The sequence below is a fragment of the Lacinutrix venerupis genome (assembly GCF_003663945.1).
GTDB lineage: Bacteria > Bacteroidota > Bacteroidia > Flavobacteriales > Flavobacteriaceae > Lacinutrix > Lacinutrix venerupis.
This window is the reverse complement of record NZ_RCCH01000002.1, coordinates 308283-423625: the sequence shown is the minus strand read 5'-3', so window position 1 is coordinate 423625 and position 115343 is coordinate 308283. Positions and strand designations below refer to the sequence as shown.

Here is a 115343-nt window from a genome sequence, read left to right as displayed (position 1 = left end):
AAACATTTAAAAAATTCGCTTTAGCTAATATATTACTTGGTTTTAGTTTTGTAATTATATGGGCAATAGTAATTTGGATGCTTAGTAGAGAATTTAAGGCAGATACAACAGAGGTTCCAGCTTCTTGGTTTTCTGTGTTAAACTCATTATTTATAATATTATTCGCACCATTATTTTCTAAATTATGGGAAAGTAAACTTAATCCATCTGGTCCAATTAAGTTTGCTATTGGATTATTATTGGTAGGTTTAGGCTTCGGAATTTTAGCCTACGGAGCATCAGGAATACCAGAAGGAGCAAAAACAGCTTCTGTTAGTTTAATGTTTTTAGTAGGAGCTTATTTTTTACATACAATGGGAGAGCTTTGTGTTTCTCCAGTAGGATTATCTTACGTTAGTAAATTAGCTCCAGTAAAATTTGTAAGCTTAATGTTTGGTATTTGGTTTACAGCAAACTTCTTTGCTAACTTATTAGGAGGATTTACAGGAAGTTTTATTGATCCAATCTCAGAAGAATATGGCTTGTCCACTTTCTTTTTAATATTTACTGTAATTCCAATAGGAGCAGCTATAATAATGATGCTTCTAAACCCTATTCTTAAAAAGAAAATGCATGGCATTGAGTAATTTTAAATTTAAAAAATATTAAACTAAATTATAAATATGAATGTAGCTAAATTTAGATTCGAAGGATCTGAAATGAATCGAAAATTATTAATGGGACATCCGTCTGGGTTATTTGTCTTGTTTTTTACTGAAATGTGGGAACGTTTCTCTTACTATGGAATGCGTGCTATATTAGTACTATTTTTAACCTCTGCTATTATTGATGGCGGTTGGGGATGGAGTAGAGAAGATGCTTTAGGCTTGTATGGTACATATACAATGCTGGTATATTTCTCACCAATAATTGGTGGTTTTTTGGCCGATAAATTTTTAGGATACAGAAGAGCAGTGGCAATTGGAGCACTAATAATGACATTAGGTCACGCTGCTATGGCTTTCGATACTCCATGGAGTTTATATTTAGGTATCGCACTTTTAGTTGCAGGAAACGGATTGTTTAAACCAAATATTACCTCTATTATAAATGGCGTTTATGTTAACGCTCAAAATAAAAAGGATGGTGCATTTACCATTTTTTATATGGGAGTAAATGCAGGAGCATTTTTAGGTATTTTACTATGTGGATACATAGGAGAAACAGTTGGATGGCATTATGGATTTGGCTTGGCAGGAATATTTATGTTTATAGGAATGATTCAATTCTGGTTAGCACAAACAATTTTTGGAAAAATAGGATTGTCTCCGTCAGAAAGTATTGATTATGTTGATGCTATTTCAAATAACGAAGAAGAAATAAAGGCAGAAATTGTACCAGCAAAAGTGCAAAGAGATCGTTATATAGTTGTGGGAATTTTAGCATTTTTCACAATATTTTTCTGGGCAGCTTTTGAACAAGCAGGTGGTTCTATGACTATTTTTGCTTCAGATTATACAGACCGTGTTTTAGAAGGAAGCTCAGCAAATATTTTTAGAATTGCAAATACACTATTAACAGTAGTGCCTTTAATAATAATAACTTACGTTCTTTTTCAGTTATTTAAAATTACATTTAGTAAATACAAAGTATCTAATTTAGCTTTAGGCTTAAGTTTTGCAATTATTTGGGCTATTGTAATATGGATGTTAAAAAATCAATTTACTCAAGAATCTACCGAAATTCCTGCATCTTGGTTTGGAATATTAAATTCATTCTATATTATTGCCTTTGCACCTTTAGTATCTAAAATATGGGAAAGTAAATACAATCCTTCTGCTACAGTTAAGTTTGGAATGGGATTAATTTTACTTGGACTTGGTTTTGGAATTTTAGCTTATGGTTCTGCTTCAATTCCTCAAGGAGCGCAAACAGCATCTGTAAGTATTGTGTGGTTAATATTAGCTTACCTTTTACATACTTTAGGTGAATTATCTTTATCTCCAGTAGGCTTATCTTATGTTAGTAAATTAGTACCAGCAGCTAAAATTGGTTTAATGTTTGGTCTATGGTATATAGCCATTGGGTTAGGAAATAAAGCCGCAGGATCTATGGGTGGAATGATAGATAAAATTACAGCAGAGTACGATATGAGTACTTTCTTTTTAATTTTTACAATTGTTCCAATTGTGGCAGGATTAATTTTAATGGCGCTTACTCCAGTAGTAAAAAAATTAATGCATGGTGTTAAATAAGCACATTTTATTATAAAACTTTAACAAAACGCCTTTTATAAGGCGTTTTGTATTTTTGTAACTTTGGAACACTATTTGCGACTCTTTAAAAAAATCTGTAAAATGAAAAAATATATATTATTAGCTCTATTCGCTGTTTTAGCAACCGAAACAATTTCTGCACAAGAAATTAATTGGATAACACTAGAAGAAGCTGTGAAACTTCAAGAAAAGAATCCTAAAAAAATAATGATGGATATGTACACCTCTTGGTGTGGACCATGTAAAATGTTAGATCGTAATACCTTTAGCAATAAAGATGTTGCAAACTATGTTAACAAGCACTATTATGCAGTTAAATTTAATGCAGAAGGCAATGATGTTGTAAATTTTAAAGATAGAACATTTAAAAATCCTAATTACGATCCTGCAAAAGCTAAACGAAGAAACTCAGGACATGAGCTAGCAAGATATTTTAGTATACGTTCGTATCCTACTATTGTATTTCTAGATGAAAAAGCAGATTTTATTGCTCCTATTATTGGATATAAAAAACCACAACAATTAGAGCTTTACTTAAAAATGTTTAAAAAGAATGAGCATACAGGAATGGATACACAAGAGAAATTTAATGAGTATTTTAAGAACTTTAAGCCAGAATTTTCTCAAATATAATTCTTCAATTTAATATAAAAGCTCCCTTTTCGCCAGTATAGTGAAAAGGGATTTTTTGTTTTAAACATGTCGCTTTCCAACGTGCTATGTAAGATTTGTAATTGCTTCCGTCAGCAATAATTTGTTTCGGTTTTAAAGAATCTATAAGTCTATTTAAATTAATTTTTGGAGACTGTGTAATTAAAACATAATGAGGTTTAATTTTCTTTAAATTATATACACCAAGACTATCAATTATAAGTACAGTGTGGCTTTTTGTTTTAATAAATGAAGGTTTTTTATTAGCTGTAATCTCTTTAATGTTATTACCAATTTTATAATCAATTAAATTACTAAATTGAGATAAGCTATCTAAATCTGAAAACACATCTAATTTTTGCTTCTTTTTTAAGCCAATTACTGTGTACCTACTTTTATGAAATAGTGTTAACGTGTTTGTGTTGTGAGTATATTTATTATACAAATTCACACCTTGAAACAGAAGTATAGAAACTAATGTTAATTTTAGCCACTCGTGTTTTTTGTAAATTGTTAACTGTATAAACAAAACAATAAATATATAAGCTGTAATTACTTGCCATCCATTAAAAAATATATCTTTAAATAAAAAGGTTTCTTGAAGCGATAACCACTTCATTAACGAGTTCATGCTAGATATAATAAACCCAAAACCATCGGCTAAAAATTGAGGTAAAAAATCACATAAAGCAAGAATAATAATTAAAATTCCGATGGCTAGAATTGCTCCTAAAAAAGGAATTATTATAATATTGGCAACAAAAAATAAACCTGGAAACTGATGGAAATAATATAAGCTAATTGGCACAACACCAAACTGTGCAGCAATTCCAACAGTAAAATAGTCCCAAATTTTTTCTAAAAGAAAATTTTTAGGATTCCATAGTTTTTTTAATCTTGGTTGGATAGCTACAATTGCTATAACAGCTAAATAGCTTAATTGAAAACCAACATCAAATAAAAATAGAGGTTTAAAAAGTAGTAAAACAAATATAGATATAGCTAATGTGTTATAAATATTTGTTGGACGTTTTAAATGCATCCCAATAGCAATAATGCTAAACATTGTTACTGCGCGTGTTACAGATGCAGATAGACCTGCAATTATGGCAAAGCTCCACATAAAAATTACCAAAATAATAATAGTTATTGCTTTACCATATTTAAAACGGTTTAAAGGTTTTAAAGCAAAATTAAGAAGTAGTAAAATTAAAGCAACATGTAAACCAGAAACGGCAAGAATATGTACAGCTCCAGCATCTGTATAGCTGTCGTAAATATCTTTACTTAAATCTTGTCTTTGCCCTAAAATAAGAGCATTAATTATAGCTAAAACATCTGGCTTAAAATTGTACTTTTTTAACTTAATATTTATAGTTTCTCTAAATAAGTCTGCATACCCATAAATAGTATGTTTATTTGTGCTTATAGTTAATAGTCTTTTAGGATTTACATATAGTTGCTTAAAAACATATTGTTTAGATAGGTAACTTCTATAATTAAATTGAAAAGGATTAATTGTCGAGGTAATAGGTTGAAACTCTTCAGATGTTACATAAATTTCATCAACTTTAAGAGGTTTGTTTATACTGTCTTTTACTACGTTAAGTAGTGCTTTGCCAGATACCGAAGCATCTGCAATTTTTAAAATTTCAATAATGTATTTATCGTTAAAATTTCCAGATTTTAATGTCGATCTAATTCTAAAAGTAATTGGTTTTTTATTGTAGTCAATATTTGTATAATTATTTTCATCAAGTTTTTCATTGTGAAAATTTGTAACTAAAATTCCAATAAAAATCATGGTTACAAAGGTTACAAGGCCAAACCAAATGTTTTTTATTCTTTTATGCTTTGAAGAAAAGTAAATTAAGGTTAATATAAATAATAGAAAAATTGTTGCATACAACGAAACATGTTTTGGAATTTCAATAAAAAAAGCAATTAAAATTCCAAGAACTAAGCAAGTGGTTAGCTTTATTATGGTGAAGTTAAGGAGTCTCACTCCTTGAAGATAATAAATTATTTCTTACAAAACCCTTCTGGCTTGTACAAAAGCAAAATACCAGTACTTTTCTTTAATATTAGAAGTCATAACACCTTTACTGGTGGAAGCATGAATAAATTCTACATTATCGCCATTAGTAGCTGTAACTAAGCCTACATGATTTACTTTTCTGCTATTTTTTTTTGTAGCAAAAAATACTAAATCTCCTTCTCTAACTTTTTTTAAATCTATCCAATCTCCATAAGAAGATAATCCAGATGTAGTTCTAGGAATGCGAAGTTGTTCTTCTAAAAAAGCGGTGTAAATTAAACCAGAACAGTCCATTCCTTTTTTTGTAGTTCCTCCGTATTTATAGCGTGTACCTTTATATTTTTCGGCATTGTTAATAATAGATTCTGCTATTTCAGAAACAGCTACTTTAGGTTGGTTAACTTTTTTTGTGGTTTGTGTTTTTCTGGTAACTACACGCTTATTTTTGCTAGCTCCGCAACTAGATAATATAAAAATGGTAAGTAGAATTAGGGCAATTTTTCGCATTTTAAGAGGTCGCGTTTATTGATTTGTAAATTAATTTGGCAGTGTTTTTGCTCGCGCCTTTACCGCCTAAATCTCTTTCTAAATCGTAATAATCTAAAAAGAATTTGGTTCTTTCGTAGTCGTCAAGTATAATATTTAACTCTTTTTTTAAGCGTTTGGTATTAAACTCGTTTTGAATAAGTTCTGTAACTGCTTCTTTTTTTAAAATTAAATTTACTAAAGAAATATAGTCTAAATTTACTACGCGTTTACCAATTTGATAAGATAACCAGCTACCTTTATAGCAAACTACCTGAGGTACTTTAAACAATGCAGTTTCCAATGTTGCGGTTCCAGAGGTAACTAGGGCAGCTGTAGAGACGCTAAGTAAATCGTATGTTTTGTTGTTTAAAAAATGAACATTTGATTTTTTTATAAATTGCTGGTAAAATTCATAATCTTGACCTGGTGCACCAGCAATTACAAATTGATAACTTTTGTAATCGTCTACCAAACTAAGCATAATAGATAGTACTTTTTTAATCTCTTGTTTTCTACTTCCTGGTAATAAGGAAATTATAGGTTTTTCGCTCAAGCCATTTTCTATTCTAAATTTAGATTCATCAACTTGGTGTCTATTGCCAATAGCATCAATTAATGGATGACCAACAAAATGTACAGGAAAGTTATGTTTGTCTTCATAAAATTGTTTTTCAAAAGGAAGAATAACATACATTTCGTCTACATCTCTTTTTATACTTTTAATTCTACCTTCTTTCCATGCCCATATTTGCGGTGAGATATAGTAATGATTCTTATAACCTTTTTGTTTTGCCCATTTGGCAATTCGTAAATTAAATCCTGGGTAATCTATATAAATAATAACATCAGGATTAAAGGCTTCTATATCCTGTTTGCAAAAGGTAAGATTTTTTGTAATTGTTCTTAAATTCATTATTACTTCTGCAAAACCCATAAAGGCTAATTCACGATAGTGTTTTACTAAAGTGCCACCAACAGCTGCCATAAGGTCTCCTCCCCAAAATCTAAATTCGGCATTAACGTCTTCACGTTGTAATGCTTTCATGAGGTTTGAACCATGTAAATCGCCCGAGGCTTCTCCAGAAATAATATAAAATTTCATTTGTTAAAACTTATTCAGTATAAAAATTAAAGCTACTAAAACTATAGCAATAATTACACCTTTTGCGGTGTCTTCTTTTTTCTTATTTAAAAAATAATAAACAACAGGTAAATTTAATAATATACCAATACTAGCACGTTTACCTAAAACGCTTGTTGATAATATTTTGTTTGTAATATCTTGGGTAGATAAACCTAAATTTAGACCAATAATTAAGGTATAAATAGAAATACCTATAAAGGTTGTAATTAACCCAATAAGAAAACCAATAATTATAGCTTTTTTATTCATTTAAATTCCACGTGTTTAATTGTTGTAAAGCATGATGTGCTGTTAAATCAAACTGCACTGGTACAACAGAAATGTAACCTTTTTCTAAGGCCCATTCGTCTGTATCTTTGCCTTTATCGTAATTTACAAATGTTCCCGTTAACCAATAATAGTCTTTGCCTTGAGGAGTTTTTCTTTTGTCGAACTTTTCTTTCCAATTAGCTCTTGCTTGCCTACAAACTTTAATACCTTTTATTTTTTTTTGCTGTAAATTAGGAATATTAACATTAAGTACAATACCATCTGTTAAGCCTTCTTTTAAAACATTTTTTACAATAGTTTTAATAAATGGTTTTGAAGGTTCAAAATCGGCATTCCAACTATAATCTAAAAGAGAAAAACCAATAGCAGGAATACCTTCAATTCCAGCTTCTATTGCAGCGCTCATAGTTCCAGAATAAATAACATTTATAGAGGAGTTGCTACCATGATTAATACCAGAAACTACTAAGTCTGGACGCCTATCTAAAATTTCATTTACAGCAATTTTAACACAATCGGCTGGAGTTCCAGAGCAGCTATAAGCATGATAGTCTCCATTTTTAACATGAATTTTTTCAATATGTAATGTAGAATCTAAAGTTATGGCATGACCCATACCGCTTTGAGGGCTGTCGGGTGCAACAACAACAACATCTCCCAAAGTTTTCATAACATTTATTAAGGTGCGAATGCCAGGAGCTGTTATACCATCGTCGTTAGTAACTAAAATTAATGGCTTGTCTTTCATGTGTATTTTACTGGAATGAGGTAGCTTTATTAATAACAAGCTAAAATACATAATTTCTATAGTATTTTCCTAAATTTAATGCTTTAACAAAAAATTAGGCCAGTTACAGATAGTTGGCACGATTTTTTCTTTTATTTTAGTGAAAATTTTCCTTTAATTAAGAATGGAAAAAAATAGAAAGTATATGAAAAGGAAATATAATATATTAATGTTAGTACTTTTGTTAGCTTTTGGCTCTTGCAGTTTTACAGCAAAAGTAGATAACGATCCAAATAAAGATAAGCTCTTAATACAAATTATTACGTTGGCATTAGAGCAGTTACATTTTGAGCCTAAAGATTTTAATGATGAATTTTCGGAGGATGTTTACAATACTTATTTAAATCAAATAGATCCTCTTAAACGTTTCTTTTTAAAAAGTGATATAGAAGAGTTTGAAGCATATAAAACTCAAATTGATGACGAGTTAAGAGCTTACGATATTACTTTTTTTAATATAACAAACGAGCGTTTAATTCAGCGTATGGCCGAAGCTAAAGAATATTATAAAGAAGTTTTAGATAAGCCTTTCGATTTTAGTATTGACGAAGATTTTAATACAGATTACGAAAATCATGAATATGTTAAAAGTAAGAAAAAATTAAAAGAGCGTTGGAGACAATTATTAAAGTTTAGTACTATTTCTAATTACGATGAGCTAATTAGAACTCAAGAAAGAGATACGGTAGCTTCACTTGATGGAGAACCTAAAGTTAAAAAGTCTTTAAAAGAATTAGAGGTTGAAGCAAGACAAGAAACTAAGAAAAGTTTAGATGTTTATTATACAGATTATGTAGAGGATTTGGAAAGAAAAGATTGGTTTTCAATGTACATAAATGCAATTGTAGAAGAGTTCGATCCGCATACATCTTACTTTGCACCAACAGATAAAGATCGTTTCGATCAACAAATGTCTGGTAAACTTGAAGGTATTGGAGCAAGATTATCTAAAAGAATGGATTATACTAAAATAGTTGAAGTGATTTCTGGTGGTCCGGCTTGGAGAGGTCAAGAATTAGAGGTTGGAGATATTATTTTAAAAGTGCGTCAAGAAGATGAGAAAGCTGCAGTTAGTATTGTAGGAATGCGTATTGATGATGCAATAAAATTAATTAAAGGGCCTAAAGGAACAAAAGTATATTTAACACTTAAAAAAGTAGATGGATCTATTGAAGATATTTCAATAACAAGAGATATAGTAGAGTTAGAAGAAACTTATGCAAAATCATCTACAGTTTTAAAAGGTGATAAAAAGTTTGGACTTATTAATCTTCCAAAATTTTATATAGATTTTACAGATTATAATGAACGTAATGCAGCATCAGATATTAAAAAAGAAATAGAAAGATTAAAAGAAGAAGGAATAGAAGGTTTAGTTTTAGACCTTAGAAATAATGGAGGTGGATCTTTAAAAACTGTTGTAGATATTGCAGGTTTATTTATTAAAGATGGGCCAATTGTGCAAGTACGCTCAACAAACGAGCCTAAAGAAGTTTTAGAAGATACCGATAAATCTATTGTATGGGATGGACCATTAGTAATTATGGTTAACGAGTTATCGGCATCGGCATCAGAGATTTTAGCTGCAGCCATGCAGGATTATAAACGAGCTATTATAATTGGTAGTAAACAAACTTATGGAAAAGGAACTGTTCAAAATGTATTAGATTTAAATAGAATGGTACGCAATAGTTCTCATGGAGATTTAGGAGCTATTAAAATAACACGTCAAAAATTTTATAGAATTAATGGTGGATCTACGCAATTAGAAGGTGTAAAAAGTGATGTGGTAGTGCCAGACCGTTATAGTTTTATCGATATTGGAGAACGCGATCAAGAAAATCCATTAGCTTGGGATAAAATAGATGCTGTAAAATACGATTATTGGAATAGTTATTTCGATTATGATGCTACTGTAAGTAATAGTAAGAAACGTATGGAAAACAACCCACAATTAAAGCTAATCGAGGAAAATGCTAAGTGGCTAAAGTCTCAAATTGAGGAAAATGTATTTTCTTTAAATTATAAAAAGTATAAAGCAGAATTAAAGGCAGACGAAGAAAAGGCAAAAGAATATGATGCTATTTCTAAATATACAACAAATTTAACTTTCAACTCATTACCTTATGAAGTAAGGCTTTTTGAAAAGGATACTGTTTTAAAAGAAAAACGTGATAGATGGCACGAAAGTTTAAGTCATGATGTCTACGTAGAAGAAGCATTAAATGTGCTTAACGATTTAAAAATGACCTACGAGATTAAAAAAGTAGCAGCTATAAAAGAATAAAATTGAGTACTAAAACAAACTCACTAAGTAAATTAGCGCTCCAAAAATTCAAAAAGAATTTTTGGGGCGTTTTTAGTTTTTATTTTATAATATTTGTTGGCGTAATTTCTGTGTTTGCATATGTTTTTGCGCCAGATAATTCTAAACATGCCAACCAAATGCATGTCTCTATCCACTCTAAGGCACCTGGTTTTTCTATAAATATGCTAATGTTGCCATCTCAAATTAAAACTAAGCAAGGTTTTTTAGATAAGATTTTTTTCGGAAAAATTAATACCGTAACCGAAATCCCTATTTCGGAATATAATATAAATGGAAATCGAATAAATTACACAGAATATGCTTCTGATGGCTTAAAAGGTGTTGAAAAGAGTTATGTTAATAAAGATAAATCAATTGACACCGAAGCTTTAATAACTACAAAAACCTTTTATTTAGGAACCGATAAATATGGGCGAGATTTATTAAGTAGAATCTTGGTAGGAGCGCGTATTTCATTTTTTATAGGCTTTGTTGCTGTGTTTATTTCTTTGCTTATTGGAGTTTTTATGGGAAGTGTTGCTGGATATTTTGGTGGTAAAATAGATGCTGTTATAATGTGGTTTATAAATGTAACTTGGTCAATACCAACATTGTTATTGGTTATTGCAATTACATTAGCTTTAGGAAAAGGTTTTTGGCAAGTTTTTATCGCAGTTGGTTTAACTATGTGGGTAGAAGTGGCTAGAGTAGTACGAGGACAAATTATTAGTGCAAAACAAATGCAATACGTTACTGCTGCTCGTGCTTTAGGTTTTAATAATTTTAGAATAATAACTAAGCATATTCTACCAAATATAATGGCTCCGGTAATTGTAATTTGTGCTGCAAATTTTGCTGCGGCAATTTTAATAGAAAGTGGACTGAGTTTTTTAGGTATTGGAGCGCAACCGCCAATGGCAAGTTGGGGAGCGATGATAAAAGACCATTACAACTACATTATACTAGGTAAGCCTTATTTGGCTATTATTCCAGGCTTGTGCATTATGTTTTTAGTTATGGCTTTTATGCTAATAGGTAATGCACTTAGAGATGCTTTAGATGTTAAAAATTAATTTTTCTGTATAAAAGGATAATTAAATAATATTACTAAATATTTTATTAAAACGTTTAGGTAATTTGTCTTCTATAAAAATATATTTATTTGTAAAAGGATGAGTAAAACTTAAAGAATAAGCATGTAGATATAAGCCTTTTCCATTTAAAATTAAATTATCTATGGCGTAATTTTTGTCTCCTAAAATGGGATGACCTATGCTTAACATATGTTTTCTTAATTGGTGTTTTCTTCCTGTTTTAGGTTCTAATTTTACAAGATTTAAAATGCTAAAGCGTTTAGAGTCTACGCTTGCTTTTACTTCATAAAGTGATAGAGAAGGTTTGTTATCGATTAAGGATGCTATTTCACCATACTTCTGCATTTTGCCAATAGTAATAGCGTAGTATGTTTTTTTTATTTCTTTATTTTCAAAAAGTTTATTTAAAGCGCGAATGCTACTATTTGTTTTTCCTATTAATAATAAGCCTGTTGTTGGGTAATCTAGCCTGTGAACTGGTTGAGGTAAAGTACTGTCTTTTAAATTACTTGGTTTTAAATTTTGTTCTAAAGCATTTGTAACTGTTTTAAAACTATTACCACTTACTAGAATACCTGCAGGTTTGCGAATTATTGCTAAATAATCATCTTCGTATAAAACGTCTAATTTTAAAACAAGTTTGGTTTTATGTTTATTACTTTCTTTAATTGTTAAACAAATAGTTTCTCCGCCATGTATATAGGTTGCAGTAGATGCTAATAAATTGTTTACGGTAATATAATTTTTTTTTAAGGCTTTTTTTAATGCTGATTTTGTTTGAATAGAATCAAAAATATTTACACCGTATTCTTGTAGTCGAATTGGTTTTGTAAGCTTTGGAACTTTGTGTGTTTTAGTTTGATTCATTTGTAGCTTAACAAATATTTTGAACTAAGCCGAAAAAAATGAGTTAAAAAAAATGCTTCCAGATTTCTGGTTTTAAATGTTTAGCCATTTGATCTGGTCTATACTCACCATTTCTAATAACTGTTTCTCCATTCTTTTTAAACAAAGCATAAGCGCCACAAAGTGTAGGGTTTTTAAAAAATTTATTTCTAAAATAATTATCCTTATCTATGTAATAATATTCGCTTTTTCGTTTAGGTTTATTCTCTATAATTATTCCACTTTCAAATAAAGTAATCATTGTAATTTCTTCATTTTTAAGCTCATCTCTTATTGGGTTAGTAAAAAATTTACGCTCAGTAATTCTATCAACATCCCATTTGTTTTTTACTGAAGAGGAAGTGCAAAGATCATCTTTAAAATAATATTCTATAAGTATAGTAGTACTATCTTTAAAATTCTTGTTAGTGATTTTTTTTAGTTGTTTTATTGTTTCACTATAATTAAAAATACCTTTTAAGTATAAATCTTTTTTTAAAGTATAATATGTCTTACCATTTTTATCTATATGAGACCATGTGCTAAGGAGTAAATCGTTATTTCTCCATTTCTTTAAATATTCATTTTTATTTATAGTGTCTCCTTTTTCGTCTATATATAAACTTTCTTGACTTTGTGCTAAGCCAGTAAAAAATAATACAAGCGTAACTATAACAAAAGTTTTCATTTTTCTAATTTAGGCTAAGCATTTTCTGCCATTCCGGAATTTAGTTCGTCAATAAATTCAAGAACTTCTTCTTTTCCAATACTTTTAGAGCTAGAAGTAATAAAATGTTTAGGCATTTCTTCCCAGGTTTCTAGCATGATATGTCTGTAATCATCAACATGGTTGTCTATAGCGTTAGGTTTTAATTTATCTGCTTTAGTAAAAATAATACAAAAAGGAATACCTCTTTCTCCTAGATATTGCATAAACTCTAAGTCTATAGGTTGTGGTTTGTGTCTAATATCTACCAAAACAAACGCGCAGATAAGTTGCTCGCGTTGTTCAAAATATTTAGTAATAAATTTTTGAAATACTTTTTTCGTGCTTTTAGAAACTCGTGCATAACCGTAACCCGGTAAATCTACTAAATACCATTCTTTATTAATAATAAAATGGTTAATAAGTTGAGTTTTACCTGGTCTTCCAGAAGTTTTCGCAAGACTCTTTCTGCTGGTAAGCATGTTTATAAGTGAGGATTTTCCAACATTACTTCTACCAATAAAGGCATATTCTGGTAGCATGTCTTTTGGGCATTTTGTAACATCAGAATTACTTACTACAAACTCAGCAGATTTTATTTTCATCTCTATAACACGTTTCCGTTAAAACGGAAATTTCTTTTAATTAATTGTAAAACACAAAAGTAAGCACATAAGAATAAGTGACCAAGTGCAAAAGGTCTATTCTCTATGTTGTTCTCTTGTAGGTTTTTAAAAACCACGTTTTTTCAACCAGTCTTCAAGAATTTTATTAAACAGAATTGGGTGCTCCATCATAGCTGCATGGCCACATTTGTCAATCCAAAACAAATCAGAGTCTGGAAGTAATTCGTTAAACTCATTTGCAACTTCTGGAGGAGTTACTGCATCATTTTTTCCCCAAATGATACATGTAGGTGTATTCATTTTAGGTAAGTCTTTTGCCATGTTATGTCTAATAGCACTTTTGGCAATAGTTAATGTTTTTATAAGTTTAATTCGGTCGTTTACTGTTTCGTAAACTTCGTCTACAATTTCTTTAGTGGCAATCGCAGGATCATAAAAAACGTCTTGTGCCTTTTTCTTGATAACTTCATAATCACTTCGTTTTGGGTAGCTTCCTCCCATTGCACTTTCGTATAAACCAGAGCTTCCTGTGATAATTAATGCTTTTACCTTCTCGGCATTTAATTTTGTGTAATATAATCCAATATGGCCACCAAGAGAATTTCCTAATAAAATTACCTGATCAAAATTTTTAAATTCTATAAATTCGCCTAAATACTTAGAAAAAGCCTTTACATTGGTTTTTATAAGTGGCATTGTATATACAGGTAATTGTGGGATAATTACTTTGTAGCCTTCTTTGCTAAAGTGATTAATTACTGCATCAAAATTGCTTAAGCCACCCATAAGTCCATGTAGAACAATTATTGGTGTGCCTTCTCCAGCTTCAATATATTTAAATTTTCCTTCAGAAATAAGTGTGTGAGACATTGGTTTGTTTAAGTCAATCGATTAAAGCAAATATAGTTATTTCGTGTAAATAAAAGTAGTAATATTTAGATACTTGAAAAAACTATTGCTTTATACATATTAACATCTGTTCATTACTATTTTGTATTGTATTTAAGTGTTTGAATTACAAATATTTATGTTTTGTAGGTTCTTTTTAAATGCCTTTAAATATGCGATTTAAAGAAGTATTTATTAACAATGTGGTAAAATGTGGTAAAAAGTGGTAAAATTTTCAATATATTTGACTCTTATATATTGAAGCGATAAAAAATCACATTGAACTCATTAATAGGAACATACGAATGTAAAGCGGATGCCAAAGGAAGGCTAATGCTTCCTGCTGCGCTTAAAAAGCAGTTGGCTCCTGTGTTGCAAAATGGGTTTGTGATAAAACGAGCGGTTTTTCAACCTTGTCTGGAATTGTATCCAATGTCGGAATGGGAGGTTTTGATGCAGAAGGTGAATAAGCTAAATAGATTTAAGAAAAAGAACAACGATTTTATTCGTCGTTTTACTGCGGGAGTTAAAATGGTAGAGGTGGATGCAAGTGGTAGATTGTTAATTCCAAAAGATTTAACTGTATTTGCTGCTATTTCAAAAAATGTGGTAATGTCTTCAGCAGTAAATATTGTGGAGATTTGGGATAAAGATAAATATGAACAAGCCATTGATGATGCTACTGTAGATTTTGCAGATTTAGCAGAAGAGGTAATGGGACAAGACGATGAAATAGATGGAATATCATAATCCTGTATTGTTAAAAGAGACGGTTGATGGTTTAGCTATTAAACCGGACGGTGTTTATGTGGATGTTACTTTTGGTGGTGGTGGTCATAGTAGAGAGATTTTAAGTCGTTTGGGAGAAAAAGGAAAGTTGTTTGCTTTTGATCAAGATGCAGATGCTCTTGAAAATGCAATAGACGATTCGAGATTTACGCTTATCCACGAAAATTTTAGATACATCAAACGTTTTTTAAGATTTCATGGTGTAAAAGCGGTGGATGGTGTTTTGGCAGATTTTGGTGTGTCATCACATCAATTTGATGTTGCGGAACGTGGTTTTTCAACTCGATTTGAAGCTGAGTTGGATATGAGGATGAACCAAAAAAATCAATTATCTGCATTTCATGTTATAAACGAATATGATGAAGACCAGATAAAAAACGTGTTATTGCAATATGGAGAGTTGCGTGCGGCGCCAGCAATGGCGAGGTTGATTGTTGAATTTCGTAAGGATGAGGTGATAAAAACGGGTAATCAATTAAAAAAAGTGCTAAAAAAGTTTTTGTCTCCAAAGCATGAAAATAAAATTTTAGCGCAAATATATCAGGCAATTAGAATAGAGGTTAATCAAGAAATTGAAGCGTTAAAAGAGTTTTTAAAACAAACACCAGAAATTCTTAAGCCTGAAGGAAGGTTGAGTTTAATAAGTTATCATTCTTTAGAAGATAGATTGGTAAAACGTTTTATAAGAAATGGGTTGTTTGAAGGTGAGCCGGAAAGAGATGTTTTTGGAAATTTTGATGTGCCATTAAAAAAGGTTGGAAAATTAATAGTGCCTTCGGCAGAAGAAATTAAAATTAATAATAGAGCAAGAAGTGCAAAGCTTCGTATTGCTGAAAAAATATGAAAAAGAATATCTATAGCATATTAAGAGGAACGTTTTTAGTGAGCGATGATTCTTTTAAGAATTGGAGAATGATTCTCTTTATTTCTGTGTTGGCTATAGTAATGATTGCGAGTTCGCATAGTGCAGATAAAAAAGTGCATGAAATAGCAAGGTTGAGTAATGAGGCGAAAGAGTTGCGAAGTGCCTTTATAGATGGTAGAGGTCGATTGATGGAGTTAAAGAAAGAATCAGTCGTCTCGGCAAAAATGATAAAAAAAGGCTTGAAAACTTCCGAAGTTCCGCCTCAAAAATTAAAAGTAAAAAGCAAGAAGCAAGATTAGGTAATCGTGGCAGTAAACGAAACGAACATATTAAACCGATTGTATTTTGTAGCTGGATGTATGTTCATCTTCGGCCTTGCTGTGGTTGTAAAATTATTAACCATTCAGTATGTTAATGGAGATAAGTATCGAGAATTAGCAGAAAGCAGGGTTATTGAAGATAGGCCAATACCTGCTAATAGAGGTAACGTTTATTCTGTAAACGGTAATTTATTGGCTACCTCAATTCCTAAGTACGATATTAGAATAGATACAAAAACACCTAAAAAAAAGGTGTGGCAGGAGCAAATTGGTCCGTTATGCGATTCGTTGTCTAGTTATTCTGGAAAACCATCAAGTTACTATAGAGAAAATTTAAGAAAAGCAAAAGCAAAACAAAATAGGTATTATTTGTTAGCGCGCGATGTTGGGTATTCGGACTATTTAAGATTACGTGAATTTCCGTTATTAAATTTAGGAGCATATAAAGGAGGTTTAATTGTAGAGCAAACTACTAAGCGCGAACATCCTATGGGTGGTATAGCGCAAAGAACAATTGGTTACGAGCGCACAGATGAAAATGGAGATGTAACAAGACCTGGTTTAGATGGCGCTTTTGGAGAAAAATACCTAAAAGGTATTGATGGCCATCGATTAAAACAAAAAATTGGTAAAGGACAGTGGAAACCAATTAGGGATAATAATGAGGTTGAGCCTCAAGATGGTTACGATATTTATACCACTATAAATACAAATATTCAAGACATTGCGCACCATTCATTATTAGAGCAATTAGAAAAGTATGATGCAGATCATGGTTGTGTTGTTGTAATGGAGGTTAAAACTGGAGAAATTAGAGCTATTTCAAATTTAGGAAAATCTAAATCTGGTAAATATTACGAGAAAAGAAATTATGCAGTTTGGGAGTCTCATGAGCCAGGCTCTACTTTTAAGTTAATGGCGGTAATGGCGGCATTAGAGGATAAGGTAATAGATACATCAAGTATTGTAGATACAAAAAAAGGTTATAAAACTTTTTATGGAAGAGGTATTACAGATACGCGTGGTTATGGAAAAATTTCTGTTGGAGAGGCTTTTGAGAAATCTTCAAATATTGGTTTAGCTACTATTATAGATGATGGTTATGCTAAAAACCCAAATAAATTTATTAATAGATTAAAAAAATGGAGGCTTCATGAGAATTTAGATCTACCTATAATAGGAGAAGGAGATCCAGTAATTCCGGCGCCAGGAGATAAAATATGGAGTAGAAATGCTTTGCCGTCTATGGCTTACGGTTATAACATGCAGCTTACGCCTTTACAAACCTTAACGTTCTATAATGCGGTTGCTAATAATGGAGAGATGTTAAAACCTCGTTTTTTACGTCAAGTAAGAGAATTGGATAGAGAGATTGAAAGTTTTGAAAAAGAAGTGCGTGTTAAAAAAATTGCTTCAGATGAAACAATAAAAAAAGCACAAAAACTTTTAGAAAATGTTGTGGAGTTTGGAACAGGAAAAGGAATGTATTCAAAATACTTTTCTATGGCTGGTAAAACCGGAACTGCAAGAACAGATTATAGAAATTTTGAAGCTTGGAAAAAAGATAGAAAATATGTGTCGTCTTTTGCAGGTTATTTTCCTGTAGAAAATCCTAAGTATTCTTGCATTGTTGTAATTCATAAGCCAAGTATAAAAGTAGGTTTTTATGGAGCAGATGTTACTGGACCAGTGTTTAAACGTATTGCACAAAAGATTTTTACAGACACACCAATTATAGATGAGATAGAGTCTTTAGAAGTTAAAAATGTAGAGGTAGATAAAGAGTATCAAAATTTTTACAATACATCAAATACCTATTTAACAATAATGCCTAGTGTAGTTGGTTTGCCAATAATGGATGCGGTAGCATTATGCGAAAATTTAGGTTTAAAAGTAAAAATGAATGGTAATGGTGTTGTTAAAAGTCAATCTATTGTCAAAGGTCAAAAAGTAAAGAGAAATCAAACTATAGTTTTAGAATTATCATGAATTCATTAATCGACATATTATATAAAGTAACCATCAATACTGTTGTTGGTTCTACAAACGTGTTTATTAGAAATATTCATTTTAATTCACGTAGTGTAGCTGTTAACGATCTATTTGTAGCGATAAAAGGAAGTGTTGTAAATGGTCATGATTATATTGAAAGTGCCATACAACAAGGAGCAATAGCTATAGTTTGCGAGCAGTTACCTAAAAATTTAAAAGAAGGAATAAGTTATATAGTAGTAGAAAATTCTAGTAGTGCATTAGCAATAATGTCATCAAACTATTATGGTAATCCATCATCAAACCTAAAACTAGTTGGTGTTACAGGAACTAATGGGAAAACTACAATAGCAACATTGTTATTTCAGTTATTTAAAAATGCAGGTTATAAAGTAGGTTTGCTTTCTACTGTTGTTATAAAAGTAGATAATAAAGACTATAAAGCAACGCACACAACACCAGATTCTTTAACAATTAATCATTATTTAAAAGAAATGAATAATGAAGGTGTAGAGTTTTGTTTTATGGAAGTAAGTTCTCATGGTATTCACCAAAAACGAACGGAAGGTTTAGAGTTTGCAGGAGGAGTTTTTACTAATTTAACACACGATCATTTAGATTATCATGATACGTTTGCCGAATATAGAGATGTTAAAAAATCGTTTTTTGATAATCTTGGAAAACAGGCTTTTGCATTAACAAATGCAGACGATAAAAATGGAGCAATAATGCTTCAAAATACAAAAGCAAAGCAATATAAATACGGTTTAAGAAATTACGCAGATTATAAAGCGCAAATTTTAGAAAATTCCTTTAGCGGTATGTTGCTTAAAGTTAATGAAAGTGAGGTTTGGACCAAGCTAATAGGTGATTTTAATGCTTCTAATGTATTGGCAATTTATGCTACTGCAGAATTGCTAGGTCTTGAAAAAACAGAAATTTTAAGATTAATAAGTGCTTTAGAAAGTGTAAGTGGAAGATTTCAATATTTGATTTCTGAAGAAAAAATAACTGCTATTGTAGATTATGCACACACACCAGACGCTTTAAAGAATGTGTTAGAAACTATAAATAGTATTCGCACTAAAAACGAAGAGTTAATCACTGTTGTTGGTTGTGGAGGTGATAGAGATAAAACTAAACGTCCAAGAATGGGACATATAGCATCAGCTTTAAGTACAAAGGCCATTTTTACAAGTGATAACCCAAGAACAGAAGTTCCAGAAAGTATAATTGAGGATATTGAAAAAGGTGTAGAGCCTCAAAATTTTAAAAAAACCTTGTCAATTGTAGATAGAAAACAGGCTATTAAAACGGCATGTCAACTTGCAAATGCAGGAGATATTATTTTAATAGCAGGAAAAGGCCATGAAACATATCAAGAAATAAATGGAGTGCGAACAAATTTTGACGATTTTAAAATTGTAGAAGAATTATTAAAGCAATTACAGAAATAGTAAATAAATATTAATAGATAAAAAATGCTGTATTACTTATTCGAATATTTAGAAAAACAATTCCAGTTAACAGGAGCAAGTGTGTTTCAGTTTATAACTTTTCGTGCTGCTTTAGCTATTATTTTATCGTTGTTGTTTTCTACAATTTTCGGAAAGAAAATTATAAGATTATTGCAAAAAATGCAAGTAGGAGAATCGGTTAGAGATTTAGGTTTAGAAGGTCAAGTTGAAAAAGCAGGTACACCAACAATGGGTGGTTTAATTATTATTTTTTCAACATTAATACCAGTATTGTTATTTGCTAAGCTAGAAAATATTTATGTGATAATGTTAATTGTAACCACGGTTTGGATGGGATTAGTTGGTTTTACAGACGATTATATTAAAGTATTTAAAAAAGATAAAGCAGGATTGAGTGGTAAATTTAAAGTGCTTGGTCAAGTTGGATTAGGAATTTTTGTTGGGTCTATTATGTATTTTCATCCAGGAGTTACTATAAGAACAGAAAAAGTAAACCCAATTTACGAGACAGAAAAAATAACTCAAAACTCATCTAGCGAGTTTAATCCAGCAGAGCAATCTTTAAAAACTACAATTCCTTTTGTAAAGGACAATGAGTTTGATTATTCAAATTTAATCAATTGGTTAGGAGAAGATTATTCTAAATACGCATGGTTGGTATTTATCCCAATAGTAATTTTTATAGTTACTGCAGTTTCCAATGGTGCAAACTTAACCGATGGTATAGATGGTCTTGCGGCAGGAAGTTCCGCCATAATTGTATTTACATTAGCTGTATTTGCCTTTATTTCTGGAAACTTTGTTTTTGCAGATTACCTTAATGTTATGTTTATACCACAACTAGGAGAACTTGTGGTGTTTATTGCAGCTTTTGCCGGAGCATTAATAGGTTTTCTTTGGTATAATACATATCCAGCACAAGTGTTTATGGGTGATACCGGGAGTTTAACAATTGGTGGAATTATAGCAGTAATAGCTATTGCGGTTAGAAAAGAGTTATTAATCCCATTATTGTGCGGTATATTTTTCGCAGAGTCGCTTTCGGTAATATTACAAGTGAGCTGGTTTAAATACACGAGAAAAAAGTATGGAGAGGGACGTCGTATTTTTAAAATGTCGCCTTTACATCATCATTATCAAAAAGGAGGTTATCACGAAAGTAAAATAGTAACACGATTTTGGATTGTTGGAATTTTCTTAGCGATTTTAACAGTAGTAACATTAAAGTTAAGATAAAATTTTATCATTTCTATAAAGTTAAAGATGATAAATAAAGAGTAAAAAATGAAACGATTAGTAATATTAGGAGCTGGAGAAAGTGGTGTTGGAACTGCACTTTTGGCAAAGGCAAAAGGTTACAATGTATTTGTTTCAGACAAAGGAAAAATTAAAGAAAAATATAAAGAAGTTCTTATACATAATGAAATTGAATGGGAGGAAGAGCAGCATACAGAAGTTAAAATTCTTAATGCTAATCTAGTGATGAAGAGTCCTGGAATTCCTGATAAGGTTGCGTTAATTCAAAAACTTATTAGTAATAATATTCCAGTAATTTCTGAAATAGAATTTGCTTCAAAATATACAAATGCAACTATTGTTGGTATTACAGGAAGTAATGGTAAAACAACTACAGCTTCATTAACACATCATATTCTTAAACAAGAATTAAATGTTGGTTTGGCAGGTAATATAGGAGATAGTTTTGCAAAACAAATTTTAGAAGAAGATTATAAAAACTATGTTTTAGAAATAAGTAGTTTTCAGCTAGATGGTATTGTAGATTTTAAGCCCAATATTGCTGTGCTTACCAATATTACACCAGATCATTTAGATAGATATGATTACAAGTTTGAAAACTATATTAATTCTAAATTCAGAATTGCTTTAAACCAATCAAAGCAAGATTATTTAATTTATGATGCCGATGATGAGGTGATAACAAACTGGTTAAAACAAAACACTATTCAATCTACATTATTACCATTTTCGTTAAAAAAAACGTTTGAAAATGGAGCGTATTTAGATAAAGAAAATATAAAAATAACAATAGATAACATCGAGATAATTATGCCAACAAAAAACTTAGCTTTAGAAGGAAAGCACAATATAAAAAATGCAATGGCTGCTTCAACAGTATCGCACTTATTAAAAATTAGAAAGCAAACTATTCGTGAAAGTTTAGAGAACTTTCATGGTGTAGAGCACCGTTTAGAGCAGGTTCTAAAAATTAATAAAGTTCAATATATAAACGACTCTAAAGCAACGAATGTAAATGCAACATATTATGCATTAGAAAGTATGGATGCGCCAACAGTTTGGATTGTGGGTGGAGTAGATAAAGGTAATGATTATACAGAGTTGTTTCCATTTATAAACGAAAAAGTAAAAGCAATAATTTGTTTGGGCGTAGACAATGAGAAGCTTATGGAAAACTTTTCTAATATGGTAGATGTTATTGTAGAAACTCAGTTTATGAGTGAGGCTGTAAAAATTGCTTATAAAGTAGCAGAAGCAGGTGACAATGTATTGTTGTCTCCAGCGTGTGCAAGTTTCGATTTATTTGAAAACTACGAAGATAGAGGAAGACAGTTTAAAAATGCTGTAAGAAATTTATAAAAAGAAAGTATAAAAGAAGTGCAACAACTGTTTAAAAACATAAAAGGAGATCGATTAATATGGGCAATAGCTGCTTTGTTGGCAATTTTCTCATTTCTTCCTGTATACAGTGCGGCTAGTAATCTAGTAAATGTAGGAGGAGGAAATACCTTTACCTATTTTGTAAAGCACTTTATGCACTTGTTTTTAGGTTTTGCAATAATGTATGGTGTACATAAAATACCATATCGCTATTTCCGAGGTCTGTCTATGGTAATGATACCTGTTGTGTTAGTATTATTGGTTGTTACTATTTTACAAGGTACTACTATTGATGGAGCAAACGCAAGCCGTTGGATAAGAATTCCATTTGTAAATATGTCTTTTCAAACCTCTACATTGGCATCTGTAGTTTTAATGGTTTACGTGGCAAGATATATGTCTAAAATAAAAGATAAAACAGTGTCTTTTAAGGAAACTATATTGCCGCTTTGGTTGCCAGTTTTTTTAGTTTTAATAATGATTTTACCATCAAATTTTTCAACTACAGCGTTAATATTTTTAATGGTAATTGTATTGGTGTTTTTGGGTGGTTATCCTATTAGGTATTTAGCTGTAATTATTGGTTCAGGAATATTAGCATTGGTTATGTTTATTTTGGTGGCAAAAGCATTTCCAGACGCAATGCCAAACCGTATTGATACCTGGATGAGTAGAATAGAAAGTTTTTCAGATGATGGAGATACAGAAGGAGATTACCAAATTGAAAAAGCAAAAATTGCAATAGCTTCTGGAGAATTAACAGGTGTTGGTCCGGGAAAAAGTACACAGAAAAATTTTTTACCACAATCATCGTCAGATTTTATTTTTGCAATTATTATTGAAGAATATGGATTAATTGGCGGATTGTTTTTAATGGTTTTATATATGTGGCTATTATTTAGAATAGTAATAGTTGCGCAAAAATCTGACACTATTTTTGGAAAATTAATAGTGCTTGGTGTTGGTATTCCAATTGTGTTTCAAGCGCTAATAAATATGGCAGTTGCTGTAGAGTTGTTTCCTGTAACAGGTCAAACACTACCATTAATTAGTAGTGGTGGAACTTCAATATGGATGACGTGTTTAGCAATAGGCATAATTTTAAGTGTTAGTTCTAAAAGAGAAGAAATAAAAGAAAAAGAAAGTGATGAGGATTTAGAACAAAATCCATTAGAAATTCTTTCAGAAACTATTTAAGTAAATATTGAAAAATCAACGAATATAATTCTTGAGATATAATTAAGTGAGTAATAAAAAGAAAACATATAAAATAATACTAAGTGGCGGTGGAACAGGAGGCCATATTTATCCTGCTATAGCTATTGCTAACGAATTAAAATTGCGTTTTCCAGATGCCAAATTTCTTTTTGTAGGAGCAAAAGATCGTATGGAAATGGAAAAAGTACCACAAGCAGGTTATAAAATTAAAGGCTTATGGATTACTGGAATAGAAAGAAAATTAACACTTAAAAACTTAACATTTCCATTTAAATTAATCAATAGTTTATGGAGTGCAAGGCAAATTGTAAACAAATTTAAACCAGATGTAGCCATTGGTACAGGAGGTTTTGCAAGCGGACCGTTATTGCAAATAGCAGCTTTAAAGGGAATACCAAGTTTAATACAAGAACAAAACTCTTATCCAGGAATTACAAATAAACTATTATCAAAAAAAGTACAAAAAATATGTGTGGCCTATAATGGCTTGGATCGTTTTTTTCCAAAGAATAAAATATTAAAAACAGGAAATCCGGTACGTCAAGATTTGTTAGATATTGAATCTAAAAGAAGTGAAGCAATAAAATATTTTGGTTTAGTAGAAGGGAAAAAAACACTCTTAGTTTTAGGTGGGAGTTTAGGAGCGAAAGCTATTAACGAACTCTTAAAACGAGAATTAGATTTTTTGCAAACACAGCAAGTTCAAATTATTTGGCAAACAGGAAAATTGTATTATAACGATTATAAAATTAATGGAGATATAAAGCATGTACAAGTGCATCAATTTATAAATAATATGGATTTTGCTTATGCCGCTGCCGATATTATTATATCACGTGCAGGAGCAGGTTCTGTATCAGAGCTTTGTATTGTTGGAAAACCTGTAATTTTTGTGCCATCACCTTATGTAGCCGAAGATCATCAAACTAAAAATGCAAAAGCTATTGTAGATGAAAACGCTGCTTTAATGATTGCTCAAGAAGATTTAGAAGTCGATTTTAAAAATAAATTCTCTCAGTTAATAGCTTCAGACGAAAGGCAGAAACAATTAGGTGTAAATATTAAAAAACTAGCATTAGTAAATGCAACAAAAGATATAGCAGATGAAGTTGAAAAACTTCTGAATAAATAATTATGAATTTAAACAACATACATAACATCTATTTTATAGGTATTGGAGGAATTGGAATGAGTGCCATAGCACGCTATTTCCATGCGGCTAATATGTATGTCGCTGGTTACGACAAAACCAAAACAGAAATAACAAATTCACTTGAGGATTTAGGGATAAATATTCATTTTAACGATAATGTTAAAAACATAGAAACTCCTTTTTTAGATACCCAAAATACTTTAGTGGTTTACACACCTGCAATTCCAAAAGATAGTAAAGAATTAAACTATTTTAAAACCAATGGCTTTAATCTTTTAAAACGTTCTGAGATTTTAGGTTTAATTACTAAAAACACGTTTTGTTTAGCAGTAGCTGGTACACACGGTAAAACAACTACTACAAGTATTTTAGGTCATTTATTAATGGAGTGTAATGTTCCGTTAACTGCTTTTTTAGGTGGTATTAGCGAAAATTACAATTCCAATTTAATATTAAATGGAAGTGAGGTAAGTGTTGTTGAAGCTGATGAATTTGATCGTTCATTTTTAACACTATCTCCAGATTTAGCATGTATTACATCAATGGATGCAGATCATTTAGATATTTACGGAGATGCTTCAGAGTTAACAAAAACTTTCGAAGATTTTTCAAAAAAACTAAAACCAAACGGGAAACTATTTGTAAAAAATGGTTTGCCAATTAAAGGAATAACTTACGGTATTGAAGATGATTCAGATTATACTGTTCAAAATATAAAAATAGAAAATGGTGCTTATGTATTTGATGTTAAAACACCAAATACAGTACTAAAACAAGTTCAATTTAACCTACCTGGTAGACATAATTTGTCGAATGCATTAATAGCCTTAGCGATGGCTGTAGAATACGGTGTCCCTTCACCACAGCTCGTTAAGGCATTAGCATCTTACAAAGGTGTTAAGCGTAGGTTTACATACCAGATTAAGAGCGATGATCTTGTTTTTATAGATGATTATGCTCATCATCCAGAAGAGATTAATGCAGTGCATCAGGCAGTTAGAGAGATGTATCCAAAAGATAAGGTGTTAGCAGTTTTTCAGCCTCATTTGTTTTCAAGAACTAAAGATTTTGGAGCAGAATTTGCAAATAGTCTTTCAAAATTTGATGAAGTACTGTTGTTAGATATTTATCCAGCAAGAGAATTGCCTATAGAAGGTGTGACCTCTAATTGGCTTTTAAACCAAATAGAAAACGATAATAAAGAATTAATAAAGAAAACAGAAATAATAAAAAAAATAAAAGCTAGTAAGGCAAAAATAATTCTTACAATAGGAGCAGGCGATATTGGAGCAGAAGTATTAAAAATTAAAGAAGCATTAGTCCATGAAAATTAATTGGAACTACATAAAAGCTGTTGTGCTATTTGGCGTAGTTGTGTTCTTATTTGCATTTTCTTCAGCAAAAAATGGTAATAGAAAGGTGGAGAAAACAACCATAGAATTTGTAGAAGAACAGAAGCCATTTATCACGCATGCAACTGTTAGTAAATTGTTAATACAAAATCAACAACCACTTACGAGTGTGCCTAAAGAAACTTTAGATTTGAATGTATTAGAATCTGCCCTGAATGCTAATGCAATGATTGAAAAAGCCGACATTTTCTTAGATGTAAACGGTGATTTTTCGGTTAAAATAAAACAAAAAAAACCTATAGCAAGAGTATTAAATTCAAACTCTTATTACATAGATAGTAAAGGTGGTTATATGCCCTTATCATCTAATTTTACAGCGCGAGTGCCAATTGTAACTGGCGAAGTATCAAAAAAAAAGTTAGGCAATGTTTTTGCAATTGCTAATAAAATAGAACAAGACGAGTTTTTAAAAAAGAATGTAGTCGAGATAATTCAAAATAAAAATAACTCTATAGATTTAAAGTTAAGACAATGTAGTTTTATAGTACAGATTGGAAAACTTGAACATTTAGATAAAAAAATAAATAACCTTAAAGCTTTCTTTAAAAAAGCACTTAAGGATAAAAGTTTAGAGAAGTACAGTAAAGTGAATTTGCAGTTTGAAAATCAAGTTGTTTGCACTAAAGTATAAATTATGGAACAGAATTTAGCAGTTGGGTTAGACCTTGGGACCACAAAAATTGTGGCAATGATTGGTCGTAAAAATGAGTATGGTAAAGTTGAAATTTTAGGTATTGGTAAATCTAAAAGTTTAGGTATCCATCGAGGTGTTGTAAATAATATTACGCAGACTATACAATCCATTCAATTGGCAGTACAAGAAGCCGAAGCAGCAGCAGCGTCAAAAATTGAAGGTGTAACTGTTGGTATTGCAGGACAACACATTAGAAGTTTACAGCATAGCGATTATATCACCAGAGCAGATTCAGAAACAGTTATAGACGATAATGATATTGAGCGTTTAATTAATCAGGTACACAAGTTAGTAATGTTACCTGGAGAAGAAATTATACATGTATTACCACAAGAGTATAAAGTAGACGGTCAAGCCGAAATAAAAGAACCAATAGGTATGTATGGCGGCAGATTAGAGGCTAATTTTCACGTTGTAGTTGGGCAAGTATCTTCAATTAGAAATATTGGGCGTTGTGTAAAAAGTGCAGGCTTAGATTTAGAAGGTATTACTTTAGAGCCGTTAGCATCTGCAAATGCTGTTTTAAGCCAAGAAGAAAAAGAAGCAGGAGTTGCTTTAATAGATATAGGAGGAGGAACAACAGATCTAGCTATTTTTAGAGATGGTATAATTCGTCATACAGCAGTAATTCCTTTTGGAGGAAATGTAATTACAGAAGACATAAAAGAAGGATGTTCTATTATTGAAAAGCAAGCCGAATTATTAAAAATAAAATTCGGATCAGCTTGGCCTGGAGAAAATAAAGATAATGAAATTGTATCTATTCCTGGTTTACGAGGCAGAGATCCAAAAGAAATTACACTTAAAAATTTATCTAAAATTATTCATGCAAGAGTAGTCGAAATTATAGAACAAGTGTATGTAGAAATTAAAAATTACGGTCACGAAGAACAAAAGAAAAAACTAATTGCAGGTATAGTATTAACAGGAGGTGGAGCACAATTAAAACACTTAAAACAATTAGTAGAATATATTACAGGAATGGATACCAGAGTAGGTTATCCAAACGAGCACTTAGCAGGAGATAGCGACGAAGCTATAACAAGTCCTCTTTTTGCAACAGCCGTAGGTTTGGTTATGGATGGCTTAAAACGACAAGATCGTGTAAAAGCCGAAGCTAAAGTAGAGGAAACAATTGAAGAGACTAATATTTTAGTTGAAGAAGAAGAAGAGCAACCAATACCAGAACCGGTTAAAAAACCAAAACGCTCTTTTTTAGATAGTTTAACAGAACGCGTAAGAGATTTTTTAGACAACGCAGAATAAAGTATAAACGTTTTAATAAACGTTTCAAATAATAATAAAGAAAACAAGAGAAGCAAATTACTTCTCGACAAAACAGAATTTTATGAGCAACAATGAATTCGAAAGTATCGCCTTTGATTTACCTAAAAATCAATCTAACGTCATCAAGGTTATTGGTGTTGGTGGAGGTGGTAGCAACGCTATTAACCACATGTTTCAACAAGGTATAAAAGGAGTAGATTTTGTAATCTGTAATACAGATGCACAAGCACTTCAAAATAGTGGAGTACCAAACAAAATCCAGTTAGGTGTTAACTTAACCGAAGGATTAGGAGCAGGTGCAAACCCAGATGTAGGTATGCAATCTGCCGTAGAAAGTTTTTCAGATATTCAACAAATGCTTGGAACAAATACTAAAATGGTATTTATTACAGCAGGAATGGGAGGAGGAACTGGTACAGGAGCAGCACCTATTATCGCTAAAATGGCCAAGGAAATGGATATATTAACAGTGGGAATTGTTACTATGCCTTTTCAGTTTGAAGGAAAAATGCGAAATGAACAAGCGCAAATAGGAATAGAAAAACTACGTAGCGAAGTAGATTCTTTAATTGTTATTAATAATAATAAATTAAGAGAAGTTTATGGAAACCTTGGGTTTAAAGCTGGATTCTCTAAAGCAGACGAAGTTTTAGCTACAGCCTCTCGCGGTATTGCTGAGGTTATAACACATCACTATACTCAAAACATCGATTTACGTGATGCTAAAACTGTATTAAGTAATAGTGGTACAGCTATTATGGGTTCATCAACCTCTTCAGGACAAAATAGAGCTCACGAAGCCATTACTAAAGCCTTAGATTCACCATTATTAAACGATAATAAAATTACAGGAGCTAAAAACGTATTGTTGCTAATCGTTTCTGGTTCTCAAGAAATAACAATCGATGAGATTGGTGAAATTAACGACCATATTCAAACAGAAGCTGGACACGGTGCCAATATTATAATGGGTGTTGGTGAAGATGAATCTTTAGAAGAATCTATTGCTGTAACTATTATAGCAACAGGATTTAATATAGAACAACAAGACGAAATCTCTAATACAGAAACTAAAAAAGTTATCCACGCATTAGAAGAAGATCAAAGTATAGAAAAAGATTTAACGCCTAACGAAGCTTCTCCGGCAATTATTAGACCAGATATTGTTTTAGAAAAACCAGAACCTCCTAAAATTGTAAAGCATACTTTAGATATAGATGAGGATACAGAAGATACTTTAAGTAAACTAGAAATGGACTTGGTAAACAAGCAAAATACTGTGTCTTTAGAAGAGTTAGGCTTAATATCAACAACAGAAGTAATTAAAAATATAGATGTTGTTTACGATGAGGTTGTAGCTACATTTAATACAGAAGAAGAGTTTGTAATAAATTCAACTCAAGAAAATGTAGAGAATGAAAATACACCAAAAACAAACGATGAAGATAAACAACAAATAACCTTAAGTTTCGATTTACCAATAAAAGAAGAAAGTATAGAGGTTGATTTTGAACCTGAAGCAAAAAAAGAAGAAAATATAGTTTTCGATTTAAATGATATTGAAGTAAACGATCACGTAGAATTTATACCAGTAACCGAAGTTTCCGAAACTAAAGAAATACGTTATGCTTTAGACGATTATGAAGAAGCAGATTCTTCTATAAATACAAAACAAAAAGAAGTTAAAACTGGAAAAATCGAAGAACAGGAAGAGGTTCTTTTCGAAAAGAAAATAATTGCTCAAGAAGAAGTTGTTGAGGTAGAAGAAGAGGATTTAGATCCAATGAATAGTTCTATTTCAGATATCTTAAGAGATAGAGCAGATGATAGACGAAAAAAAATGAAGTCTTTCAACCATAAATTCAATACTTCAAAAATTGATGATATTGAAAAAATTCCAGCATATAAGCGTCAAGGTTTAAATTTAGATGACACACAACATTCATCATCCGAAAACAATGTGTCTAAAACAACTTTAAGCATAGACGATAATGATGATATTCAACTAAGAAATAACAATTCTTTTTTACACGATAACGTAGATTAGTAAAATGCTATTTTATTAAAAGAGAAAATTTTTTATAAAATTTGTTAATCCATTTTAACCCAAAATGTCCCTCAACATTTTGGGTTTTTTGTTTATAAATACAAGCTTTTAAAGCTTAAAGGCGTTAAGTTTAGCTTAATAGTTTTTGTTATCTTCGTAACCTAAAAAATATCAAAAATGAGCTTATCAAAAAATATAATGACAGCTTTAAAAGAAGCGATGAAAAGTAAAGATCAAACAGCTTTAACGGCATTACGTGCTGTAAAGTCTGCAATTTTATTAGCACAAACAGAAAGTGGAGCAAAAGAAGAATTGACAGAAGAGCAGGAAATGAAAATTCTTCAAAAACAAGTAAAGCAACGCAAAGATAGTGCTGCAATTTTTTTAAAGCAAGGTAGAGAAGATTTAGCAGAACCAGAATTAGCCGAAGCAAAAGTTATAGAGCAATTTTTACCAGAAGCAATGAGTGAGGAAGAAATAGGAGCTTTAGTAGAAGATGCTATAGTAAAAACAGGAGCTCAAGGCATGAAAGATATGGGTAAAGTAATGGGTATAGTAAACCAAGCAGTTGCTGGAAGAGCAGATGGTAAAACTATTTCTAATATAGTTAAAGCTAAACTAGCTTAAATAAATTACGGGCTGCGTAGTTCAACTGGATAGAATATCAGATTTCGGCTCTGAGGGTTGGAGGTTCGAATCCTCTCGCGGTCACGAATAAGCCAAAAACTCAAACGTTAAACCAAGCTTGCTTGTGTTTATAAGTTTGAGTTTTTGGTTTTCAAGGCGGAACGCATTGAGGAAAGCTAATCCTAAAAAAAAAGAAGTATAATAAAATTTAAAAAAAAGACTTGCTTGTGTTTATAAGTTTGAGTTTTTGGTTTTCAAGGCGGAACATATTGAGAAAACTAATCTTTTTTATAAAAACAATAATTTAATTTATGGGTGACAGTAAAATGCAACAACTTATAGATACTTTACAAAACCCAGAAACACCTATAATGTTTAGAGTTGTTGTAAGTATAATTCTTGTTGGTATTATATCACTCGCCATATTTGTAGTTTTTAGAGGTATTTTTAATTTTTTTGAAATGGCATTTGTAGAATATTTTAAAAAGCAACAATTTTTTACAAACCCGTACATAAGAACAAAAACTTTAAAAGAAGAGTATAAGTCTATTTTAAAAAATGAATTCGATTTCTATAACAGCTTAAAACCTTTAAAACAAAAGCATTTCGAGCACCGTATACAATATTTTATTAAACATTGGAAATTTATAGGTAAGGATATTGAAATTACTAATACTATGAGAGTTAAAGTTGCAGCAACCGCAACCAAACTTACACTTGGCTTTAGAGATTATAAAATTAAGTCAGTAGATAAAGTTGTAATTTATCCTAAAAAATACTTTTCAAATATTAATAAGCAAGACCATAAAGGAGAATTTAATATGTCTTATAAGGCTTTAGTTTTTTCATGGGAAGATTTTGAAAAAGGATATGCAATTTCAAACGATAATTTAAATTTAGGCGTTCATGAGTGTATACACGCTATGCATATTACGTTTTTAAAATCTAGAAGAAAAAGCACAAGCGCAGCAATTTTTTTAGATTCTTTTTATGAACTAACAGAATTTATAGAAACAAATGCATTAATTAAAAAAAAGCTTATTTCTTCAGGATATTTTAGAGACTATGCTTTTGAAAATCAGTTTGAATTTGTTTCGGTATTAGTAGAGAACTTTATTGAAACACCTTTGGAGTTTAGAGCTCAATTTCCAAACATATATAGTAAAGTAAAAGAAATGTTGAATTTTAATTTTGCGGGCTATTAAAGCTTAAAATTGCTAGAATTAAAAAAGGCTTTAAATTTTAATTTAAAGCCTTTTTTGTTATTTATGAATTAGCTAATTGCTTTAACTTTTTAATTGTAGCAGTTTGGTCCTCGCTTTTAAAAACATGACTGCCAGCAACAAAAACATCTGCGCCAGCTTCTACAAGTTTTTCTATATTTTTATCTGTTACGCCACCATCAATTTCTATACGTGTGTCTAAACCTTGCTCATCAATCATTTTGCGTAGTTTTTTTATACGTTGGTATGTAACGTCTTCAAATTTTTGACCACCAAAACCAGGATTAATAGACATTAATAATACCATATAACATTCTGGTAAAATATCTTCTAAAACAGAAACTGGTGTGGTTATATTTAAAACGACACCTGCTTTACAACCAGCATCTTTAATTTGTCTTAAAGTTCTATGTAAATGTACTGTAGACTCATGATGAACAGTAATTATATCTGCACCAACTTTTGCAAACTCTTCGATATAACGCTCTGGTTTTTCAATCATTAAATGTACATCTAATGGTTTTTTTGCATGTTTTTTTATGGCTTGAATTACTGGCATACCATAAGAAATATTTGGTACAAAGTGACCATCCATTACATCAATATGAAACCAATCGGCATCACTATTATTAACCATTTCTGTATCACGTTGTAGATTGCCAAAATCGGCAGCTAGCATTGAAGGTGCTATTAATTTTTTAGCCATTATTTGTAGTAGTTTTGTGTTGTTTGCGCAAAGCTAAGAATATTTATTAGTCGATAGTTAATAGATCTTCTATAATTTTTGAAAATAGATTACTATTTTCAAAATTACTTTGATTCAATTCCATTACATATTTTTGCAATCCATAAAGCGCATCAAAATCTTCAATTACAGCATAACCAGTATCAAAAGCTTTAAAGCTTAATTGAGAAATAGTTCGATTTAATAGTTCGACAATATTTGTGTGTCTTGTGTCTAGCTTTATTTTCTTATAAACTTCATCTATAATTTTAGAATCACCTTCTATTATTTGAAAGAATGTATTTTCTTTCTTTACCAATACACCAAAAATGTTGTTTTTATTATTGTTAATTTGAGTTTCATTAAATAAAGCTTCAAAAGCTAGCATGCTTAGATTTGATTTAGCTTTACTTTTATAGCATATGGTTTTTAGCATACTGTAAATATAATAAATTCAATAAGTTGACTGCTAAATAATATATTAAAAACGACCTTAATAAAATGAGTGAACCCAGAGTAATCAGCTCTGGGTTCTTTCATCAATCAAAAAACGAACAGTTATGAATAACTGTTTGTTATTGTAACTTAGTGTTTATCCTAAGTAAGTTTTTAATATTTTACTTCTAGACGTATGTTTTAATCTACGTATAGCTTTTTCTTTAATTTGTCTAACACGCTCACGAGTTAAATCGAAAGTTTCACCAATTTCTTCAAGAGTCATTGGGTGTTGGTTTCCTAAACCAAAATATAGTCTAATAACATCTGCTTCACGAGGTGTTAAAGTTTCTAAAGCACGCTCAATTTCTGTACGTAAAGATTCGTGCAATAAACTACGGTCTGGATTTGGAGACTCACCAGAGTTTAATACATCGTATAAGTTAGAATCTTCACCTTCAACTAGAGGCGCATCCATACTTACGTGACGTCCAGAATTCTTCATAGATTCTTTAACGTCGTTAATAGTCATATCTAATTCTTTTGCAATTTCTTCGGCACTTGGCGGACGCTCGTGTGCTTGCTCTAAAAAGGCAAAAGTTTTATTTATTTTGTTAATAGAACCAATCTTGTTTAATGGTAAACGTACAATACGAGACTGCTCTGCTAAAGCTTGTAAAATAGATTGTCTAATCCACCATACAGCGTAAGAAATAAATTTAAAACCACGCGTTTCGTCAAAACGTTGCGCAGCTTTAATTAAACCTAAATTACCTTCGTTAATTAAATCTGGTAACGTTAAACCTTGGTTTTGGTATTGCTTAGCTACCGATACTACGAAACGTAAATTAGCTTTTGTTAACTTTTCAAGAGCGACTTGATCGCCTGCTTTAATACGTTGTGCTAATTCTACTTCTTCGTCTGCGGTAATTAAGTCAACTTTTCCAATTTCTTGTAGGTATTTGTCTAATGATGCGGTCTCACGATTGGTTACCTGCTTGGTAATTTTAAGTTGTCTCATGTAAATAAGTTGTGATTAATTCCTAGTAAAATAGGAGTGAATAATTTTGCTATCAATGGTTATACGTACTAAAGACACATTTTGTTACAAAAAAGTTTATTTTTTTTTTAAAGTTGTTACTTTTTTTATTCAGAAGGTTTAAAAAGACTAGGTTTTTCGACTATATAATTTATAAATATAAAGCCTGTTTAATAATACGAACAGGCTTTATAGAGTTTATGGTGTTTTATATGTTTTAAATATTAGTTCTAATATGTCCATCTCCAAATACGTAATATTTATTAGTTACTAATTGTTTAAGACCTAACGGTCCACGATGGTGTAATTTGTCTGTACTAATAGCTAATTCTGCTCCAACACCCATTTGTCCGCCATCTGTAAACCTAGTAGAGGCATTATGGTAAACAGCAGCGCTATCGACTTGTTGCATAAATTTCTCTGCTTGTATTTTGTTTTCGGTTATAATAGAAGCAGAATGCCCGCCAGAGAATGTATTTATCATATCTATGGCATTATCTTCATTATCAACTTCTGCTATTAAAAGTTTCATGGCTAAAAACTCTTCGTACCAGATAGATTGAGATAGTATTTTATTTTCATTTGGAAGTAGTTTGCTTATTTTTTCATCTACAACCAAATCAACATCTAGTTTATTTAAAATAGTTTTAAGTTCCTTAACTTTCTTTTCATATTCAGGAATATTTTTATCTATTAATACTTTGTCTAAAGCATTACAACCAGAAATTTTATCGGTTTTAGCATTAATAATTACTTTTACAGATTTTAACCAATCGGCATTTTTAGATACATATAAGAAGTTGTTGCCACGACCACTTATTAATACCGCGCACGTAGCGTGATCCTTAACAAATTTAATTAAACGTTCTCCGCCTCTAGGTACAATTAGGTCTATTTTTTCTGGCGGATTTTTTAAAAACTCTTGAGTTTCTTCGCGTTTTAAATGCAATAGTTTAATCCAATCTTTAGATAAATTATTTTCTTCTAATGCTTGATGCCAGCATTTTTCAAGAATAAGATTGCTGTTTATGGCCTCTTTACCACCTTTTAATAAAATTTTACTGTTTGCTTTAAAAGCTAAAACGGCGGCTTCTATTGTTACATCTGGTCTCGATTCGTAAATAATCATTATGGTGCCAAATGGTGCACTTTTATTTTCAATTTTTAAACCACTATTTAATGTGGTGCTTGATATAATTTGATTAACAGGATCTTCTTGGTTTTTTACTTCTTCAATAGCGTTTATCATGCCGTTAATTTTAGCATTGTCTACTATAAGTCTATCGTATAAAGCTCTGTCGTCTTTAGTAAATGCCTCTAAATCTTCTTTATTAGCGGCTATTATATTAGCGCGCTGTTTATCAATAATTTTCATCATTGATTGTAGTACTTTATTTTTTATTTCTGTATTTAATAATTTCATAATGTCTTTTTAGTGAATAAATTTTGTTCCAACTTCTTTATTGTCTACAATGTCTACAATAACATTTTCACGTTTGCCATTAGCGATATAAGTTGGAATGTTTTTTCTTGCTGTGCCTTTGGCAATTTTTAATTTTGAAGCCATGCCGCCTCGACCTTCACCTTCTTTTTTAACAGAGGCTTGTACATATTGTTCTACGTTTTGGTCTACGGTAACTTCGGTTAATTTTTTAGAATTCTCGTCGTCTGGATGTCCGGTATATAATCCATCTGTATCAGATAGTATGATTAAACGGTCAGCATCTAATAACTCTGCAACTAAACTTGCTAACTCATCATTATCTGAAAACATAGACATTGTTAATGAAACCGCATCATCTTCATTAGCGATAGGTACTACGCCTTCAGATAATAATCCTTCGTAACAATTAATCATATTTTCGCGATGTTTTCCTGCATCAAAATCTCTTTTTGTTGCTAAAACTTGTGCGCATCGCATACCATAATCATGAAAAAGACTATAATAATGGCGCATCATTCTTGGTTGTCCTACAGAAGAATACACTTGTCTTCTTATGGAGGAATCATCTATATTAGTTTCTCCTAAAATTTCTTTACCTGCAATTGCAGAACCAGATGATACTAAGATAGTTTCTATATTACGTTCGTATAAAACGGAAATTTGCCTTACTAATTCTCTTAAAATTGGGCCTAAAATTCTGTTGTCTTTATTGGTTAATACATTTGTACCAACTTTTATTACTACTCTTTTTGTTTCCATTTTTATTTTTTTCCTAATTCAATTGCTCTATCAAATGCTGCATAAGCTGCATCTTGAATAAGTTGTTTTACGTTGTTATCTTCCATGGAATCTATAGCGGCTTGTGTTGTGCCTCCTTTAGAAGCCACTTTATCTATCCAAGATTTTGGAGAAATATCATTTTGGTTAAAAAGTTCTATTGCACCTTCAAAAGTACTACTCACTAAAACTTTAGAATCGTAATCTGAAAAGCCCATTTTTTGAGCAGCCTCTAACATAGATTGCATAAAATAAAAAACGTAAGCAGGACCACTTCCAGAGATTCCTGTAGAAGCATCAATAAACGTTTCGGTATTTACATGTATTGATGTTCCTGTGGTGTCTAATAATGTTCTTACCATTATTAATTCTACTTTAGAAACTTCTTTAGATTCTGTATAAGATGTTACACCTTTTCCAACTTGTGCTGGTAAATTAGGCATAGATCTTACTACTTTTTTTACTTTTAGTTTTTCTTGAATGGTTTCTATGGTAACTCCTGCCATTAAAGACACAAAAATTTGATCACCATTAAGCATAGATTTCATGTTATTAAATAGACCATCACTATGGTATGGTTTTACTGCTATAAATACTATGTCTGCTTTTGGTAAGCAGTCTTCCAAATTATCGTAAACGAGAAATCTTGAATCTTTACGTAATGTTTCAATTTTTTTAGGATCAGTATCATAAATTTTTAATCTATGCTTATTTAGTATCGCACTATCTGCCATACCTTCTGCATAGGTTAATCCCATGTTTCCTGCTCCAATTACTAATACTTTCATGTTTTGTTATATTATTTCAACCTATTAACCACAAGGACTATACGGAAGTGCCATAATATAATATTGATTTTAAAAATTATAGAATTCTGAATATATGCAGGAGAAGTATTGTGATACTGAAAACTATATGGTTGTTTGCTTACGAAAATGAAAAAAAGAAAAATTTTGAATGGATGCGAAACTGACAGGCTGTCGGTGACATATTGCGTTTTCTTCAATAAAAAAACTTCAAAGTTCTTAAACGTATAATAAATGCGTTAAAGGAATTTGAAGTTTAAAATATAAAAAGACTATATTATTTTACTGCGTTTAATTCACGAGTTAACCAACCACTTTTACTAGCAGTTGCAATTGCGTAAGGTGTAATCCAGAATAGCGCAAATGTATACAATATACTATATGAATATGCCCAAATACCTTTAGTAGTTTTATATCTACTTGTGAAAAATAAAACAGAAAACGTAGAAATAATTAAAATACTAATTGATGTAGAGCCTATAAATAATAATGGATGCAAGGCAACAAAAAATAACATGGCTATTATTAATGGATAGCTCATTAGTATTTTTAAAAACTGACTAATAAATAAAATTCTTATTCCAGATTTATTTGTTGTTCTAAAATTTGTGAAAATAAATTTTCCCATTTCTAGACTCTCTCTTACATTGCTTCTTCCCCAACGTATGAACATTTTATATAATCCAACGTATTGTTCTGGGACATTAGTGTAAGCAATAGCGTCTTTTTGAAAAAGTACGTGCTTGCCTTGTTTTAAAATCATGTTGGTTAATGCTCTATCCTCACCAATATCTGATGGAGTACCCATAAATGTTTGGTTAATCCATTCTGGTAAGCATTTGTGCACTGCAGTGCTCTTGTATGCTGCCAAAGCTCCTGGTGTACATAGTACAGAATTTAAATTACTTTCTGCAGAACGCACAAACTCAAAACTTAATACAAAACTTACATCCAACATTTTAGGAAGAATTTCTTTTTTGTTATTTAAAACTCTAATATTTCCGGCAACGGCACCACAATGTTCGTTAGTTGTAAATGGACTTACTAAATTTCTAAGCGTGTCTTCTGTTACAATAGAGTCGCTATCTACTGTAATGTAAATATCACCAGTTGCTAAGTTAAAGCCTCTAAATAATGCTTGACGTTTACCTTGATTTTCTGGTTGTTGATAAATTTCTAAACGGTCTCCTAATTTTTCTTTAGCGTCTTGCATCCATTTCCATGTGTCGTCTTTACTACCATCATCTATAGATATAAGTTGGATTTTATGTTTTGGATAATTACTTTTCGAAATACTCATTAATGTATCCCAAACTTGTTTTCCTTCGTTATAGGCAGGAACAATAACGGTACATGTTGGTAATTCTTGATCTGAAGCAGAAGCAACAGGCTTGTATTTATAATAATTATAGGCTTTAAAAATAAAGAATAGAACTTTAAAAGCGAATAGGAAAACTGCTATAGCTATAAATGTAATACCTAAAGATGAACTCATTTGATAGGCATTGAATTTTTCAAAATCTTCATGAAAAACGGAGAAGAAATAAACGCCTAACATTAAGAGTGAAAATGTGCTAAGTAGCACTATTTTATTTAGTGAACTTGATGTTTTAGACTCACTAATAAGAAATAGGTTAAAATTTCCTGTGTGTGTGTTTATTTTACTTTTTGTAGATGATAAGAAGTCTTTTAGAGTAGCTTTTTTTGAAATCATAAATCGTTATATATGGTAATGGTTTAAAGTAGATTTACGATGACTTTTAAAATTTAGATTGTTTTTAATTTTTATTTAACATTGTATGGTCATTTTTATAAAAAAAGAACCCTAAATGAAATTTTCATTTAGGGTTTTATATTTAAGAATTAAAGTTAGAAATTAATTTTCCTTCTTGTCTTCTCTAGGTTTTCTATTATCACGACCGCGATTATCTTTACCTTTGTTATCACGTCCACCAGAACGTTTATCATCTCTTGGTGGTCTTGCAACATAACCTTCAGGTTTTGGTAAAATAGCTTTTCTAGATACTTTTTCTTTACGAGTTCTTGAATCTATTCCAAAATATTTTACATCAAAAACGTCTCCCATGTTTACAACATCAGACACATTTTCTGTGCGTTCCCATGCTAATTCACTTACGTGTAATAATACTTCGTTTCCTGGTGCATCCATATACTCAACAACAGCACCAAAATCTAACATTTTGATAACTTTTACTGTGTACACTTTACCAACTTCAGGCTTAAATAAAATAGCATCTATTTTTGCCATAACAGCATCGATACCTTTTTTACCTACACCCATAATTTCTACAATACCTTCTTCGGTTACTGGATCTTCATTAATAACAATAGTAGTCTCAGTTTCCTTTTGCATTTCTTGTATCACTTTTCCTCCTGGTCCAATTAAAGCTCCAATAAATTCGTTAGGAACTCTTCTTGTTACCATATTTGGTGCATGATCTTTAACATCTGCATTTGGATTAGAAATAGTGTCTGTTAATTTTTCTAAGATATGTAAACGTCCAGCACGAGCTTGTTTTAGTGCGTTTACTAAAATCTCATATGATAATCCTTTTACTTTGATATCCATTTGGCAAGCAGTAATACCATCTGCAGTACCAGTTACTTTAAAGTCCATATCTCCTAAATGATCTTCATCACCTAAAATATCAGATAAAACAGCGTATTTTCCAGAATCTGCGTCAGATATTAATCCCATAGCAATACCAGAAACTGGTTTTTTCATTTGTACACCAGCATCCATAAGTGCCATTGTTCCAGCACAAACTGTAGCCATAGAAGAAGAACCGTTAGATTCTAATACTTCTGAAACCACACGTACTGTATAAGGACATTCATCTGGTACCATACCTTTTAAAGCACGTTGTGCTAAGTTACCATGGCCTACCTCTCTACGAGATGTACCGCGTATTGGTCTAGCTTCACCAGTTGAAAATGGCGGGAAATTATAGTGTAAATAGAAACGCTCTTCTCCTTCTTGAGATGGCATGTCTATTTGGTTAGCATCTCTAGATGTTCCTAAAGTTACAGTGGCTAGTGCTTGTGTTTCTCCACGTGTAAAGATTGAAGATCCATGTGTAGATGGTAAGTAATCTACTTCACACCAAATTGGTCTAATTTCATCTGTTTTACGACCATCTAAACGTAAACCTTCGTTTAATGTTAAATCTCTAATTGCAGCTTTTTCAGCTTTGTAGTAATATTTTGAAATTAAATCTCCAAAATCTTCTTGCTCTTCTTCAGAAAAGGTAGCAATAATTTCTTCTTTTATTTCAGAGAAAGCATTACTTCTTTCATGTTTAGCAGATCCAGCTTTTGCTATTGCATAAACTTTATCATAAGCCATGTCATGAATTTTCTTAGCTAAATCTTCGTCTGCTCTTTCTGGCTCGTATTCACGAGTTTCTTTCTTTCCAAAAGCTTCGGCCAATCTAACTTGCGCAGCACATTGTATTTTAATGGCTTCATGAGCAAACTTAATTGCTTCAGCCATTTCTTCTTCAGAAATTTCATCCATTTCACCTTCTACCATCATTACTGAGTCGGCAGAAGCACCAATCATCATATCTATATCAGATTCTTCTAATTGTGCCAATGTTGGATTGATTATAAATTCTCCATTAATACGTCCAACTCTAGCTTCAGAGATTGGGCATTCAAATGGGAAATCTGATAATTGTATAGCAGCAGAAGCAGCTAAACCAGCCATAGCATCTGGCATAACATCGTCATCATGAGACATTAATTGAATCATTATCTGAGTTTCAGAATGATAATCTTTAGGGAATAACGGACGTAAAACACGGTCTACTAAACGCATAGTTAATACTTCGCCATCACTTGGTCTTGCTTCTCTTTTAAAGAAACCACCAGGATAACGACCTGCTGCAGCAAACTTTTCTCTGTAATCTACTGTAAGTGGTAAAAAGTCCACTGGACTTTGTTTGTAATTGGAAACAACTGTACATAATAACATACATTTTCCTGATTGCACAACAACGCTACCATGCGCTTGTTTTGCTAATTTTCCGGTTTCGATAGAAATTTCTCTTCCATCACCTAGGTCTATGACCTCTCTAAAAACTTTTGGAATCATAAATAAGTTTTAATTCTAATCTTGAAGATTTAGTTTCTCTATCAAGATTTTGTTAAACATTGGTAGTTGTGTTGTGTAGTAGTAGTTATTGTTATTACCAATGAAAAACTATAAATAGCTTCTTCAATTTTGGTGTTTAAACTCTTCCAAAAACGAGTTGATTTTTTATGAAAAAACCACGCTGTTAGGCGTGGTCTTTGTGTTGAGATTATTTTCTTAATCCTAATTCTTTTACTATTGCACGATATCTTAAAATATCTTTTTTAGTTAAGTAATCTAGTAAAGCACGACGCTTTCCTACTAACATAACTAATGAACGCTCTGTATTATAATCTTTACGATTATTTTTTAAGTGTTGCGTTAAATGCTCAATTCTTTTTGTAAATAATGCAATTTGTCCTTCTGCAGAACCTGTGTCTTTTGCATTTTTACCGTGTTTTTTAAAGAGTTCCTCTTTATTTTCTTTTGTTAAATACATTCTAATATTATTGTAAATGATTGTTATGTACACGAAAGCTTGTCTTTCGAGCGGCAAATATAGTTATTTTTTATTTCCTACTATATAATTATAATCAATATTTTAAAAACTATAGTTTTATTCTAAAAATTATATTATTGATAACAAACTTTATTAATGGATAATATCTTTGTAATATTCTAATGATTTTACATCAAAATTTTATTTATTGATATTTTTTTATGCATTTTACCGTAAAATTTCGTTTTTATTTTTTTGTTAGGTATTACTCTTTTATTTTTAGGTCGTTATATTTCAATGTTTTATGAGTGTTAAAATTGCCGAATTAGAAGCAGAACTTTTTCAAACGATTTTTAATCAAGCTAATGAAGGGATTTCTATTGTTAGCTTAGAAGGTGAGTGGATAAAAGTAAATAAAAGTGTTTTAGATACTTTAGGATATACCGAAAATGAGCTTTATGCAATGACCTTTAAAGATATTACTCATAAAGATGATTTAGAATTAGATTTAAATAAAATGACGTCTTTATTATCTGGAGAGATTTCTAACTATTCAATGAAAAAGAGATATTTTCATAAAAAAGGTCATGTTATTTGGGCTAGACTTAGTGTATCGTTAGTAAGAAATGATTTAGGTAGACCATTGTATTTTATTTCTCAAATAAGTGATATATCTAATGTTATAAAAAACGAGCTTAAAATTAAAAGCATGTTAGGTATTGTAAAAGCTCAAAACGAACGACTGTCTGATTTTACAGAGATTGTTACGCATAACCTTAAAACGCATGTGTCTAACTTATCTACACTTGTAGGATTTATTGAACAGGATATTCCAGAAGTTAAACCTAAGGAAGAATTTATAATGTTAAAAGATTCTGTTTTAAATTTAAATGATACAGTAAAGCATTTAACAGAAATCTCTAAAATTACTGTAATAAAAGAAAATAATTTAGATACACTTAGTTTGTGTAATTATGTAGATAAAGCAATTTATAATATAAGCGCATTAGCTAAAAATTTCAATTGCAAATTCGTTAACAATATAAATTCTAATTGTAAAGTTAAAGCTATCCCTGCTTATTTAGATAGTATTATACTTAATTTTTTAACAAATGCTATAAAGTATAGGTCTAAAGAAAGACAATTGGTGGTAACTTTACAAAACGAAATACAAGGTGAGTATAATGTTTTACAAATAGAAGACAATGGTTTAGGGATAGATTTAAATAAATTTGGTGATAGCTTATTTAAGCTATACAAAACGTTTCATTACAATGATGATGCTACAGGTGTTGGTTTATTTATTACAAAAAACCATGTAGAGTCTATGGGAGGTAAAATTGAAGTAGAAAGCGAAGTTAATAAAGGTACAGTATTTAGAATATATTTTAAAAAAGGTTAGTTTTTTGAAGCTATATATTTATTAAAAAAAAGACCTTTAATATATGTTATTAAAGGTCTTTTTTTTTATAGAAAATTGTGTTAATTTCTCAATGGTTGATTCATTATTAAATCTATATACAAATTAACCTTATTCTTTAGGTCTTTACGTAGTGTAATAAAATCTAAGAAACCATGTTCTAATAAAAATTCTGAAGTTTGGAAACCTTCAGGTAATTCTTTACCGGTAGTATCTCTTACAATTCGAGGTCCTGCAAAACCAATTAGTGCTCCTGGTTCTGCGATGTTAATATCTCCTAACATAGCAAAAGAAGCAGTAGTTCCTCCTGTTGTTGGATCTGTGCATAAAGAAATATACGGTAATCCTGCGTCTGCTAATTGAGCTAATTTAGAAGATGTTTTTGCTAACTGCATTAAAGACAATGCCGCTTCCATCATTCTTGCTCCTCCAGATTTAGAAATAATCATAAAGGGTAATTTCTTTTTTAAAGCATAGTCTGCAGCACGAGCAATTTTTTCTCCTACAACAGAGCCCATAGAACCACCAATAAATTTAAAATCCATAGCGGCAACTACTAAATCTTTTCCTTTAGATTTTCCTACGGCGCAACGTACTGCATCTGTTAATTTAGTTTTTTCTTGAGCAGCTTTTAAGCGTTCTGGATATTTTTTAGTGTCTTCAAACTTTAAAGGATCTTTTGATGATAAGTTTTTGTCTAATTCTTTAAACTTATTATCATCAAATAATATTTCGAAGTATTCTTTACTTCCAATTCTTACGTGATAACCATCTTCTGGACTCACATAAAAGTTTTTTGCTAATTCTTCAGAATCTACTACTTTTCCAGTTGGAGATTTGTACCATAAACCTTTTGGAGTATCTTTTTTCTCCTGAGTTGAGGTGGTGATTCCTTTTTCTTTTCTTTTAAACCAAGACATATTGCTTTGTTTTTTAAGTTTAATATTCTAGCTTAAACTAGAATAGTTGCTATTAGTTAGTTTCTATTTATGGAATAAAATAGGAAGACAAAATTACTGTTTTTATTATTATAACTCAAAATTTGAAGAGCCTATATCCTAATTCTTGTTTTTTTTAACTAAAAAATCCCATTTTAACACAGTTAAAATGGGATTGATAGAAGTATTTTTTTTATTATAATGTATTTACATTATTTAAATCTTTAAAAGCTTTTTTCAATCTTTCTACAAAAGTAATTTCTCCTTCTCTTAACCATTTTCTTGGGTCATAATGTTTTTTGTTTGGAGATTCTGGGCCGTCTGGAGAGCCAATTTGAGATTTTAAATATTCTGTTTTTTCTCCCATATAATCACGAACACCACTCATGAATGCGTATTGCATGTCTGTGTCTATATTCATTTTAATTACACCATAACCAATAGCTTCTTGAATTTCTGCTTCTGTAGAACCAGATCCACCATGGAATACAAAATCGATATGATTGTGTTCTACTCCATATTTTTTAGAGATATATTCTTGAGAATTCTTTAAAATTTTTGGAGTTAATTTTACATTTCCTGGCTTATAAACACCATGAACGTTACCAAAAGCTGCTGCAATTGTAAATTGATCACTTACTTTACTTAACTCTTCGTATGCGTATGCAACTTCTTCTGGTTGCGTGTATAATTTAGACTCATCTACATCGCTATTATCTACACCATCTTCTTCTCCTCCTGTAATACCTAATTCTATTTCTAAAGTCATACCCATTTTACTCATGCGCTCAAGGTATGTTTTACATATTTCTATGTTTTCTTCAAGAGGTTCTTCGCTTAAATCGATCATATGTGAGCTATAAAGTGATTTCCCTGTTTCTTTATAATGTTGCTCACTAGCATCTAATAAACCATCAATCCACGGTAATAGTTTTTTTGCACAATGGTCTGTATGTAAAATTACAGGAACACCGTAGGCTTCTGCCATTAAATGTACGTGTTTTGCACCGGCAATTGAACCAGCGATTGCTGCTTTTTGGTCTTCGTTGCTTAAGCCTTTTCCAGCATTAAATTGTGCACCTCCATTAGAAAATTGAATAATAACAGGAGCGTTTAAAGCTGCCGCAGTCTCTAATACACCGTTTATAGAATTAGATCCAATTACGTTTACAGCTGGTAAAGCAAAGCCTTTTTCTTTTGCTAATTTGAATATTGCTTGAACTTCTTTTCCAGTAGCTACTCCTGGTTTAATATTATGTGACATTTCTCTAATGTTTTTAGTTAAAAATTGAATATCAAAAGTAAACAATTTTTAATAATTTGTAATGTAAATATTGAATAAAACCGCGAAAACGATGTAGTGTATTTTTAATGTTTAGCTATTAAAATGGATAGTTTATACCAATATTATATGCAGCATTTCTAAAGTTATAATCGTTAAACCAACGGTTACTATTTCCGTAAGAAGGATCGTAAGTTTTAAAGCCTATATCTCCTCTTAAAACAAAGAAGTTAAAATCGTATCTTAAACCAAAACCAGAGCCTATTGCTATATCTTTAATAGAATCTAACGAGCTAAAAGTTGCTGCATCCTCTTCGACATCATCTAAAACGTTCCAAATATTTCCTGCATCAATAAATATAGCTCCATTTAAAGCTCCAAATATATTAAATCTGTTTTCGGCACTTAAAGCAATTTTCATGTTGGCTTCATTAAATTCGTTTAGAGATTGTGTGCTTCCAGGTCCTAAATTATATGCAGACCACGCACGATTATCGTTTGCTCCACCGCTAAAGAAACTTTTTGAAAAAGGAATGTTTGTAGAATTACCGTAAGGTATAGCAATACCAAAAAAGGTACGTATTGCCACAACATTTTTATTGCCTAAATCCCAATATTTAACATAGTCTAATTCTGTTTTTACATATTGTGAAAAAGCAACATTAAATATTTCGTATTTGTCGTTATTGTTTTTTTGTAACCCTAAAATATTCGAGGTTGCAGCAAAAACATTTCCTGCTAATTCTAATTTTAATCTAAAAATAGAGAAATCGTTATCGAATAAATTATCTCTTCTGTCTTTAGTGTAATTAAACGTTGTGGCTAAAATAAGGTTGTCCTCGGTTAGTCTTTCTTTTCTTTCGTTAATAGAGTTTACAGTTTGAAAATCTTCTGCACTAACACCACTAGTTCCATTAATAACATCTGCAATAAATTGATTGGCTTGTTCTGGGCGCGTTAATTGTTGTCCATTTTCTATATAACCAGAATTTATTGCAATACCATTTAAGGTGTTAAATGAGTTTTCATAAACATAAAAATAATTACCGGTGTTTAAGTTTTTTACATACTGAATATTAAAAAGATCAAGACTATTAGATACTTTTTCGTTAGGAAACCATCTGTAATTAAATACTCCTGTTACGGTTTGCTTATCTAAACCTACATTAGTTTGGCTGGTGGTTGCTAAACTAATTTTTGTACTAGGAAACATAGAGCTTGGGATTATTTTTTCTGTATTAAAAGGAGAAAATAATCTAGGAATAGTTAAATTTAAATTTGCTCCAATTTCGTTAATATCGAAAAATGGATCATCTGGATCTCTTCCATCTTTAGAGGCACCAATAGAAGCTATTCCAGAAAGTTCGAGTGTTTCGGCACCTTTAAAAACATTACGCATTAATACGCTTGGGTTTAAAGAGAAACCTATGGCTTGTATGTTACTTTGTGAGGCTTCTGCTCTAAAGTCTAAACCAAATTTCTTTAATGGTGTTAAGTATAAATTAGCTGTTAATGTTGTGTCTATATCATTAACTATATAGTCTATTTTAGGATACTTAAAAGTTTTTAAATTACTAATTCTTCTAGATGTTAACGGTTTGTTTTTATCGCGAAAAAGAGTATTTGGTTTTATAAATACAGCATCTGTTAGCATTTTAGTGTTGTAGCGTAGTTTTTCTTTACTGTAGATATTAAAGCCTTTATAAGTTGTAGAGTCTGTAATGGCCTTGTCTTTGTTTTCGAAAGAGCTGCTAGTATATATATTTACATCTTTTACTTTATAAATTTTAAAAGGCTCGTAAAAAACAGAATCTTGTATTCTAGTTTGTTTGTTACTTATTTGTAAATCTATATTTACTTTTTTAGTTTTTCCAATAGTATCAATTTCAAAATAGATATTATCTTGTGAGAAATGGTATACTCCAGAGTTTCTTAGCATTTCGGTAATACGATCTCGCTCGTCTAAAACGTTATTTGTTTTGTATTGAGTGTTTGTTTTTAGTAAAGATTGATTTACTACATTTTGATAAAGAGAATCTATTATTGGCGTATTAATTTTAGTAGAAAGGGAGTCTATTTTATATGGTTCACCAGTAGTTACTATGTAATCTACTGTACCTCTTTGGTTATCCTTTCTAGTAGTTTTAAAATCTGCTTTAACATCAAACCAACCATTGTTCCAATAATAACTTTCTAATCTTTTAATAGATTTTTTAGAAAGCGTATCGTCTATTATAACAGGAGCTTCACCTGTTTTTTTTAGCCAATTGTTAAATGCTAATTTGTTTTTTCGTCGTTGTTCAAATTGTTTTTTTGATAAAAAGTTTATTTGTCGTTGTGTACGTTTTGGATTGTTAGCAATTTTTGCTTCTAAAATAGAGTCTAAATTTGGTCTTGCTAAATTGTAAATGTAAAGCCTTGTTTTTATATTAGTATAAGGAATACTTGCATTAGGTTTTTGATATATAAGATTGTTTATAACATCTCTATCTTCGTTTACATTATTTACTTTTATTGTGGTTTTTGTTAATAAATGTTCGTTTTTAGGCACACGCCTAACAGAACTACATGCGGTTAGAAACCCAAAAATTAAAATAATAAGTAGTATTTTTGAATCTTGTATTTTCAACTAAATAGTCTTTAAAAGGATTTATTTTAACTTTAAATTTTTAATTCGAATCACTTAAGATTCAAAAATACATTTTTTAAATGCTATCAAAAAGCCAAATAAAGTTAATAACGCGTCTTAAGCAGAAAAAATATAGAATTGCAGATGGTTTTTTTGTAGCTGAAGGTATAAAAGTAATTAATGAGCTTTTAAACTCCTCTTTACAATTACATTATTTGTTTACTACAGAGTCTTTTGTAGATAATAATGAACAGGAAATTTTAATTACAGAAAACGAATTAAAGAAAATTAGTTTTCTAACCACTCCAAATAAAGCTCTTGCAGTTTTTAAAATTCCAGAACAAAAAAACATAGAGACTAAAGGCTTAATTGTTGCTTTAGATAGTGTTCGCGATCCCGGAAATTTGGGTACTATTATACGATTATGCGATTGGTTTGGAGTGAAAGAATTAATTTGTAGTAAAGAAACTGTAGATTGCTATAATCCAAAAGTTGTACAAGCAACTATGGGTTCTATTACTAGAGTGAATATTAGTTATTTAGATTTAAATATGTTTTTAGCAGAAACTAAAATACCAATTTTTGGTGCTTTTATGGATGGAGAAAATGTATATAAAAAACAATTACCTAAAGAAGGTATTATTGTTTTAGGAAATGAAGCTAATGGTATATCTAAAAATATTGAAAAGCAAGTTACAGAGCGTATTGCAATTCCAAGATTTGGCGATTTGCAAGAGACTGAAAGTTTAAACGTAGCAACTGCAGGATCTATTTTACTAAGTGAGTTTAGAAGAAGCTAAATAATAAACAAATTATTACCTAAAAGTTAGGTTAATAAATACGCCACGTGTTTTCATAGAATTAATATTGCCAGTCCAAGGACTGTTTGGGTCGAAATCTCTTACTAATTCATCATTTAGCGCAAAAACACCTCGTATTGAAGGTGTGAATTTAAACCAGTATAAGTAAAAATCTATACCAAAACCAAGATCTAAAAACTGTGTGCTTTTTGTTGTTCTAAACTCTCCACCACTATTGTCTTCAGGATTTTTTTCGTTACTAGATAAATTTAAAGATGTAGCAATACCAACTGTTATAAACGGTTTAAAGTTATTAAGACGTTTTGTAGAAAGTCTCATTAATAATGGTACATAAATGTATGTGGATTTTACTTCTCTTAAAAAATCTGAACTATTTAAATCCTCTTCAGGAATGCCGTCAAAATAATTTTCAGGATAATTTAAATTTCTTGCCGAAATAACTAAACCTGGTTCCAATCTAAAATTAATGTAATCGTTAACTCTAACGTCTCCAACTAAACCAACATTAAAACCAAAGGTTTTTACGGTTTGTATATCTCCAATATTGTCGTTATAATCAAATTTATAATCTAGGTTATTTGTTCCAAAATAGTATCCCCAACTTAAGATTTGTTTATCCATGTTTTGGTTATTTTGTACTTTTTCTCTAGTAAATAACTGCGCAGAACACATTGTACTTGCTGTTATGCATATAAATAGGGCAATTAATTTCCTCATGTTACTGTTTTGATGCTGTATAAATTGTAGCCACTCCAAACGTTTGTGGTAAATGGTTCACATTTATAAACCCAATATTACGTAAAATATTGTTTAATGCTTCACCATAAGGAAAAACCGAAGCACTATCGCTTAAATATTTGTAGGCTGTTTTGTCTTTAGAAAACAACTTTCCTACTGTTGGTAATATAATTTTAGAATGAAAATTGTAGCCTTGTTTAAAAGGGAACTTAGTAGGAACAGAAGTTTCAAGTATAACAAAAGTACCACCTGGTTTTAATACACGTAAAATATCTTTTAATCCTTTTTCTAATGTTTCAAAATTACGAACACCAAAAGCTACAGTAATAGCATCGAAACTATTATCTTCAAAAGGCATATTTTCGCTATCTCCAATAATCATTTCAATTTTATGCCCAAGATTTTTAGTAGCAATTTTATTTTTGCCAACTTCAAGCATACCACTACTAATATCTAATCCTACAATTTTAGTAGCACTAGTTTCGGCAAGATTAATTGCTAAATCACCTGTGCCTGTAGCAATATCTAAAACAGTATCTGGATTGGTAGCTTTTACAATTTCGACTACTTTTTTTCTCCATTTAATATCAATTCCAAAGGAAATAACACGGTTTAAGCCATCGTATTCTCCAGAAATAGTATCGAACATTTTTGTAACCTGTTCTTTTTTACCTAGGTCGCTGTCTTTATAAGGATTTACTTTTGTCAAAATCAATTTTTTTACAAAGATAATACAATGTTTTTCCTTTAAGAAACATGAAAACAATTAATTAATTACCTTTGTCGTCCCTTTGATATAAAATTATAATGAAAATAATTATTGCAGGAGCTGGTGAAGTAGGATTTCATTTAGCAAAATTATTATCCTACGAATCCCAAGAAATCACATTAATAGATAGTGATAGAGCGAGTTTGTCGTATGCAGATACCCATTTAGATATAAAAGTTTTAAAAGGTGATGCAACTTCTATTAGTATATTAAAAGAAGCAAGAGTTGAAAATAGTGATCTTGTAATTGCGGTAACGGCTTCCGAGACTACAAATATTACAGTATGTGTATTGGCTAAGCAATTAGGTTCTAAACGTACTATTGCACGTATTTCTAATACCGAATTTATTAAGCATAAAGACGAAGTTGGATTTACGCGTTTAGGTATAGATGAGCTTATTTCTCCAGAATCGCTTGCGGCCTCAGAAATTCAGTTACTATTAAGTCAATCTGCTTTTAATGAAAGCTATGAGTTTGAAGAAGGAGCTCTTAGAATGGTAAGTTTAAGCTTAGATAAAACAGCTTCTTTTGTAGGTAAATCTGTTAAAGAAGCAGCTCAATATTTTCCGGAAATTCACTTTGTGCCTATTGCAATTCAACGTTTTGGGACACAGTATACAACAATTCCAAGAGGAGATACACAATTTAAAGAAGAAGATACAGCTGTTTTTATTACTTGTGCTGGAGGAGGAGAGGAGTTGTGTAAAATGACTGGAAAAAGTAACAGTACAATTAAAGATGTTATGATTCTGGGAGGTAGTAAAATTGGATATAAAACTGCCAGAGATTTATGTGGAAAAAGTTTTAATGTTAAACTTATAGAAAAAGATAAAGACCGTGCTTTTGATCTTGCAGACGAACTTGAAAAAGTCTTAGTTATTAATGGTGATGGAAGAAACGTTGAGCTTTTAGAAGAAGAAAACATAGGCGATATGGATGCTTTTATTTCTGTAACAGGAAATTCTGAAACCAATATTATGTCTTGTCTTGTTGCAAAATCTAAAGGTGTAGAAAAAACTATTGCTTTAGTTGAAAATATGGACTATTTTGAGTTGTCTCAATCTATAGGTATTGATACTTTGGTAAATAAAAAATTATTGGCGGCTAATAATATTTTTAGATACATAAGAAAAGGAGAAGTTGTTGCAATGACTAAGCTTAACAACATGAATGCCGAGCTGTTAGAATTTAGAGTGAAACGAGAATCTAAAATTTGTAATCAACAAATTAAAGATGTAGAGTTTCCTCGTTCTGCTATTATTGGAGGTGTTATTAGAGATGGAAAAGGATTAATAGCTTTGGGAGATTTTAAAATTAAAGAAGGAGATTATATTGTAGTATGCTGTTTACCAAAATCTATAAAAGAGGTTGAAAAATTATTTTTATAATCTATATGCCTAAAAGTCTAAAACTCAATTATAAAATTATATTCCATTTTTTTGGATTGCTATTCCTTTTCAATGGAGGCTTTATGCTTATCTCTTCACTGGTAAGTTTTATTTATAAGGATGGAGTTACTTTGGAGCTCTTTTTATCTGGATTAATAACGGTTCTTATTGGTGTTTTTGCTATGGTTTATACTAGAAACCATAAAAAGGAAATGAATAAGAGAGAAGGTTATATTGTTGTAGCCTTTGGTTGGATAGTAATGGCATTGTCTGGAGCTATTCCTTATTTTTTTACCGACGCTATTCCTAGTTTTACCGATGCTTTTTTCGAAACAATGTCTGGCTTTACTACTACTGGAGCATCTATTTTAAATGATATAGAAGTGGTGCCAGAAGGTATTTTATTCTGGCGTAGTTTAACGCATTGGATTGGTGGAATGGGAATTATTGTTCTTGCAGTAGCAATTTTACCTTTGTTGGGTATTGGTGGTATGCAGCTATTTGCTGCCGAAGCACCTGGCCCTAGTGCCGATAAATTACATCCAAGAATTACAGATACAGCAAAACGTTTATGGTTAATATATTTTGGATATACTGCAGCCGAAACTATTTTGTTAAAAGTAGCGGGTATGTCTTTTTTTGATGCTATAAATCATTCTATGAGTACGCTTTCTACTGGAGGATTTTCTACAAAAAATGCTAGTGTTGCTTATTGGAACGATAATCCATTAATACAGTATATTATTATTGTATTTATGTTTTTAGCAGGAACAAATTTTGTATTAAGTTACTTTATTTTTAAAGGTAAAGTATCTAAAGTAGTGCAAGACGAAGAGTTTAAACTTTACTTTAAGTTTATTACGATATTTACAATTGTTGCTGCTGTTTTAATTTATTTTAATGCAGATTTGAGTCTTTCTTCAATAGAGCATCCGCAAACATTAGGAGCAGGAGAGAGTGCATTTAGGCATAGTTTGTTTCAAGTTTTAGCTATTGTAACAACAACAGGTTTTGTAACAGCAGATTATACATTATGGACTCCTTTTTTAACAGTGTTCTTTTTTGGTATGATGTTTTTAGGAGGTTCTGCAGGTAGTACATCTGGAGGTATAAAAGTGGTAAGGCATTTAATAACAATTAAAAATGGGTTTTTAGAATTTAAACGAGCTTTACATCCTAACGCAATATTACCTGTTCGTTATAATAAGCGTTCTGTTTCTGGTGATATTGTATTTAATATTCTTGGCTTTTTTATTCTTTATCTTTTAGCTTTTATTGTTGGAACTTTAGGTTTTGCAATGATGAAAATTGATTTTGAATCTGCAATAGGTTTAGCGGCTTCAAGTTTAGGGAATGTAGGACCGGCTTTAGGCGATTTTGGACCTGTAAATAATTATGCAGCATTACCTCCAATAGGAAAGTGGTGGTCTTCATTTTTAATGCTTATTGGGCGTTTAGAGCTATTTACAGTACTTATTTTATTAACGCCGTTTTTCTGGAGAAATAGATAGTGTTTTTAAAAATATATTATAAAAAAAGCCTCTAAAGTAATTTAGAGGCTTTTTCATTTTAATATAATTCGATGCTTACTAAGCTAAAGCAGCTTTAATTCTTTTTATAGCTTCTTTAATTTGCTCTTGAGATGCAGCATAGCTTATTCTAATACAGTCTGGATTTCCAAATGCTTCACCAGTTACAGTAGCAACAAGAGCTTCTTCTAATAAATATAACGAGAAGTCTGTAGCGTTATTTATAGTTTTTCCGCGTAAAGTTTTTCCGAAGAAATAAGAAATATTTGGAAACACATAAAATGCACCTTCTGGTGTATTGGTATTAAAACCTTCTATATCTGCTAGTAAATTTAAAACCATATCACGACGCGTTTTAAACTCGTCAATCATATATTTTACAACACTTGGTTCTGCGTTTAAAGCTGTAATAACTGCGCGTTGAGCAATACAATTTGTTCCACTAGTTACTTGACCTTGCATTTTGTTACATGCACGAGCAATCCAATCTGGAGCGCCAATAAAACCAACTCTCCAACCAGTCATAGCAAATGCTTTAGAAACACCGTTTACAGTAATGGTATTATTAAACATACCGTCTATTCCAGCCATACTTGCGTGCGGTTTTCTTGTATAGTTTATGTGTTCGTAGATTTCATCCGAAACAACGTAAATATTAGGGTGTTTTTTTAAAACAACAGCTAAAGATTCTAGTTCTTCTTTACTATATAAAGATCCACTTGGGTTACAAGGAGAGCTAAACCATAGCATTTTTGTTTTTGGTGTAATGGCAGCTTCTAATTGAGAGGCGGTCATTTTAAAATCTGTATCTATAGATGTTTTTACTTCAACAGGAACTCCTCCTGCAACTTTAACAATATCGCTATAGCTTACCCAATATGGACAAGGTAAAATAACCTCGTCTCCATCGTTAATCGTTACTTGTGCAATGTTGTATAAAGATTGTTTTGCACCAGTAGAAACTACTATTTGCGGTAGCGTATATGTTAAATTATTATCACGCTTAAATTTTGTAATTACAGCTTCTTTTAAGTCTACATAACCATCTACAGGTGAGTAAGAGTTGTAATTATCGTTTATAGCTTGTATTGCAGCATCTTTAATAAAATCTGGAGTATTAAAGTCTGGTTCGCCTAAACTTAATCCTATAATATCTTTGCCTTCTGCTCTAAGTTCTCTTGCTTTTGCTGCCATAGCTAAAGTGGCAGATGTAGACATATTATTTATTCTGTCTGAAAGTTGGTTCATTTATAAAGATGTTATGTTGTACAAATAATTATTATTAAGCTAAACTAGGTTTTTGGCCTAATACTTTTAATTGGTGGTAATGCTCTGCAATGGCTTTCCAAATAGTATTATACTCATTATAAGGTAAGCTAAACTCTTGAGCTGTTTCTTTAACAATTTTTGCTATATTTTTGTAGTGAACATGGCTAATATGAGCAAATAAGTGATGCTCTACTTGTCTATTTAAACCACCTGTGTAAAATTCTACTAACCAACTTTTTGGTGAAAAATTAGAGGTTGTAAATAATTGATGTATTGCCCATGTATTTTTCATATTTCCAGACTCGTCTGGAATAGGCATATCTGTATTAGGCATTACATGTGCTAATTGAAAAATAACACTTAAAATAATTCCTGCAGTATAATGCATAATTAAAAAGCCAATTAAAACTTGCCACCAAGTATACCCTAGAGATAAAGGTAAAACAACCCAAATAGAATAGTATAAAATTTTACCAATTATAAGTTTAGTCCATTGTGTAGCTGGTTTAGGAAATTTACCATAAGATAATTTTCTTTTTAAATACACATAAGTTTGTTTAAAATCTGTAGTAATTGCCCAATTTACAGTTAAGAATCCATATAAGAAAAAGGCATAGTATTTTTGGTACTTATGAATTTTTAACCAAGGAGAATGTTTAGAAAAACGAATAATTCTACCGGCATCTATATCTTCATCATGGCCTTCAATATTTGTATAAGTATGATGCAAAACATTGTGTTGAACCTTCCAATTATAATCGTTACCAGCTAAAATATGTATACTGCTACCCATTAATCTATTAACCCATTTTTTACTAGAAAACGAACCATGATTAGCATCATGCATAACATTCATTCCAACTCCAGCAATACCTATACCAATCACTATCATTGATATTATTTGTAACCACACAGGTAAATTTACAGTTAATAAAAGAACTAAAGGTCCTAATAATAGAGTAAACATTATAATGGCTTTAGTATATAATTTCCAATTTCCAGTTTTTTTAATATCATTCTCTTTAAAGTAATTATTAACACGTTTGTTTAGTGTTTTAAAAAACTTAGCAGAATCTTTTCTTGAAAAAGTTATTGTTTGCTTTGTCATAATTATATTTTTGAATAGAACATGTACATTAAATGTGCCATTCGTATTTAATGCGCAAAGATAATTAATAATTGCTTGCCAAGTAATAGTGAATTTCATAAAAATGTGCCAAGATTAATTTCTATTTTTGCATAATATTTAAAACTTATGGAGCTTATATTAAAATACTTCCCAAATTTAACCGTAGATCAAATTGATAAATTCACTAAGCTTGAGGCTTTGTATCAAGATTGGAATCTTAAAATTAATGTTGTTTCTAGAAAAGACATAGACGAGTTGTATTTACGTCATGTGTTACATTCTTTAGCAATAGCAAAGGTTATAGAATTTAAAGATGGTACAAAAATAATGGATGTTGGTACAGGAGGTGGATTTCCAGGAATACCATTGGCAATATTGTATCCGGAATGTTCATTTCATTTAGTAGATAGTATCGCTAAAAAATTAAAAGTAGTTAATGAGGTTGTAGAAGGCTTAGGTCTTGAAAATGTTAAAACAACACATACCAGAGTAGAAGAGATTAATGATACTTACGATTTTATTATAAGTAGAGCAGTAGCTGCTATGCCAACTTTTGTTCATTGGGTAAAAGGTAAAATTGCAAAACAGCAAAATCACGAATTAAAAAATGGTATTTTATATCTAAAAGGTGGAGATTTATCTGAAGAGTTAAAAGATTATAAAACAACTACAATTTATAACATCTCAGACTTTTACTCTGAAGAGTTTTATGAAACAAAAAAAGTAGTACACTTGCCAATTAAGTATAAAGTTAATTAAACTTAAAGTTATCATTTAAAGCTAAAATGTTATCAAAATACTTTTTACTTGTAATAAGCTAAATAATCTTGTACTTTTGCAGCCCTAAAAAACACATGTTTTAAAATAAAAAAATTAATAATTCCTTTTTTCTAATAACGAATTTAGGAGATAAAATATAATATTTATGAGTGCAAAAGGAAATTTAACTTTCGATGCTTTAATTGAAATACCTAAAGGAAGTAGAAACAAATACGAATATGATTTCGAATTAAAGAAAATTCGTTTCGATCGTATGTTGTTTTCATCTATGATGTATCCTGGAGACTACGGTTTTTTTCCAGAAACTTTAGCATTAGATGGAGATCCTTTAGATGTTTTAGTTTTAGGTCATGAGCCAACAATTCCATTATGTGTTGTTGAGGTTAAACCTATTGGAGTATTTCATATGGCAGATGAAAAAGGACCGGATGAAAAAATTGTTTGTGTTCCTATTTCAGATCCAATTTGGAATTCAAAAAAAGATTTGGAAGACATAAACCAACACCGTATTCATGAAATCACTCACTTTTTTGAAGTTTATAAAGATTTAGAAAAAAAGAAAGTTAATGTAGGTCGTTGGGGAGATGCAAAAGAAGCTTACGAAATAATAAACGATTGTATCGACCGTTACGAAAACAGTGATCATAAAAAAACAAATGATTTTGCAATTTAATGATTGTAGATAATTTTATAAAAAAAGCCTTTCAAAATATAAATTTGAAAGGCTTTTTTAACTTTGAAAATGTTTTAAACAAAAAACAACTTACTATATTTGTAGCGTGATACAATTAGCAACATTTTTATTCATTGGAGGTCAAGAGGCTATATTAATTATACTAGCAGTAGTTATGATTTTTGGTGCTAAAAACATCCCAGAAATTGCTCGCGGCCTTGGTAAAGGCATGCGTATGCTTAAAGACGCAAGTAACGATATTAAAAGTGAAATAACGAAAACTGCAGAGCAGCAAGGAATAGATACAAGCATCACTAAAGATGTAGAAGATGAATTAAAAAAGGTAAAAGATGACTTCGAAGATTTTACCGGCTCTATTAGTAGAAAAATGTAATTCGCTTTTTTGATATTGTTTTTTTTGAAATTTCATATTTTAAAAGTTAAAAAAATGTGAAATATTTAATATATTTAAAATCTAACCCATTAAAAATATATTAAATGAAATTTAATTATCTCAAACTATTTTTAGCAGCATCCATTATCATGACATCCTGTACAAAGGATGCTATAAGTGATTTTGAAGAAGAAAAACAACAAGTTGTAGATCAATCTAAGCCACTAACTATTCAGCAAATTAACGCTGAAATTGAATCTCAAATCAATAGTGGAGAAGAATTTAATTGGAATAATGAATCTGACCATTTTTTATGGAGTGCAATAGTTCATGGAAATAATATTTTAACTATAGGTTATGGAAATGAAAATGAAAGTTATAGTGAAAACCGATCTCAAGAACTTTTAAAAACAAAAGATAATATTTTAAGGCTCGTAGAAACTCAAGAAAACTATAAGCGAAATAGAGAAAATGTAGTTGAGCATGAAATTATTAATGTAGTAGATGTTAAAGTAGAAAATATTGAAACCGTAAAAGCACTTAGAAAGAGTGAAGGTATTCGTTACTTAGAACCTAATGGCTATAACCACTATGGTACAGAAAACACTATGCGCTCTAGTTCTGGGTGTAGTAAAAATGGAGAATCTATAAGTAGTTCGCATTATACAACTGTAAACCCAAATAATGCACAAGTATCTTGGCATTTTAGTGAGCATAACATACCACAGGCCTGGAATTATAGTACTGGTAGTGGTATAACTATTGGTTTAATAGATACAGGAGTATCTCAATCTCAATCTCTTTTAAACGGTAATGGATTTAAAGATGGTTATTCTACAAATTCTAGGTTTGTTCAAAAATATGGAACTTTTATAGACTCTAATTGGTGGTGGTCTAATAATTATGATGGTCCTCACGACAAATGTGGTCATGGCACAGCAATGGCTTCTACAATGGCGGCACCACGTAACGATAATGGTATGCCAGTTGGTGTGGCTTATAATGCTAATTTAGTTGCTTATAGAGCTACAGAAGATGTTTTACTTAATGATTATCATGAACGTAAAGGTGTGTCTCAAGCATTAACAGAACTTGCAAACCGAAGCGATGTAAAAATTATTTCAATGTCTATTGGTTACGTTTGGTCTATTGGTAATATAAAAGATGCTGTAAAATATGCATATAGTAAAGGTAAATTAATATTTGCAGCAGGAGGAACTTCTACAAGTTTTACTAATGGTTATGGTGTTATTTTTCCGGCAAGTATGAGTGAAACTGTTGCTGTTACAGGAGTAGACGATGGACCAAATTACGAAAGGTGTGAAGTATGCCATAGCGGAAGTAAAATAGACTTTACAATAATAATGGAAGGTAATAATAATACAAGTAAAGCACCACCAGTTTTAGGTTTTTATAATAACCAAAGACGTTATACAGGAGGCTCATCTGTAGCAACTGCAACTACGGCAGGAATTGCAGCTTTAGTGTGGGCAAGACACCCAAGTTGGAGCAGAACGCAAGTATTAAATAAACTTAAGCAATCTGCAGAATTTTATCCTAATAAAAACTCAAGTTTTGGTTATGGAAATATAGATGCTTTACAAGCGGTACAGTAAAAATTTATTTTTATTAATTAAAATTAAAAGCCTCTTTAAAACGAAGAGGCTTTTTTAAATATTAACTATCACTATCTTCACATAGTACATATTTCTTAAATATATCTTCAAGCTCTTTTTCAGGATTTTCGGTTAATCCAGAATGTGTTTTAGAACTCTGTATAACAGTACTTCTTGTAGCTGCAAGCCATCTAAATCTATCTGATAATTCAAATTGTCCAATAATACCAGCAGATTCGTTTCCGTCGCTAATTAATTTCCATGAATGTAAATAGCTATTTAGCGCTTCTAAATCTAAATTGCAGGAGTAAGCATTTAATTTAGCTTCATTAATTTTAAATTTTGCATCTAAAAATTTTTTGCGCTTAGAAAATAAAATAACACCAATATTAAAAAACTCCTCACGTTCAACCTTAGGAACTAGCCTAATAATTGCATATTCAAAAGTAACTTTATCTTGCATCTTTTGCTTCTTTAACTAATGAATCAATCTTTGAGAGTCTGGTGTTTAAATATTTTATATAGGCAGCTCTAATTTGATCTGGCGTAAAGGTATCAGACTCATTTATTAACCAGTTTTCTGGAATGGTATCAATAATGTTTTTAATGGTGTCTTGGTCTAAGGCATTAATAATGTCTTTAGCAGCAAGGTCTAAATCTGTAGCACGATTTAATAGTACGTGGTCTTTTATAAGAGGAAACGTTTTATTTAAATGATTTTCCCAAGTTTCCCAATTATGATGAAAATAGAAACTTGCTCCATTATCGATAACCCATAATTCTTTATTCCAATTTAATACATTTGGATTTTTGGCAGTTCTATCAATATTACTAATTATACTATCTAAAAGCACTAATTTAGAAGCTGTTTTAGCATCTGCTACAGATGCTAAAGGATCGAATGTTATGGAGCCACTTAAATAGTGTAATCCTAAATTTAAACCTACGCTAAATTTAAGTAAATCTTGAATTTCTTCATCAGGTTCTGTTTTGCTAAATGAATCGTCTAAATTCATAAATACTAACTCCGGAACTTTTAATCCTATGGCTCTTGCTAACTCACCTCCAATAAATTCTGCAATCAAAGCTTTTTTTCCTTGACCAGCACCTCTAAATTTTAAGACGTATAAAAAATCATCACTAGCTTTAACAATTGCAGGTAAAGATCCACCTTCTCTTAAAGGTGTTACGTATTGTACAACATCAACAGTTCTAATATTTAATTTGCTCATAGTTATTATAGCTTTCTGCTTATTGTTAAGCCGTCTCGAATAGGTAAAACAACAGTTTCAATTCTGGAATCTTCTTTTAAAAGTGTATTAAAGTCTAGTACTGCTTTTGTTGAAATATCTTTTGGGTTTAATTTTTCAACTACTTTACCATGCCATAAAACATTGTCTGAAAGTATAATACCTCCAGAATTTAACTTATCTATTATTAAGTTAAAATAGTTGACGTAATTAGGTTTGTCTGCATCAATAAATACTAAGTCAAAAGTTTTATCCAGTGTTGGTATAATATCTACAGCATTTCCTAAGTGTTGATGAATTTGAGAGCCATAACCAGATTTATTAAAATACTTGCGTTGAAAATCTTCAAGTTCTTCTTTAATATCTATTGTATGTATCTCTCCTTCTTTTTGAAGGCCTTCTGCTAAACAAATTGTAGCGTATCCAGTAAAAGTGCCAAGTTCTAAAATAGTTTTAGGTCTAACTAATTTAGAAATCATACTTAAAACGCGGCCTTGATATGGGCCAGACAACATTATAGGTTGAAGTATTTTAAGGTAGGTTTCTCGCGTAAGTTGTTGTAATAGTTCTGGTTCTTCTTGACTATGAGAAACAATGTATTCGTCTAATTTTTCTGGTAAGAAATACATAAATAATTAATGTATTATAATATTATAAAGCGTTTTTATTAAAATTGCAATGAGTAACACTACTATAATTATTAATGGGAAAATGTTTTTAAATTTAATGTATGTCGCAACAGTGTCACAAAAAGACTTTTTTTTTCATTATCCCAATATTCGTTTTACAAGTTTGTCTTTAGCAGCTTGGTCGTCTCCACAAAGCCATTGTATTACATTGTCTTCCCATATAGCATCTCGTTGTGGCTCTGTAATAATTTTACGTTCCATTGCTAAATCTAAAATTTTGCCAGGATAAGAGCTTTGCTTTTCACTTTCCATTTCTCCTAAAGGATACGGGTCGTCTAATCCCATAATAACTTGATTAGATGTTTGGTTTCTAATTAATAATTCTAAACCACCAGTATCATGAACCAAAGTATCAAAAAATATATTTTTATGTGCTACGGCTTTTCTTGGATGACTTTTTCCTTCAAATAAATCTGGTCTGCCATCAAAACCTTGAATACGCCTGCCTAAATTTATTTGTGCTAATTGTCCTCCATGTGCAAAACATGTTCGCATGTTAGGATATTTGTCTTGGTAGCCATTTAAAGTTAAAAAATGGTAAGCATCGGCACATTGTGCCAGCATCCAAATTAAATGAAAACGCCAAGACGTATTTTCTAGTTTTATAAACTTTTCACCATCATACGGATGGATTTCTACTGCAAGATTATATTTATTGGCTAGCTCGAAAATAGGCTCGTTTTCTTCATCAAAAATACAACGCCAAGTTCCAATAGTATCCATATAATGTGTTGGTAGGCACAATAACTGTAAACCTAACTCTTCTACACAACGTTCGATTTCCCAACAAGCTCCTCTTACAAATCCAGGATGTACAACAAATCCACAAGTGAATTTACTTGGGTTTTGGTGTTGTACTTTGGCATTAAAGTCGTTTTGGAAACGTAAAGCTTGTTTCATTTCTTCAACACGCAAACCATTTCCATATAATTGAGATAAGTTTAAAACAACAGCATGGTCTATTTTAAAACGTTCCATCCATGCTAGTTTTTCATTTAAGAAAAAACTTGAATCTGTAATTGGTCGATTCCAGTCTTTTTGTAGCATAAATTTTCGATCTTTATCTACCCAAAAAATACCTTTATCTTGCATAAATTGAGGAATTTCCTCTGGATAAGGCAATAAATGCGAATGACCGTTTATTCTTAATTTGCGTTTACTCATTAATTTTTACTTTTTTTGGTGGTTGCATTATTTCTCCACAATTTGGACATGTACGTTTCTCTTGATCGCCATAATATTTATCGAAAATTTTAGGCATATCGGTTTCTATATTTTTAATAGTAAAATCTTCTTCGTATAATTTTGTTGTACAGTTTTCGCAAAACCAAAGTAATGCATCCTGCACTCCTTTTTCTCTTGGATATTCAATTACTAAGCCTACAGTATTCGCACCACGTTGAGGTGAGTGTGGTACTTTAGGTGGTAATAAAAACATTTCACCTTCTTTAATATGAATATCTCTTGGCGTGCCTTCGTCTATTACTTTTAAAACAATATCACCTTCTACTTGATAGAAAAATTCTGGTGTTTCGTTATAATGATAATCTTTTCTGCTATTAGGACCACCAACAACCATTACAATAAAATCGCCATCTTTCCATACTACTTTGTTGCCAACAGGTGGTTTTAAAAGATGCCTATTTTCTTCAATCCAATCTTTAAAATTTATAGGTGGAAATAATTTACTCATAATTATTATATTTTATGGTTATGTAATTTTATAAAGTTACAAAGATTTTGTTCTTCCGCCATCAACAGGAAGATTAATTCCGTTAATATAAGCAGCACGTTCGCTAGCTAAAAAAGTTATAGCATTTGCTAATTCTTCTGGTTTTGCAAAACGTTTTGCTGGCACGGCACTCTTCATTGCATTGGCAGATTCTTCTTCGCTTTTTCCAGATTTAGCAGATTTATTTTTAATAATTTCAGTTAACCGTTCTGTGCCTGTTGCACCTGGTAATACATTGTTTACAGTAATACCAAATTGTCCAAGCTCATTTGCTAGTGTTTTACTCCAATTTGCAACTGCTCCACGAATAGTATTACTAACTCCAAGTCCATCTAAAGGTTGTTTTACAGAGGTTGAAATTACATTTATTATTCTTCCATATGCTTCATCTTTCATAAACGGAACTACCGCTTGCGCTAACACGTGATTGCATTTTAAATGTTGTGTAAAAGCGGTTTCAAACTCCTCTATTTCTGCTGAAAAAACTGGTCCGCCTGCCGGACCACCAGTATTGTTTACTAATACATGAAAACCATGATTGTTTTTAATGTAGCTTTCTACCTTTTCTTTTAATTCCATCGGATTAGAAAAATCAGCAACAATATAATCGTGATTTCTATGTTGAGGTAGTTGTGTTAAAGTGGCCTTTAACTTGTCTTCGTTTCTTGCAATTAGCGTTATTATAGCACCTTCTTCGGCTAAAGCCAAAGCAGTAGCTTTTCCTATTCCTGCTGTGCTTCCACAAACTAATGCGTATTTGTTGTTTAGTTGTAAATCCATAATAATTTCCTGCGTAGGCAGGAATCTTTTTTAATGTTAAACGGAAGCTATATTTAATTAACTTCCAACTGTAATAATAAATATTTTTTATATCCAAAGGTTGTTCTATATAGAGTTGACCTTTTTCCTTTTGTTAACTTTACGTCGATATCTTCTACTAATTCTACTTCCAAAATATTTGATGTGCACCAATCAATTTTTGCTTGAATATAATGTTTACCATATGGTAACTCTAATTTTTGTTTTTCACTGTTATTTATTTTTGCGAATAATTTACCATTAACTTCTAACCGAATTTTTCTAAATCTATTTTCGTGTTCACTAATTCTATTAATTGTAACAATTGGCATTAAAATAGAGTTTCAAGTTGAAATTTAATTAAACTAATATTTTATACACACATTCTTAGCCTCAGTAAAAAATCGAAGAGCTTCAAAACCACCTTCTCGTCCAACACCTGAAGCTTTTACGCCGCCAAATGGTGTTCTTAAATCACGCATCATCCAGGTATTAACCCATACAATTCCTGCTTGTAATTGGTTGCTCATTCGCATAGTGCGTTTTAAGTTGTTTGTCCAAAGTGTAGCAGATAAACCGTACTTTACTTTGTTTGCCATTGATAATACTTCATCTTCGGTTTTAAAAGGCATTATTGTAACGACTGGTCCAAAAATTTCTTCTTGGTTTACACGGCATTCATCACTTGGCACTTCTATAATTGTAGGTTCTAAATAGTATCCGTTTTCAAAACCTTCTACAGTAACTTTATTGCCTCCATAAAGAATGGTTCCGTTTTCAGTTTTAGCTATATCTATATATTCCTTTACTTTTTCTAAATGTGCTTTAGATACTAATGCGCCAATATTTGTGTTGGCTTCTGCTGGATGACCAACTTTTAAAGCTTTTACCTTTGTAACAAAGTCTTTTTTAAATTTCTCATAAATAGAAGATTCAACAAAAATCCTACTTCCGCATAAACAAATTTGTCCTTGATTAGCAAACGAAGAACGAACAGTTGTGTTTAGCATATCCTCATAATCGCAATCTGCAAATATGATGTTTGGATTTTTTCCGCCTAATTCTAAGGATAATTTTTTAAACATTGGAGCTGCTATTTTTGCAATATGAGCTCCAGTTGCAGTTCCTCCTGTAAAACTTATGGCTTTAATATCTTTATGTTCTATAATTGCTTGTCCTGTAGTGCTTCCTAAACCGTGAACTATATTTAAAACACCTTTTGGTAGTCCAGCTTCACTACAAATTTCACCCAATAAATAAGCGGTCATTGGTGTGACTTCGCTAGGCTTAGCAACAACACAATTTCCTGCAGCAATGGCTGGAGCTATTTTCCAAGTAAATAAATACAAAGGAAGATTCCATGGCGAAATACAACCTACAACACCAATAGGTTGACGTAAAGTATAATTAATTGCTTGGCCAATGCTTTCATGACTTTCGCTAGCAAATTGAGTAATAGCATTGCCAAAAAACCTAAAATTACTTGCAGATCTTGGGATGTCTACTGCCTTAGCTAAGCTTATTGGTTTTCCATTATCTTTACTTTCTGCTTGGGAGAAAGCATCTAGATTCTCTTCTATTAATTCTGAAATTTTTATGAGTATTTTACTTCGTTCCTCTATGCTAGTTTGTGACCATTTAGGAAATGCAGATTTTGCTGCCTTATAAGCATTTTCTACATCTTCTTTTGTTGAGTTTGGAATTTGCCCATAAACCTCTCCTTTACTTGGGTTATAGTTATCTATCCATTTGTTTTGAATAGGGTTTTGGAAAGATCCATTTATGTAGTTTTGAATATTTTGCATTTTACTTACTGAAGTTAATCTCACGTTATTTGTAAAATTATAGGAATAGATTATAGTAAACAAACCTTTTGCTAAGTTTTAAATGAAATGAAAAATTAGAAGATAAGACTGGCTTTAAAGTAAATGTGTTTTGCCTAAGTGATTATTATAACTTGAAGAGAAATCTGTTTTCTATTAATAGCTTCCTTTTGTATTTTTGCTTTATGAGAAAAGCACTTACAAAGCAAGAGTTACATAATCTTGCTATGAATCACGTTGGTAAAGACCTCGAAAAACGAGGTTTTGAGTTTATTGCAGTAAATAGTAAACTAAAAAGACACCCTCAATTTGTGTGTATAGATGCTAATAAACAATATTTTTTTGTTATAGTAAAAGCGGTCTTATTACCAGATAACGCCAATAATTACGATGTTATTTGGATGGAATCTTTTAAAAAACATGCACGCGAAAAAAATGCAAAAGTATTGTATGCGGGAGTTGGTTTAGGAAATCCTGAAGGAGAAGATTTGCCGGTTTATTTAAACGAAGAGTATTTAATTGAATATAATGGTATCCAGGTTATTGAAACTAATTTAAACTAAGATTATGAAATTGTTATTTGCTTTAAAGAAGTTTTTGTTTGTGTTATGTCTTGTTACTTTTTTTGTTTCTTGTAAACAGGAACTTAAAAACAGCAAAATAAGTGGTTCTGTTTTCGGTACGTTTTACGAAATCACTTATGCTTCAAATACTAACGAAAATTATAAAAAACAGTTTGATAGTATATTTTATATTATCAATAAATCAATGTCAAATTATCAGCCAGATTCCAATATATCAAAATTAAATAAAAACGAAAATATTAGTGTAGATGCTCATTTTGTTAAAGTATTTAAAGCTTCTAAAAAACTATATAGAGAAACAGAAGGCGCTCTAGATCCTACTATTGGTAACCTTGTAAATGCTTGGGATTTTGGTTCTGAAAAACCAAAAATTAAAATAGACAGTATTAAAATTGATAGTTTATTAAATTATGTTGGTTTTAATAGAGTTGGCTTGGTAGATAATTATATTAAAAAAGAAGATGGTGTATTTATAGATTTTAATGCTATTGCAAAAGGTTATGCTGTAGATGTCATAGGAGAATTTTTGGAGGCAAAGTCTGTAAAAAACTATATGGTAAATATTGGTGGCGAGCTAAGGTCTAAAGGTGTAAATGTTGATAAAAAAAAGAATTGGACTGTAGGTGTAGAAAACCCAAATTTTGATGGTTCCCAAAGCACAAATACTGTTATTGAGTTTAAAGATAAAGCAATGGCTACTTCAGGAACATATAGGAAGTTTAAATTAGATGAAAATGGAAATCGTTATGCTCATATAATTAATACAAAAACAGGTTATCCATCTAAAACAAACATTTTAAGTGTTTCTGTAATTGCAGAAACCTGTATGATGGCAGATGGTTATGCTACTGCTTTACAAGCAATGGGAGTTAAAAAAGCCGATTATTTTTTAGCAAAACACCCAGAACTAAAAGCTTATATTATTTTTGAAAACGATAAACAAGAGCTTGAGGTTTTAGATGTTAACGGGTTTAAGGAATAATTAATCAATTTTAATAAAGAGTAATTTTGAATAATAAAACCAAGTATTCTGTACTTACGGCTATAGTAATAATAGCAACACTATTAATAAACGAGTATCTAAATAATAAGCAGAAGACAGAAGTATTTAATGAAGGAGCCGTTTTAAAGACTGAGACTAACGAATACTTCTTACCTACAAGTACTACAGGAGAAATAGTGCATCACGAAGGTTATAGTTTAAGTTATAGCGAAGAGCATGAACAGGCAGAATGGGTGGCATACGAATTAAAAGAAGAGCATTTATCTAACGCAAATTTTAAAAGACCTTATTTTGAAATAGATGAAGCTGTAAAAACTAAGGCTGCACACTGGCGTAATTATAAAAACTCTGGTTACGATCGAGGTCATTTGTGTCCGGCAGGAGATAGAAAGTACAGTAAAGCAGCGCACGACGAAACTTTTTTAACAAGTAACATATCACCGCAAAAGCATGACTTTAATGCTGGAATTTGGAATAGGTTAGAGCAAAAAACACGTTATTGGGCAAGTAAATACGATGGTGTTTTTGTGGTTTCAGGTGGTATTTTAAAAGGAAAAATGAAAACTATTGGTAGTGAAAAAGTTGCAGTGCCAAATCAATTTTATAAAGTAATAATCGATAATAATTCTGGAGCAACAAAAATGCTTGCATTTTTAATAGACCATAAAGAGTCTAAAGAACCACTTTATAAATTTGTGGTATCTGTAGATGAAATTGAAAAATTAACTGGAATAGATTTTTTCTCAAGTTTAGAAGACACTAAAGAGAATAGGTTAGAGGCTTCGAGTAGTTATAAAAATTGGAGTTTTAACTAGTTTTTTCGTTTTTAAGTAAAAGGAAAATCTGATTTAAAACATCTCAAACCAAAAAAACCTCACATTCAAAAGAATGCAAGGTTTGTGTGTTTTATATAAAAAAAACGATTTACTATACGTTTTCTGCGTCTCTTAATCCTTGGATATAAGATGCTTTTTGAATTTGACGACGACGTGTTACAGAAGGCTTAGTAAAGAATTGGTTCTCTCTTAAGTTTTGCATTACTTTAATGTTACGGTGCTTTCTTTTGTAACGTTTTAAAGCTCTTTCTATATTTTCTCCGTCTTTAATTTCTATTCTTAACATATCGTTATATTATGTGTATTCTTAAAATTCAGGTTGCAAATATACATTTAAACTTTTAATTTAAACAATAGAGTTGCATAATTTTTAAAATTTTATTTAAATTTATTTAATGGTGTCGTTTTTCTTCTTGTTTTTTCCAAAAAGTCCACCTAAAACATTTTTAACTACATTTCCTGTTTGATTCGTAGAATCTGTTGTCGTGGTTGTGTTTGTGCCAGATGTGTTTCCGTTAGAAAAGATATCTTTTATTACATTTTTAACAGGAGAACTTTGTGTGGTAGTAGTGTCTGTAGTGCTTCCGCTATTACTATTAACACCCAATAAATCCTTAATTTTATCTTTTCCGTTATTAATTAATTTTTGTTTTTCTATTTCTATTAGTTGTGTTGTTAAATTTTTTACACCTGTTGTTAAATCGGTTTGAACCTTTGGGCTAGTAAACGAGCCTGTTAAATTAGCTGTAACAGGAATAGAAATTTTGTTAACTTCATTATCGTTTATTTTTCCAATAAGTCTATTTACTTCGCTACCTAAATATTTTGCAGGTACGTTAAAAACTATATTATAATCCATAGTGTTTTCAAAACTATGGCTACCTCCAACGGTAATGCCAATATCTTTATAGTTTAAATTAAAAGGAGAAATGTTTACAAGGCCATTTTCGAATTTTAGTGCTGTTTTTAAGTCTTTTAAATCTAACTTATCGAAATCTATAAAATTCATTTTGTTAGATAAGGCATTAAGTAAAGGTGCGTTTTCAGTTTCAACTTTAGTAGTTAGCAATTCAGCTAATGCTCCACCAGAAATAGAGTTCATTATTGGAGTAAAGTCGTCTCCTAAAGTACCGCTTACATTAATGGCGCTGTTTAATTTTCCTTGTAATGCTTTAGCAATTGGTGCTAAATTTTGAAGCATGTCTAAATCTCTAAATGATTGAGAGATATCAAAATTAGTCATGCCTAAATCCATATTAAATGTAGGTGTTTTGCTTTTAGTATTAATTAATCCAGACATGTTTAGGTTTCCTCCTAATAAATTTGATGTTACATTTTGTAAGCTAGCAGTTTCATCTTTAATTAAAAGTTTACCTTTTACGTTGGTTAATGTTAAGTTGTCGTAAACTACTTTTTTAGCATCAGCATTTACAGTGCAATCTAAAAAGGCTGGTATTTTAAGAGCGTCATCGGGTTCTGTACTTTGGTTTACAGGCCTGTCGCTTCCTCCTTCTACCATAAAATCACTTATTAAAAAGTTGTTAGACGCTACATTAAAATCTCCTTTTAACTTTTGGTCGCTTAATAAAAATCCTAATAAATTATTTATTGTTCCAGTAGCATTTAAATCTGATTTTCCAGTAGAAGCTTTAAAATTTTCTAGAGCAATAGTTCCAGGTTTAAAACTTACATTGGCTTGAGAAATATTTAACGGATTTACAATATCTGCAGATGAGAACACAAAATCGTTAACACTAACGTTTCCATTATTTTTAATTCTGCTATATGCATTAGTTTCAATAGCATTCATATCGAAACTTGTGTTTAATTTTGCTTTTATAATACCACTAAGTTTGTTTTCTAATTCTATAGGGTAAGCTTCGGTGATATTTGCTAAGTTTAAAACACCATCAATATTTGCGTTTACAAGCATGTTGGTTGTTAGGTTTTTAATAACAGCAGAAGACTTAAATTCATCTTCATCAATTTTAAAATTTAGTGTTTTTAAATCTAAAAAAGTATCGTCTATATTTCCTGTTGTATTTTTTACCGCAGCATTTATAGAAATATTTTTCACACTTTTTGGCAAATCTGGATATTTAAACGATGCATTATTAGAGGCTATGTTAATATCTAAAGTAGGTATAGTTTCTTCTGTAACTTTTCCTTTAATTTTTCCGTTAATTTTAAAACTCCCGCTAGTTTCAACATTACTAATGTTTTTAGAGTATGTTTTAGGAATTACTGCTAAAAAATCTTTGAAGTCTGAACCTGGGTTTTCAAAAGAAATATCAATATCCTGTCCTTCTTCAATAAGTTGTACGTAACCTGAAAACTCTAAAGGTAAATCGTTAATTAAACCTTTGTTTTCTTTAAAAGTGTATTTGCTGTTTTGTAAATCAAGATCTATTAAAGCATCTAGTTTTATACGATTATTACTTAAATATTCTGTACTATCAATACTTAATGTAACATTAGCTTCACTTTTTGTGTTTAATTCAGAAATGTTTTCAGAAAATGTTCCGCTACCAGAGTGGTCAAGTTCTGTTACATCTAGTTTTGTATTAGAACCTTCATCCAAATAAATTAAAGCACTTTTAGATATTGCGTAATCTTGAATGTCTATTGTAAAGCCTTCGCCATTTTTAGTTGTAGATGTTGAAGTTTCACTCTCTTTTGCAATAACATAATTAGCATCACCAAACTTATTTACTTTTAAGTTTACGAGTGCTTCGTTTACATAAATTGAATTTATAACTATTGGACCTTCATCTTCTTTCTTAAATAATTCTTTAATAGACATATCAAAAGATAGAGACTTTACACTGGCTAGAGTTTCGTCTTTAAAAGGTTCAAAATTGGTGATTCTTAAATCGTCTACGCTAACATTTGCTTGAGGAAAACTACTAAGAAAGCTTAAGCTAACATCTGCAAATTCTACATTAGCATTAACGCTATTATTAATAAAATTACGAACCATATTTTTAATTTGATTCTGAAAAATAAATGGTGCAACTAATAGAAGTATTACTATAGTTAATAGAGAAATACTAGTGATTTTTAATATTTTTTTCATCTTTAATTTCCGCCAATGCGTCACTATTTTAGTTTTTGTTAAGTATAGTATTTACGTACAATCTAAGCAAATAGTTGTAGAATAAAATTTTTTAATAAAAGTTTAGCATTTAGGGTGGTAGTATATTTTTTTTATTCATGTTTTTAAGTAGTTAAAAGGCTTATTTGTACAGGTAATAAATTTCGTTAATAAGTTCTTTAAGTAAATATAAAAGAAACCATTTACTTTTAGTTATTTTGCTTTCTCTTTAAAATGGAATCACAAAAAATTTATATATCTATAGGAAGTAATAAAGGCGACAAATTTAAAAATTTGCAATCTGCCGTAGATGCTATATATGTAAAGGTTGGTGCTGTAAAAATAATTTCTAAAGTATTTAAAACACCAGCTTTAGGATTTGAAGGAGATGATTTTTTTAATGCATGTTTATTGGTAGAGAGTTATTTAAAGCCAAATAAAATTTTAAAAGAATTATTAGCAATTGAAACTAATTTAGGTAGAATTAGAAGCAAAAAAGAAGGCTACCAATCTAGAATAATAGATTTAGATATATTATTTATTGAAAATGAAATTTTAGAGACTAAATCTTTAAAAGTTCCACATCCAGAGTTGCATAAACGTAGATTTGTTTTAGAGCCATTACACCATATAGCTTCAAAATTTAAACATCCAATTTTAGATGATGAAATTTCTGTTTTATTAGAAAAATGTGAAGATAAAAGTGTTTTAGAGCCTGTAAATATTTGGTTAAAAAATCCTAGTAAACAACATCAATTCTCTAAATACAATTATATAGCTTTAGAAGGTAATATAGGAGCAGGAAAAACAAGTTTAGCTACTAAAATAGCACAAGACTATAATGCAAAATTAATTTTAGAACGTTTTGCAGATAATCCATTTTTACCTAAGTTTTATAAAGATGCGCAACGTTACGCTTTTACTTTAGAGATGTCTTTTTTAGCAGACCGCTACCAACAAATTAGCGACGATTTATCTCAGCTCGATTTGTTTAAAGATTTTATAGTTAGTGATTACGATATTTTTAAATCGCTAATATTTTCTAAAATAACACTGCATCAAGACGAGTTTAAACTATACCGAAAGCTATTCTATTTAATGTACAAGGATATAGCTAAGCCAGAGTTGTACGTTTATCTTTATCAAAATACCGAGCGCCTTCAAGAAAATATTAAAAAGCGAGGTAGAAAATATGAGCAGAATATAGATAGTAGTTATCTTGAAAAAATAAATTCTGGTTATTTAAATTTTCTTAAAAATCAAACAGAACTTAATGTAAAAATAATAGATATTTCAGATCGCGATTTTGTAAAAAATCGTGAAGATTATTTATATGTTTTAGATGCTATATGTAGCAATTAATTACCGTTATATAGCATCTATTTTAATATGATAACTTCGAGAAAACATCCCAAACAACAACACCACAACTTACAGAAATATTGAGCGAGTGTTTTGTGCCATATTGTGGTATTTCAATAACAACATCACTTTTGGAAACTACATCTTGTGCAACGCCTTTAACTTCATTGCCAAAAACAAGAGCGTAAGTAGTGTTTTTTTCTACTTTAAAGTCATTTAGCATAATTGCGTTTTCAGCTTGTTCTATTGCGCAAATTTTTACACCTTCAGCTTTTAATTTTTCAATTAATTCTATAGTGTTTTCTACGTACTCCCATGCCACAGTTTCTGTACTGCCTAATGCAGTTTTATGTATGTCTTTGTGTGGTGGTTTTGCAGTAATTCCACACAAATAAATTTTTTCAATTAAAAAAGCGTCACTTGTTCTAAAAACAGAGCCAATATTATTTAAACTTCTAATATTATCTAAAACTATAATAATAGGTGTTTTGTTTGCTTGTTTAAACTCGTCTACATTTAATCTATCAAGTTCACTATTCTTTAATTTTCTCATGTTTTCTTTTGTTGCTAGAAGTATGCGGTAAGGCAATCTCTTCAATCAAAATTGTGAATAATAATAAATAACTAAAACGAAATTGATTTTAAATAAAATCATTATTTAGTTACATTGCAAACTTATATCCAATAACGGTTAAAACAAAATTCTTTGGCAGCAAAAACAAAAAAAGTGACGCCTTTAATGAAGCAGTATAACGCTATAAAGGCAAAATATCCAGACGCTTTATTATTATTTCGTGTAGGCGATTTTTACGAAACTTTTGGAAGTGATGCTGTTAAATCAGCCGGAATTTTAGGCATTACTTTAACTAAAAGAGGAGCAGGAAGCTCAAGTGAAACAGAGCTAGCAGGTTTTCCGCATCATTCTTTAAATACTTATTTGCCAAAACTAGTTAAAGCAGGTGAGCGAGTTGCTATTTGCGACCAGTTAGAAGACCCTAAGCAGACTAAAAATATTGTAAAACGTGGTGTTACAGAATTAGTTACGCCTGGAGTTGCGCTTAACGACGAGGTGCTTCAATCTAAAACAAATAATTTTTTGTGTTCTGTTTACTTCGGAAAAACAACAATTGGAATTTCATTTTTAGATATTTCTACAGGAGAATTTTTAACTAGCCAAGGTAATCAAGAATATATAGACAAATTACTTCAAAATTTTAATCCAAGCGAAGTACTTGTCTCCAAACAAAAACGATTAAATTTTAATGAGAGTTTTGGTAGCGATTTCCATACTTTTAATTTAGAAGATTGGGTTTACCAAACAGACTATGCAAACGAAACATTATTAAAACACTTTAATACAAAATCTTTAAAAGGTTTTGGTATAGAAGATTTAAATGAAGGTATAATAGCCTCAGGTTCAATACTTCATTATTTAGCCGAAACACAACACAATAAATTACAGCATATTACTTCGGTTTCCAGAATAGCAGAAGATGAGTATGTCTGGATGGACCGGTTTACTATTAGAAACTTAGAGCTTTATAATTCAACAAATAACAACGCAGTAACATTATTAAACGTTATAGATAAAACAAGTTCTGCTATGGGAGGACGCTTGTTAAAACGTTGGTTAGCATTGCCTTTAAAAAATGTCGAAAAAATAAAGCAGCGTCATGAAGTGGTGTCTTACCTTAAAAATAATAAAGCAATTCATCAGAAAATTCAAAATCATATAAAAAGCATTGGTGATATAGAACGGTTAATCTCTAAAGTTGCTACAGGAAAAGTAAGTCCTAGAGAAGTTGTTCAGCTTAAAAATTCCTTAGAAGCTATTACACCTATAAAAGAATTATCATCAAATAGTGATAACGAATCCCTAAAAATAATAGCAGATACATTACAAAGTTGTACCGTACTAATAGATAAAATAAAACAAACAATTAACGAAGAAGCTCCTGTAAATGTTTTAAAAGGAAATACTATAGCTAAAGGTTTTTCTAACGAATTAGATGAACTTCGTGGACTTTCAACTTCTGGAAAGAATTATTTAGACGAAATGTTAAAGAGAGAAAGTGACCGCACAGGTATAACATCTCTTAAAATTGCATCAAATAATGTTTTTGGTTATTACATAGAAGTAAGAAACACTCATAAAGATAAAGTTCCAGAAGAGTGGATTAGAAAACAAACATTAGTAAGTGCAGAACGTTATATAACAGAAGAATTAAAAGAATACGAAGCAAAAATACTTGGAGCCGAAGAACGCATTTTAATTATAGAACAACAATTATTTGCAGATTTAGTAGTGTGGATGCATCAATATATAAAACCTATACAGCAAAATGCCTATTTAATAGGAAAATTAGATTGCTTATGTGGTTTTGCACAGTTAGCAAAAGAAAATAAATATGTATATCCAACAATAGACGATTCCTATGACTTAGAAATAAAAGAAGGACGTCATCCTGTAATAGAAAAACAATTACCAATTGGAGAAGTATATATTGCTAACAATGTTTTCTTAGACCGAGAAACACAACAAATAATAATGATAACCGGACCAAATATGTCTGGTAAATCTGCAATATTACGTCAAACAGCTCTTATTGTGTTATTGGCACAAATAGGAAGTTTTGTACCTGCAAAAAGCGCAAGAATAGGATTAGTAGATAAAATTTTTACAAGAGTAGGAGCGAGTGATAATATTTCTATGGGAGAATCTACCTTTATGGTAGAAATGAATGAAACGGCCTCTATTCTTAATAATATTTCAGAGAGAAGTTTGGTTTTGTTAGATGAGATAGGTCGAGGAACCAGTACATATGATGGTATTTCAATAGCATGGGCAATAAGCGAATATCTTCATGAACATCCAGCAAAAGCAAAAACACTATTTGCAACACATTATCATGAGTTAAATGAAATGACCGAAACTTTTAAGCGTATAAAAAACTTTAATGTTTCCGTAAAAGAATTAGAAGATAATGTTCTTTTTTTAAGAAAACTTATAGAAGGAGGTAGTGAACACAGTTTTGGTATCCATGTTGCAAAATTAGCAGGTATGCCACAGCAAGTATTACATCGAGCAAACAAAATTTTAAAAAAATTAGAGCAGTCACATTCAAGTGAAGAATTAACAGATAAAGTAAAATCAATAAAAAATGAGATGCAATTAAGTTTTTTTAATTTAGATGATCCTTTGCTTGTTCAAATAAAAGATGAAATATTATTAACTGATATTGATACACTTACGCCTGTTGAGGCGCTTATGAAATTAAATGAAATTAAACGAATGTTGGTAAATCCTGAAAAGGATTAAAAATTTTTTTAATAATTTTTACAAAAACGCTTTGTTGTTTGCAAAAAAGACTTAAATTTGCAACCGCAATAGCAATATTGTATGTTCATATAAAGACTGCGAAAGTAGCTCAGGGGTAGAGCATCACCTTGCCAAGGTGAGGGTCGCGGGTTCAAATCCCGTCTTTCGCTCTGAGATATTTTTATTTAAAATAAATTCCAATGCTGAAGTGGTGGAATTGGTAGACACGTTGGACTTAAAATCCAATGTCCATTAGGACGTACGGGTTCAAGTCCCGTCTTCAGTACTTAAGCCTTTGCAGGATCTCTTGCAAAGGCTTTTTTTATATATGTGCAACATTAGGTGAAACAATTTACTTTTAAAATTTGAAATACTCATTCTGCTTAATATTTCTGTTTTTATTTCAAAACTCCTACTCAAACAGTAGATTGGATTCTCTTATAGTAGTGCTTGAGTCAAAAATGGCTAAAAGAGTTTTTTTTGATAAGCAAAAGGAAGAAAATATTAGATTGTTAAACGAAAAAGCATCAAAAACTCTTGATCTTGAAGAGCAATATTTTATTCTTAATAAAATTATTCAAGAATACGAATTTTACAGTTTTGATAAAGCTTTAGAGTACATAGAAAAAAATATAGAGATTGCAGAAAAGCTTAATAATAATCTATTTATAAATAAAACAAAGCTATCTCTAAGTCTTTTGCTTATTGATTCTGGTAGATATAAAGAATCTATTGATGCTCTCAATGAGATAAAGAGAGATTCTTTACCAAATTCCTTAATAAATGAATATTATATAGCCTATAAGGAAGGCTATTCTGGACTTTCTTATTACACTAGTGTAGTGCGAAGCAAAGCATTATACTCTAAATTATATACAGCATATCAAGATTCTTTATATTTAAGATTAGATCCAAATTCAGAAGAGTCTTTACGCCTAAAAGAAAAGCAGTATCGAGATAAAAGACAATTAGATAAGGCTTTAAAAATTAATTCAAAACGTTTAGAAGATGTAAATATTGGGTCAAGAGAATTTTCTTTAATCACCTTTGAAAGATCTCTATTATATGAATTAAAAAAGAATATTGAAAAGCAAAAGGAATATTTAATTCTTTCTGCAATTTCAGATATTGAAGCATCGGTAAAGGATAATGCTTCAATAGGTGCTTTGGCAAGAATTATGTTTCTAGAAGATGATATTGATCGTGCTCATCGATATATTAATTTTTCTTTTGAAGATGCAGAATTTTACAATTCAAAATTACGCTTTATAAATATAGCTAATAGTTTGCCTATGATTACAAAGGCCTATGGAGAAAGAAGCGATAAGCAAAAAGTAAAACTTAAAAACTCATTAATATTTATTAGTTTTTTAGCAGGTTTTTTATTGATTTCTATTTATTTAGTTTATAAGCAAGTTAAAAAGCTTTCAGTTGCTCGAAATAAATTAAAAAAAGTTAATGAAAAGTTGAAGGATTTTAATTCAAAACTAAATATTTCCAATGAAGAATTAAAAAGATTATATTTAGAGCTTTCAGAATCTGATAAAATAAAAGAACATTATATAGGTACATTTTTAAATTTATATTCTGAGTATATAGATAAATTAGATGTATATCGAAAACTAGTAAGAAAATATATTGTTACCAATAAAACTAATGACCTTTTAGAACTTACTAAATCAAAGCAAGTTGTTGGAGATGAAATAAAACTATTTTATAAAAATTTTGACGAATCTTTTCTTCATATTTATCCAAACTTTATAAAAGATGTTAACGAATTACTTGAGTCAGAAGGTCAATTGATAGTAAAAAAAGGAGAGGTTTTAAATACTGAACTGCGTATCTTAGCATTAATAAGGCTTGGTATAACAAGTAGCTCAAAAATTTCAAAAATTTTAAGATATTCCGTTAATACAATTTATAACTACAGAGTTAAGGTTCGGAATACAGCAATTGGAGATCGAAACTCCTTTGAGGAGATGATAAAAAATATAGGATAAAATTATAAAAAGAACAAATTAAGCTTCTTTTTTTATTAATTTCTCATAAAAAAAAATCTATTTACTCATTATTTATCTACCATTTTTGTATTTATTAAATTATGTATATACTTGTTGTTTAGTGGTTTACGTGTTTTTTTATTCTTTTAAAATCTACTTTTTTGCTACTTCTCATTGTTTTGTGTTATAAATAACGATTAATTTGTCATTAATGTAAATACAACGTTATATCTCTGTTAAATTACATTAAAACTAGCTAAGACTAATAGTGATAATATTTAAACAATGAGTAGTACTAAAAGATTGCAAAAAATTATGGTAATAATAACCATGTTTGTTATATCAATATCTTTTGCACAACAAAAAACAATTAAAGGAAAGGTTACAGATCAAAGTGGTATGCCAATTCCAGGAACATCAGTTTTTATTAAAGGTACCACACTTGGAACAACTTCAGATTTTGATGGTTTTTATGAACTAAACGGAACTTATGATAATGCATCAACTATTGTTTTTTCATATGTAGGTATGGAAACTGTAGAAAAGAAAATTGATGGATTAAGTGAAATAAATGTTATACTTCAAGAAGATTTAGAAACTTTAAGCGAAGTTGTTTTAATTGGTTATGGTTCTCAAGAAAAAAAGGATATAACTGGTTCTGTTTCTGTAGTAGATTCTAAAGATTTTGAGTCTAGAGCAAATACACAAGTAGGTTCTTTGTTGCAAGGTCAATCAGCAGGAGTGCAAGTTACTTCTAATTCTGGAAAACCTTCAGCGGGATTTAGTATTAGAATTAGAGGAACAAATTCTATTAACGCTGGTAGTGAACCTTTGTATGTAGTAGATGGTGTGCCTACAACAGACACTAGATCAATAAACCCATCGGATATCGATAGTGTTTCAATATTAAAAGATGCTTCATCAACAGCTATATATGGGGCACAAGGAGCTAATGGTGTGGTAATTATAACAACAAAAAGAGGTACAACGGAAAAATCAAAAATAACTATAGATACTTACACCGGTTTTGCTGATGTATGGAAAACAATTCCAGTTTTAAATGGAGAACAATATAGAGATCTTATGGCGGAAATGGGTCTGTCTACAGATTGGGATAGTTACATAGAAAGAACAGATTGGCAAGATGAAATTTTTCAAAGTGGATTTTCACAAAATTATCAATTGTCACTATCAGGTAAAAGTAATTCCACAAACTACTATGTTTCTGCTGGATATGTAAGTCAAGAAGGAGCTATTAAAAGTGCAGAGCTACAAAGAAGAAATTTTAAAATTAATTTAGATCAAGAAGTGTCAAATTGGCTTACAATTGGAGCCAGAATAGCCTATACAGCTTATAGGGATGTGGATATTAACGATAATAACAATGTTAATGCTGGAGGCGTGTTATTAGGGGCTCTAACAACGCCATCAATTATTGGAGTTTACAATGATGATGGAAGCTTTACAAGTAATCCTTTTCAAAACTGGGAAAATCCATTAGCGAGTACTGATGGACTTGAACGAGAATTTAACAGTCAGCGTTTGCTTGGTAATATATATGTTGAAGCTAAAATTTCAAAAGATTTATCTTATAAACTAAATTATGGTATAGATCGTAATAATGGTATTTATGATTCATTTCTTGATCCGTTTAGGACTAGTTATGGTAATGCTATAAGTGGGCAATCAATTAACAATACTAATAGTAGTAAATATTATATAGTAGAGAATACTTTAAATTATAAAAAAAACATCAATAAACATAATGTCGAGGTTTTACTAGGATCGGTGAACCAGAAATTTTTATGGGAAAACAGTTCTATTGAAACCAGAAATTTTGCAAGCGAATCAGTAACAACGCCAAATGGAGGATCTGAAATTTTTGGAGCATCAGCTACAAAATCAGAAAAAGCAAATTCATCTTTTATAAACCGTATTAATTATGCTTTTGATAATAAATACTTGCTTACAGCAAATTTTAGAGCAGATGGTTCTAGTACTTTTGGACCTAATGAAAGATGGGGGTATTTTCCTTCTTTTTCATTAGGATGGAGAGTTTTAAACGAAAATTTCTTTAAAAAAATAGACATTGTAAACGATTTTAAAATTAGAGCAGGATGGGGAATTGTTGGTAATGATCAAATAGGTAATTATGCTTATTTAGGAGAAGTTGGTAGTGGAGGAAATTATCCAATAGGAGGTGTGGCGCAACCAGGAACATTTCCAGCAACAATAGAGAATCTTTCATTAAAATGGGAAGAGTCTGAACAAACAAATATTGGTGTAGATGTTCAATTGCTAAATAATAGAATAAACTTTACAGCAGATGCTTATGTAAAAAATACTTCCGATTTACTTTTAAACGCTCCTTTACCAACTACTTCTGGGTTTAGGTCTGCAATACAAAATATTGGTGAACTACAAAATAAAGGATTAGAGTTTGCCTTAAGCTCTAAAAATATACAGGCAGAAAACTTTCAATGGGATACTGGATTTAATATTTCATTTAACAAAAATGAAGTTAAAAATTTGGTTGGACAAGAATTATTACAAGGAGGTATAGCTGGAAGAGGAGAGGCTAGTATTGTAAAAGAAGGTTTGCCTTTAGGGACATTATATGGCTATATATATGGAGGTGTTGATCCAGCAACTGGTAATGCGTATTATATTAATCAAAATGGAGAATCAACATTTACACCAACTGCAGATGATCGTGTAATTATAGGTGATGCTAATCCAGATTTTTTCTATTCAGTTACTAATTCATTTTCATACAAAGGATTTAACTTATTTGTTTTCTTACAAGGTTCTCAAGGTAATGATATTCTTAACGCTACTAGAATTGAATTAGAAGGCATGTCGGACCCTAAAAATCAATCTGTAGAAGTCTTAAACAGATGGAGACAGCCAGGAGATATTACAAATATACCAAGATCTAGTTTTGGAAATACAGATAATTCAAGAATATCAACTCGATTTATAGAAGATGGTTCTTATTTAAGATTTAAAGCTATAACACTTAGCTATAACTTACCAGAAACACTTCTGGAAAAAATAAATGTTAATGCCTTAAAATTATATGTTACAGGTGAAAATATGTTTACTATCACAAACTACTCGGGTTATGATCCTGAAGTTAATGCTTTTGGTTCAAGTAATATCATTAGAGGTATCGATTTTGGTACATATCCACAAACTAGAAACCTCATTTTTGGAATGAGCGTAACATTTTAAAATATAATATTAATGATTATGAAGTACAATAAAATTTTAATTGCAATATTACTTACAATCTCAATAATCTCATGCGAAGATTATTTAGATTTAAGTCCTATTTCAGCAGAAACAAGTGGTAATGCCTATGAATCTGCAAGCCAGATAGAAGCAGCATTAGTTGGAGCTTATGAATCATTTCAGTCTTCAGAATATTATGTTTGGGATAATGTTTTATTTCAAGATGTAAGGTCAGATAATTGTTATGCCGGTGGGGATAATCCAGAAATATTTCAAATAGATTATTTAGAAGTTACTCCAACAAATTCTAGGTTGTTTACTCATTGGTCAAATATTTATAACGCTATTTCAAAAGCAAATCTTATAATTGAAAAAATAGATCAAATTTCAGATCCTTTATTAACTCCAGAACGAAGACAGCAAATTAAAGGAGAAGCACTTTTTTTAAGAGCCTATCACTATTTTACATTAGTAAAATTATGGGGAGGTGTACCTTTAATAACTAATACCATAACGTCAGTAGATGCAGAAAGTGTTAACGTGGCTAGGTCTAGTGCTCAAGATGTTTACATTCAAATTACAACAGATCTTGACAACGCAGCAATCTTGCTTCCAGATACTTATGGGAATGATACTAGTGTAAATAAAGCTCGAGCTACAGCAGGAGCAGCTCATGCACTTGCAGCCAAAGCTTATGCTCAAAAACAAAACCCTGATTATAATGTAGTTTTAAATCATATAAATGCTGTAGAAACTAGTACGGCTAATTACACACTTATTCCTTTTAGTGATCTATTCGATGGAAACCATTATAACAATGCAGAATCTATTATTGAAGTACAGTATTTAGGAGGTGTAGAAGGTAATTATGGGCCACAATTATTGCTACCACCTTCAGTTTCTGGTGATGCATGGAGAAAATTTGCAACACCTTCTGTAGATTTAGTGAATGCTTTTGATTTACTGGGAGATACAGTTAGAAAAAATGCATCAATTCTTTTTGAAGAGGTCCAATGGGTAGATGAATTTTGGGGAAATGCTCCAGGAAGCTCTATACCTTTTAGTTATAAGTGGAAAAATGCTAATGGTTTTGCTAGTTCAGATCATCCTTATTTAATAAGATATGGAGATATTGTTCTCTTAAAAGCTGAAGCTTTAAATGAATTAGGTCAGTTAGAGCTTGCAGCAACAGAAGTGAATCGAATTAGAACTAGAGCATTATTACCAGATTTAACATCAGAAGAAAAAAGTTCTCAAAGCGTTTTAAGGAATACAATTCTAAAAGAACGCCGCTTAGAGTTGTTTCAAGAAGGACATCGTTTTGATGATTTGGTAAGATATAATGTTGCCATATCTACTATGAATAACTTAGTTGAAATAGATTTAAGAAATAATAGTCCTGTGAATTATAATATGACTGAAGCAAAAATATTATTACCAATTCCGCAGCAAGAGCTAGATAGAAATCCTGCTTTGATTCAAAACCCTTTATAAAAACAGTTATGAAAAAGATATATAAATACCTTTTGTTATTTATTTTCATATCTATTGCAGTAACAGCATGTGATACTGAAGAGAATATGCAACCCGAAGGGCAGTGGGGCTTAATAGCACCAGTTGCTACATTGCCAGAAAGCAATCAAACTATAATATTAGATCAGGAAACACCAAACGAAACTATAACTTTTAGTTGGGACCCAGCAATATCAACAGCAGGTTATGCTATTACATATTCTGTTGTATTAGATACTTTAGGTTCTACAAATTTTGAAACACCAATATATCAAATAGCTTCAAGTAATTCAGGCACTGATACGTCAGCTATTGTTTCTTTTGCAGATATTGATGAAGCATTATCAATTGCTGGATATCCTGTAAGTGAAGTCGCTCAAGTTACTTGGGCTGTTAAAGCTATAAGTTTAAGTAAAACCGCTTATGATAGTCAATCGTTAGCAATAACACGTTTTGAAGATGAAATTATTCCAACAAGATTATACATTTCTGGTACGGCTACCGAAAATGAAAATAACTTAGCAGAGGCCATTCAATTAAAACGGCTAAATAATTCAGAAGGATTAGCATCAAATGTTCATGAGGTTTATACAAGTTTAACAGCTGGTAATACGTACAAATTTTATAGCGAAACATCTTTGCCAGCCCATCAATATGGTGGAGCAGATGGTGTTTTAGTAAAATCAGGCGAACCTATTGTCGCACAAGAAGATGGGGTTTATAGAATTATGGTAAACTTAGACGATAATACTTACAGTTTATTGAAAATTGATTATTGGAGTATGGTAGGTCAACCAATAAATGGAGGTTGGGGAGCCGATGAACCGTTATCTTATCAAGGAGGAGGTATTTGGAGTTCTACGATTGAATTAGTCGATACAGGTAGTTTTGTTTTTAGAGCCAATGGAAACTGGTCTTACCTTTTAAAAAGTGTTGTTGGGTCTCCAAGTACCTTAATTATGGAATCTCAAGCAGCGAATCAAGGTTTTACTTTCGAAGATATTCAATCCTCACAATTGGGCTTTTTTGTTGTAACACTGCAGTTAACCTCTAGTGGTTACACATTTTCAATAGAACAAGATACTAGTACACCAATCGTAACACCAGATCAATTATTTTTATTTGTTAATGGAACAATGGTAGAAGAGTTAAATAGAAATGGAGATATATTTACAAATAGTACACACAGAGCTTTACAAGTTGATGATATGATAACGCTTAATTCTGCAGCAGATGGTTCGGGTGAATCTTATGCAATTAGTACAAATATTGGAGCTACAGCATCTCCTGATGCGGTTTCGGTAAGTGAGGATTCAATTTTAAACATCGGATCTGGAGGTATTATTGTAGAGAGAAACCAAGCTTATACAATTACTATTAACTTTGCAAGCGCTAATTTTCATTGGCAATTCTATAATTTATTTTTATTCCATTGGGACGAAATTAATCAAGGATGGGACAATAGAAATGAATTTTTAATGACTTATGTCCACCCAAATACATTCAAAATTACAACACCACTTTCTGCAAATTATGATATGAAATTTATTTCTCCTTGGGATAATGATTTTGGTTCTGAATCTCCAAATGAATTGTCAGGAACAATAATTAATGGAGGTGGTTCTAATATTAGAAATATTAGTACTAATGGTGCTTTCGAGGTTACAGCAACTTTAAGCGACGATTATACTACAGGAACTTACGAATTTGTTGCTCAATAAAAATTGATATGAAAACTATGAATATTAGCATAAAAAAAATTAACATGAAGATTCTTATAATTCTTTTTACATTTTTCGGGATTACTCAAGCATGTGATGATACAGACGATACATACTATACTCCACCTGAACAAACAAGTGTAGGTGTTAGTTATTATTTAACATCTCCAGATAAAACGAACCTATTAACACCTCAGTCTAACGGTATATTTCCGTTAGCCGATAATAATAATTTTACTATTAGTGTTTCAGATGCTACAATATACCAAGAGATGGATGGTTTTGGCTATTCATTAACGGGAGGAAGTGCAGCTTTAATCAATGGAATGTCTTCATCGTCAAGATCAGATTTATTACAAGAACTTTTTGGTGCTGGTGATAATAGCATTGGAGTAAGTTATTTAAGAATAAGTATTGGATCCTCAGATTTAGACGCAACAACATTTAGTTATAACGATATGCCAAATGGACAAACCGATGAAAATCTTAATAATTTTTCATTGAACCCAGATATGGCTAATCTCATTCCAGTTTTAAATGAAATATTAGCAATAAATCCTAATATTAAAATTTTGGGGACACCATGGTCAGCACCAACTTGGATGAAAACTAACGGATCTACTATTGGGGGTGAACTTATGCCACAATACTATAATACATATGCTAACTATTTTGTAAAATATATACAAGGTATGGCAGCTCAAGGAATTACAATTGATGCGATTAGCATTCAAAATGAACCAGAAAACCCACACAATAATCCAAGTATGGTAATGAGTGCAGAGCAGCAAAAAACTTTTATTAGAGATCATTTAGGGCCAATTTTTCAAGCAGAAAATATTACAACCAAAATTATTCTTTTCGATCATAATTTAGATCATCCAGAGTATCCAATTTCAATTTTAAATGATGCTAGTGCAAAAAGTTATATAGATGGTTCTGCATTTCATTTATATGCTGGTCAAATAAGTAATATGACCTTAGTACATAATGCGCACCCAGAAAAAAACGTGTATTTTACAGAACAGTGGATTCAAGCACCTGGAGATTTTTATTCAGACCTAAGATGGCATATTAGAGAACTTATAGTTGGTGCGCCAAGAAACTGGAGTAAAAATGTTTTAGAGTGGAATTTAGCTGCAGATTCAAATAACAATCCACACACGGATGGTGGTTGTACAGAATGCTTAGGTGCAATTACCATTGATGGCAATAACGTAGAAAGAAATCCAGGCTATTATATTATTGCACATGCTTCAAAATTTGTGCCTGTAGGTTCGGTTAGAATAGACTCTAACTATTCTGTAGAGTTTCCTAATGTGGCTTATAAAACACCGGAGGATGATATAGTAGTAATTGTTTTAAATAATTCAGATACTCAAAAAACTTTAAATATAAATGTATCAAGTGAACCAGTAACAACAGTAATTCCAGCAGGATCTGTTGCTACTTATGTATGGTAAAAAAATAAACAAATGACAATAAAAAATTTTATAGTTGCTTTTACAGGATTAGTTGTTGCTTCATGTGCAGATGGTGTAAGTGAAGCAAATAAGGATAAAAAAACGGAATCAAAAATAGAAAAAGTACTCGCTTTTAAACCAACAAAAGCAACGTTATTTACAACTGCTGAAAACACAAATTTACGATTATCACATCAAGGAGAATTTTCTTTTACAGATGCAAAACAACCTTTAGAAACAGAGGTTGCTGTATTTATAAATCCAAACAAAAGTTTTCAAACATTTTTAGGTATTGGAGGAGCTATAACAGATGCTTCCGCTGAAGTTTTTGCAAAATTAAGTTCAGATAAGCAAGAGGAATTTCTTAAAGCATATTATAGCGAAGAAGGAGTAAATTATAATATTATTAGAACTAGTATTCATAGTAGTGACTTTGGTTCAGGAAGTCATACCTATATTGAGGAAGGTGATGCAGATTTAAAAACATTTACTATAGAACACGATAAAGAATTTAGAATCCCTTTAATAAAAAGAGCAACACAACTTATTGGCAACGATTTAGTGTTTTACGCTAGTCCTTGGAGTCCGCCTGCATTTATGAAAACAAATAAAAATATGCTTCAAGGCGGAAAGTTGTTGCCAAAATACTATCAAAATTGGGCAAATTATTATATCAAATTTATTGAAGCTTATGAAGCTGAAGGTATCCCGGTATGGGGAGTTACTATTCAAAATGAACCAATGGCAACACAACGTTGGGAATCTTGTATTTATACAGCTGAAGAGGAACGCGATTTCCTAAAAAACTATTTAGGACCAACATTTGAAAAAGCTGGTTTAGGTGATAAAAATATTGTGGTTTGGGATCACAATAGAGATTTAATTTCTCAACGTGCTAATGTTATATTTGAAGATCCTGAAGCAGCTAAATATGCTTGGGGAATTGGATTTCATTGGTATGAAACCTGGACAGGAGGAGACCCTAAATATGATAACTTAGGAAGTATTAACGAATCGTTCCCGGATAAAAATCTATTATTTACAGAAGGCTGCCAAGAAAAATTTGAAGAAGCTGAATATCAAAGATGGTCTAACGCTGAACGTTACGGTAACTCTATGATTAACGATTTCAATCATGGCACTGTTGGTTGGACTGATTGGAATGTATTACTAGATCATACCGGTGGACCAAATCATGTGCAAAATTTCTGTTTTTCACCAATTCATGCAGATACAAGAACTAATACTCTAATTTATACACCTTCGTATTACTATATTGGTCACTTTTCAAAATTTATTAAACCTAATGCAAAACGTATTAGTACAACAACAAGTAGAAGTACTATTGAAAGTACTTCTTTTCAAAATCCAAATGGTCAAATTGTAACGGTTGTAATGAATAAAACAAACGATTCAATTGATTATAAGCTTATAGTTGGTGATTATGAAGTAGTATATACAATTCCACCTCATGCAATACAATCAATAATCTATTAATTTAAAACTTCATTATTATGAAAAAAAAATACTTTAAAAAAACAATATTTCTCACCTTAGCTTTGTTGATTAGTTGTGTATCGTTTTCACAAATAATAGCAGACGGAAGTTATAAGATTTTTAATTCAGTAAATACAGAAGTTATGACCACTGAAACTGGTGATGATTATGAAGCTTTTATGGCTTCACCTAATGATACTGATAATTATCAATTATGGACATTTACACATCAAGGAAACGATATTTATAAAATAGTTAATAATGGTTCTGGTAATACTTTAGGGATTAATGATAGTTGGTGTGGTAATTTTGGAGATGTAAAAGCTAATTTTAATAGTTCAGATTTAAATGTTGAATTCAAAATTTCTCAATCTGCAGTTGCAAATAATTATACAATAGAGATAGCTTTTACAACTTGTAATTTTGGCTCAGTTAATAATCCTATCAAAGCGTTTGATATTCAAGATGGTTCTTCTGGAGGACAAATTCAGACTTATGAAGTTAATCCTAGTAATCCTAATCAGCAATTTCAAATTTTAGAGCCTAGCGCATTAAGTATAAATGATTTTAATCATCAAACAGGAGTTACTTCATCATATAATAAAAACAATAGAATGCTTACTTTAAATGTGGCTAATAATAATATTTCAAATATTACTGTTTTTAATTTAAATGGAAAACTTGTAAATACATATAATTTTATTAATAAAAATAAAGCAAGTTTAGATTTTAAATTAAGTGCTAATAGTTTATATTTTATAAAGATTAATCTAAATGATAAACAAATTGTAAAAAAAGTTTTAATACACTAAATGCAACCATAAAAAATACTATTTGTAAAAATAGGAAGTCAAGTTATTTTATATTAGAAACAAGACGTTAGTTGGCTCTATGCGTAACTAACGGTTTCTGTTTTAAATTAAGATTTTAAAAAAAAATTATAAAAATTTCCTTCCTCACTTAGTCTATAAAAATTAACGCTCCTTTGGTTGTGTTTATAATAGTATATCCTTATTTCCGTTTATTCTTGGTACTAATATCCTAGACGTTTAAAGTAAATTATTAAAATAAAATTGAACAATGCAACATAGTTGTTAATTCTATTTGTGAATACTTGTAAACGACATTGTTAGATATATCAAATTTGTTATAATAATTTATGACTATTTATTTAGATTTAATACTAATGTTATTTATTTAAATAATTAATTAGTGAGTACTTTTCAAAAATCTCATCGATAGATTTCCCGATTTCGTATAGTAAAAACCCTCAAACGTCTATCGCTTTATAATAAGAATGCATATAGTTTCATCTTTGAAGTGTTAATTTAAAACACTTTTAAAATGAAATTATATATCATCATAGCAAGTTTCTTTTTTATGCAAATAGCATTTGCACAAGAAAGTTTACCTAGCACTAACACAAAAGTTTGGTCTTTAGAAGAGCTCATCGATTATGCTCTAGAAAATAACATTGTTGTTAAAGATGCTGCTTTAAATAAAAGTATAGCAGAAATAGATTACAGTAAAGCGAAGTCGTCTAGATTACCAAATTTATTTGGAAGCGCATCACAGAGTTTTTCTAACGGAAGTACTATAGATCCAATTACTAGCGATTATGTTACCGATCAAATACACAGTACAAATGTTGGAATAAATAGTTCAATGACTTTGTTTCAAGGAAACCAAATTAACAATCAAATAGAACAAAATAAATTATTTCTAGAGCAGAGTGTTTACCAAGAGGAAGTAGAAAAAAACAATATTGTTTTAAGTATTTTAGAAATCTATTTACAAACGCTTTATAGTAAAGAAAGTATTGCTATTGCAGAAAATAATGTAAATGCTTCAGAAAAAGAAGTGCTAAGAGCAAAAGCACGTTTAGATGCAGGAACTATTGCATTAAGCGATTATACAGAAGCTCAAAGTCAGGCAGCAACAAATAAATACAATGTAATTGCGGCTAAAAATGATTATCAACAATACATCATTCAATTAAAACAATTATTAGAATTATCGCCTTTAGATACTATTGAAATTAAAAGTTTAGACGATGATATCGATTTAATAAACCTAGAACTTAATAAAAACGAAATCTATAATAATGCCTTAAGCTTCTTGCCAGAAATACAAACTAGTAATTTAAATATTGCAGCAAGCGAAAAAGAATTAGACATTGCTAAAGGTGGATTTTTACCAACATTATCTTTAACAGGAAGTATTGGTTCTGGTTACACAAGTATAAATGATAATACATTTTCAGATCAATTTGATGTCAATTTCAATCAAAAATTAGGATTATCGTTAACTATCCCAATTTTCAACAGAAATCAAACAAAAGCAGAAGTGCAAACCGCAACTATAAATATTGAAAAAGCCCAAATACAAAAGCAAACTACGGAAAAAGAAGTTTATAAAAAAGTTGAAACGGCTTATCAAAATGCAGTCTCTGCTCAAGAGCAATTAATAGCTTCGGAAGCCTCTAAAGCTGCAGCAGAGCAAAGTTACAAGTTAGCACAAAAAAAGTATGAATTAGGAGATTTAAGTACAACCGATTTGGTAATAAGTCAAAACACTTTTACAAATACTCAACAAAACTACTTGCAGGCAAAATACTTAAATATTTTATACCATCAATTATTACAATTTTATCAAGGAAACAATATTAAAATTAATTAACAGAATTATGAAATCTAAAAAGAAAATCATATTAGGAAGCGTAGTATTAGTAATACTTGCTATTGTAGCATTCAGTTTTATAAATGGTGAAGATGCCATAGTTATAGAACCAAAAACAGTAACAGCTAAAAAAGCAAATGTAACCACTATGGTTACTGCAACAGGAACCATAGAGCCAATTACACAAGTTGAAGTTGGTACACAAGTTTCTGGAGTTGTCGAGAAAATTTATGTGGATTACAATAGCGTTGTTAAAGAAGGTCAGCTTATTGCAGAATTAGATAAAACCAACTTAAATGCTGCAAAAACACAAGCACAAGCAGCTTACGATAATGCTGTAAGCCAAAGAAATTATACCAAAACTATTTACGACAGACAACAAACGCTTTACGATAATCAAGTCATAAGTAAATCAGATTTTGATGATGCTGCATTTAATTATGCAACCGCTAAAGGAACGGTAACACAGCGTTATTCAGATTTACAATCGGCTAGAACCAATTTAGAATATGCCAATATTTATTCTCCAATTGATGGCGTTGTATTATCTAGAGCAATTGACGAAGGACAAACCGTTGCAGCAAGTTTAAGCACACCAACCTTATTTACAATAGCTCAAGATTTAAAAGAAATGCAAGTAGAAGCAGATGTAGATGAAGCAGATATTGGTAATGTAAAAGAAGGACAACGTGTAACCTTTACAGTAGATGCTTATTTAGGCGAAACTTTTGAAGGAGAAGTTACTCAGGTTCGTTTAGATCCAACAGTAACCTCAAACGTAGTAACGTATACAGTGGTTATTAAGGCGCACAATCCAGATTTAAAACTTAAACCAGGATTAACAGCAACCATTTCAATTTATACTTTAGAGCTAAACAATGTGTTAACTGCAGAAGCCAAAGCCATAAACTTTACTCCAGATACAGAAACGTTAGCGTCTTACAATGCATTTCATAATTTATCAAATACTAATAAGGTAAATTCTAAAAATGAAACTACACTTTGGGTATTAGGAAAAGATAAAAGTATAACACCAAAAACAGTAACACTTGGAGCTAGTGATGGAGTTAACGTAGAGGTATTAAGTGGAATTAATAAAGGTGATGAGTTAGTATATAGTTTAAAAGGTGTATCAAAATCAGAAGCTTCAGGACCAGCAGGAGCAAACGAAAGTCCGTTTATGCCACAACGTCCAGGAGGAAACAAGAAAAAATAAAAGCCATGAGTAAAGATATTATTAAAATAGAAGACTTAAAACGTCAGTTTACCATGGGAACCGAAACGGTACATGCCTTAAAAGGAATTTCTTTTAATATAAAAGAAGGTGAATTTGTTACCATAATGGGTTCTAGTGGTTCTGGAAAAAGTACGATGCTTAACATTTTAGGCTGTTTAGATCAACCAACCTCTGGAGAATATGAAATTGATGGCGTAAGTGTTAAGGCTTTAAGCCGAAATGAATTAGCAACAATAAGAAACGAAAAAATAGGATTCATATTTCAATCTTATAACTTATTAGCAAGAACATCTGCAATTGAAAACGTAGAATTACCATTGTTATATAACAGTAAAGTGTCTACTGAAGAGCGCAGAGAACGTGCTATAAAAGCATTAGAAATGGTTGGTTTGGGTGAGCGTTTGCATCATACACCTTCGCAGCTTTCAGGAGGACAACAACAGCGTGTCGCTATTGCAAGATCGTTGGTAAATAATCCAGTAATGATTTTGGCAGATGAAGCCACAGGAAACTTAGACACAAGAACGTCTTACGAAATTATGTCCTTGTTTCAAGAGTTAAATCAAAAAGGGATTACCATAACTTTTGTAACACACGAGCCAGATATTGCCACTTTTAGTAGCAGAACAATCGTGTTAAAAGATGGAAATATCATGCAAGATTATAAAAATCATAAAATACAATCTGCAGCAGAGCAATTAGCAAAACTGCCTAAACAAGACGATTAATTATGAGACTATTAAATTTAATAAAAATTGCTTTTAAAGCAATTGTACTAAATAAAATGAGAACCTTACTAACCATGTTAGGTATCATTATTGGTGTGGCGTCTGTAATAGCAATGTTAGCTATTGGAGAAGGTTCTAAAGAGAGTATTCGTTCTACCATTTCAAATATGGGTTCAAATATGATTACCATAAGACCAGGAGCAGACGATAGAGGTCCAGCTAGAGGTAGTGGAGGAGATGTACAAACTTTAACACTTCAAAATTATCAATTAATTAAAGAGCAAGCCAGTTTGTTAAGCTATGTTACACCTGTTGTAAATGGTGGAGGACAAGTTATTAATGGCTCTAACAACTGGCCTTCTACAATTTATGGTGTTAATCCAGAATATCTAGATATTAAAGTAGTGGATTTACAAAGCGGAAGTATGTTTACAGATGCAGATGTGCAATCGGCTTCAAAAGTAGCAGTTATAGGACAAACCGTTGTAGATAATATATTTCCTGATGGACAGCAACCAGTTGGACAAATGATTCGTTTTAATAACATTCCGTTTAAAGTAATTGGTGTTTTAGAAGAAAAAGGAGAAAATACGTTTGGTCAAGATCAAGATGATGTTGTTATTGCGCCTTATACTACAGTACAAAAACGTATTTTGGCAATAGATTATCTTAATCAGGTTATGGCATCTGCAATTAGTGAAGATGATGCTGCCGATGCTGTAATTCAGGTTACAGAAATTTTGAGAGAGCAACATAAATTATTAGACTCAGAAGACGATGATTTTACAGTGCGTTCTATGGAAGAATTAATTTCTACCTTTAGTTCTACTAGCGAAATGTTAACTGTACTTTTAGTTGCAGTAGCCGGAATTTCATTATTAATTGGAGGAATAGGAATTATGAATATTATGTATGTTTCTGTAAAAGAGCGTACTAAAGAAATTGGTTTGCGTATGGCAGTTGGTGGTAAAGGGTCTGATATTTTAATGCAGTTTTTAATCGAAGCTATTTTAATAAGTATTACTGGTGGATTGCTTGGTGTAATCTTAGGACTCGGAGCCACAGTTTTTATCGAAAAATTCTTAAATTGGCCTACAAGTGTTGCATTATATTCTATAGTGATTTCGTTTGCTGTTTGTGCGGTAACAGGTATCTTTTTTGGGTGGTATCCTGCAAGAAAAGCTTCGGCTTTAGATCCAATAACTGCATTACGTTACGAGTAATAGAAATAACAAATTAAAGAAAATGAAAATGAAAAAAAATAATGATATAGGGTATTTAGTTTTAAGAATTACGGTTGCAGCATTAATGCTATTTCATGGTGTGGCTAAATTAAGTCATCTTGATGGAATTAAAGGTATGCTGTCCGGAATTGGATTGCCAGAATTTATGGCTTATGGTGTTTATGTAACAGAGATAATTGCACCAATACTTATTTTAATTGGGTTTAGAACACGCCTAGCATCACTAGCTTTTTTCTTTGGTATGATAGCAGCTATGTTTCTTGCACATTCCGATAATTTATTCGCTTTATCTAAAAGTGGTGGACTTGAAATAGAGCTTATTTTATTATATGCTTTTGGTGCCTTAGTGTTGTTTTTTACTGGTGCAGGTAAATATGCAGTATCAACCAAAAATAGTTGGGATTAATACATAGATTTAAAAATGATTAAAAATAAAAATATAACAATACTCTCACACATTTTAGTTTGGTTTGTATTGTTTAGTATGCCTTACTTATTGTCTTACGGTCAAGAGCAAGATATTAATAGAGTAGTTATTCATTTTTGGATTCCGTTAGCGCTATCTGCTGTATTATTTTATTTAAATTACTTTGTACTAATAGATAAATTTCTATTCACAAAAAAAACAGTTTGGTTTGTTGGTATTAATTTAATTTGTATTGCCTTATTTATTTATTTTAAAGAAACGGTTGAAAATACTTTTTTTCAAGATATAGTAAAAAAACGAGCAAATAATAGTAGTTCTGGTCCACCTTTTAAAATGTTTATATACGTTCAAATGGTATCTTATATGGCACCATTATTATTTTCAATAGCAGTAAAAACAACAAAACGTTGGGTGCAAACAGAAGCCGAACGTAAGGAAGCTGCTAATTTTAAATTACAGTCAGAATTACAACATTTGCATTATCAACTACAGCCACATTTCTTTTTCAATTCGTTGAATAATATTTATGCGATGGTAGATATTTCTCCAGATCAAGCCAAAACATCAATACATAGTTTAAGCAAATTGATGCGTTACATGTTATATGAAACTAGTGAAGAATCTATAGCTTTAACTAAGGAAATAGATTTTATGAAAAAATATATCGAGCTTATGAAGCTTCGTGTGTCTGATAAAACAGTTGTTAATTATAGTTTTCCTTCAGATGAAACGGGAATTAAAATTGCACCTTTATTATTTATTTCATTAATTGAAAACGCTTTTAAACATGGTGTTTCTGCTAGTAAAGCAAGTACAATTGATATTAATATGACTTGCGATAATCAAACGGTTTTATTTACTATCGAAAATCATAACTTTCCGAAGAAAACAGAAGATAAAAGTGGTTCTGGAATAGGACTTCCAAATATTAAAAAACGATTAGAATTGTTGTATCCAAACAAAAACAGTTTTAAAACCTTTGTAAAAGAATCGCGTTTTGTAGCACAATTAGAAATTGAAACCAATTAAATTATGAGCAACCTAAAAATATCTTGTGTTATTGTAGACGATGAGCCTATGGCTTTAAATTTAGTAGAAAGTTATGTGGGAAAAACACCTTTTTTAGATTTAAAACAAAAGTGTAGTAGCGCAATTGAAGCTATGGAATATATAAAAAATAATCCTGTAGATTTATTGTTTTTAGACATACAAATGCCAGATTTATCTGGTATTGAATTTTCTAAAATGTTACCAAAAGAAACACGTGTAATTTTCACTACAGCTTTCGATCATTATGCGTTAGAAGGTTTTAAAGTAGAAGCTATAGATTACCTTTTAAAGCCTTTTGATTATGCAGAGTTTTTAACTTCGGCAAACAAGGCTAACACTTGGTTTGAGTTGTTGAAAGGCAAGAGAGAACCTATAGTTTCTGAAGAAAAAGAATTCCTTTTTGTAAAATCGGAATACAAACAATTGCGAATAAAGTTAGCAGATGTTTTATATTTTGAAGGGTTAAAAGACTACATTAAAATCTGGTTGAAAGATAACCCAAAAGCAATTTTAACGCTAATGAGTTTAAAATCTTTAGAGCAAGAATTACCAGAAACACAGTTTATGCGTGTACACCGTTCGTTTATTATTTCACTTAAAAACATAGATGTTATAGAGCGTAGTCAGATTATTATTAACGACCAACGTATAACGGTTTCAGAGCAATATAAGTCTAAGTTTTTAGAGTATATTAATAATAATTCTCTGCATTAATTTGCTAAGATTTGGTCTCTTCAAAAATATCTCATCTATAAAATTATCGATTTAGTAGATACAATTTAGCTAACGGTCTATTTTCATTTTTTAACAGAAATATTTCAAATACTTTTAAACTATTAATACTAATAAACGTCTTAGTATTAATAGTAAAATAAAGTTGAATTTTAAACCTTTAAATTATGAAAACGTTTATAAAAGCATACATACTACCAGCAGTATTACTGGTAGCATTTGCAACTCAAGCAGAAGCACAAACAAGAAGAACAACAACAAATAATAATAGTAGAAAAGTTACAACTACTAAACGTACAGTTGCTAAGCGTGTACCAAGTACAAAAGTAACTTATAAAACGCCTAAACGTAAAGTGGTTTCGGTTAGGAATGTGCCAAACAGAACCGTTGTTACACACAAAGGACAAAACTATTATTATGCTAATAATAAGTATTATACACAATCTAGAGGTCGTTATATTGTAATAGCACCAAAGGTTGGTTTTAGAATTAAAACTTTACCTGTAAACTATAAAAGAGTTCGTTTTAATAATTATAACTATTACAATGCTCATGGTATATTTTATATTCAAATAGACAACCAATATGAAGTTGTAGATCCAGAAGTTGGAACAATTGTTTATGAGTTGCCAGACGATTATGAAAAGGTTGTTATAAACGATGAAACGTTTTACGAATATGCAAATATATTATATGAAAAAGTACAGATAGATGGTACTAGAGCTTATGAAGTTGTTGGTATAATAGAAATGGAATAATAAAAAAAAGATATATTTTTTGGTTAGTTAGTTGATGGTTGGAGAGGAGAATAGTTGTAAAGCTATTCTCCTTTCTGTATTTAATAATAGAATTTAAATTTAGTCTAGTAACATATAATAATCATTGTCATAACTTTTAGTTAATATAGCATAGTATTTTAATAAAATACTTGTTTTAGTATATGTATTGTATTTCTATATTGTAACACGCAAGAAGGAATGAAACATAAAGTAATTGATTTTTTTAAAGAATCGCTAAAAAGAAACATTTCTGTCTAAAGCAAAATATAAAAGCTTCAGATTTATTCTGAAGCTTTATAATTTTTATAAATAAGTTTTTTAAAAACTATTTAACGTTTTTCCAAGTCTCTTTAATAAAAATTAAGTCTTTTTCTAAATAGTTAAACACTTCTTTTTTGTCTATTTTAATTGTAGAACTTCCTTTTTCTGCACCACCTAAATCATATTCTGCGTGTAAAGATACTGGTACATTTACATTGTGTTTTTTTAATAACGAAAAATAGCGTTTAAAATCTACCATGCCTTCTCCTAAAGGGACATTAATAAGTTTCCAATTATTATTTACTTTTTTCCAGATAAAATCTTTTAATACTATCGAGTTAATAAATGGTAATATGCGTTTAAAACCAAGCTCCCAACTTTGGCTACCTTCTACAACTGCATGTCTAATATCATATTGGCAACCTATATTTTTACCATTAGTAGCTTCTAGAATAGGAATTAAATCCCAAATTGGAGCTCCAACATGGTTTCCTGCATGGTTTTGATAACCACCTATAAGTCCTAGTTTTTTATTAAGTATTTCTAGCTCTGTTGCTTGTTTTCCAAATAAGGCTTGACTATCTGTAATAGATTTGTTTTCTGGATATTTTAACCAATCTGTACGATAATGTGTGAAGCCTTGCTCACTAGCTGTTTTTAGTACTTTCTTATTTTCAACGTTGTTAGCATCCCAAACATTTGTCGATAGCATTTTTGGTTTAAGCCCATGTTTTATCATAGCTTTTACAGCTTTAGGTAAATCTGAAATAACATTTTCAGGAAGTACATGTCCTTTTCGTCTTACGGTAAGGTCTAAACCATTAAATCCCATATTTGCAGCAGCTGCAGACATGTTATCGTAATCTAAAAATTGTAAGTGTTTAGAAAATAAATGTATATCTAACTCTTTAGGAGCATTAAAATTTTTAACAGTTAGAGTTGGTGTAAATGATAATAGTGGAATACTTGCTAAACCTAATGCAGAAAGTTTGGTAAAATCTCTTCTTGTATATTTGGTTGCAATATGCTTCATTTTAATGCTAATTTATTAGCAATGAAGATACTGGTTTTTTTAAAATTATCATACTTATAAAAATCTTCCAATTTTAAATGTAAAAAAAAAGCCCAATCCAAATGGATTGAGCTTTTTAACTATCTAGTATTCTAATTAGTTTTTGTCGTCATCAGTTGCTTCTTCAAGAGCCTCTTTAATAGACTCACCAGCTTCTTCAGTTTCTTCTACTGCATTATCAATAGCTTCTCCTGCTGCTTCAAACCCACTTTCTGCTGCTTCACTTGTTTCTTCAGCTGCATTTTCAATAGCATCACCAGTTGCATCAGCTGCATTTTCTAATGCATCTCCAGTTTTTTCAGCTTCTTCTCTACAAGATGTAAACGTTGCGCTAAGTGCTAATAATAAAGCAGCGCTAAATAATAATTTTTTCATTGGTTTTTAGTTTTAAATTAATTTAGATGTGAAATTACTATTTTGCAAATTAATTTTAACATTTTTAATTTATATTTTTTAACATTTTCTTATTAAATGCAATAACTTCAGATTAAATACGTAAAAAGTCTAGTATTTGGATTATCGCTCCTTTATTTTTTTCTATAAATTTAAAATTATTTGTTCCAAATTCAGTTCTTAAGGCTTGATTAGTTATAAATAGATTTAAAGCTTTATTTAATTCTTCTTGGTTAGATATTGAAATCATTCCTCTATTATCAATCATCGATTGTGCTTCAGGGAATTTTTTATGGTTATTACCTATTATTATAGGAACTCCAAAAACTGCAGCTTCCAAGGTGTTGTGCAATCCTGTTGTGCCTAAAGCTCCACCTACATAAGCAATATCTGCATAACTATACACTTTAGTTAATAAGCCAATAGTATCTAAAATTAAGACTTGATAATTTTCTAAAGCTTTATTTTCCTTTTTAGAAAAAAGAATAGAAGATTTAGAAATGTTATTCTTTAGTTCTTCAATTTGTGTAGACTTAATATTATGAGGAGCAATAATAAATTTTATGTTCTTGTTAGAATAAGTATTTATATAATTAATAATTAGTCTTTCGTCTTCAGGCCAAGAACTACCAATAACTACACATAAATTATTATTTTTAAATTCCTCTATAAAATTTAAAGTATTGTCTTGTTTTAATTGGTTTGAAACACGATCAAACCTAGTGTCTCCAGAAACTGTAACATTGTTATAATTAATATCTTTTAAAAGTGTTTTAGACACTTCGTTTTGAGTAAAAATATGCTCGAAAGCAAATAAAGCTTTTCTTGTTTGCTTACCGTACCATTTAAAAAAGGATTGATTTTTTCTAAAAGAAGCAGAAATTAATATAGCTTTTAAATTTCTTTTTTTTAGCTCATTTAAAAAATTTGGCCATATTTCGTACTTAACAAATACGGTTAATTCTGGATTTACAATATTTAAAAATGTTCTTGCATTTGCTTTACTATCTAATGGAAGATAAACTACAACATCTGCAAAAGGAGCATTTTTTCTTATTTCGTAACCAGAAGGAGAGAAAAAAGATAAAACTATTTTATGTTTAGAATATTTTTTTCTTAGTTCAGAAAAAACAGGTAATCCTTGCTCATATTCGCCTAAGGAGGCACAATGAAACCAAAGTGTCTTATCGTTACTTAATATGTTGGTTTTTAGAGTAGAAAATGTATTGGCACGACCTTGCACACCAAGTTTTATTTTAGTGTTAAAAAGTGCTACAATTTTTAATACTAAACCAGTAATAAATATTCCAAAAGAGTACAATAAATTCAATTTTAAAAATGCTTTGCGCTAAAATACATAATTCATTGTTTAGCATTTACGAATTTTGTAAATTCGTTCACCTATTCAATAGGTATAAGCATTATTAATGTTTATTTTAATCTTAGATAATATTTCAAATGAAAAAAATACAAATGGTTGACTTAAAAGGTCAATATACCCAAATAAAAAAAGAGGTTAATGACTCTATTCAAGAAGTTTTAGAAACAACAACCTTTGTAAATGGACCAAAAGTTCATGAGTTTCAAAAAAATTTAGAAAACTACTTAGGTGTTAAACATGTTATACCTTGTGCAAATGGAACAGATGCACTGCAAATTGCAATGATGGGACTTGGTTTAAAACCAGGAGATGAGGTTATAACTGTAGATTTTACATTTGCTGCAACAGTAGAAGTTATTGCACTTTTAAATCTAACTCCTGTTTTAGTAGATGTTAATCCAGACGATTTTAATATTGATATAGAAGCTGTTAAGCGTGCTATTACACCTAAAACTAAAGCAATAGTTCCTGTTCATTTATTTGGGCAATGTGCCAACATGGATGCAATAATGGAAATTGCAAAACAAAATAATTTATTCGTAATAGAAGATAATGCACAGGCTATTGGAGCAAAATACACCAATAGTAAAGGAGAAAAACATATGTCTGGAACTATTGGACATGTTGCATCAACTTCGTTTTTTCCATCTAAAAACTTAGGATGTTATGGTGATGGCGGAGCAATTTTTACAAACGATGATGATTTAGCACACACACTTCGTGGTATTGTAAACCACGGTATGTACAAGCGTTATCATCATGATGTTGTAGGTGTAAATTCTCGATTAGACTCTATTCAAGCCGCTGTTTTAGACGCTAAATTACCACATTTAGATACTTATAATAATAAAAGAAAAGAAGCTGCAGCCAAATATGATAAGGCGTTTAAAGATATCCAGCATATAATTATTCCAAAACGTTCTGGAGACCATGTGTTCCATCAATATACCTTAAAAATTATTGATGCAGATAGAGATGCTTTAGTACAACATTTAAATGATAAGGGTATTCCATGTGGTGTATATTATCCAATACCATTACATAAGCAAAAGGCTTATATGGATTCTAGGTATAATGAAGCCGATTTTAAAGTTACAAACCAGTTGGTTAAAGAAGTAATTTCATTACCAATGCATACAGAATTAGAAGACGATCAAATAGAATTTATAACAAAAACTGTTATAGAATTTATAGATAATTAAAATATTTAGTTATAAATTTTGGCATTTAATAGCTAAAAGTTAGAACTATAGCGTATAATTTTCTTCTTACACAGGTATTAGGAGGTGATAAAATAAAAGATTTAAGTATTAGAATAATGCCAAAAATATTAGTAACAGGAGGATTAGGTTATATTGGTTCGCATACTGTAGTTGCTTTACAAGAAGCAGGTTTTAAAGTAGTAATAATAGATAATCTTTCTAACTCAACACTTAAAGTATTAGAAGGAATTGTCTCTATTACTGGTGTAAAACCAGAGTTTGAAAATTTCGATTTAAAAGAGAAAAATAAAATTCAAGAGTTTTTACAGAAGCATGATGATATTTCTAATGTTATTCATTTTGCTGCAAGTAAAGCAGTTGGAGAAAGTGTAGAAAAACCATTATTATATTATGAAAATAATATAAATACCTTGGTTTATCTTTTACAGGAATTAAATAAAAAGGAAAGTATAAATTTTATCTTTAGTTCGTCTTGCACAGTATATGGGCAGGCAGATGTTATGCCAATTACCGAAGAATCTCCTATTAAACAAGCCGAATCTCCATATGGAAAAACCAAGCAAATAGGAGAAACTATAATAGCAGATATATGTAAAGCTAATAAAAGATTTAATGCTATCGCTTTACGTTATTTTAACCCAATAGGAGCACATAAATCTGCAAAAATAGGAGAGTTGCCTACAGGAGTACCTCAAAACCTTGTACCTTATATTATGCAAACAGGAGTAGGGAAGCTTAAGCAATTGTCGGTATTTGGAAATAATTATCCAACAAAAGACGGTACTTGTATTAGAGATTATATACATGTTGAAGATGTTGCTAGTGCTCATGTAATCGCAATACAACGATTATTAAATAAAGGCAATAAAAGTAATCTTGAAATATTTAATCTTGGAACAGGAAAAGGAAGTACTGTACTAGAAGTTGTTAAATCTTTTGAGCGTGTTGCTAACCAAAAATTGAATTATAAAATTGTAGAAAGAAGGCAGGGAGATATTATGTCTGCCTATGCCGATACAGGTAAGGCGAATACAATTTTGGGTTGGAAAGCAAAATTTACACTTGATGAAGCTATTCTTTCTGCTTGGAAATGGCAAAAAACGCTTTAATTTCTATTATCATATTCTAAAAGATAGCTCTGTCTGTTTGCGAGTCTAATAATTATAATACAGTATCATTATAGATATAATATTAATTGTTTGATTAACAAAGGCTTAACGCGTTTAATTTGCGATTAACATATAATCTTGGTTTCTTTGTATTATAATGAAATAGATATTATGAAACTGATACAAATTAAAAGAGAAACAATTCAAGAAAACAGATTTACTCCTAAAATGGGACTTTTAACTGCTAAGGTGACTTACATAAAAAAGCAATTTTTAGGTATTCCAATTAAAACTTTACACAAATACAGAGAAACGTATTATGGAGAAGTAAAAGATTGTGAAGATTGTGTGTTAGCTAGATAAACATATTAAACAAAAAAAATCCCGATAAAACTATCGGGATTTTTTTATGCTTTTTTCTTTGAGAAATTTCCTAGAATAAGTAGTCCCATTCCAACCATAACAGACACATCTGCTAGGTTAAAAATACCTGTTCTAAAAACACCTCCTAAATCTATGTGCCAGAAATCTGTTACGTGTCCGTAAACAACACGATCATACAAATTTGCAATACCTCCACCAATAATACAACAGAATCCTATAAGAGAGAATTTATCTAATGTTTTATCTCTAAATATATGGAATAAGACCAATGTTAATACAATTATAGGTAAAACATTAAGTAATACTATTTTTAGTATAGGACTAAAATCACTTCCTAGTCCTAAAAATGCACCTGAGTTTTCTACATTATGAAGTGTGAAATAATCACCTAAAATTTCAGATTGAGTACCTGGAGTTACATTGGCTCTAATCCAAAATTTAGAAATCTGGTCTAAAGCAATATTAAATATTATAATTAAAATAATAAATAGCGTTCTGTTTTTTTTCATATTAAGAAGCGCTTTCTATTGTTGCAGAAGTAGTTTCTGCTGCTCGGTTTATTTTTTTAACTAAACCTTGTAAAACTTTTCCTGGTCCTACTTCTGTAAATAGAGTAGCTCCATCTTTAATCATTTGTTCTACAGATTGTGTCCAACGTACAGGAGCAGTTAATTGCGAAATTAAATTTGCTTTAATCTCTGCTTCATTAATTACAGCATTTGCAGTTACGTTTTGGTATATTGGACAATTAGGTTTGCCAAAGGTTGTATTCTCTATTGCAGCAGCTAACTCCTCTCTAGCAGGCTCCATCATTGGAGAATGAAAAGCTCCTCCAACAGGTAGTACCAATGCGCGTCTTGCTCCAGCTTCTTTCATGTTTTCACAAGCTTTGTTTATGGCATCAATTTCTCCAGAAATTACTAACTGTCCTGGGCAATTGTAATTTGCTGCAACAACAATACCTTCTGTATCTGCGCAAATTTTCTCAACTAAAGCATCTTCTAACCCTAAAACTGCAGCCATAGTGCTTGGTTGTATTTCGCAAGCTTTTTGCATAGCTATAGCACGTTGCGAAACTAAACGTAAACCGTCTTCAAAAGTTAAAGCTCCGTTAGCAACAAGTGCAGAAAATTCTCCAAGAGAATGACCAGCAACCATATCTGGTTTAAATTTTTCGCCTAAAGTTTTTGCTAAGATTACAGAGTGTAAAAATATGGCTGGTTGTGTAACTTTAGTTTCTTTTAAAGCTTCAGCAGTACCTTCAAACATTATGTCTGTAATATTGAAACCTAAAATTTCGTTAGCATCTTCAAATAAATGTTGTGCTTCTGGTGAGTTTTCGTATAAGTCTAAGCCCATTCCTGAGAATTGAGCGCCTTGACCTGGAAATATATATGCTTTCATTAGTTTAATTTTGTAATGCAAAAATAGGAATAAAATCTTTAAAAAATTTGTAGTTATTATTTTCAATAAAGAGATTAGGGTTAAATATTTATAAGCCTACCACAGCCGCTTCAGCGCAACGTTCGCCATCCATTGCTGCACTAATAATGCCTCCAGCATAACCGCCACCTTCTCCACATGGAAATAAATTGGAAATTTCTGGATGTTCTAAAGTTTCATTTCTTGGAATATTTACTGGTGATGAGGTTCTAGATTCTACTCCAATAATATTAGCTTCCTCGGTGTAGTAACCTTTCATTTTTCTGCCAAAAGCTTCAAAACCTTTTCGTAGTCTACCTCCAATTATTTTTGGTAATAAAGAGTGTAAAGGTGCACTATGTAAACCTGGTTGATAAGATGTATTGTTTAATGAGTTTGATAAATTACCTTCAACAAAATCGGTTAATCGTTGTGCTGGTGCAACTTGCGTTCTTCCACCAGAAGTAAAAGCAATACGTTCTAAGTTTTTTTGATATTCTAAGCCTTTTAACGCTCCAAATTTTTCGTATTTTGGAATGTCCTTATCTACATTAATTTCTACCACAATACCGGAATTTGCAAATTGATTATTACGTCTTGATGGCGACATACCATTTACAACTACTTCTCCATTGGCAGTAGCAGCAGGAACAATAAAGCCGCCTGGACACATACAAAAAGAGTACACACCACGATCTTTAACTTGTTGTACTAAACTGTAAGAGGCTGCTGGTAACAACTCATGGCGCTCGCCAGAACAATGGTATTGAATAGAGTCGATTATATGCTGTGGATGCTCTACACGAACTCCCATAGCAAAAGATTTAGCTTGCAAAGCAACTTTTTTATTATTTAATAAGTAGAAAATATCTCTGGCCGAATGTCCTGTTGCTAAAATAACACGTTCTGTAGGCATTTCATTCCCATTTTTTAGGAGTATAGATTCTATTTTATTGTTTTTAATATTAAAATCTGTTACACGAGTTTCAAAATGAACTTCTCCACCAAAATTAATTATAGTCTCTCTTATATTTTGTACTACTTTAGGTAGTTTGTTTGTGCCAATATGTGGATGTGCATCTACCAGAATTTGATCTGTAGCACCATGAAAAACTAAATTTTCAAATATTTTTCTTACATCACCTCGTTTTAAACTTCTAGTGTATAATTTGCCATCACTATAGGTTCCTGCACCGCCTTCTCCAAAGCAATAATTGGAATCTTCGTTTACAAAATGATCTTGATTTATGGCTTTTAAATCGCGTCTACGATCTTGTACATTTTTACCTCGTTCTAAAACAATGGGTTTAAAGCCTAACTCAATACAGCGTAATGCAGCATACATTCCAGCAGGACCAAAACCAATAATATGTACTGGTTTAGCCTTTGAGACATCTTTATAGTTAAATTGATATTTTGATGTTTCTGGTAAGGCTTCTTTAATGTAAACCGATAATTTATAATTTAAAATAATCTTTGGTTTTCTTGCGTCTATAGATTTACGTAATATTTTTATTCCTGTAATATCATTTTTAGGAATATTTAAATATTGAGCCGCTTTTAAAACTAAAATATCGCTACGTTCTTCATCTTTTAAAGTTAAGCGAAGCTGAATGTCTTTTACCATGTTGCGAAATTAGGGAAAATTGATGGAACTAAAAGTTATTTTTAATTGGACTGTAATTAAAGTATAATGCTAATAGTTAATATTTTAAATAAATTATTGCTCTGTAATATTATTTTTAATTTTAGGATTTATACTTGTTAAATGTTTTGCAAACTCCATCTTATTTTTTGGTGATATTATAATTTCTTCAAATTTCTCATATTTTATTTCAATCCTATCGAAAGAAGCAGCTGGAGATGAAATAATATTATTAGACTTTGTTATTTCCTTTATAGTATAAATATCAATAGGTTTATAAGAAAAAAAGCCACATTTAATTTTTAAGTTATTCTCGTCAATTATGTATTCGGTTTTTAAAAACATATGAGTTATAAATCCAAAAATTATAATTATAAATATAGTTGTTAATATAATTTCTGTATTTATTTCATTTTTAATTATAATAAGAATTAATGGAGTAAAAAACGTTAGAAATACAAGAGTTAATAATCCATAAGAAACTTTAGATACATATTTTTTTACCATTATATCCTGTTTATTAAACTATTTTCTTTCAAAAGTTATAAATGAAAAAGCATAGTCATGATTTTCATCTTGAGCGTGTATTTCATTAGCAGTTTCTTTCCAATTATTCATGTTAATTTCTGGAAAAAAAGTATCTGCATCAAAAGTAGAATGTACACGTGTTAATTCGATTTTTGAAGCAAAAGGCATGGCTTGTTTATAAATTTCGCCTCCACCAATTATAAAAGGTTGATTGTCGCTTTTTGAAGCGTCTATTGCATCTTCAATAGAATTTACTAATAAAACACCGGCAGGAACTTGATAGTCTTTTTGTCTAGAAATAACAACATGAGTTCTGTTTGGTAATGGCTTAGGAAAACTTTCGAAAGTTTTACGGCCCATTATAATGTAGTGGCCAGAAGTGAGTGCCTTAAATCTTTTAAGGTCATCACGTAAATGCCAGATAAGGTCGTTGTTTTTTCCTATTTCGTTGTTTTCTCCAGCAGCAACAATCATAGTTAAATTTTTATGCGGTTTTACTGCATCTGGATTTTTTGTTGTTACTTTTTTAGGTTGAATAATTGTGCTTTTAAGTGCTTCAATTTTATCTTGTTGTTTGGCTACTAATTTTTCTATTTGTGCTTTTTCCCATTCTTTACCCATAAATTTATTTGTAATAAATACGTTAAAAGCATGATATAAAAAGAAAAATAACCATGCAGAAATTGCAATTACAAACCAGTCTAAATTAAAGATTTTAAAATCCTTACCTATATTTAAAACAGTATTGGCAAGAATTAAAAATACTGCACCAATTAGAAAAATAACAAAGTGAGCATATAAACCTTTTTTTTGTTTTATACGGCGTTGTGCATTCTCTATTAAAGCTAATTGCTCTTGGTCTATTTGTGGTTTTGATTTCTTTTTTCCGAACATGTAATTTTAATTTATAATGTAAAGTTAAAGTAATATTGTGAATTTTTATTTTTTATTTAAAACGAAATCGTTTTAGTTTGATAGTCAGTAATTTATGTTTTTATTTTAACTATAGCATTATTAAAAATAAGGTGTTTTTATTTTGCTATTCTAAATAAATGATATCGAATTTTACTAAAGTAATAATTCTTTATTAAATCTATATTAAAGAGTTTGTTACTATGTTATTGTTGTATAATTTTGAACTTTAAAATATTAATATTATGGCTATTACAAAACAATTTTTAAAATCTAAACCAGTATGTAAAGTAACCTTTACTGTACCTGCAGAAGGTGCAAAATGAAGTTAAGGTTGTAGGAAATTTTAACGAATGGAATACAGAAGCTACTGCATTGAAAAAACTAAAGAATGGAACTTTTAAAGGTACTGTTAATTTAGAAAAAGATAAATCTTACGAGTTTAGATACTTGGTATATGGACAGTGGAAAAATGAAGATCAAGCCGATGCTTTTGCGTGGAATGATTACGCTGCAGACGAGAATAGTGTTATAAATTTATAATTAAAGGAATAAAAAAAGAGCTTCTAATAGAAGCTCTTTTTTTATAAATTTTATACTGCAACTGCTCCTTTTATATGAGGATGCGGATTATAATCTTCTAATGTGAAATCTTCGAATTTAAAATCGAAGATGTTTTTAATCTCAGGATTAAGTTTCATTTTAGGTAATGGTCTACACTCTCTAGACAATTGTAATTCTAATTGTTCTACATGATTGTTGTAAATATGTGCATCTCCAAATGTATGAATAAATTCTCCAGCTTCGTAACCACAAACTTGTGCCATCATCATGGTAAATAACGCGTAAGAGGCAATGTTAAAAGGAACACCAAGAAAAATATCTGCACTACGTTGGTATAATTGGCAAGATAATTTTCCATTTGCTACATAAAACTGAAAAAAGGCATGGCAAGGAGGTAATGCTGCCTTTCCATTGGCTACATTTTCGTCGAAAGATTTTGAAGTATCTGGTAAAACAGAAGGATTCCAAGCAGAAACAAGCATTCTTCTACTATTTGGGTTGTTTTTAAGTGTCTCAATAACTTCTGTAATTTGGTCTACTTCATCGCTATTCCAGTTTCTCCATTGGTGCCCATATACAGGACCTAAATCTCCATTTTTATCTGCCCAAGAATTCCATATTTTTACACCATTTTGGGTTAGATAATTAATATTGGTATCTCCTTTTAAAAACCAAAGTAACTCGTAAATAATAGATTTTAAATGTAGTTTCTTAGTGGTAACCATTGGAAAACCTTCGCTTAAATCGAAACGTAATTGGTAACCAAAAACACTTTTTGTTCCAGTTCCTGTTCTATCTCCTTTTTCGTTACCGTTATCTAAAACGTGCTTTACTAATTCGTGATATTGTTTCATGTATATTTACTTTGAGAATAGGAGTTTAATTTAATTAAACATTATTTTTTATGGTTTAAAAGTATAAAAAAAGCTTCAACTGTAAATAGAGAAGCTTTTATATATATTAAAAGTTATTAACTATAAATTAGTGAAATTCAAAACCAATTTGAGTAATTAAACTGTTGTTAAAACCAATAATTATTGGTGTTTTTTCAATTTCAGGATTAGAAACACATAAACTAGGAGCTATACATTTTAATTCTACAATTTTAATAGTATCTATTATAGACTTTTTTGATTCTTTATTTATAGATAAATCATCAATTTTAAATGTACCATTATATTCTTTTTCTGGAAATGATTCGTCTCCATCCCAATTAAAATTTATTCCCAAAAAAACAAGCTTATTATTAATTGTGTGGAAAGCAATACCTGAATTTTCATAATGATAATTAATTTTTCCGGATCGAAAGTTTTTATAAATTGTAGGTTCTCCCAATAATTTTTTAATATCTTGAAAAGAAGATTCTTTACTTAATTTTGTATTGTTAACAATAACTTCTTTGTCTTTTGTAAACTCAATTTCAATATTTTTTTGAGCAACTGCTAAATTTACAGAAGCGAAAGCTAATAAGATAAAAAGTATATTTTTCATATATAATAACGTTTTCTAGCCTATTATCATGCCTGCAATAGTTGCAGAAATTAATGATGCAATTGTTCCGCCGATTAAGGCTTTAATACCAAATTTAGATAATTGTTTACGCTGCCCAGGAGCTAAAGAACCAATACCTCCAATTTGGATACCAATAGAAGCAAAATTAGCAAATCCACAAAGCATGTAAGTTGCCATAATTATAGATTTTTCGTAAGTTAAATGTGTTGCGTTTGCTACATTTTTTAATTCTGCTAATTGTATATATCCTATAAATTCACTTGCAGCTAATTTTATACCTAATAGCTGTCCCATTAAAGCCATATCTTCTTTTGCAACACCTAGTAACCACATTAATGGTGCAAAAATATAGCCTAATATAAACTCTAAAGATAAGCTGTTGTAAGGCGTGTTTGCAGCAATAATTTCGTTTAAAGAAGTAAAATGCCAATCTATATTTAAAGCAGCTATTGTAAAGCCATCAAAACTAGCAACACCTCCCAAAATACCATTTGCCATTGCAATAAATGCAACAAAAACTAAAAGCATAGCACCAACATTTACAGCAAGTCTTAAACCTTCTGTAGTTCCGTTTGCTATGGCTTCAAGAAAGTTAGAACCTATTTTTTCTTGAGAAACTTTTACATCTGTGTTAACCTCTTCGGTTTGAGGAAATAATATTTTTGAAATTACTATTGCTCCAGGTGCCGCCATTACAGAAGCAGCTAGTAAGTGTTTTGCATAAAAAAGCTGTAAGATTTCATCTTCACCTCCTAAAAAGCCAATGTAAGCTGCCAATACAGCTCCTGCTACTGTTGCCATTCCTCCAATCATAACAAGTAGAATTTCAGACTTATTCATCTTTTCTAAATAAGCTTTAATTAAAAGAGGTGCTTCGGTTTGACCTAAGAAAATATTTCCTGCTACACTTAAGCTTTCAGCTCCAGAAATTCCAAGCACTTTGGTTAGTAATAAACCCATTAGTTTTACTACTTTTTGAATTATTCCTAAGTAAAATAGTACTGATGTTAATGCAGAAAAGAATATTATAGTTGGCAACACTTGGAAAGCGAAAATAAAACCAAAAGAATTGACATCTAGCATGCCACCAAATAGGAACTCGCTTCCTGCTTGTGTATAGCTTAATATTTCTATAAAGCCTTTTCCTATAAACTCGAAAGTAGTTTTTACAAATCCAACTTTTAATACTCCAATTGCAATTATAAGCTGAAAAAGTAGACCTAATCCAACAGTTTTCCAGTTTATGCCTTTTCTGTTACTACTAAATAAAAAGGCAACAAAAATAAGAGAAACCATACCTAAAACTCCTCTCCAAAGGCTACTTATAGAAAAACCTTGACTTGGTATAATTGTGCCTTTGCTTGGACTTGGCGTAGTGGCTTCGTTAATATTATTGTCTAAAACAGTAGGAGCAGACTTATATTTATATGTTATGCTTTTGTCTTTAAATACTAATGTAGAATCTGTAAGTTGAGAGATTTTGTAACGTTTAATAGAGCTTAAAGAATCATTAAAATAGCATACCAATAAATTATTTTGGTACATGTAGTCTCCTTTAATGTTTTGGTTGTTATCTTTACTAAAGGTAAACTCTCCTTTGTTAAATTCTATATTATCAAAATTATTTGTGATAGATTGAGAGATCCATTTTTTCTCTAAGTCTTGAGCAAAAGAAGTTGTTATACCCAAAAAAATAGCTATAAAAGCTAATAGTGAATTTTTAATCATAAAATTATCGTTTAGAAATCTCGTCTCTAATTTTTGCAGCAGTTTCGTAATCTTCATTTGCTACAGCTTCGGCAAGTAAGTTATGTAATTCTTCTAAAGAATTTGAATTGTAATCGTCGTTATCTAAAAACTCCAATTCCTCATTAATAATATCTTCAATTAAGACACTGTCTTCAGTATCTTCATCATCCTCTTTTTTAGGGTCTACTTTTAAATAAATTCCTGCTTTATCTAGAATGTTTTTATAAGTAAAAATAGGTGCTTGAAAACGAAGAGCTAATGCTATAGCATCACTGGTTCTAGCATCTATTATTTCTTCAATTTTATCACGTTCGCAAATTAAACTTGAGTAAAATACACCATCAACCAGTTTATGTATAATTACTTGTTTTACAACAACATCAAATCTGTCTGCAAAGTTTTTAAATAAATCGTGCGTTAGTGGACGAGGAGGTCTTATTTCTTTTTCAAGCGCAATCGCAATAGATTGTGCTTCAAATGCACCTATAACAATTGGTAGTTTTCGTTCACCATCTACCTCGTTTAATATTAAAGCATACGCGCCATTCTGGGTTTGGCTGTATGATATTCCTTTTATTTTTAGTCTTACTAAACTCATAAATATATAAATGAAAAAAAAGCGGTTAAATGTAAAATGGAGTAGTACCAATTAGCATTAACCGCTTTTTTACGAGCACAATTTAAAAAAAATTATGCGTTTGCCGCTTTAAAAGCTTTTAATTTTTCTATAAGAGCAGGAATAACCTCAAAAGCATCACCTACAACTCCATAATCTGCAGCTTTAAAGAATGGTGCTTCTGGGTCTGTGTTTACAACAACTTTTACTTTAGAAGCATTGATTCCTGCTAAGTGTTGTATTGCTCCAGAAATACCTATTGCTATATATAAATTTGAAGCTACAGGTTTACCTGTTTGCCCAACGTGTTCACTGTGTGGTCTCCATCCTAAATCTGAAACTGGTTTAGAACAAGCTGTTGCAGCTCCAAGAACTTCTGCTAATTCTTCTACCATTCCCCAATTTTCTGGTCCTTTTAATCCGCGTCCTGCAGATACAACTATTTCTGCATCTGCAATTGTAACTTTATCTGTTGCTTTATCTACAGATTGTACTATAACTCCAGATTCTTCAACAGTTGGAGCAAAATCTTCGGTTGTTGCACTAGCTTCATTTTCAACTAAACCAAAAGCGTTATTTGATACACCAACAACTTTAACATCTGTATTTATTGCTGTAATATTAAATGCTTTGTTTGTAAATGCTGTGCGTTTTACTGTAAATGGTGCTGTACTTGACGGCGCTTCTACTACGTTCGATGCGTAACCTGCATTTAAACCTACTGCTAAAACAGGTGCTAAATACTTACTATCTGCTGTTTGGCTAACAATAACTACTTTTGCTCCTTCTTTTTCTACTGCTTGTTTAATTACTGAAGCATAAGATTTTGCATTAAATTTATCTAATCCTGAGTTTGATACATTTAATATTTTATCTACACCATATTTTCCTAGCTCGCTAGTATCGTTTGCGTTTACCGCTACAGCTGTTACCGTTGTGCCTAATTGGTCTGCAACTGCTTTAGCATAAGATGCTACTTCTAAAGCTGTTTTTTTAAATTTTCCGTTTTCTGATTCTGTATATACTAAAACTGACATAATTTTTTCTTTTTTGTAATCCTGAAGTTATTTCAGGAACTCGTTAATCTTTACTTTAATTTCAAAAGATTCCGAAATACTTCGGAATGATTTAATGCATTATTAAATCACTTTTGCTTCGTTATGAAGTAAGTTTACTAACTGGTCTAGGTTATCTGCATCTACTAAAGTTACAGCGCCTTTTGGTGCTGGCTTTTCAAATTTAACCGATGTTGTTTCAGTTTCTGCATTAGCTGCTTCTACAACATTTAAAGGTTTTTTTCTTGCCATCATGATTCCTCTCATGTTAGGAATACGTAAATCACTTTCTTCTACTAATCCTTTTTGTCCTGCAATTACTAATGGTAAAGATGTAGTTACTGTTTCTTTACCTCCGTCAATTTCTCTTGTAGCGGTAGCATTTGTTCCTTCTACTTCTAAACTAATACAGTTAGTAACAAAATTTGCTCCTGTTAATTCAGATAACATTCCTGGTACCATACCACCATTATAATCTATAGACTCACGACCTGCAATTACTAAATCGTAACCACCATCTTGGACTACTTTAGCTAATTCTTTAGCCACTTGAAAGCCATCTTTAGCTTCTGCATTTACTCTAATTGCATTATCTGCACCAATTGCTAATGCTTTACGCAAAGTTGGTTCTGTTTCTGCACCTCCTACATTTACAACATCTACACTTGCACCTTGTTTTTCTTTAAACCACATAGCACGAGTTAAACCAAACTCATCGTTTGGGTTAATAACAAACTGTACACCATTGGTGTCGAATTTAGAATCTCCGTCTGTAAAATTAATTTTTGATGTTGTGTCTGGCACGTGACTAATACACACTAAAACCTTCATATTTTTATAATTAATTAAGATTATTTATTATTAGAGATGCTAATTACTAAATCGATTTCGTAAAGAGCATCATTTTTTCAGGTTACGAAGATAAAAATTTTATTTCTAAAAAATACTATGCATGCATAATAAATTTTAAATAAATTCTGCTTTAATAGTTTAGAGTTATTGTTATTTTTGTGTTTCAATTTTATAAAGCAATATGAAAACAATTCAATTTAGAGAAGCTATATGTGAAGCAATGAGTGAGGAAATGCGCAGAGATGAAAGCATTTACTTAATGGGAGAAGAGGTCGCAGAATATAATGGTGCTTATAAAGCATCTAAAGGTATGTTAGACGAATTTGGTGCTAAACGTGTTATAGATACTCCAATTGCAGAACTTGGTTTTGCAGGGATTGCTATTGGCTCTACAATGACGGGAAACAGACCTATTGTAGAATACATGACTTTTAATTTCTCTTTAGTAGGAATTGATCAAATTATAAATAACGCAGCCAAAATTAGACAAATGTCTGGTGGGCAATTTAAATGTCCTATTGTATTTCGTGGTCCAACTGCTTCTGCAGGTCAATTAGCGGCAACACACTCTCAAGCTTTCGAGAGTTGGTTTGCTAATACTCCAGGATTAAAAGTTGTAGTGCCATCTAACCCATATGATGCAAAAGGTTTGTTAAAAGCAGCTATTCGTGATGATGATCCAGTTATTTTTATGGAAAGCGAGCAAATGTATGGAGATAAAGGTGAAGTGCCAGAAGGAGAATACACGATTCCTTTAGGAGTTGCCGATATAAAAAGAGAAGGAACAGATGTAACTATTGTTTCTTTTGGAAAGATTATTAAAGAGGCTTATAAAGCAGCAGACGAATTAGCAAAAGATGGTATCTCTTGTGAAATTATAGATTTAAGAACTGTACGTCCTTTAGATAAAAAAGCTGTTTTAGAGTCTGTAAAGAAAACAAATCGTTTGGTTGTTTTAGAAGAAGCTTGGCCATTTGGAAATGTTTCTACAGAGTTAACATATATTGTACAATCTGAAGCGTTTGATTATTTAGATGCACCAGTTGTAAAAATTAATACAGCAGATACTCCTGCACCATACTCACCTGTACTTTTAGCAGAATGGTTACCAGATTATACCGAAGTAATTAAGGCGGTAAAAAAGGTAATGTATAAATAATATTTAAAAAATAATTAAAAATTAAACTTCATTAGCATAATTGTTGATGAAGTTTCTTTTTTATATTTGGTTTCTATGAAAAAGTACTTATTGTTGATTTTATGCTTAGTAAGCATTTCTATATTCGCACAAACTAAAGTTAGTGGTTATGTTTACGATGATGCTAATTTACCTGTGCCATACGTAAATATATATTTCGAAGGTACAAGTATTGGTACAACTTCAGACGAAAATGGGCGATACTATTTAGAAGACGAAGAAACGCATGAAAATATAGTGTATTCTTTTATAGGTTTCCAAAAGCAAACAGTAACACTACCACAAAAAGTAAATTATAAATTCGATGTAACTTTACAAGAAGATGCGGCTACTTTGCAAGAAGTTGTTTTAGTAACAGGAAAACAACCTAAAAAAAATAATCCAGCAATAGATATTTTACGTAAAATTTGGGCTAATAAAAGAAGTAATGGCTTAAAACAATACAAGCAATATAAATACGATAAATATGAAAAAGTTGAGTTCGATTTAAATACCATTGATAGTTCGACAATAAATAGTAAACTTTTTAGAGGAATGGAATTTGTTTTCGAGCAAGTAGATACCTCTAAAGTAACAGGGAAAACATATTTGCCAATGTTTATTAATGAATCTTCTGCAGAGGTTTATGGTGATAATGTTATAAATGAAAAGAGAGAAATTTTAAAAGGAAATAAAAATTCAGGTTTTAGTAACAATCAAGTTATTATAGATTTTGTAGACGATTTATATAGCGATTATGATGTTTACGATAATTATTTAAAGTTTTTTGATAAGAGTTTTACTAGTCCAATTTCTAGAACAGGAATTCAAACATATAATTATGTTTTAGCAGATAGTGCTTATATAGATAATAAATGGTGTTACAATATTATTTATTACCCAAGACGTAAAAACGAATTAACCTTTAAAGGAGATTTTTGGGTTGCCGATACCACTTTTGCTATTAAAGATATTAATATGCAAGCCTCTAAAAGTGCAAATATTAACTGGGTTAAGGAAATATATATAGAACAAGAATTTGATGTTTTAAATGATTCTACCTTCTTAATTAAACGAGACTATTTTATGTCGGATTTTGCTTTTAATAAAAAAGAAAAATCACAAGGGATTTATGGGAAACGTACAACTTTATACGATAACTATAAATTTAATGAGAAAAAAGAACCTAAATTTTATAAAGAGAAAATTTATAGTTTTAACGAGGATATTTATAACCAAGACGATGCTTTTTGGGAAGAAAATAGAATGGAGTCTTTAAGTAAAGATGAAAAAGGAGTCTACGTGATGTTAGACTCGCTAAAGAAAACTAAAAAATTTAAACGTCTTTATAATTTAGGAAGTATTCTAGCTTCAGGATATATAGAATTTGATGAGTTAAATTTAGATTATGGTCCCATTTTTTCAACTTTTGGATATAATGAAGTAGAAGGAGTAAGATTGCGTGGAGGTGGAAGAACTTATTTTGGACAAAACGATTTATGGCGTATAGAAGGTTTTTTAGCTTATGGTTTTAGAGACGATAAATTTAAATATGGTATTTCTGGAAAATGGCTATTA

103 protein-coding genes, 3 tRNA genes and 1 pseudogene (2 of these 107 cut by a window edge) are annotated in these 115343 nt (G+C 30.7%); 57 read left to right on the top strand and 50 right to left on the bottom strand.

Annotated features, from left to right (window positions below):
• From CLV86_RS04695 to CLV86_RS04685, 3 genes are all read left to right on the top strand, one after another.
• Positions 1 to 626 carry the end of a peptide MFS transporter gene (locus CLV86_RS04695; protein ID WP_076734177.1) on the top strand. 964 nt of this gene lie to the left of the window's left edge, so the window shows 626 of its 1590 coding nt (coding positions 965-1590); the start codon falls outside the window, past its left edge; its stop codon occupies positions 624 to 626.
• Positions 627 to 662: 36 nt separating this feature from the next.
• Positions 663 to 2234, top strand: coding sequence for a peptide MFS transporter (locus tag CLV86_RS04690; protein ID WP_121050196.1), 1572 nt, complete (start codon positions 663 to 665; stop codon positions 2232 to 2234).
• Positions 2235 to 2336: 102 nt separating this feature from the next.
• Complete coding sequence (locus CLV86_RS04685) at positions 2337 to 2888, top strand: thioredoxin family protein (RefSeq protein WP_121050193.1); 552 nt, start codon at positions 2337 to 2339, stop codon at positions 2886 to 2888.
• 4 nt (positions 2889 to 2892) lie between these two features.
• Here CLV86_RS04685 and CLV86_RS04680 read toward each other — a convergent pair whose 3' ends face one another.
• The 5 genes from CLV86_RS04680 to surE are packed head-to-tail and all read right to left on the bottom strand — an operon-like array spanning position 2893 to position 7634.
• Complete coding sequence (locus tag CLV86_RS04680; protein ID WP_121050190.1) at positions 2893 to 4911, bottom strand: ComEC/Rec2 family competence protein; 2019 nt, start codon at positions 4909 to 4911, stop codon at positions 2893 to 2895.
• 24 nt (positions 4912 to 4935) lie between these two features.
• Positions 4936 to 5451 carry a C40 family peptidase gene (locus CLV86_RS04675; protein WP_121050187.1) on the bottom strand — a complete coding sequence of 172 codons (516 nt, stop codon included), beginning with the start codon at positions 5449 to 5451 and terminating at the stop codon, positions 4936 to 4938.
• 1 nt (position 5452) lies between these two features.
• Positions 5453 to 6574, bottom strand: a complete 1122-nt coding sequence (gene lpxB / locus CLV86_RS04670) for a lipid-A-disaccharide synthase (RefSeq protein ID WP_121050185.1) — start codon at positions 6572 to 6574, stop codon at positions 5453 to 5455.
• A 3-nt stretch (positions 6575 to 6577) separates the two neighbouring features.
• Positions 6578 to 6865, bottom strand: a complete 288-nt coding sequence (locus CLV86_RS04665; RefSeq protein WP_121050182.1) for a hypothetical protein — start codon at positions 6863 to 6865, stop codon at positions 6578 to 6580.
• Positions 6858 to 7634, bottom strand: coding sequence for a 5'/3'-nucleotidase SurE (gene surE / locus CLV86_RS04660; RefSeq protein WP_076734170.1), 777 nt, complete (start codon positions 7632 to 7634; stop codon positions 6858 to 6860). Before surE ends, CLV86_RS04665 begins: the two co-directional genes overlap by 8 nt.
• Positions 7635 to 7818: 184 nt before the next feature.
• On the opposite strand from surE, the gene CLV86_RS04655 reads away from it, so the two are divergent.
• The gene (locus tag CLV86_RS04655; RefSeq protein WP_121050262.1) at positions 7819 to 9960 is read left to right on the top strand and encodes a carboxy terminal-processing peptidase; all 2142 of its coding nucleotides are present in this window, start codon (positions 7819 to 7821) and stop codon (positions 9958 to 9960) included.
• A gap of 2 nt (positions 9961 to 9962) precedes the next feature.
• On the top strand, positions 9963 to 11054 hold the full coding sequence (locus tag CLV86_RS04650; RefSeq protein ID WP_121050179.1) for an ABC transporter permease: 1092 nt from the start codon (positions 9963 to 9965) through the stop codon (positions 11052 to 11054).
• A 21-nt stretch (positions 11055 to 11075) separates the two neighbouring features.
• Here CLV86_RS04650 and CLV86_RS04645 read toward each other — a convergent pair whose 3' ends face one another.
• From CLV86_RS04645 to CLV86_RS04630, 4 genes are all read right to left on the bottom strand, one after another.
• The gene (locus CLV86_RS04645; RefSeq protein WP_121050176.1) at positions 11076 to 11942 is read right to left on the bottom strand and encodes an RluA family pseudouridine synthase; all 867 of its coding nucleotides are present in this window, start codon (positions 11940 to 11942) and stop codon (positions 11076 to 11078) included.
• 43 nt (positions 11943 to 11985) lie between these two features.
• Positions 11986 to 12648: a hypothetical protein gene (locus tag CLV86_RS04640; RefSeq protein WP_121050173.1), complete on the bottom strand. Its 663-nt coding sequence runs from the start codon at positions 12646 to 12648 to the stop codon at positions 11986 to 11988.
• A 14-nt stretch (positions 12649 to 12662) separates the two neighbouring features.
• Positions 12663 to 13271, bottom strand: a complete 609-nt coding sequence (gene yihA, locus CLV86_RS04635) for a ribosome biogenesis GTP-binding protein YihA/YsxC (protein ID WP_121050169.1) — start codon at positions 13269 to 13271, stop codon at positions 12663 to 12665.
• Positions 13272 to 13397: 126 nt separating this feature from the next.
• A complete protein-coding gene (locus CLV86_RS04630) occupies positions 13398 to 14162 on the bottom strand; it encodes an alpha/beta fold hydrolase (RefSeq protein ID WP_121050166.1) in 765 nt (254 codons plus the stop codon).
• A 297-nt stretch (positions 14163 to 14459) separates the two neighbouring features.
• On the opposite strand from CLV86_RS04630, the gene mraZ reads away from it, so the two are divergent.
• The 16 genes from mraZ to CLV86_RS04550 all read left to right on the top strand — a co-directional run bounded on the left by mraZ (position 14460) and on the right by CLV86_RS04550 (position 31904).
• Entirely contained in the window at positions 14460 to 14930 is a 471-nt protein-coding gene (mraZ, locus tag CLV86_RS04625; RefSeq protein ID WP_076734164.1) for a division/cell wall cluster transcriptional repressor MraZ, read from the top strand.
• Positions 14917 to 15813, top strand: a complete 897-nt coding sequence (rsmH, locus tag CLV86_RS04620) for a 16S rRNA (cytosine(1402)-N(4))-methyltransferase RsmH (RefSeq protein ID WP_076734163.1) — start codon at positions 14917 to 14919, stop codon at positions 15811 to 15813. The genes mraZ and rsmH overlap by 14 nt, the downstream gene beginning before the upstream one ends.
• Positions 15810 to 16133 (top strand): FtsL-like putative cell division protein, encoded by a 324-nt coding sequence (locus CLV86_RS04615; RefSeq protein ID WP_076734162.1) that lies wholly within the window; start codon positions 15810 to 15812, stop codon positions 16131 to 16133. The genes rsmH and CLV86_RS04615 overlap by 4 nt, the downstream gene beginning before the upstream one ends.
• Before the next feature lie 60 nt (positions 16134 to 16193).
• Entirely contained in the window at positions 16194 to 18143 is a 1950-nt protein-coding gene (locus CLV86_RS04610) for a penicillin-binding protein (RefSeq protein ID WP_121050164.1), read from the top strand.
• On the top strand, positions 18140 to 19603 hold the full coding sequence (locus CLV86_RS04605; RefSeq protein WP_121050161.1) for a UDP-N-acetylmuramoyl-L-alanyl-D-glutamate--2,6-diaminopimelate ligase: 1464 nt from the start codon (positions 18140 to 18142) through the stop codon (positions 19601 to 19603). The genes CLV86_RS04610 and CLV86_RS04605 overlap by 4 nt, the downstream gene beginning before the upstream one ends.
• Before the next feature lie 24 nt (positions 19604 to 19627).
• The gene (mraY, locus tag CLV86_RS04600) at positions 19628 to 20860 is read left to right on the top strand and encodes a phospho-N-acetylmuramoyl-pentapeptide-transferase (protein ID WP_076734159.1); all 1233 of its coding nucleotides are present in this window, start codon (positions 19628 to 19630) and stop codon (positions 20858 to 20860) included.
• 48 nt (positions 20861 to 20908) lie between these two features.
• Positions 20909 to 22240, top strand: a complete 1332-nt coding sequence (gene murD, locus CLV86_RS04595; RefSeq protein ID WP_121050158.1) for a UDP-N-acetylmuramoyl-L-alanine--D-glutamate ligase — start codon at positions 20909 to 20911, stop codon at positions 22238 to 22240.
• Positions 22241 to 22258: 18 nt separating this feature from the next.
• Complete coding sequence (locus tag CLV86_RS04590) at positions 22259 to 23458, top strand: FtsW/RodA/SpoVE family cell cycle protein (RefSeq protein ID WP_076734157.1); 1200 nt, start codon at positions 22259 to 22261, stop codon at positions 23456 to 23458.
• 46 nt (positions 23459 to 23504) lie between these two features.
• Positions 23505 to 24611: an undecaprenyldiphospho-muramoylpentapeptide beta-N-acetylglucosaminyltransferase gene (murG, locus tag CLV86_RS04585; RefSeq protein WP_121050155.1), complete on the top strand. Its 1107-nt coding sequence runs from the start codon at positions 23505 to 23507 to the stop codon at positions 24609 to 24611.
• A gap of 2 nt (positions 24612 to 24613) precedes the next feature.
• Positions 24614 to 25966, top strand: a complete 1353-nt coding sequence (gene murC, locus CLV86_RS04580; protein WP_121050152.1) for a UDP-N-acetylmuramate--L-alanine ligase — start codon at positions 24614 to 24616, stop codon at positions 25964 to 25966.
• Entirely contained in the window at positions 25956 to 26675 is a 720-nt protein-coding gene (locus CLV86_RS04575) for a cell division protein FtsQ/DivIB (RefSeq protein WP_121050149.1), read from the top strand. Before murC ends, CLV86_RS04575 begins: the two co-directional genes overlap by 11 nt.
• Positions 26676 to 26678: 3 nt before the next feature.
• On the top strand, positions 26679 to 28004 hold the full coding sequence (gene ftsA, locus CLV86_RS04570) for a cell division protein FtsA (protein WP_076734153.1): 1326 nt from the start codon (positions 26679 to 26681) through the stop codon (positions 28002 to 28004).
• 82 nt (positions 28005 to 28086) lie between these two features.
• Entirely contained in the window at positions 28087 to 30072 is a 1986-nt protein-coding gene (ftsZ, locus tag CLV86_RS04565) for a cell division protein FtsZ (protein ID WP_121050146.1), read from the top strand.
• Positions 30073 to 30249: 177 nt separating this feature from the next.
• Entirely contained in the window at positions 30250 to 30699 is a 450-nt protein-coding gene (locus CLV86_RS04560; protein ID WP_076734151.1) for a GatB/YqeY domain-containing protein, read from the top strand.
• 10 nt (positions 30700 to 30709) lie between these two features.
• Positions 30710 to 30783: transfer RNA gene (locus tag CLV86_RS04555), tRNA-Arg, on the top strand.
• Positions 30784 to 31010: 227 nt separating this feature from the next.
• Complete coding sequence (locus tag CLV86_RS04550; protein ID WP_121050143.1) at positions 31011 to 31904, top strand: zinc-dependent peptidase; 894 nt, start codon at positions 31011 to 31013, stop codon at positions 31902 to 31904.
• A gap of 61 nt (positions 31905 to 31965) precedes the next feature.
• On the opposite strand, the gene rpe is transcribed toward CLV86_RS04550, so the two are convergent.
• The 9 genes from rpe to rpsO form a co-directional block, all read right to left on the bottom strand.
• The gene (rpe, locus tag CLV86_RS04545) at positions 31966 to 32628 is read right to left on the bottom strand and encodes a ribulose-phosphate 3-epimerase (protein ID WP_121050140.1); all 663 of its coding nucleotides are present in this window, start codon (positions 32626 to 32628) and stop codon (positions 31966 to 31968) included.
• A 46-nt stretch (positions 32629 to 32674) separates the two neighbouring features.
• Positions 32675 to 33082: a BLUF domain-containing protein gene (locus tag CLV86_RS04540; RefSeq protein ID WP_121050137.1), complete on the bottom strand. Its 408-nt coding sequence runs from the start codon at positions 33080 to 33082 to the stop codon at positions 32675 to 32677.
• 156 nt (positions 33083 to 33238) lie between these two features.
• Positions 33239 to 34102 (bottom strand): sigma-70 family RNA polymerase sigma factor, encoded by an 864-nt coding sequence (locus tag CLV86_RS04535; RefSeq protein WP_076734148.1) that lies wholly within the window; start codon positions 34100 to 34102, stop codon positions 33239 to 33241.
• 235 nt (positions 34103 to 34337) lie between these two features.
• Positions 34338 to 35543 (bottom strand): glutamate-5-semialdehyde dehydrogenase, encoded by a 1206-nt coding sequence (locus CLV86_RS04530; RefSeq protein ID WP_121050134.1) that lies wholly within the window; start codon positions 35541 to 35543, stop codon positions 34338 to 34340.
• Positions 35544 to 35552: 9 nt separating this feature from the next.
• On the bottom strand, positions 35553 to 36323 hold the full coding sequence (gene proB, locus CLV86_RS04525) for a glutamate 5-kinase (protein WP_076734146.1): 771 nt from the start codon (positions 36321 to 36323) through the stop codon (positions 35553 to 35555).
• Positions 36324 to 36325: 2 nt separating this feature from the next.
• Positions 36326 to 37129, bottom strand: a complete 804-nt coding sequence (proC, locus tag CLV86_RS04520) for a pyrroline-5-carboxylate reductase (RefSeq protein ID WP_121050131.1) — start codon at positions 37127 to 37129, stop codon at positions 36326 to 36328.
• Positions 37130 to 37424: 295 nt separating this feature from the next.
• Positions 37425 to 38861 carry a glycosyltransferase family 2 protein gene (locus CLV86_RS04515; RefSeq protein WP_121050128.1) on the bottom strand — a complete coding sequence of 479 codons (1437 nt, stop codon included), beginning with the start codon at positions 38859 to 38861 and terminating at the stop codon, positions 37425 to 37427.
• Positions 38862 to 39023: 162 nt separating this feature from the next.
• Positions 39024 to 41264, bottom strand: a complete 2241-nt coding sequence (locus tag CLV86_RS04510; RefSeq protein WP_121050125.1) for a polyribonucleotide nucleotidyltransferase — start codon at positions 41262 to 41264, stop codon at positions 39024 to 39026.
• A gap of 208 nt (positions 41265 to 41472) precedes the next feature.
• Positions 41473 to 41742 carry a 30S ribosomal protein S15 gene (gene rpsO, locus CLV86_RS04505; protein WP_076734142.1) on the bottom strand — a complete coding sequence of 90 codons (270 nt, stop codon included), beginning with the start codon at positions 41740 to 41742 and terminating at the stop codon, positions 41473 to 41475.
• A 304-nt stretch (positions 41743 to 42046) separates the two neighbouring features.
• On the opposite strand from rpsO, the gene CLV86_RS04500 reads away from it, so the two are divergent.
• Complete coding sequence (locus CLV86_RS04500) at positions 42047 to 43144, top strand: sensor histidine kinase (protein ID WP_121050122.1); 1098 nt, start codon at positions 42047 to 42049, stop codon at positions 43142 to 43144.
• Between the two features lie 80 nt (positions 43145 to 43224).
• Here the strand turns inward: CLV86_RS04500 and accD are convergent, their stop codons facing one another.
• The 3 genes from accD to tamL form a co-directional block, all read right to left on the bottom strand.
• The gene (gene accD / locus CLV86_RS04495; RefSeq protein ID WP_076734140.1) at positions 43225 to 44082 is read right to left on the bottom strand and encodes an acetyl-CoA carboxylase, carboxyltransferase subunit beta; all 858 of its coding nucleotides are present in this window, start codon (positions 44080 to 44082) and stop codon (positions 43225 to 43227) included.
• A 214-nt stretch (positions 44083 to 44296) separates the two neighbouring features.
• Positions 44297 to 45364 (bottom strand): class II fructose-bisphosphate aldolase, encoded by a 1068-nt coding sequence (gene fbaA / locus CLV86_RS04490; protein WP_076734441.1) that lies wholly within the window; start codon positions 45362 to 45364, stop codon positions 44297 to 44299.
• A 118-nt stretch (positions 45365 to 45482) separates the two neighbouring features.
• Positions 45483 to 48011 carry a translocation and assembly module lipoprotein TamL gene (tamL, locus tag CLV86_RS04485; protein WP_121050119.1) on the bottom strand — a complete coding sequence of 843 codons (2529 nt, stop codon included), beginning with the start codon at positions 48009 to 48011 and terminating at the stop codon, positions 45483 to 45485.
• An 80-nt stretch (positions 48012 to 48091) separates the two neighbouring features.
• Between tamL and CLV86_RS04480 the strand changes: the two genes are divergently transcribed.
• Positions 48092 to 48811 carry a TrmH family RNA methyltransferase gene (locus CLV86_RS04480; RefSeq protein ID WP_121050116.1) on the top strand — a complete coding sequence of 240 codons (720 nt, stop codon included), beginning with the start codon at positions 48092 to 48094 and terminating at the stop codon, positions 48809 to 48811.
• A gap of 15 nt (positions 48812 to 48826) precedes the next feature.
• Here CLV86_RS04480 and porT read toward each other — a convergent pair whose 3' ends face one another.
• Positions 48827 to 49549: a type IX secretion/gliding motility protein PorT/SprT gene (gene porT, locus CLV86_RS04475; RefSeq protein ID WP_121050113.1), complete on the bottom strand. Its 723-nt coding sequence runs from the start codon at positions 49547 to 49549 to the stop codon at positions 48827 to 48829.
• Position 49550: 1 nt separating this feature from the next.
• Positions 49551 to 50279 carry a bifunctional demethylmenaquinone methyltransferase/2-methoxy-6-polyprenyl-1,4-benzoquinol methylase UbiE gene (ubiE, locus tag CLV86_RS04470; protein WP_121050110.1) on the bottom strand — a complete coding sequence of 243 codons (729 nt, stop codon included), beginning with the start codon at positions 50277 to 50279 and terminating at the stop codon, positions 49551 to 49553.
• A gap of 98 nt (positions 50280 to 50377) precedes the next feature.
• Between ubiE and trkA the strand changes: the two genes are divergently transcribed.
• A complete protein-coding gene (trkA, locus tag CLV86_RS04465) occupies positions 50378 to 51727 on the top strand; it encodes a Trk system potassium transporter TrkA (RefSeq protein ID WP_076734135.1) in 1350 nt (449 codons plus the stop codon).
• A gap of 5 nt (positions 51728 to 51732) precedes the next feature.
• Positions 51733 to 53238, top strand: coding sequence for a TrkH family potassium uptake protein (locus CLV86_RS04460; protein ID WP_121050107.1), 1506 nt, complete (start codon positions 51733 to 51735; stop codon positions 53236 to 53238).
• 78 nt (positions 53239 to 53316) lie between these two features.
• On the opposite strand, the gene CLV86_RS04455 is transcribed toward CLV86_RS04460, so the two are convergent.
• The gene (locus tag CLV86_RS04455) at positions 53317 to 54504 is read right to left on the bottom strand and encodes a pyridoxal phosphate-dependent aminotransferase (protein ID WP_121050104.1); all 1188 of its coding nucleotides are present in this window, start codon (positions 54502 to 54504) and stop codon (positions 53317 to 53319) included.
• 34 nt (positions 54505 to 54538) lie between these two features.
• Positions 54539 to 55633 carry a fatty acid desaturase family protein gene (locus CLV86_RS04450; protein ID WP_076734132.1) on the bottom strand — a complete coding sequence of 365 codons (1095 nt, stop codon included), beginning with the start codon at positions 55631 to 55633 and terminating at the stop codon, positions 54539 to 54541.
• 147 nt (positions 55634 to 55780) lie between these two features.
• On the opposite strand from CLV86_RS04450, the gene rsmG reads away from it, so the two are divergent.
• The 4 genes from rsmG (at position 55781) to CLV86_RS04430 (ending at position 59117) form a co-directional block, all read left to right on the top strand.
• Complete coding sequence (gene rsmG, locus CLV86_RS04445) at positions 55781 to 56413, top strand: 16S rRNA (guanine(527)-N(7))-methyltransferase RsmG (RefSeq protein WP_121050101.1); 633 nt, start codon at positions 55781 to 55783, stop codon at positions 56411 to 56413.
• A 166-nt stretch (positions 56414 to 56579) separates the two neighbouring features.
• Complete coding sequence (locus tag CLV86_RS04440; RefSeq protein WP_121050098.1) at positions 56580 to 57107, top strand: inorganic diphosphatase; 528 nt, start codon at positions 56580 to 56582, stop codon at positions 57105 to 57107.
• Positions 57108 to 57213: 106 nt separating this feature from the next.
• The gene (locus CLV86_RS04435; protein ID WP_076734129.1) at positions 57214 to 57501 is read left to right on the top strand and encodes a Sec-independent protein translocase subunit TatA/TatB; all 288 of its coding nucleotides are present in this window, start codon (positions 57214 to 57216) and stop codon (positions 57499 to 57501) included.
• A gap of 104 nt (positions 57502 to 57605) precedes the next feature.
• The gene (locus CLV86_RS04430; RefSeq protein ID WP_121050095.1) at positions 57606 to 59117 is read left to right on the top strand and encodes a S8 family peptidase; all 1512 of its coding nucleotides are present in this window, start codon (positions 57606 to 57608) and stop codon (positions 59115 to 59117) included.
• 61 nt (positions 59118 to 59178) lie between these two features.
• Here the strand turns inward: CLV86_RS04430 and CLV86_RS04425 are convergent, their stop codons facing one another.
• From CLV86_RS04425 to CLV86_RS04390, 8 genes are all read right to left on the bottom strand, one after another.
• Entirely contained in the window at positions 59179 to 59580 is a 402-nt protein-coding gene (locus CLV86_RS04425) for a DUF3037 domain-containing protein (RefSeq protein WP_121050092.1), read from the bottom strand.
• Entirely contained in the window at positions 59570 to 60349 is a 780-nt protein-coding gene (locus CLV86_RS04420; protein ID WP_121050089.1) for a HipA family kinase, read from the bottom strand. The genes CLV86_RS04425 and CLV86_RS04420 overlap by 11 nt, the downstream gene beginning before the upstream one ends.
• Before the next feature lie 5 nt (positions 60350 to 60354).
• Positions 60355 to 60996, bottom strand: a complete 642-nt coding sequence (locus tag CLV86_RS04415) for an O-methyltransferase (RefSeq protein WP_076734125.1) — start codon at positions 60994 to 60996, stop codon at positions 60355 to 60357.
• Between the two features lie 138 nt (positions 60997 to 61134).
• Positions 61135 to 62220, bottom strand: a complete 1086-nt coding sequence (locus CLV86_RS04410; RefSeq protein WP_076734124.1) for an amidohydrolase family protein — start codon at positions 62218 to 62220, stop codon at positions 61135 to 61137.
• The gene (locus CLV86_RS04405; protein ID WP_121050087.1) at positions 62213 to 62749 is read right to left on the bottom strand and encodes a 3-hydroxyanthranilate 3,4-dioxygenase; all 537 of its coding nucleotides are present in this window, start codon (positions 62747 to 62749) and stop codon (positions 62213 to 62215) included. The genes CLV86_RS04410 and CLV86_RS04405 overlap by 8 nt, the downstream gene beginning before the upstream one ends.
• A 36-nt stretch (positions 62750 to 62785) precedes the next feature.
• The gene (locus CLV86_RS04400; RefSeq protein WP_121050084.1) at positions 62786 to 63568 is read right to left on the bottom strand and encodes an SDR family oxidoreductase; all 783 of its coding nucleotides are present in this window, start codon (positions 63566 to 63568) and stop codon (positions 62786 to 62788) included.
• A gap of 53 nt (positions 63569 to 63621) precedes the next feature.
• Entirely contained in the window at positions 63622 to 63918 is a 297-nt protein-coding gene (locus CLV86_RS04395) for a hypothetical protein (protein WP_121050081.1), read from the bottom strand.
• A gap of 33 nt (positions 63919 to 63951) precedes the next feature.
• On the bottom strand, positions 63952 to 65391 hold the full coding sequence (locus CLV86_RS04390; RefSeq protein WP_121050078.1) for an aldehyde dehydrogenase: 1440 nt from the start codon (positions 65389 to 65391) through the stop codon (positions 63952 to 63954).
• A 203-nt stretch (positions 65392 to 65594) separates the two neighbouring features.
• Between CLV86_RS04390 and CLV86_RS04385 the strand changes: the two genes are divergently transcribed.
• From CLV86_RS04385 to CLV86_RS04375, 3 genes are read left to right on the top strand one after another with little or no spacing between them, the layout of a single operon-like run.
• Positions 65595 to 65972 (top strand): Na(+)-translocating NADH-quinone reductase subunit F, encoded by a 378-nt coding sequence (locus CLV86_RS04385; RefSeq protein ID WP_076734119.1) that lies wholly within the window; start codon positions 65595 to 65597, stop codon positions 65970 to 65972.
• Between the two features lie 4 nt (positions 65973 to 65976).
• A complete protein-coding gene (locus CLV86_RS04380; RefSeq protein ID WP_121050075.1) occupies positions 65977 to 66975 on the top strand; it encodes an FAD:protein FMN transferase in 999 nt (332 codons plus the stop codon).
• A 26-nt stretch (positions 66976 to 67001) separates the two neighbouring features.
• Complete coding sequence (locus CLV86_RS04375) at positions 67002 to 67811, top strand: DNA/RNA non-specific endonuclease (protein WP_121050073.1); 810 nt, start codon at positions 67002 to 67004, stop codon at positions 67809 to 67811.
• A gap of 112 nt (positions 67812 to 67923) precedes the next feature.
• Here the strand turns inward: CLV86_RS04375 and rpsU are convergent, their stop codons facing one another.
• Both rpsU and CLV86_RS04365 read right to left on the bottom strand, forming a co-directional pair.
• Entirely contained in the window at positions 67924 to 68118 is a 195-nt protein-coding gene (gene rpsU, locus CLV86_RS04370; RefSeq protein ID WP_044399960.1) for a 30S ribosomal protein S21, read from the bottom strand.
• A gap of 102 nt (positions 68119 to 68220) precedes the next feature.
• Positions 68221 to 70908, bottom strand: coding sequence for an AsmA family protein (locus CLV86_RS04365; RefSeq protein WP_121050070.1), 2688 nt, complete (start codon positions 70906 to 70908; stop codon positions 68221 to 68223).
• 252 nt (positions 70909 to 71160) lie between these two features.
• Here CLV86_RS04365 and folK point away from each other — a divergent pair, with 252 nt between their 5' ends.
• A complete protein-coding gene (folK, locus tag CLV86_RS04360; RefSeq protein ID WP_121050067.1) occupies positions 71161 to 72288 on the top strand; it encodes a 2-amino-4-hydroxy-6-hydroxymethyldihydropteridine diphosphokinase in 1128 nt (375 codons plus the stop codon).
• A gap of 22 nt (positions 72289 to 72310) precedes the next feature.
• Here folK and CLV86_RS04355 read toward each other — a convergent pair whose 3' ends face one another.
• A complete protein-coding gene (locus CLV86_RS04355; RefSeq protein ID WP_076734114.1) occupies positions 72311 to 72841 on the bottom strand; it encodes an RNA methyltransferase in 531 nt (176 codons plus the stop codon).
• 153 nt (positions 72842 to 72994) lie between these two features.
• Between CLV86_RS04355 and mutS the strand changes: the two genes are divergently transcribed.
• The 18 genes from mutS to CLV86_RS04265 all read left to right on the top strand — a co-directional run bounded on the left by mutS (position 72995) and on the right by CLV86_RS04265 (position 95889).
• Positions 72995 to 75607, top strand: a complete 2613-nt coding sequence (gene mutS, locus CLV86_RS04350) for a DNA mismatch repair protein MutS (RefSeq protein ID WP_121050065.1) — start codon at positions 72995 to 72997, stop codon at positions 75605 to 75607.
• A 98-nt stretch (positions 75608 to 75705) separates the two neighbouring features.
• Positions 75706 to 75777, top strand: a tRNA-Gly gene (locus tag CLV86_RS04345).
• Between the two features lie 32 nt (positions 75778 to 75809).
• A tRNA-Leu gene (locus CLV86_RS04340) sits at positions 75810 to 75893 on the top strand.
• 142 nt (positions 75894 to 76035) lie between these two features.
• Positions 76036 to 77607, top strand: coding sequence for a DUF6377 domain-containing protein (locus CLV86_RS04335; protein ID WP_170148508.1), 1572 nt, complete (start codon positions 76036 to 76038; stop codon positions 77605 to 77607).
• 285 nt (positions 77608 to 77892) lie between these two features.
• Positions 77893 to 80841 (top strand): SusC/RagA family TonB-linked outer membrane protein, encoded by a 2949-nt coding sequence (locus CLV86_RS04330; protein ID WP_121050059.1) that lies wholly within the window; start codon positions 77893 to 77895, stop codon positions 80839 to 80841.
• An 18-nt stretch (positions 80842 to 80859) separates the two neighbouring features.
• Entirely contained in the window at positions 80860 to 82335 is a 1476-nt protein-coding gene (locus CLV86_RS04325; protein ID WP_249037448.1) for a RagB/SusD family nutrient uptake outer membrane protein, read from the top strand.
• An 8-nt stretch (positions 82336 to 82343) separates the two neighbouring features.
• Positions 82344 to 84074, top strand: coding sequence for a SusE domain-containing protein (locus tag CLV86_RS04320; RefSeq protein WP_121050055.1), 1731 nt, complete (start codon positions 82344 to 82346; stop codon positions 84072 to 84074).
• A 44-nt stretch (positions 84075 to 84118) separates the two neighbouring features.
• Positions 84119 to 85537: a glycoside hydrolase family 30 protein gene (locus CLV86_RS04315; protein ID WP_121050259.1), complete on the top strand. Its 1419-nt coding sequence runs from the start codon at positions 84119 to 84121 to the stop codon at positions 85535 to 85537.
• A gap of 12 nt (positions 85538 to 85549) precedes the next feature.
• Positions 85550 to 87034, top strand: coding sequence for a glycoside hydrolase family 30 protein (locus tag CLV86_RS04310; RefSeq protein WP_121050053.1), 1485 nt, complete (start codon positions 85550 to 85552; stop codon positions 87032 to 87034).
• Between the two features lie 17 nt (positions 87035 to 87051).
• Entirely contained in the window at positions 87052 to 87846 is a 795-nt protein-coding gene (locus CLV86_RS04305; protein WP_121050051.1) for a T9SS type A sorting domain-containing protein, read from the top strand.
• Positions 87847 to 88378: 532 nt separating this feature from the next.
• Entirely contained in the window at positions 88379 to 89713 is a 1335-nt protein-coding gene (locus CLV86_RS04300; protein WP_121050049.1) for a TolC family protein, read from the top strand.
• A 7-nt stretch (positions 89714 to 89720) separates the two neighbouring features.
• Positions 89721 to 90929 (top strand): efflux RND transporter periplasmic adaptor subunit, encoded by a 1209-nt coding sequence (locus CLV86_RS04295; RefSeq protein WP_121050046.1) that lies wholly within the window; start codon positions 89721 to 89723, stop codon positions 90927 to 90929.
• Between the two features lie 5 nt (positions 90930 to 90934).
• A complete protein-coding gene (locus tag CLV86_RS04290; RefSeq protein WP_121050043.1) occupies positions 90935 to 91678 on the top strand; it encodes an ABC transporter ATP-binding protein in 744 nt (247 codons plus the stop codon).
• Positions 91679 to 91680: 2 nt separating this feature from the next.
• The gene (locus CLV86_RS04285; protein ID WP_121050040.1) at positions 91681 to 92901 is read left to right on the top strand and encodes an ABC transporter permease; all 1221 of its coding nucleotides are present in this window, start codon (positions 91681 to 91683) and stop codon (positions 92899 to 92901) included.
• A 28-nt stretch (positions 92902 to 92929) separates the two neighbouring features.
• On the top strand, positions 92930 to 93328 hold the full coding sequence (locus CLV86_RS04280; RefSeq protein WP_211330591.1) for a DoxX family protein: 399 nt from the start codon (positions 92930 to 92932) through the stop codon (positions 93326 to 93328).
• A gap of 15 nt (positions 93329 to 93343) precedes the next feature.
• Positions 93344 to 94378 (top strand): sensor histidine kinase, encoded by a 1035-nt coding sequence (locus CLV86_RS04275; protein ID WP_121050034.1) that lies wholly within the window; start codon positions 93344 to 93346, stop codon positions 94376 to 94378.
• A gap of 3 nt (positions 94379 to 94381) precedes the next feature.
• The gene (locus CLV86_RS04270; protein ID WP_121050031.1) at positions 94382 to 95113 is read left to right on the top strand and encodes a LytR/AlgR family response regulator transcription factor; all 732 of its coding nucleotides are present in this window, start codon (positions 94382 to 94384) and stop codon (positions 95111 to 95113) included.
• A 185-nt stretch (positions 95114 to 95298) separates the two neighbouring features.
• Entirely contained in the window at positions 95299 to 95889 is a 591-nt protein-coding gene (locus CLV86_RS04265; protein WP_121050027.1) for a DUF6515 family protein, read from the top strand.
• A gap of 346 nt (positions 95890 to 96235) precedes the next feature.
• On the opposite strand, the gene CLV86_RS04260 is transcribed toward CLV86_RS04265, so the two are convergent.
• The 3 genes from CLV86_RS04260 to CLV86_RS04250 all read right to left on the bottom strand — a co-directional run bounded on the left by CLV86_RS04260 (position 96236) and on the right by CLV86_RS04250 (position 98957).
• Positions 96236 to 97204, bottom strand: a complete 969-nt coding sequence (locus CLV86_RS04260) for a sugar phosphate isomerase/epimerase family protein (RefSeq protein ID WP_121050024.1) — start codon at positions 97202 to 97204, stop codon at positions 96236 to 96238.
• Between the two features lie 135 nt (positions 97205 to 97339).
• Positions 97340 to 97618 carry a hypothetical protein gene (locus tag CLV86_RS04255; protein WP_076734105.1) on the bottom strand — a complete coding sequence of 93 codons (279 nt, stop codon included), beginning with the start codon at positions 97616 to 97618 and terminating at the stop codon, positions 97340 to 97342.
• 112 nt (positions 97619 to 97730) lie between these two features.
• Positions 97731 to 98957, bottom strand: a complete 1227-nt coding sequence (locus CLV86_RS04250) for a 3-deoxy-D-manno-octulosonic acid transferase (protein ID WP_346226672.1) — start codon at positions 98955 to 98957, stop codon at positions 97731 to 97733.
• Positions 98958 to 99094: 137 nt separating this feature from the next.
• On the opposite strand from CLV86_RS04250, the gene CLV86_RS04245 reads away from it, so the two are divergent.
• The 3 genes from CLV86_RS04245 (at position 99095) to CLV86_RS04235 (ending at position 101712) form a co-directional block, all read left to right on the top strand.
• Positions 99095 to 100219: a DegT/DnrJ/EryC1/StrS family aminotransferase gene (locus CLV86_RS04245; protein ID WP_121050016.1), complete on the top strand. Its 1125-nt coding sequence runs from the start codon at positions 99095 to 99097 to the stop codon at positions 100217 to 100219.
• Between the two features lie 116 nt (positions 100220 to 100335).
• A complete protein-coding gene (gene galE, locus CLV86_RS04240) occupies positions 100336 to 101349 on the top strand; it encodes a UDP-glucose 4-epimerase GalE (protein ID WP_121050014.1) in 1014 nt (337 codons plus the stop codon).
• Positions 101350 to 101520: 171 nt separating this feature from the next.
• Positions 101521 to 101712 (top strand): hypothetical protein, encoded by a 192-nt coding sequence (locus tag CLV86_RS04235; RefSeq protein WP_076734101.1) that lies wholly within the window; start codon positions 101521 to 101523, stop codon positions 101710 to 101712.
• Between the two features lie 44 nt (positions 101713 to 101756).
• Here CLV86_RS04235 and lspA read toward each other — a convergent pair whose 3' ends face one another.
• From lspA to CLV86_RS04210, 5 genes are all read right to left on the bottom strand, one after another.
• Positions 101757 to 102242: a signal peptidase II gene (lspA, locus tag CLV86_RS04230; protein ID WP_121050011.1), complete on the bottom strand. Its 486-nt coding sequence runs from the start codon at positions 102240 to 102242 to the stop codon at positions 101757 to 101759.
• 1 nt (position 102243) lies between these two features.
• Positions 102244 to 103137, bottom strand: coding sequence for an ACP S-malonyltransferase (gene fabD / locus CLV86_RS04225; RefSeq protein ID WP_121050008.1), 894 nt, complete (start codon positions 103135 to 103137; stop codon positions 102244 to 102246).
• Between the two features lie 88 nt (positions 103138 to 103225).
• The gene (locus CLV86_RS04220; RefSeq protein ID WP_121050005.1) at positions 103226 to 104782 is read right to left on the bottom strand and encodes an NAD(P)/FAD-dependent oxidoreductase; all 1557 of its coding nucleotides are present in this window, start codon (positions 104780 to 104782) and stop codon (positions 103226 to 103228) included.
• Positions 104783 to 104875: 93 nt separating this feature from the next.
• The gene (locus CLV86_RS04215; protein ID WP_076734097.1) at positions 104876 to 105307 is read right to left on the bottom strand and encodes a PH domain-containing protein; all 432 of its coding nucleotides are present in this window, start codon (positions 105305 to 105307) and stop codon (positions 104876 to 104878) included.
• A gap of 18 nt (positions 105308 to 105325) precedes the next feature.
• Positions 105326 to 106222: a dihydrofolate reductase gene (locus CLV86_RS04210; protein WP_121050002.1), complete on the bottom strand. Its 897-nt coding sequence runs from the start codon at positions 106220 to 106222 to the stop codon at positions 105326 to 105328.
• A gap of 263 nt (positions 106223 to 106485) precedes the next feature.
• On the opposite strand from CLV86_RS04210, the pseudogene CLV86_RS04205 reads away from it, so the two are divergent.
• Positions 106486 to 106783 (top strand): annotated as a pseudogene (locus tag CLV86_RS04205) (isoamylase early set domain-containing protein).
• A gap of 50 nt (positions 106784 to 106833) precedes the next feature.
• Here the strand turns inward: CLV86_RS04205 and CLV86_RS04200 are convergent.
• From CLV86_RS04200 to CLV86_RS04175, 6 genes are all read right to left on the bottom strand, one after another.
• Positions 106834 to 107658: a thymidylate synthase gene (locus CLV86_RS04200; protein WP_076734094.1), complete on the bottom strand. Its 825-nt coding sequence runs from the start codon at positions 107656 to 107658 to the stop codon at positions 106834 to 106836.
• A 127-nt stretch (positions 107659 to 107785) separates the two neighbouring features.
• Positions 107786 to 108295 carry a DUF7738 domain-containing protein gene (locus CLV86_RS04195; protein ID WP_121049999.1) on the bottom strand — a complete coding sequence of 170 codons (510 nt, stop codon included), beginning with the start codon at positions 108293 to 108295 and terminating at the stop codon, positions 107786 to 107788.
• A 15-nt stretch (positions 108296 to 108310) separates the two neighbouring features.
• Positions 108311 to 110044: a NupC/NupG family nucleoside CNT transporter gene (locus tag CLV86_RS04190; RefSeq protein WP_121049996.1), complete on the bottom strand. Its 1734-nt coding sequence runs from the start codon at positions 110042 to 110044 to the stop codon at positions 108311 to 108313.
• A 4-nt stretch (positions 110045 to 110048) separates the two neighbouring features.
• Positions 110049 to 110663 (bottom strand): bifunctional nuclease family protein, encoded by a 615-nt coding sequence (locus CLV86_RS04185; RefSeq protein ID WP_076734091.1) that lies wholly within the window; start codon positions 110661 to 110663, stop codon positions 110049 to 110051.
• A gap of 92 nt (positions 110664 to 110755) precedes the next feature.
• Positions 110756 to 111718: an electron transfer flavoprotein subunit alpha/FixB family protein gene (locus CLV86_RS04180; protein ID WP_121049993.1), complete on the bottom strand. Its 963-nt coding sequence runs from the start codon at positions 111716 to 111718 to the stop codon at positions 110756 to 110758.
• Positions 111719 to 111820: 102 nt separating this feature from the next.
• Positions 111821 to 112567, bottom strand: coding sequence for an electron transfer flavoprotein subunit beta/FixA family protein (locus CLV86_RS04175; protein ID WP_121049990.1), 747 nt, complete (start codon positions 112565 to 112567; stop codon positions 111821 to 111823).
• Between the two features lie 202 nt (positions 112568 to 112769).
• On the opposite strand from CLV86_RS04175, the gene CLV86_RS04170 reads away from it, so the two are divergent.
• Both CLV86_RS04170 and CLV86_RS04165 read left to right on the top strand, forming a co-directional pair.
• Positions 112770 to 113747, top strand: coding sequence for a pyruvate dehydrogenase complex E1 component subunit beta (locus tag CLV86_RS04170; protein WP_076734088.1), 978 nt, complete (start codon positions 112770 to 112772; stop codon positions 113745 to 113747).
• A gap of 75 nt (positions 113748 to 113822) precedes the next feature.
• Positions 113823 to 115343: the 5' portion of a DUF5686 and carboxypeptidase-like regulatory domain-containing protein gene (locus tag CLV86_RS04165; protein WP_121049987.1), read on the top strand. 978 nt of this gene lie beyond the right edge of the window; only the first 1521 of its 2499 coding nucleotides appear in the window; it begins with the start codon at positions 113823 to 113825; its stop codon lies beyond the right edge, outside the window.

Bases quoted from the DNA above. Each gene is read 5' to 3' on its own strand.
- mraY (WP_076734159.1), top strand. From the start codon at position 19,628: ATGCTGTATTACTTATTCGAATATTTAGAAAAACAATTCCAGTTAACA.
- CLV86_RS04515 (WP_121050128.1), bottom strand. From the start codon at position 38,861: ATGATTTCAAAAAAAGCTACTCTAAAAGACTTCTTATCATCTACAAAA.
- galE (WP_121050014.1), top strand. From the start codon at position 100,336: ATGCCAAAAATATTAGTAACAGGAGGATTAGGTTATATTGGTTCGCAT.
- CLV86_RS04320 (WP_121050055.1), top strand. From the start codon at position 82,344: ATGAAAAAGATATATAAATACCTTTTGTTATTTATTTTCATATCTATT.
- CLV86_RS04460 (WP_121050107.1), top strand. From the start codon at position 51,733: ATGCCTAAAAGTCTAAAACTCAATTATAAAATTATATTCCATTTTTTT.
- porT (WP_121050113.1), bottom strand. From the start codon at position 49,549: ATGAGGAAATTAATTGCCCTATTTATATGCATAACAGCAAGTACAATG.
- CLV86_RS04415 (WP_076734125.1), bottom strand. From the start codon at position 60,996: ATGTATTTCTTACCAGAAAAATTAGACGAATACATTGTTTCTCATAGT.
- CLV86_RS04665 (WP_121050182.1), bottom strand. From the start codon at position 6,865: ATGAATAAAAAAGCTATAATTATTGGTTTTCTTATTGGGTTAATTACA.
- CLV86_RS04455 (WP_121050104.1), bottom strand. From the start codon at position 54,504: ATGAACCAACTTTCAGACAGAATAAATAATATGTCTACATCTGCCACT.
- CLV86_RS04280 (WP_211330591.1), top strand. From the start codon at position 92,930: ATGAAAAAAAATAATGATATAGGGTATTTAGTTTTAAGAATTACGGTT.
- CLV86_RS04610 (WP_121050164.1), top strand. From the start codon at position 16,194: ATGTTCATCTTCGGCCTTGCTGTGGTTGTAAAATTATTAACCATTCAG.
- CLV86_RS04530 (WP_121050134.1), bottom strand. From the start codon at position 35,543: ATGAAATTATTAAATACAGAAATAAAAAATAAAGTACTACAATCAATG.
- lpxB (WP_121050185.1), bottom strand. From the start codon at position 6,574: ATGAAATTTTATATTATTTCTGGAGAAGCCTCGGGCGATTTACATGGT.
- CLV86_RS04640 (WP_121050173.1), bottom strand. From the start codon at position 12,648: ATGAAAACTTTTGTTATAGTTACGCTTGTATTATTTTTTACTGGCTTA.
- CLV86_RS04300 (WP_121050049.1), top strand. From the start codon at position 88,379: ATGAAATTATATATCATCATAGCAAGTTTCTTTTTTATGCAAATAGCA.
- CLV86_RS04260 (WP_121050024.1), bottom strand. From the start codon at position 97,204: ATGAAGCATATTGCAACCAAATATACAAGAAGAGATTTTACCAAACTT.
- CLV86_RS04575 (WP_121050149.1), top strand. From the start codon at position 25,956: ATGAAAATTAATTGGAACTACATAAAAGCTGTTGTGCTATTTGGCGTA.
- CLV86_RS04550 (WP_121050143.1), top strand. From the start codon at position 31,011: ATGGGTGACAGTAAAATGCAACAACTTATAGATACTTTACAAAACCCA.
- CLV86_RS04630 (WP_121050166.1), bottom strand. From the start codon at position 14,162: ATGTCTCACACACTTATTTCTGAAGGAAAATTTAAATATATTGAAGCT.
- CLV86_RS04405 (WP_121050087.1), bottom strand. From the start codon at position 62,749: ATGAGTAAATTATTTCCACCTATAAATTTTAAAGATTGGATTGAAGAA.
- CLV86_RS04180 (WP_121049993.1), bottom strand. From the start codon at position 111,718: ATGTCAGTTTTAGTATATACAGAATCAGAAAACGGAAAATTTAAAAAA.
- CLV86_RS04675 (WP_121050187.1), bottom strand. From the start codon at position 5,451: ATGCGAAAAATTGCCCTAATTCTACTTACCATTTTTATATTATCTAGT.
- CLV86_RS04275 (WP_121050034.1), top strand. From the start codon at position 93,344: ATGATTAAAAATAAAAATATAACAATACTCTCACACATTTTAGTTTGG.
- CLV86_RS04645 (WP_121050176.1), bottom strand. From the start codon at position 11,942: ATGAATCAAACTAAAACACACAAAGTTCCAAAGCTTACAAAACCAATT.
- CLV86_RS04270 (WP_121050031.1), top strand. From the start codon at position 94,382: ATGAGCAACCTAAAAATATCTTGTGTTATTGTAGACGATGAGCCTATG.
- ftsA (WP_076734153.1), top strand. From the start codon at position 26,679: ATGGAACAGAATTTAGCAGTTGGGTTAGACCTTGGGACCACAAAAATT.
- rsmG (WP_121050101.1), top strand. From the start codon at position 55,781: ATGGAGCTTATATTAAAATACTTCCCAAATTTAACCGTAGATCAAATT.
- rpsO (WP_076734142.1), bottom strand. From the start codon at position 41,742: ATGTATTTAACAAAAGAAAATAAAGAGGAACTCTTTAAAAAACACGGT.
- CLV86_RS04190 (WP_121049996.1), bottom strand. From the start codon at position 110,044: ATGATTAAAAATTCACTATTAGCTTTTATAGCTATTTTTTTGGGTATA.
- CLV86_RS04560 (WP_076734151.1), top strand. From the start codon at position 30,250: ATGAGCTTATCAAAAAATATAATGACAGCTTTAAAAGAAGCGATGAAA.
- CLV86_RS04245 (WP_121050016.1), top strand. From the start codon at position 99,095: ATGAAAAAAATACAAATGGTTGACTTAAAAGGTCAATATACCCAAATA.
- CLV86_RS04425 (WP_121050092.1), bottom strand. From the start codon at position 59,580: ATGCAAGATAAAGTTACTTTTGAATATGCAATTATTAGGCTAGTTCCT.
- CLV86_RS04235 (WP_076734101.1), top strand. From the start codon at position 101,521: ATGAAACTGATACAAATTAAAAGAGAAACAATTCAAGAAAACAGATTT.
- CLV86_RS04395 (WP_121050081.1), bottom strand. From the start codon at position 63,918: ATGCCAATTGTTACAATTAATAGAATTAGTGAACACGAAAATAGATTT.
- CLV86_RS04295 (WP_121050046.1), top strand. From the start codon at position 89,721: ATGAAATCTAAAAAGAAAATCATATTAGGAAGCGTAGTATTAGTAATA.
- CLV86_RS04325 (WP_249037448.1), top strand. From the start codon at position 80,860: ATGAAGTACAATAAAATTTTAATTGCAATATTACTTACAATCTCAATA.
- yihA (WP_121050169.1), bottom strand. From the start codon at position 13,271: ATGAAAATAAAATCTGCTGAGTTTGTAGTAAGTAATTCTGATGTTACA.
- CLV86_RS04480 (WP_121050116.1), top strand. From the start codon at position 48,092: ATGCTATCAAAAAGCCAAATAAAGTTAATAACGCGTCTTAAGCAGAAA.
- CLV86_RS04605 (WP_121050161.1), top strand. From the start codon at position 18,140: ATGAATTCATTAATCGACATATTATATAAAGTAACCATCAATACTGTT.
- CLV86_RS04365 (WP_121050070.1), bottom strand. From the start codon at position 70,908: ATGAAAAAAATATTAAAAATCACTAGTATTTCTCTATTAACTATAGTA.
- CLV86_RS04400 (WP_121050084.1), bottom strand. From the start codon at position 63,568: ATGGATTTACAACTAAACAACAAATACGCATTAGTTTGTGGAAGCACA.
- CLV86_RS04540 (WP_121050137.1), bottom strand. From the start codon at position 33,082: ATGCTAAAAACCATATGCTATAAAAGTAAAGCTAAATCAAATCTAAGC.
- CLV86_RS04170 (WP_076734088.1), top strand. From the start codon at position 112,770: ATGAAAACAATTCAATTTAGAGAAGCTATATGTGAAGCAATGAGTGAG.
- CLV86_RS04220 (WP_121050005.1), bottom strand. From the start codon at position 104,782: ATGGTAAAAGACATTCAGCTTCGCTTAACTTTAAAAGATGAAGAACGT.
- CLV86_RS04255 (WP_076734105.1), bottom strand. From the start codon at position 97,618: ATGAAAAAATTATTATTTAGCGCTGCTTTATTATTAGCACTTAGCGCA.
- fabD (WP_121050008.1), bottom strand. From the start codon at position 103,137: ATGAAAGCATATATATTTCCAGGTCAAGGCGCTCAATTCTCAGGAATG.
- CLV86_RS04305 (WP_121050051.1), top strand. From the start codon at position 87,052: ATGAAAAAAAAATACTTTAAAAAAACAATATTTCTCACCTTAGCTTTG.
- rsmH (WP_076734163.1), top strand. From the start codon at position 14,917: ATGGAATATCATAATCCTGTATTGTTAAAAGAGACGGTTGATGGTTTA.
- CLV86_RS04440 (WP_121050098.1), top strand. From the start codon at position 56,580: ATGAGTGCAAAAGGAAATTTAACTTTCGATGCTTTAATTGAAATACCT.
- CLV86_RS04310 (WP_121050053.1), top strand. From the start codon at position 85,550: ATGACAATAAAAAATTTTATAGTTGCTTTTACAGGATTAGTTGTTGCT.
- CLV86_RS04655 (WP_121050262.1), top strand. From the start codon at position 7,819: ATGAAAAGGAAATATAATATATTAATGTTAGTACTTTTGTTAGCTTTT.
- CLV86_RS04210 (WP_121050002.1), bottom strand. From the start codon at position 106,222: ATGTTCGGAAAAAAGAAATCAAAACCACAAATAGACCAAGAGCAATTA.
- proC (WP_121050131.1), bottom strand. From the start codon at position 37,129: ATGAAAGTATTAGTAATTGGAGCAGGAAACATGGGATTAACCTATGCA.
- CLV86_RS04175 (WP_121049990.1), bottom strand. From the start codon at position 112,567: ATGAAGGTTTTAGTGTGTATTAGTCACGTGCCAGACACAACATCAAAA.
- folK (WP_121050067.1), top strand. From the start codon at position 71,161: ATGGAATCACAAAAAATTTATATATCTATAGGAAGTAATAAAGGCGAC.
- CLV86_RS04200 (WP_076734094.1), bottom strand. From the start codon at position 107,658: ATGAAACAATATCACGAATTAGTAAAGCACGTTTTAGATAACGGTAAC.
- CLV86_RS04615 (WP_076734162.1), top strand. From the start codon at position 15,810: ATGAAAAAGAATATCTATAGCATATTAAGAGGAACGTTTTTAGTGAGC.
- ftsZ (WP_121050146.1), top strand. From the start codon at position 28,087: ATGAGCAACAATGAATTCGAAAGTATCGCCTTTGATTTACCTAAAAAT.
- trkA (WP_076734135.1), top strand. From the start codon at position 50,378: ATGAAAATAATTATTGCAGGAGCTGGTGAAGTAGGATTTCATTTAGCA.
- rpe (WP_121050140.1), bottom strand. From the start codon at position 32,628: ATGGCTAAAAAATTAATAGCACCTTCAATGCTAGCTGCCGATTTTGGC.
- proB (WP_076734146.1), bottom strand. From the start codon at position 36,323: ATGGAAACAAAAAGAGTAGTAATAAAAGTTGGTACAAATGTATTAACC.
- CLV86_RS04690 (WP_121050196.1), top strand. From the start codon at position 663: ATGAATGTAGCTAAATTTAGATTCGAAGGATCTGAAATGAATCGAAAA.
- CLV86_RS04330 (WP_121050059.1), top strand. From the start codon at position 77,893: ATGAGTAGTACTAAAAGATTGCAAAAAATTATGGTAATAATAACCATG.
- CLV86_RS04510 (WP_121050125.1), bottom strand. From the start codon at position 41,264: ATGATTCCAAAAGTTTTTAGAGAGGTCATAGACCTAGGTGATGGAAGA.
- lspA (WP_121050011.1), bottom strand. From the start codon at position 102,242: ATGAAAAAAAACAGAACGCTATTTATTATTTTAATTATAATATTTAAT.
- surE (WP_076734170.1), bottom strand. From the start codon at position 7,634: ATGAAAGACAAGCCATTAATTTTAGTTACTAACGACGATGGTATAACA.
- CLV86_RS04215 (WP_076734097.1), bottom strand. From the start codon at position 105,307: ATGGTAAAAAAATATGTATCTAAAGTTTCTTATGGATTATTAACTCTT.
- CLV86_RS04450 (WP_076734132.1), bottom strand. From the start codon at position 55,633: ATGACAAAGCAAACAATAACTTTTTCAAGAAAAGATTCTGCTAAGTTT.
- CLV86_RS04315 (WP_121050259.1), top strand. From the start codon at position 84,119: ATGAAGATTCTTATAATTCTTTTTACATTTTTCGGGATTACTCAAGCA.
- CLV86_RS04430 (WP_121050095.1), top strand. From the start codon at position 57,606: ATGAAATTTAATTATCTCAAACTATTTTTAGCAGCATCCATTATCATG.
- CLV86_RS04355 (WP_076734114.1), bottom strand. From the start codon at position 72,841: ATGAGAAAATTAAAGAATAGTGAACTTGATAGATTAAATGTAGACGAG.
- CLV86_RS04195 (WP_121049999.1), bottom strand. From the start codon at position 108,295: ATGAAAAATATACTTTTTATCTTATTAGCTTTCGCTTCTGTAAATTTA.
- CLV86_RS04410 (WP_076734124.1), bottom strand. From the start codon at position 62,220: ATGAGTAAACGCAAATTAAGAATAAACGGTCATTCGCATTTATTGCCT.
- CLV86_RS04185 (WP_076734091.1), bottom strand. From the start codon at position 110,663: ATGAGTTTAGTAAGACTAAAAATAAAAGGAATATCATACAGCCAAACC.
- CLV86_RS04290 (WP_121050043.1), top strand. From the start codon at position 90,935: ATGAGTAAAGATATTATTAAAATAGAAGACTTAAAACGTCAGTTTACC.
- CLV86_RS04420 (WP_121050089.1), bottom strand. From the start codon at position 60,349: ATGAGCAAATTAAATATTAGAACTGTTGATGTTGTACAATACGTAACA.
- murD (WP_121050158.1), top strand. From the start codon at position 20,909: ATGAAACGATTAGTAATATTAGGAGCTGGAGAAAGTGGTGTTGGAACT.
- accD (WP_076734140.1), bottom strand. From the start codon at position 44,082: ATGTCTTGGTTTAAAAGAAAAGAAAAAGGAATCACCACCTCAACTCAG.
- CLV86_RS04265 (WP_121050027.1), top strand. From the start codon at position 95,299: ATGAAAACGTTTATAAAAGCATACATACTACCAGCAGTATTACTGGTA.
- CLV86_RS04285 (WP_121050040.1), top strand. From the start codon at position 91,681: ATGAGACTATTAAATTTAATAAAAATTGCTTTTAAAGCAATTGTACTA.
- CLV86_RS04385 (WP_076734119.1), top strand. From the start codon at position 65,595: ATGAGAAAAGCACTTACAAAGCAAGAGTTACATAATCTTGCTATGAAT.
- CLV86_RS04535 (WP_076734148.1), bottom strand. From the start codon at position 34,102: ATGAGACAACTTAAAATTACCAAGCAGGTAACCAATCGTGAGACCGCA.
- rpsU (WP_044399960.1), bottom strand. From the start codon at position 68,118: ATGTTAAGAATAGAAATTAAAGACGGAGAAAATATAGAAAGAGCTTTA.
- CLV86_RS04390 (WP_121050078.1), bottom strand. From the start codon at position 65,391: ATGCAAAATATTCAAAACTACATAAATGGATCTTTCCAAAACCCTATT.
- CLV86_RS04685 (WP_121050193.1), top strand. From the start codon at position 2,337: ATGAAAAAATATATATTATTAGCTCTATTCGCTGTTTTAGCAACCGAA.
- CLV86_RS04380 (WP_121050075.1), top strand. From the start codon at position 65,977: ATGAAATTGTTATTTGCTTTAAAGAAGTTTTTGTTTGTGTTATGTCTT.
- fbaA (WP_076734441.1), bottom strand. From the start codon at position 45,364: ATGTCACATAATATTAAACCAGGAGTAGCTACTGGAAAAGAAGTTCAA.
- murC (WP_121050152.1), top strand. From the start codon at position 24,614: ATGAATTTAAACAACATACATAACATCTATTTTATAGGTATTGGAGGA.
- CLV86_RS04500 (WP_121050122.1), top strand. From the start codon at position 42,047: ATGAGTGTTAAAATTGCCGAATTAGAAGCAGAACTTTTTCAAACGATT.